This window comes from Mesorhizobium sp. ESP6-5, assembly GCF_020164695.1.
In the GTDB taxonomy this organism is placed as follows: Bacteria; Pseudomonadota; Alphaproteobacteria; order Rhizobiales; family Rhizobiaceae; genus Mesorhizobium; species Mesorhizobium australicum.
On sequence record NZ_JAIUGR010000006.1, the window covers coordinates 225,331 to 334,068 of the forward strand.

The following is a 108,738-nucleotide window of genomic DNA, read 5'->3' on the forward strand; positions in this document are numbered from 1 at the left end:
TTTCGACAACGCCGCCCAGCCGCGGCTGGCAATCTCGGGCGCCGATCTGCTGCTGTCGCCCGATCAGGCCGTCGGCCTCGGGCTGATCTTGCACGAACTGGCCAGCAACGCGCTGCAGTATGGGTCACTGTCGGTTGCGTCAGGCAAGGTTGATCTCGACTGGAAAGCGCAAGGCAAGAATGGTGACAGGCGCCTGGTGTTCACCTGGCGCGAAAGCGGCGGTCCTGAAGTCGCGCCGCCCGAGCGGCAAGGCTTCGGCTCGATCCTCATCCGGCGCAGCCTGGCCAAGGTCATTTCGAGCGAAGTAACCCACGAATTCCGGCGCGATGGGGTCTTCGCCGAAATATCGATGCCGCTGGAAGATCTGTCGAGATGACGTGAGCATGGCCGCCGGCGCGACTACCCCTCGCCGGCATCCGGGTGGTGGTCGGTGTCGGACTTCACATTTTCGCGGTAGATGGCATAGGCCGCGAGTGCCACGGCCGGACCAAGAATAACCCCGAGCCCACCTTTTCCCTTGAGCCCACCTTTGAGCCCACCTTTGAGCAATGCCGGCAGCACAGCGAGCGCGGCCGTAATGCCGATCGCTTTCATGTCGGTCTTGCGCCGCCTAGCCTCGCGGCGCATCCGCGTGCCCGACATCAGCCGATGGGTCAAAAGAACAAGGCCTGCGATGACCAGAAAGCCGACACCGAAACCAATCGCCGCCGCCAGCGATCCATAGCGGGCCGATGCCCAGATATAGGCCGCGCCGACCAGGAAGCCGATACCGCAAAACACCGCCAGCGCGGCAAGCATATAGACGATGGCCGCCGTCCGTGCTCGACGTATGGCGGCCACGGTTTCGCCCGAGGCGAAACCCGAGAGCAACGATGCCAGCAGTCCCATCTCGGCGGAACTAGCGACGCGTGAGCAGCGCGAACAGGAAGCCGACGCCCGCGGCGATAGCCAGCGACGTCACCGGCTTTTCGCGTACGCTTGCCACCATCTGCGCCTCGATATCCCTGGCATTACCGCGCAAGCTGTCGAAGGCGGCCTCCCCTTGGGCGCGCAACTGTTCGACGCCTTCGGCTGCCGCGCGCCGCGCAGTGCCGTAGCCGTGTTCACCGGTCTTGGCCAATTGCTTGGTGAGCTTGTCGATATCGGCCTTCAGCTGCCTGATGTCGGCTTCCAGATCCGGATTCGTCCGCGCTTCGTTGGCTGTCTTCCCTGCGACGGTGGCCATTGCTTAACTCCTTGTGATTGCTCGATTTCAAACGCGCCTTGCGTCTCAAGGTTCCGATGTCGGGACAAACTACCCGAAAACCCGGTCACGCGCACCCGATCCGCCCCTGCAAGGTGCGGTCAGATCAGCGGCCGGCGGCCCTCCGCCAGCCCTTCCCAGCCGGCGAGCTGTTTCAGACCTTCAATGTCGACGACACCGCAACCGCCGTCGCGCCAGACGATCAGCTGACGGTCCATCAGCTTGCGGATCGTCTTGTTGGTGTGAACCAACGACAAGCCAAGCGTATCGGCGATGTGCTGCTGCGTGATCGGTATCTGGATGGACTGTGTGCCGTTCAGGCCCACGACCTTGGCGCGGCTGGCGATGAAGGCGACAAGATAGGCGGCGCGTTCGATTGCGCTGCGGCGGCCGACACTGAGCAGGTTCTCGTCCAGCATCCGCTCTTCACGCGAAGCGATCCAGGTGATGTCGTAGGCGAGGCCCGGATGGTTGCGGTAGATCTCGAGCAGATTGTCGCGTTCGAACACGCAAAGCAGCATTGGCGACAGCGCCTCGACGGAATGCTGCATTTCCCCCATGACGCTGCCTTGCAGACCGATGAGATCGCCGGGCATGAGGTAATTGAGGATCTGCCGGCGGCCGTCCTGCAGCAGCTTGTAGCGGAACGCCCAGCCGGACAGCACAGTGTAGAGATGCGCGCTGTGGCTTCCTTCCACGAGAACCGTGGCACCCTTGTCGACCGCGAGTTCTCCCTTCTTGAACTTGCTGATGAAGGCCAGCTCCGGCTTCTCGAACTCCCGGAACACCGGCAGGGACCGCAACGGGCATTGCTCGCAGGGGTATTGACGGCTTGAGGAAGAGCGCCCGGTCTGGCTCGGCATTTCGACCCCTTGCGAATGCCTGCCGTGAGCAGGTCTGTTTTTGCGCGTTGCCGAGATCGGCCTGTCGGCGGATGTCTTTTTTAAATGACAACACGCCAAATTACGATCATGACTCCCGGCGTTTCAAGGAGCAATTGCCTGTGCCCCAATTACTTGATGGATTGCGCATTCTTGTCCTGGAGGATGAATTCCTCATCGCCATGGATGTCGAGCAACTCTGCCGTGACCACGGTGCAGGCGAGGTGGTGGTTGCCCGCGATTTGGCCGAAGTCGATGGCCGGAAGGTCGCGAAGGATTTCGACGCGGCCATTGTCGACCTGATGCTGGGTGGCGCCTCGACGCTCGAATTTGCCGCGGGCCTTCGTGAGACCGGCGTCCCGTTCGTGTTTGCGTCCGGTTATTCGGATGCGGATGAGATCAAGGCGTCTTTCCCGGGGGTAAGGCTGGTCACCAAGCCCTATTCGGGCGAAGACCTCGTCGAGGCCGTGGCGCTGGCCTATGGTCGCGGCTCCCCTGGCTGAGACTGACGCGACAACGTCCGAATCGCCGTTATGCGGCCCCGCATTTCAATGCGCAGCCGTTCCCGTGACCTGAGCCGAGATCGCGTCGGGGCCATACTCGTCCTCACCTGAGATTTTCAGGATTTCCTGCAGGCGCGTGCGGGCCCTGCTGACGCGGCTTTTGATCGTTCCGACCGCGCACCCGCAGATTTCGGCGGCCTCCTCATAAGAAAAACCCGATGCGCCGATCAGGATGATGGCTTCGCGCTGGTCCTCCGGCAATTGCTCGAGTGCCCCGCGAAAATCCTTGAGGTCGAGCTGGCCGTGCTGGGCCGGGTGCACTGCTAGCCGGGCCGTCATGATGCCGTCGCTGTCCTGCACCTCGCGACCGCGCTTGCGCATTTGCGAATAGAATTCATTGCGCAGTATCGTGAAAAGCCATGCCTTGAGGTTGGTGCCGGGCTGGAAGCTTTCATGCTTGTCCCAGGCCTTGACCAACGTTTCCTGAACGAGGTCATCGGCCTTGTCGGCATTCTGCGTCAGCGACACGGCAAAGGCCCGCAAGCTCGGGATCGCCCCAAGCAGATCGGTCTTGAAGCCTTGGGAGACCGCTGCCATGTCCCTAGTCCTTCTTCTGTGCGGGTTCGGCCTGTTCCAGTTGGCTGAGCAACTGGGCGAAGCGATCCGGCACATTGTCGGAGACCAGCTCGTCGTAATATTGTTTGAGTTTGCGTCCGATTTCGGAATTCGGCCCTAACGGATCGCCGTCGCCGTTCCGGCGCCTGCCCGTGACGCCAGCCAGAATATCTTTGGTCATGTCCTTCATTTCGCCCTTTATTTCCCAGAACTCAAGCCGCTCACAACACAACACAAGGCAAGCGGCACCCTCGTCTGGTTGCCCATCCCGGCACTAAAACGCCATTGCCGGTGATTCGTTCCATATCGGCGGAACTTTTTCAGAAAAGCGGCGTTGTTTCCCACGGGGCTTGCAATCGGCATAGCCTGGAATCCGTTCAACGCGTCATCTGAGGGAGACGTCTATTATGAGCTTGTCCGCCACCATCGCTCCGCATCTGCCGTTCCTGCGGCGCTTTTCGCGTGCCGTCTCGGGATCGCAGGAGAGCGGCGACGCGCTGGTCGCCGCGATGCTTGAAGCGATCATTGCCGATATCGACATCTTCCCCGAGGCGTCCAGTGACCGGATCGCACTATACAAGGTTTTCGCCAAGCTCTTCACATCGGTTGCCATCCGCGTTCCGCAAGAGCAGACACAGGCGGGCTGGGAACAGCGCGCGGCCGCCAATCTCAATGCGATCGCGCCGCTTCCCCGCCAGGCGTTCCTGCTGGTTGCCGTCGAAGGTTTCAGCGAGGACGAGGCGGCCGAGATCCTCGATGTCGGCGACCAGCAGTTCTCCGAGCTGCTTGCCCAGGCAAGCAACGAGATTTCCCGTCAGGTGGCGACCGACGTGCTGATCATCGAGGATGAGCCGCTCATTGCCATGGATATAGAGGAGATGGTCGAGAGCCTCGGCCATCGGGTGGTGGGCACGGCGCGCACCCATGCCGAAGCGGTGACGATGTTCGGCAAGACCCGACCGAAGATGGTGCTGGCCGACATCCAGCTCGCCGACGGCAGCTCGGGCATCGAGGCGGTGAACGAAATCCTCTCGTCGACATCGGTGCCGGTAATCTTCATCACCGCTTTTCCCGAGCGTCTGCTGACCGGAGAGCGTCCGGAGCCTGCTTTCCTCGTGACCAAGCCGTTCAATCCCGACATGGTGAAGGCGCTGATCAGCCAGGCGCTCTTCTTCGACCGGCAGGCCAAGGCCGCTGCATAAATCGCGGCCTCCGCGAGCCGGACAAGGACATAAAAGGCCACTGGGTGCGATGCATTCGGTGGCCTTCTTGACAAGCCGGATCGGCCGCCAGCGAATTTCCGGGCCGCGCTGCCTGGAACGGTTTGCAAGCATCGGCTTTTTCGGCGAATGGTGGAACAAACCGCATTTACCCACGTTTTCACCGTATCATTGGAAGGAGATGAACCATGCTTTACTGGGCGCTCGTATTTCTCGTCGTGGCGATTATTGCCGGCGCGCTTGGTTTCGGCGGTATCGCCGGCACATCCGCCGGTATCGCGCAGATATTGTTCTTCATCTTCCTCGCATTCCTGGTCATTTCGCTTTTGGCCGGCCTTTTCAGACGGGCGTGAGCCTGGCGACTGAATAGAGGAACACTGGAAGCCGCACCCCTCAAACGGTTTCCAGCCACCGCCGGGCGGTGTCCTTTACTGGACGCCGTCCGGCGGACCGCTTTAGGAAGGGTGGTTATCCCGATTCATTTGGAACCGATGTGGCAGGTGAGCGGTTCAGTCTGAGTTGGGGTGGACAGGTTGACCGATGCGCTCGAGGACTTCAGATAGAGAGGAAGGCGCACGGGGCGATGAAGTGATCGCCTTGCATCCCGCGGAGAGCGGCATGCAGCTTGGCCGGGCTCTTCTCCACGCGCTCCACAATGCCGGCATTTCCGTCCTCTATCAGGATCGCGAGATGAAGACCGTATGGGCCCGCAACATGCGCGCCCCGTGGGCCTCCGACGATGTCGATGGCGACGGCATTTTGCCGACGGCGCAGACCGACCGCATCGGCGCCGCCAAGCGCGATGTGATCGCGACCGGCAATCCCCAGCGCCTTGAAATCAGTGTCCCGGTCGAGAATGGCGTTCGCTGGTTTCAGATTTGGGTCGATGCCGACCGAGGCGACGATGGCGATGTACAGGGCGTCGTCACCACCATGGTCGAGACGACCGAGCAAAAGCGGCGTGAACAGACGTTGACGACGCTGCTGCGGGAAGTCAGCCATCGCTCGAAGAACCTCCTGGCGATCATCCAGAGCATCGCGACCCAGACCGGTCGCTATTCCGACGGCATCGGCGATTTCCTGACGCGCTTCCGCGGCCGGCTGCAGTCGCTGGCCTCCTCCCAGGATCTGGTGACATCCTCCAATTGGCGAGGGGCAGCCCTTCATGAACTGGTGGCGGGCCAGGTCGGCCGCTATGGCGCGAACCCGTCGCACAGCCTCCGTTTTCGTGGCGCCAATCCTTACCTCAATCCCAACGCCGCACTGCATATCGGGCTGGCGATGCATGAACTTGCCGTCAACTCGTTGAGCTACGGCGCCCTGTCCCGGCCGGATGGCTTCGTCGAGGTTACCGCCCAACTCGACGTTGCTGCCACGGGGGAGGTTGCGCTGTCGCTGACATGGGCCGAAACGATAGAAGCCAATCGCGGTGGCGGCGGTCAACGGCGCTTCGGAAGCGTCGCGTTGGAGCGGGTGGTGCCGGCATCCCTGAACGGAACCGCGAACCTGGATATCGGCGAGAGCCACCTCGAATACCGCCTTGTCGTGCCGCACAGCAATTTCGAGACGCAGTGAGAGCCTGGCAAACAACAATCCTTAACCGGCTGTTCACCATAAGCGCGGATGCTGTTTTTCCCAGATACCGTCGGAACCTGCCCCGCCTTTGGAGATTGTTGGCAGGCTCGAAGCACAGTACGGGAGGAATGTCTTGACGATTGCCGACATGAACAGATTGGAACAAGCCGCCCGTATTTCGATGGGCGAATTTCTGGAATCCGAACCCTCCATGGAGGCACTCCCTGAAGCAGGTAGGGGGTTGATGAAGGGGATCGTTCTTGCCGCAGCCGCGATCATGGTGCTGGCCATTTTCTGGCAGTTGACCTGACTAAATCTGCTCTCCTCTCCGTCGCGCCAGTTGAAGTCGCCGGGCAGGCTAACGCCGCAGCGTGAAGAGCCGCGGTTTTCTCCGAACTATTCGTGTAACGCTGTTGGAATGACAGGAACTTTTTGACGATGCCGGCCGTTAATGCGGCCAGAGGAACATCTGTCATGGAACACATAGCCGCGTTGCTGCTGGTGATCGGTTGCTCGAACACGATGGCCGAATGTCGGGAATTGCAGGTCCCTGTCAGCGTTTTTGCGACTGCTGACGAATGCACCGCTGAGCGCCCCTTCGCGATGGGCGACGTGCAGGGGCAGGCGCAGCATGTCGTCGCCAAATGCCTCGCGGTCGATCCCGCCTTGGAGGACGACTACGATCAGATTGTCTGGAAGGTGCGGCCAGATGGTAGTCTTGACGCTTCGTTGGCCGTATCCAACGTCGTCATGGCATCGAACACGAACCGCCCAGAAAAAGACGACCTTAGCCAACAATAAATTGCAGCAGCAAAGGCCGTCGTTTCGTGCTAAATGGCGGTTGGAGCTTACCAAAGTGTGGACACAAGTGAGGAGTGACTCTATGCGGAAAATACTTATTGCCATGGTTGCGGTGGTTGCCGTCAGCGGCTGTACCTCGACCGAGCAGGACGTCGTCGGCGGCGGCTTGATCGGCGCGGGCGTGGGTGGATTGGTCGGCGGCGGCAAGGGTGCCCTGATCGGCGCGGCCGTCGGTGCCGGCTCCGGCCTGCTGGTTCGCAACCTGCGCAACGGCTACTGCCAGTATCGCGACCATCGCGGCCGGATCTACACGGCCCGCTGCAACTGATTCAGCGATAACAAGTCAAAATCCGGAGGCCCAGGGCCTCCGGATTTTCGTGGCTGGGAGTCGGCCGCTAGGGCCGCTGACGGGTGGGTTTCAGCCGGCCAGTGGAATTTTGATTTCCACCTTGAGGCCATCGGCCTGAAAATCGCGTCTGATCGTGCCGCGCAGCTCGCGCGTGACATTGAGATCGATCAGCTTGGTGCCGAATCCCGTCCGCGATGGCGCCTCTACCCTCTTCTTCCCCGCCTCCCGCCAGTTCAGCGCCAGCGTCCGCTCGCGCCCCCGCCCTTCCAGCGACCAGTTCACCTTGAGAGCGCCAACGAAATTGCCGGCTTCGCCGTATTTCAGCGCGTTGGTGGCGAGTTCATGAAAGGTCAGCCCAAGCGCCTGCGTCGTTGTTTCATCGAGCAGCACCTCCGGGCCTGACAGGAGCCCGTCCGGCAGTTCCTTGCCGAACACCTGGCCAAGCTCGATGCGCAGCAGATCGGCAAGGCCGGCTTTCTGCCAGCGCGAGCGCGTCAACATATCCTGCGAGGCGGCCATCGCCTGCAGCCTGGCCGAGAAGGAAGCGGAAAACTCATTGACGTCGGTTGCCCGCGAAGCCGTCTGCCGCGCGATCGCCAGCACCCTGGTGATGGAGTTCTTGATGCGATGCTTCATCTCCTGCAGCATCAGGTCCTTTTCGAGCAGGCTTTTTTCCGTCGTCTCGTGCAAGGCCGACACCGCGTCATAGGCTCGCTCCTGATAGCGCGCCACCAGCGCGATGGCGCCTGCCAGGAGCAGGCCGAACAGCCCCAGCATCACGGGGATGGCGCGCGAAGAGGGTTGCGAGAAGGCGCTGGTTGGCCTGAACAACACGGTCCAAGGGCGTCCCGCCACGGTCATCTTGCGGGTGACCAGCAGCCGGTCCCCCAGGGATGAGGCCGGTGGCGTCTCCGAGCGGAACAACAGGTTGTCGCCGTTCACCGCTCCATCATAGATCTCGGTGTTGACCGGCAGCAGCGGCGCACGGCTGAGCGCGATCTGGAACAGTTCCCGGGCCCGAAAGGCCGCATAGAGAAAGCCGGCGGTCGAGGACCGCGATGCGTTGATGACCTCCGGTGCGGTTTCCACATTGAGCCGCACATAGACCAGGAAGCCCGTGAAAGTCTGCGCCACGCCCGTGCCCTGGCCGAGTTGCACCAGCCCGCTCGCATGCTGCTGGTCATCGGCCATGGCTTTTTCGATCGCCGCACGCCGCACCGGCTCGCTGAACATGTCATAGCCGATGATGGTCTGGTTGGACGGATCGAGCGGCTCGAAAAGCGCGATCGGCGTGCGCCAGGCCTGCGTCGTATCCGGATAGACCGGATGACTGGCGCCGAAATCGTGGAGGGTGTCGCGTTCCACCGCTGCCTCGTCGCCCGTCCTGACCAGCCGCAGGAAGCCGATGCCTCGCAGGCCGGCGAAATTGTTGTCGACATCCAGCGCCTTGAAGAATGCCTTGAACTCGTTCTGGGAAATATCGCCGTTACGTGCGTCGAACAGGGCCTGTGTCGAGCGCAGCAGCGACAGGTGAAGGTCGATGCGGCTCTCGATCCGGTTGAGGGCGTCATCGGCCGCCCCTTCGAACTTGATGCGGGCGGCTTCCTGCGTCGCGAAATAAGCGAACCCCGCCATGGTCATGCTGATCAGTGCAACGGCAATGAACGCGACGATTGGAAAAAGCTTCTTCAACGGATGATGCGGTCCATGAGCAAAACAGGACCTTTTATGGGCAAGTCGCCGGGTCAACACAATGGTCAGGCCACACCATCGTGATCACTGGCATATCACGTGACCGGCATCGGGGCGTGCCCGAAGCGGCCTGACCGGCCTCAGGCGGCGATCTTCAGCGCGCCCGGCCCCGGTATGGCACCTGGAGGACATTTGCCCAGGATGATCATCCCAAGCACCTCGTCCTGCGTGACGTCAGTCGTGCGGGCGGTACCGACCACCTGGCCATTCTTCATCACGCAGACACGGTCGGCCAGCTCGAACACGTCGTGGATGTCGTGGCTGATCAGGAAAATGCCGATGCCATCGGATTTGAGCTGCCTGACCAACTCGCCGACCTGGGCGGTTTCCTGGGGCCCAAGTGCCGCCGTCGGCTCGTCCATGATCAGGATGCGGGCATTGAACAGGATCGCGCGGGCGATCGCCACCGATTGCCGCTGACCGCCCGACAGCTTGATCACCGGTTCCTTGAAGCGCTGGAAGCGAGGATTGAGCCGCCCCATCACCTTGCGCGCCTCGGCCTCCATGGCGACGTCGTCGAGCGTGCCCCAGGCGGTCATCAGTTCGCGGCCGAGGAACAGGTTGGCGGCGGCGTCGACATTGTCGGCCAGCGCCAGCGTCTGGTAGATCGTCTCGATGCCGTATTTCTTGGCGTCGCGCGGGTTGGAGATCGCTGCCTCCTCGCCATTGACGAAGATCTGGCCCGCATCGCGCTTGTAGGCGCCGGACAGGATCTTGATCAGCGTCGACTTGCCGGCGCCGTTATGGCCGAGCAGCGCCACGACCTCGCCGGGGAAAAGATCGATCGAGGCGTCGTCGACGGCGCGGATGCCGCCGAAGGCGATCGAGATGTTGCGCATGTCGACCAGCGGCGTGCCAGTGGGCGCAGTTGTGAGGGCCCTTACGGGAGCGGTTTTGTCAGCCATGGTCGTATCCCTAAACCCGCTTGCGATAGACGGTGTCGAGCCAGACGGCGATGACCAGCACGGCGCCGACGACGATGCTCTGCAACGGCGAATCGACACCGAGCAGCACCATGCCCGACTGCAGCGACTGCATCAGCAATGCACCGAGCATGGCGCCGATGATGGTTCCCGAGCCGCCGGCAAGCGAGGTGCCGCCGATGACGGCCGCGGCAATGACCAGCAGCTCATCCAATGTTCCCAGCACATTGGTGGACGAGTTCTGCCGGGCCGACGAAATGGCGGCGGCGATCGTGGCCAGCACGCCCATGATCATGAACACCTTCATGGTGATCCAGCGCGTGTTGATGCCGGCGAGATTGGCCGCTTCCGGATTGCCGCCGATAGCAAAGACATAACGGCCGAAACGGGTGCGGTTGGTGATGAAGGTCATGACCAGACCGACGGCGACCGCCATCAGCACCGGTATGGCGATGCCGTGGGCGATGAACAGCCCGCCCTCCGGCACGGTGATGTTGTTGGCGGCCGCGTACCGGTTCACGATCCCGATCGGCCATGGATAGGAGTTGGCCAGCCAGACCGCGCCCATGATGACGGCGCAGGTGACGACGCCGAGCAGCGTCTCGGCCCAGATCGGCCGCAGGGGGAAGCGGAAGCGCTTGCGCTGGACCCGCCCGTTGAACAGCGCGAACACGACGGCCAGGCAGGCGACGATGCCGACGACCCAGCTCCAGGTGGCGCCGATCGATCCGGCCGGTCCGCCGCCCATAAGCTGGAACGTGGCGTCGAGCGGTGCCACCGTCTGGCCTGACGTGACCCACCAGGCGGCGCCGCGCCAGACCAGCAGGCCACCCAGCGTGACGATGAAGGCCGGCACTTCGAGATAGGCGATGACGAAGCCCTGGAAGGCGCCGATCAAAAGCCCGAGCGCCAGACCGATGACCAGTGCCAGGACCCAGATCCATGGGTTGCCGAGTTCAAGTCCTACGAACCGAACCAGGAAATGTACCTGCGCAAAGCCCATGACCATGCCGATCAAGCCCTCGGCGGAACCGACGGACAGGTCGATGTTGCGCATGACGATGACCAGCACCATGCCGCAGGCCATGATGGCGACCGCGGACGTCTGCACCGACAGGTTCCACAGGTTGCGTGGCGTGAGAAACGTGCGGCTGTCGAAATCGAGCGGATTGACGCCAAGACGCAGGCTCGAAATCACATGCAGCGCGACCCAGATCAGCAGCAGCGCGCCGATCATGCCGAGCATGCGGGTATCGATCTCGGTCGCCTTCAGGAAACGCGCGACCGCGCCGAGTTCCGACGCACGCGCCGTATCGGCCTGCGAGGTTGAGGTCGTGTCGGTCATGATGTCCTCCCAGCGGCTTGCTGTCTGACGCGGATGCCGGACCAGAGCCCAGAAGTTAGCCGCCAGCGGCGGAAACACAAATCTTGTTGGGAAAACGCCGCGGCTTGGAAGCAATTCCCAGGAAAAGTGCGTAGCGGTTTTTCGTCCGGAATTGCGAAAACAAGGAAATTGGAACGGCCAGTGTTCAGAAACACTGGCCGTTCCACGCCGCGGCGCTTCCGACTTTTCAGGCGATCAAGCTCAGTTGCAGGCCGCGACGCTGCCCGCGGCAACGCCCGTGCAGACTTCGTCCTTCTTGATCCAGCCGGCGTCGATGACGAGGTTGAGATTGTCCTTGGTGATGGCCACCGGGGTCAGGAACAGCGACTTGACGGTGTTGCCGCCAGGCGTCGTGAAGTCCTTCACGCCGGCGATGTCGGTCATCTTCTTGCCGTCGGCGAGTTGCGAGGCGATCTCGGCGGCGTTCTTGCCGAGTTCGCGCGCGTCCTTCCACACCGACACGGTCTGGGTGCCGAGCGCGATGCGGTTGAGCGCGGCGTGGTCGCCGTCCTGGCCGGAGACCGGCACGGTGCCGGCGAGCCCCTGCGCCGTCAGCGCCGCAACGACGCCGCCGGCGGTGCCGTCATTGGCGGCGACCACGGCGTCGACCTTGTTGTCGTTGGCGGTGAGGAACTGTTCCATGTTCTTCTGGGCGTTGGCGGGCAGCCAGCCGTCCGTATAGGCTTCGCCGACATTCTTGATCTTGCCGCTGTCTATTGCCGCTTTCAGCACTTCCATAGAGCCCGAGAACAGGAAGTCGGCATTCGGATCGGCGCCCGAGCCCTTGATGAAGACGTAATTGCCCTCAGGCTTCACCTTGAACACTTCGCGGGCCTGCATGCGGCCGACTTCCTTGTTGTCGAAGGTCAGGTAGAAGACGTCCTTGTTCTCGATCAGGCGGTCATAGCCGACGACCGGAATGCCCTCGTCGAGCGCCTTCTGTACCGCCGGGCCGATGGCCGACGCGTCCTGCGCCAGGATGATCAGCGAATTGGCACCCTGCGAAATCAGGCTCTCGACATCGGTCAGCTGCTTGCCAGGATTGGACTGCGCATCGGCGGAAATGTACTTGTCGCCCGCGGCCTCGATCGCCTTCTTCATGGCGGCCTCGTCGGTCTTCCAGCGCTCCTCCTGGAAGTTGGACCACGACACGCCGATAACCTTGCCCTTCGCCTGCGCGACCGACGCCAGCGTCAGCGACATGGCGACACCCGCCAGAATGGCGACTGTGAATCTCTTCATGATATCCTCCCTGCGCCCGCGTGTGGCGCGACCAAACTGGCCCTAAGGCCGGCACAAAGGCCCTAATTTTTTCGAGCCTCGAAAAAACACTGGTCCATCGCCGGAACACTGTCAACATCGATTCTGACGGATTTTGAGGTGCCGGAAGCCTTTTTTCGAGCCCCGCAATAAATAAATGACAGCCCCAGCCGCTTCTGCCAGTATTCGACCCGTTGCCGGAGGTGTTCGAGGGGCGTCAAGAACCGCGGCGACGGGGAGGGAAATCATGTCGGTCGGAATCCGCCACGACGATCTGCGCCGGCGCAACCGCGCAATGGTGATTGGAGCCGTGCGCCGGGGTGGCCAGCCCTCGCGCACTGAGATCGCCGCCACCACCGCCCTGAGCCACTCGACCATATCGGCGATATCAGCCGACCTGATCGGCGAAGGTATCCTGAGCGAAGGCAAGCCGAACGAGGCCGGCTCACTGAAACGCGGCCGGCCGCAGGTGGGCCTTTGTCTCAACCCCGAGGCCGCGGCGGTCATGACCGTGGTGCTGTCGCTGAATTTCCTCTCCGTCGCCGTCATCGACTACGCCGGCCAGGTGATATCGGAGGAGCAGCGCCGGCTGGACACGCTGACCATGTCGCGCGAGGCGCTGATCGGCGAATGCGTGGCCATCGTCCGGCGCCGCCTCGAGGATCCCGACCTCGATGTCGCCAGCATTGCCCGCATCGCGCTGGCGATCCAGGGCATCACCGACACCGAGGCGCGCGCCATGCTGTGGTCGCCGATCACGCCGCAGACGGACATTGCCTTCGCCGATATACTCGAAGCCGAATTCGGCATCCCCGCCACCATGGAGAACGACTGCAACATGATGGCTGTGGCGCTGCGCTGGCGCGACCCCGAGCGCTACCGCGACGACTTCATCGCCATCCTGCTCTCGCACGGCATCGGCATGGGCCTGGTGCTGAAGGGCGAGCTGTTCACCGGCACCCATTCCTCAGGCGGCGAGTTCGGCCACATGATCCATCGCCCCGGCGGCGCGCTCTGCCGCTGCGGGCGGCGCGGCTGCGTCGAGGCCTATGCCGGCAACTATGCCATCTGGCGTAATGCAGGACAGATGGGTGAGGACGCCAAACCGGTCGACGTCAGCGACGCCGACATGCGCGCATTGGCGGCCACGGCGCGCGAAAGAGACGGACCGGAGCGCGAGGCCTATCGCAAGGCCGGCGAGGCGCTGGGCTATGGCCTTGGCAGCTTGTTCGCGCTGATCGATCCGGCGCCGGTTGCGATGGTCGGCGTCAGCGCCGCCGCCTTCGATCTGATCGAGCCGGCCCTGCGCGAGGCCATCGCCCAGACCGCCGGCGGCCAGCATTCGACGTCGATTTCCTTCGATACAGAGCCGAACGAATTGCCGCTGATCCGCGAGGGCTGCGCCATGCGCGCGCTCACCTTCGTCGACCAGGAGATCTTCGCGCCGGGTGTGCAGGTGAGATCCGGCAAGAACGTGGCCTGATCTCAGTCCTCGCGAATTGCGTAGCCTGCGCCACGGATGGTGCGTATCACATCGGGCATGCGGCCATTGTTGACCGCCTTGCGCAGGCGGCCGACATGCACATCCACGGTGCGCTCGTCGATGTAGATCGTCTCGCCCCAGACATTGTCGAGCAACTGGCTGCGCGAGAACACGCGGCCGGGATGGCGCATCATGAATTCGAGCAGCCTGAACTCGGTCGGTCCGAGCCGGATCTCGCTCTTCTTGCGATAGACCCGGTGCGATTCGCGGTCGAGCACGATGTCGCCGACCTTGAGCACGCTGGACAGCACTTCCGGTTTGGCGCGGCGCAGCAGCGCCTTGACCCGGGCCATGAATTCCGGCGTCGAGAACGGCTTGACCAGATAGTCGTCGGCGCCGGTCGAGAGGCCGCGCACGCGATCGCTCTCCTCGCCGCGCGCCGTCAGCATGATGATCGGCAATCGCTCCGTCTCGGGCCGCATGCGCAGGCGCCGACAGAGTTCGATGCCGGAAACCGCCGGCACCATCCAGTCGAGCACCAGCAGGTCGGGCACGTTTTCCTGGAGGCGTATCTCGGCTTCGTCGCCGCGTGTCACCACCTCGACCTGGTAACCCTCGGACTCCAGATTGTAGCGGAGGAGCACGCCCAGCGGCTCCTCGTCCTCCACCACCATGATGCGTGGCGCGATCATCGATCGATCATCCCTGCCGTCAAGCCGCCGGCACCGACATCGCCGTCTCGTCCTGCTTCGGACGGTTGGCGGGCAGTTGCGTGCCGGTCAGCACATAATACGCATTCTCGGCGATGTTGGTCACATGGTCGCCGATGCGTTCGAGATTCTTGGCGCAGAACAAAAGATGCGTGCAAGCCGTGATGTTGCGGGGATCCTCCATCATGTAGGTCAGGAGTTCGCGGAAGACCGAAGTGTATTTGACGTCGATGCGTTCGTCGTCATTCCTGAGCTTGGCGAGGGCGGCGGCATCGCCGGCCGCATATTCCTCGACGACGCCCTGCACCTGGATCAGCACCAGCTGCGCCATGGAGTCGATGGAATGCGACAGGTCGCGCGGCGTGGCGGTGAGGCCGACCGAGCCGACGCGCTTGGCGATGTTCTTGGCAAGGTCGCCGATGCGTTCGAGATCGCCCGCCATGCGGATCGAGCCGACGACATGACGCAGATCGTCGGCCATCGGCTGGCGCTTGGCGATCAGGGTGATGGCGCGATCATCGAGTTCGCGCTGGCGCGCGTCCATGATGGCGTCGTCGGAGACCACGCGCTGTGCCAGCGCGTTGTCGGAATTCAGCAGCGCCTTGGTGGCGCCGCCGACCATCGTGCCGGCGAGATCGCCCATGTCGCTGATCAGCCTGCTGATCTGCCCGAGATCCTCGTCGAAGGCTGCGACTGTGTGTTCGGCCATGATCCTGGTCCTCGTATGCGTGAGATCAGCCGAAGCGGCCGGTGATGTAGTCCTGCGTGCGCTTCTCGCGAGGCGACGTGAAGATTTTCTCGGTTTTGTCGAATTCGACCAGCTCGCCCAGATACATGAAAGCCGTCTGCTTCGACACGCGCGCGGCCTGCTGCATGTTGTGGGTGACGATGACGATCGTGTAGTCGGCCTGCAACTCGTCGATCAATTCCTCGATCTTGGCGGTCGACAATGGGTCGAGCGCCGAGGCCGGTTCGTCGAGCAGGATGACCTCCGGCTTGACCGCCACGGTGCGGGCGATGCAAAGCCGCTGCTGCTGGCCGCCCGACAGGCTGAGGCCGCTGGCATTGAGCTTGTCCTTGACCTCGTTCCACAGCGCGGCGCGTTTCAACGCCTGCTCGACACGGCCGTCCATCTCGGCCTTGCCGATCTTCTCATAGAGCCTGACGCCGAAGGCGATATTCTCATAGATCGACATCGGGAACGGCGTCGGCTTCTGGAACACCATGCCGATCTTGGTGCGCAACAGGTTGAGGTCCTGCGAGCGGTCGAGAACGTTCTGGCCGTCGAGCAGCACCTGACCCTCGGCGGTCTGCTTGGGGTAGAGCTCGTAGATGCGGTTGAAGACGCGCAGCAGCGTCGACTTTCCGCAACCCGACGGTCCGATGAAGGCCGTCACGCTGCGCTCGGGCAGCGACAAGGTGATGTCTTTCAGCGCCTTCGACTGGCCGTAGTAGAAATTGAGGTTCTTGACCTCGATCTTCGCCTTGGCGGCTGCCTCTGTCGCAATCGTCATGTCTGGAGACAACATCTGGCTCATTTGTCCTCTCTGCGTCCGGTCAGGCTGCGCGCAAAGATGCTGAGCGCGAGAACCGTCAATGTGATTATGAGTGCGCCGGTCCACGCCAGTTGCTGCCACTCCTCGTAAGGGCTGAGAGCGAACTGGAAGATGGTCACCGGCAGGCTGGCCATCGGCGCATTGAGATTGCTCGACCAGAACTGGTTGTTGAGCGCTGTGAAGAGTAGCGGCGCCGTCTCGCCGGAAATGCGGGCAATGGCCAACAATATGCCGGTGACGATGCCGGACATCGCCGCGCGGTAGGCCACCGAACGGATCACCACCCAGCGCGGCGCGCCAATCGCCGTGCCGGCCTCGCGCAAAGCGTTCGGCACAAGGTTGAGCATGTCCTCGGTGGTACGCACCACGACGGGAATGACCAGGATGGCCAGTGCCACGGCACCGGCGATGGCCGAGAAATGCCCCATCGGCCGCACCATCAATTCGTAGACGAACAGGCCGATGATGATTGAGGGCGCCGACAGCAGGATGTCGTTGATAAAGCGCACCACGGTGGTGAGCTTCGAAAAGCGGCCATATTCGGCCATGTAGGTGCCGGCCAGCACGCCGATCGGCGTGCCGACGACGATGCCGATAATGGTCATCACGATGCTGCCGTAGATGGCGTTGAGCAGGCCACCGGCATCACCGGGCGGCGGGGTCATTTCCGTGAACACTGAGAGCGAAACGCCCGACAGGCCCTTATAGAGCAGCGCGCCGAGGATCAGTGCCAGCCAAGCAAGGCCGATGCCGGCGGCGATGACGCAGAGCGTCATCATCACGCCGTTCTTGCGCTTGCGGCTCTGGTGAAGCGATGCGGCTGTCGACATCGGTCAGACTCCGGTACGGGCATCGATGCGCATCAGCATGTAGCGGGCGATGGCAAGGATGAGGAAGGTGATGACGAACAGGATCAGACCGAGCGCCACCAACGAGGAGGTGTAGAGATCGCCGACGGCTTCGGTGAATTCGTTGGCGATGGTTGCCGAGATCGTCGTTGCCGGCGCGAACAGCGAGGCGCTGATCCGGTGGGCGTTGCCGATGACGAAGGTGACCGCCATGGTTTCACCGAGTGCACGGCCGAGCGCAAGCATGACGCCGCCCATGATGCCGATGCGGGTGTAGGGGACGACGACCCGGCGTGTTACCTCCCAGGTCGTGCAGCCAATGCCGTAGGCGGACTCCTTCAGCACCGGCGGCACCGTGTCGAACACATCCTTGGTGATCGAGGTGATGAAAGGCAGGATCATGATGGCCAGGATCATCGCCGAGGTCAGCAGGCCGATGCCATAAGGAGGCCCGGCGAACAGGCTGTTAAGGCCGGGAATGCCGTGGAACACGTTGATGATGAAAGGTTGCACTGTCGTCTGCAGGAACGGTGCCAGCACGAACAGGCCCCAGATACCGTAGATGATCGAGGGGATGCCGGCCAGCAGTTCCACGGCCATGCCGATCGGGCGCCGGAGCGGACGCGGGCAAAGCTCGGTGAGAAAAATGGCGATGCCGATACCGAGCGGCACAGCGATCAGGATGGCGATGGCCGAAGTGATGATGGTGCCATAGATGGGTGCCAAGGCGCCGAATTTCTCGGTGACGGGATTCCAGCTCTCGGTGGTCAGAAAGGAGAAGCCGAAGGTCGACAGTGCCTGCCAGGAACCGGCGAACAGCGAGATGGCGACGCCCCCGAGCAGCACCAGCACGAGAATGGCGGCGGCGCGGGTCAGCCCATGGAAGATCGAATCGGTCAACGCGAACCGTCTGACGGTGGCGTCGCGTGAACCTCGAATGGCTGGCAAGGCTTCGTGGGCAGCGCTCATGTCAAGCTCGGCTCTTTGTGTTGATTGAAAAGGAGCGCCGCGGGGCGGCGCTCCTCCAGAAAGATATTACTCGCCGGCGTAGACGGGCTTGCCGTCGGCCTTGATGTCGGCCTTCCACGAAGCCTTGATCAGGTCGACGACGCTATCGGGGATCGACACATAGTCGAGCGCCTTGGCGGTTTCCTTGCCGTCCTTGTAGGCCCAGGCAAAGAACTTGAGCGCTTCGCCGGTGGCCGCGGCATCGTCCGGGGTCTTGTGGATCAGCACCCAGGTCGAGGCAGCGATCGGCCAGGTGGCGTCGCCCGGCTCGTTGGTGATGATGACGTTGAAGTTCTTGGCGCCCTTGAAGTCGGCGTTCGAAGCAGCCGCGCCGAAGGATTCGAGCGACGGCTCGACGACCTTGCCGGCGGCGTTCAGCATCTTGGAGTAGGAGAGATTGTTCTGCTTGGCATAGGCATATTCGACATAGCCGATGCCGCCGTCGGTCTGCTTGACGGTGTTGGCAACGCCTTCGCTGCCCTTGGCGCCGACGCCCGTCGGCCATTCGACGGCCGTATCCGAGCCGACCTTGTCCTTCCAGTCGGGCGAGAGCTTCACGAGGTAGTCAGTGAAGTTGAAGGTCGTGCCCGAGCCGTCCGAACGATGAACGACGGCGATAGCGGTCGACGGCAGCTTAAGGTCCGGGTTCAGGGCCTTGATCGCGGCATCGTCCCAGGTGGTGATCGCGCCGAGATAGATCTGGGCCAGCGTCTTGCCGTCGAGGACGAGTTCGCCCGGCTTGATGCCCGTGAGGTTGACGATCGGCACGATGCCGCCCATCACCATCGGGAACTGCACGAGGCCGTTCTTTTCCAGATCGGCGTCGGACATCGGCTTGTCGGTGGCGCCGAAGGTCACGGTCTTGGCGATGACCTGCTTGATGCCGCCGCCCGAGCCGATCGACTGATAGTTGAGGCCGATGCCAGTATCCTTCTTGTAGGTGTCGGCCCATTTGGCGAACACCGGATAGATGAAGGTCGAGCCGGCGCCGGAAAGGTCAGCTGCCATTGCTGCGGAAAGGGTGAGGGTGGACGCCGCAGCCATTGCAATCGCAACGGCCGCCGAGCGGATGAAATGTCTCATGTGGCCTGCTCCTGTTCGGAAGATGGTCTCTCGGCGCCACTTCTTGCCGGCGCCGCTGAGGCCAATAGCCTTCGATTATAACAGTCGCATGACAGTTTCATGTCAGCCCGGTAACGCGTTGCCGGCAACGCGAAAGACGCTGATCTCGGGCGCTCGCGGCGCGGTCCGAGTTTGCCGCCGGAATCAGGGGCTTGAGCCGTCCGACGGCTGGAATCACCACGGACTCGACCAGGCTTTTCCCAAATGAAGAAAATCCGGACGGGAGCGCGTTGCTCGCAGCCAGAGCGTGTCATGGCCGGGCCATCGCCAAAAACAGGTCCGTTGGGGTAGAGTGACACTGTTTCTTGCAGGCGGTCGCTGCTCCCGCCCGTAACTGAGAAGAGCGGAATTCGATTTCGCTATTGTTCCGGCTGGACACGGCCTTTGATATGGCGCGATCGCACCATAGTCATTGCACGCAGCGGTAGCAGCGAATCTCCGCTGATTCCTTGTTGCCTCCCCGGATCCTGCAATTCAGGCGACGCGGGCTCTATCCCGCGTTGCGGTGGACCTGACGGCCGGCGCCGACCCAGCGCTCGACCTTCTCGAGCAGGGCCCTGGGGCTGATCGGCTTGGGCAGATAGTCGTCCATGCCTGCCTCCAGGCAGCGCTCGCGGTCGCCCTTGAGCGCATGCGCGGTGACGCCGACGATCGGCACATGCGTGCCGGTCTCCTGCTCCAGCAGGCGGATCGCGGCCGTCGCTTCGAGACCACTCATCTCCGGCATCGAGACATCCATCAGGATCATGCACGGATTGAGCGTACCGAAGGCGTCGAGCGCCTTGCGGCCATTGCCGACGATCTCGAAACCATAGCCGGTCTCGCCGAGGATTTGCGTGAACACCATCTGGTTCACCTCATTGTCCTCGGCCACCAGTATATCCAGCCTGTGCCCGCCGGCCGTCGCGGGCAACCTGGGGCGAACCTGTGGCGGCTGCAATTGCGCGCGCTGCTCGGATGGTGCCAGGGGCGGCGGCCGGGACGCCTCGGGCGCCTCGCCCGTGAGCGGTTGAACGGCGTGGCCGCTGGTGGCGTGGCGATGGCGCTGGATGGTCGCGACCAGCGTTTCCAGGAGCACCGAGGAGCGCGCCGGCTTGATCAGCTGGGCGTCGATGCCAAGATCGCGGTAGCTGGTGTTGGCAAGCGACTGGTCGACCGATGTCAGCATGATGATCGGCGTGTCCGCGAGGCCCTCGGTGTTGCGCACGATACGCGCCATTTCGGCGCCGCTCATTTCAGGCATCTGGTAGTCGAGCACGACGCAGTCGACCGCCACGCCATAAGCTGCCGCGGCGATCAGCACCTTGAGACCTTCGGCGCCGCTTTCGGCCGCGCAGGAATCGAACGTCCACGAGGTCATCTGCTCGGTCAGGATGGCGCGGTTGACGGCGTTGTCATCGACGATCAGCACGCGTGCGCCCGTCACGTCCACCGGCGTGATGCGCTGCCCGCTCTGCTGCCCGGCCCCTGGCAACGTTACGGTGAACCAGAAGGTCGACCCCTTGCCTTCAGCGCTCTCGACGCCAATGTCGCCGCCCATCAGATCGACCAGCCGCGAGGTGATGGCAAGGCCAAGCCCGGTGCCCTCGTGGCGCCTTGTCGAGGACGTATCGACCTGGCTGAATTTCTCGAACACCAGTTTCAGTTTTTCCTCGGGGATGCCTATGCCGGTATCGGTGACCGAGATCGTCAGCCTGGTTCCCGTTGGAACCCGTTCGCCGGTCACGTCGACCAGCACGTGGCCTTCATCGGTGAACTTCACCGCATTGCCGAGCAGGTTGGTGACGATTTGCCGGATGCGGCCGACATCGCCGATGAACAGACTTTCAAGCCGCGGCTCGATGCGCACGATGAGCTCAAGATCCTTTTCCTTGGCCCGTGTCGACACCAACGTCGCCACGTCCTCGATCGCCTCGGCGAGATTGAAGGGCGCCGGGTCGAGCACCAGCTGGCCGGCATCGATCTTGGAGAAATCCAGGATGTCGTTGATGATGGTCAACAGCGCGTTGCCCGATTTGACGATGATGTCGGTGAATGTCTTCTGCTTGGGATCGAGATTGGATTTGGCCAGGAGTTCAGCCATGCCCAGTACGCCGTTCATCGGCGTGCGGATCTCATGGCTCATATTGGCGAGGAACTCCGACTTGGCACGGTCGGCGAGCACGGCGCGCCGGCGCGCCTCGCTGAGCTCCGCCTCGCGCTGCTTGAGTTCCGTAATATCTGTGGTCGAACCGATCAGGTAGAGCGAACCGTCAGAGGCGATCATTGCGCCCTTGCGGGCGAACTGATGCCTGACGCTGCCGTCTGGAAGGCGCACCGTCTCCTCGATCTCCTGGGTCTCGCCGGTACGCAGCACGGCGAGATCGCTGGCCACGAAGGCCTCGCCATCCGGCCCGAAGATCTCGACGTCGGTCTTGCCGATCGCCTCCTGCTTGCTGAAGCCGGTGAGATCGCACCAGCCCTTGTTGACATAGAACTGCCTGAGATCGGAGCGCTTGGCGTAGATCGACACCGGCACGTTGTCGATCAGGCTGCGGAACACCTCGTTCTCGCGCATGCTCTCTTCCAGAGCTTGCTCGCGCGCCTTGACATCGGTGATGTCGGTGCTGGATCCGACCAGATGCACCGATCCGTCCGTGGCGACCAGGCGGCTCTTGCGCGTCATCAACTGCCGCACCGTTCCGTCACGATGAGTGACGGGCTCCTCGACCTCGCGCACATTGCCATTCGTCACGACATCGGTATCGTCCTGGCTGAAGCCCTCTGCTTCCTCGCCGCTGAACAGCTGACGGTCGGTCCGGCCGATGACGTCGTCCTTGGCGAGACCGGTCAGCGCGCACCAGGCCTTGTTGACGAATTCGATGCTCAGGTCCTGCGCCTTGATGAAGGCGGCTACCGGCAACTCGTCCATGACATGGCGGAAGAGATCGATCTGGCGCATCGAGTCATGAAGCGCCGCCTCGCGGCTCTTGAGGTCGGTGATGTCGACGCGCACCCCGATGAACGTGCCGTCGCCTGTGCGCATGTCGTAGACCTGGTACCAGCGGCCATCGGCATTGAGGCGCTCATAGGAGGAATTCGGCAGACGGTAACGCGCCAGGATGCCGTCAAGCCAGCGTTCGGAATCGCCTTCGTACAGGCTGTCGATCCCAGGATCGCCACTCGAACGGAAATAACCCACCGAATGGCCGAACTCCAGCGCTTCGCGGAAGGTGCGGCCGGGCTGCCACAAAGGCTTCAGCGCCGGCAACGTATCCTGCAGCCTGTGGTTGGCGAAGACGAACTTGTCGTCGCGGTCGTAGATGATGACCCCCGCCGGCAGCGATTCCAGCACGCTGGCGAGATGCTTGCGCGCATCTTCGGCTTCGGTCTCGCGCCGCTTCATGTCGGAGATGTCGAACAGAAAGCCGGCGACATAGTCGCGGCCGCTTGCCATGCGGACGCGGTTCTTCCTGACGATACGCGAACGGGTGCCGCCGCCGGCCTTGAAGCTTTCTTCCACTTCGTATTGCTGTCCGCCGGCCAGCACCTCGCGTTCGCTGCTTTCGAACAGCGCGACCTCGTCCGGCCCGAGGAAATCGCTTCCCGGCCTGCCAAGCATGGCCTGCGGCGCCTGCTTGAACAGCGCCGCGAAGGCCTCGTTGACGAAGACGAAGCGCAGATTGTCGTCCTTGACGAAGATCGGATCCTTGACCCCGTTGATTACTGCTTCCGCCAGCCGCGCCTTTTCCAGCGCTTCGGCAAGTTCGGCCTCGCGATCCTTCATGTCGGTGACATCGACATAGGAAATGAACCGCTTGCCGCCGGCCAGCGGCGCCATCGACGAGATCAGCGTCCTGCCGTCATTGCGCGGGAACTGCCTCGCTCCAGCTGTGCCGGCTCTGATTTCAGCCTCGCGTTCGGCGACATGCCGGTGCCATGTCGCGTCGTCCGAACCATACGGGTCGATGTCGCGGCTGGCTTCCATCAGATCGAGGAAGCTGCAGCCGGTCTCGGCGCGCCGGGCGTCGATCTGCCAGAAATCGTAAAAGGCGCGGTTGATGACCTCGGCACGCATGTCGGCATCGAGGACAAGAACACCGATCGGCATCTGATCGACCATGGTGCGGAGATTGGCGAAAGTCTCGGCTATCTTGGCGTTGGCATTCTCGATTTCGGCGTCCCGCCGCTTGACCTCGGTGACCTCATAGTAGGTCAGCAGGCGTTTGCCTCCCGACAGAGCCGTGACGGAGAACATCATGGTGCGCCCGTCGGTGTGGGCAAACTCCCGAGGTGCGACGGTGCCGGCCTTGATCTCTTCGATGCGCGTGGCGAGGTAGCGCTGCCATTGCTCTTCGTCGATGTCGCCATAGATGCCGTTGCGGCGATTGAGTTCCATCAGCAGGCTGAACGGCGCGCCTACCGTCACGGCCCCGTCCGGAATCCTGGAGAGATCGCGGTAGGCCTTGTTGACGATGAGCGTATCGAGCCTGGCGTCCAGAAGCACGACGCCCATATGCATGGCATCCATCGTCCGCTCGAGATCGGCGAGATGCTGGACGGCATCGCCGCCAGCCGCCGGCTGCATGGCCTCGAAGGCGCTGGCCAGCGCGGTGACGTTGCGGCCCAGGCCGCGATAGCCGACGAATTTTCCTTCGCTGTCGAAACGCGGGAAGCCTGACGTCAGCACCCAGCTGCAGTCGGGGCGCCCCCCCTTCAGTTCGTAGACGAAGTCGCGGAACGGCCGGTGCGCCTGCAAATCCTCCAGATGCGCCGCCGCACCGCGGTTGCCCTTCAGGACCTGGTTGAGAAAATCGAAGCGGAACCGGCCAAGCACCATTGCCGGATCGATACCGGTTGCCGCCTGGTAATCTTGGGAAAGCCAGGAAAAGCGCAATTCCGCGTCGGTTTCCCAAATCCAGTCCGAGCCCGCTTCGACGAGTTGGCGCAGCGCGTCGGCGCAATCCATGTCGACGCCGGATGGCCCATCGCCGCCAGGCGCGGCTGCCTTGCCGGGCTTGCGCTTGCCGCGCACGCCGATTGCTTCGTCCGATTCCGCCATGCTGTCCCCACCCCGAAAATCAAGGCCGAACCCTCCCTCCGCGGTCCGTCGGCGGAATGTGCCGCAGAAGCATTAACGATCCGCTAACCTTAACGGCGCAACCGGCCTGTTCCTGCTGCGTTATTCCGTCCGGTTGTGGCGCGGAGCAAGGCCGCGCTATAAGCATGCACAGGGGTGTTGCTAATGTACGGACGGATAGGGCCTTTGTTGCTGGGCGTGGCGCTGCTTTTCGGCGGCGGCTGCTCTCGCAGCTATGACGGCACGGTGGTTATTCCGCGGCCGCTCGACGCCAGGCGGATCTGGGACCGGCCGCCGCCCAATGTCGACTACCAGCCGCAGGTCGACAACAGCGCCTTTCCGGGTCCACCCCAGCCTCCTGGGCGGTTTTACGAGCGCAGGGTCGTTAAGCCTGCGCCTCACAGACGGTCTCAGACCAGGGCGACAACGTCCTCTCCTCCGTCATCGGGCCCCGAAAAACAATTGGCATGCAGGAACGTAAGCGCTCCCGGCCAAAGAGTTCGCATGGTTTGCGACTAATGCATAAAAACAAAGACTTAAAGCGCGGCGCCTGAATCCGCTTCGACGCGGCGTGCTTTGGAACGGTTCGGCTCTATAGCGTTGCCGCGCCCTTCCTCGGTTCCTTGGCGCCGAGCTTGTCGAGCGCAAGCCGAACCTGGCGCAGATCGTCCTGCCAGCCGTCATCGTCGCCCATCGGGCTCTCCGACGCCGCCCGTTGCAACCCGCGGGCCTCGGATTCGATCTTGCGCAATTCGCCGATCTTCTGGTCGGTAGTCAGGGAGCCGTCTTCGACGATCTCCAGTACCCGCATTTCCCTGAACGTGGCCATGGCGCTTCTCCCTGCCTGATATCGACCACAACGCCGGGAAGCGGGCCCCTGTTCCGAAGACGGCCGTTCCGGCGAAACACTCGTGGGTCATTCAGCCGGGAAAAAGGCGGGGCCGACCACACGCACGGTCCGCTGGCCGGCCTCGATCGACTGGAGCTGGGTGGCCGTCGGCAGGCCGATGCGTCGAGCCTGCGATCAATCAGGTGTTACCGGTGTCCGGCACTGAAACCTTTGCCCGTGCTGCCGCGTTGAGGCGCAAAGGAGAACGCGCGATGTCGATGCATTTCACCGTATCGGAGCTGACAAGAAACCTTTTTCACTCCCTCGGGCTGGATCACGGGCGTGCCCCACGGCCGCTCAACCCCGAGCAAAACCTGTTACTGGAGTGCTATCTGGCCGGGCAGATTCCGGAATCGGCCTGGAGCGACTACGTCTTCGAGACCCCGGATCTGGCACGGCATGCCGAAGCACGGCGCCTGAGCCATTGATCCGCGGCGATCGGGGGAAACGACACCCGACCCGGTTCTCCGGTTCGACGAACACCCGTGCCGATGCCCGCTCCATGGCAGGCGTTCTTTGGGCGCTACCGCTATTGCTTGGGCGAAACGAATTGCTGCGTGAACACGTTGCCGGCAATCCCTTGCGACAGCTCCGGCGATAAACTCAGCGGCGTGCAATTCTTCACCGCCGCTATTGCCGCATCGATGAACGCCTTACGTGCCTTGTCGTCGCCAGCCACCTTGGCGGCGGTTGGTCGCGGCGGCCCTATCAGAGTGCCGTCGCGCTTGAAACTGAAACTCAGGGTTACAGTCGAATCTCCGGCACCGGCAGGCGGTGTCCAGCAGGACTGGATCGCGGTCCCGACATCGTCCATGGTGTTGAGCGTTGCGGCAGATGCGCATCCGACACCTGCCGACATCACACCCGCAATCACCAGTTTTGCAACACGTTTCATCGCAAGCCCTCATCGTCACGACAGTCCGAACAACCCGCCGGACTGCTGGGATCGATGGTAGAGCCGACATGGGCAATGACAATATCCCTTGCCAAAAAGTTGTTCGAAGAAAGCCGACTGCGAAGCCGCCCTGGCGCCTGGCCGATGCGAGCCATGTAGCCCGAAAAAGCAAAAAGGCCGGCACAGAGCCGACCTTTCCTTTCCGCCTCGACAACTGCGCCAGTACATCCGTGGCCGCAGGCCGAAAGCGAATTGTCCCCAGTAGACAGGCTATTGGTAAACCAAACCTTAACCTGCCTGCCGTCCCCACCCGCAAGGCTAGGAATAGATGGCCGCGACGTCCATGATTGTCGCGATAGGACGGCCTACGCGACGGCCCTGAACTCGGTTTCTGGTATCGTTCCAAGCCCGGCACACTGCGCGCATATCATGGTCTTTCCCGGGCAACCGCTTTGATGTGTCCCGTGCGGGCAGCAATACCCTTTTGAGGCACGCCATCTCGAGCAGTCGAAAACCTTTCCACCGCCATGGCAGTGCGTGCATGTCGTCCCAACAGAGGCCATTCCAAACTCTACCCGACCAAAACCCGCGTTGCCGCGAAAGCTATCCCCGCACCGCAAGTATCAGAGATCGCAGTGCCTTCAAGCGTCGCGGCTTGACTTAAATTGGGTGGATTCGGGGTATGGGAAGCCCCGGGCTCTCGCAGGCTTTGCGCGCTCTTTCGAGGCATGCGGAGCCCATGCGGGACGGGTCCGAAACTGCAGGATTGCCTGTAGGTCAACGACAGGAACGTTGCCTGGTACGCCCAAGGGGAATCGAACCCCTGTTCCCGCCGTGAGAGGGCGGTGTCCTGACCGCTAGACGATGGGCGCGCTCAAGAAGGGGCCATATAGGCTGACGGCCGGGAAAAAGCAACTGGGGTTCGGCGGCTTTGCCGCATCGAATGAAAAGCCGCCCCGCGTTACCGTTTCGGCTGGATCAGGTCCCACAGATTGCCATGCAGATCGGCGAAAACCGCCACCGTGCCATAGGCTTCGTGACGCGGCGCCTCGCGGAATTCGACGCCCTTGTCCAGCATCGCTGCATGGTCGCCGGCAAAATCGTCGGTTTCGAGGAAGAGAAAAACCCGGCCGCCGGTCTGGTTGCCGATGCTTTTCCTCTGCGTCTCGTCGGACGCCTCGGCCAGCAGCAGCCTGGCGCCCTGCCCGTCGGGCGGCGCGACCGTGACCCACCGCTTGCCGCCGCCGAGATCGACATCCTCCGTCAGCGTAAAACCCAGCCGCTCGACATACCAGGCGATCGCCTCGTCATAGCTGGCGACGACCAGCGCCACTGTCGCGACACGACGATGTTCGGCGAAGCCGGTCATGTCCGTGGCAAATGTGTTTGCCGCATTGGCGCCGGCCTATTTGTTGCGGATCGCAAAACGGCCGATCAGGCGGCGCTCGGCGATATCGTAGACGAAGATCGCACGGCTGCCGTCGGCAAGCTCGGCGTCGATCGAAAGGCGGTTGCCCGACAGTGACTGACCGGCCACCCTGGCGCCAACCGGCAGCACGATGTCTCCGCTGAGCGGTTCGCCAGCGGGCACCTGGACGTCGCCGGCCAGCGGCGGGCTCACCGGCGTTGCCTTGCGTGATTTGTAGACAATCGCCGCGATCACCACCATAAGAGCCAGAAAGAGCAGGCCGAGATTGATGGCCATGAAGCGGATGAGCTTGCCGCGCAGCTTGTCGACTTCGGGGGCGAGCGGCTTTTCCTGCTCTTCATCGGCATCGGGCCGGGCCATGGCAAACATTCCGGAATGGTTTTTCGATGAGCGCTCATAGCGAAGAGGCCTCCGAATTGATAGAGGACCTGTTGATAGAGGCCGCGCCCACCTTGCTGGTCGCCGGCGCGGATGCGGCCGGCCAACGGCTCGATCAGTGGCTGGCGGCAGCCCTTGGCCCGGACATGTCACGCAGTCGCGTGCAGATGCTGATCAGGCAAGGCGCCGTCGTCATCGACGGCAAGCCGGTCGACGAAACCAAGCGCAAGATGCGCGCGGGCGAAAATGTGTCCGTAGCCATGCCGGAACCGGAGCCGGCGCAGCCGCAGGGCGAGAACATTGCGCTCGACGTGCTCTACGAAGACGACGAGTTGATCGTCATCAACAAGCCGGCGGGGCTCGTCGTGCACCCCGGCGCCGGCAATTGGACCGGCACGCTGGTCAATGCGCTGATTCATCATTGCGGCGACAGCCTGTCTGGCATTGGCGGGGTGCGCCGCCCGGGCATCGTCCACCGCCTCGACAAGGAGACCAGCGGCGTCATGGTGGTCGCCAAGACCGACCGTGCCCACAAGGCTCTGTCGGAGGCGTTCGCCGACCACGGCCTGACCGGCGATCTCGAGCGCGCCTACCTGGCGCTGGTCTGGGGCATACCGCAGAGGCCGACCGGAACGATCGATGCACCGCTTGGCCGCGCCTCCGACCGGGTTCGCCGCGCCGTGGTGCCGGAAGGCCGCGACGACGCACGCCACGCGGTCACCCGTTTTGCCGTGCAGGAGCGTTTCGGCGAGGGCCAGCGGGAATTCGCTGCCGCTAGCCTCGTCGAATGCCGGCTGGAAACCGGTCGCACCCACCAGATCCGCGTCCACATGGCCCATATCGGCCATCCCGTGATTGGCGACCCGGACTACGGGCTAGCCTTCCGCACCAAGGCCAATCGGCTGCCCGAACCGCTGAAACGCCAGGTCGAGGCATTTTCCCGGCAAGCTTTGCATGCATGGCTCCTTGCATTTCGGCACCCGACTACCCATCTAACGATGAGGTTCGAGGCGCCGTTACCGGGGGACATGGAGGAACTCGTCGGCGGCTTTCGCAAGCTCTGAACCTGCCATCAAAAAACCTGAGTGGCATTGTTCACTTCAGCGTGACACACTGTTTCGTGTTGAACAAATGCCTGTCTTTTCTGGTTTTGTTCCTGTATAAGATCTGTTGTCGCGAGCGAGCCTTTTGGTGTTCGCGTCACATGCCTGCCGCGTTTCGGGGGCATCACTCCAATAGAGAGGGGGCGCTATCATGGCCCAGTCATTACCCAGTATCGTTTCCGGTGAAGGCGGCCTCAGCCGCTATCTGGAAGAAATCCGCCGCTTTCCCATGCTTCAGCCGCAGGAAGAGTACATGCTCGCCAAGCGTTACGCCGAGCATGAAGACACCACGGCCGCGCACAAGCTCGTCACCAGCCATTTGAGGCTCGTCGCCAAGATCGCCATGGGCTATCGCGGCTATGGCCTGCCGATCGGCGAAGTGATCTCGGAAGGCAATGTCGGCCTCATGCAGGCCGTCAAGAAATTCGAACCCGAGCGCGGTTTCCGCCTCGCCACCTACGCCATGTGGTGGATCAAGGCCTCGATCCAGGAATACATCCTGCGCTCGTGGAGCCTGGTCAAGATGGGCACGACCGCCAACCAGAAGCGTCTGTTCTTCAATCTCCGCAAGGTGAAGGGCAAGATCCAGGCGCTGGACGATGGCGACCTCAAGCCCGACCAGATCGCCGAGATCGCCACGCGGCTGAACGTTTCCGAGGCCGAAGTGGTGTCGATGAACCGCCGTCTGTCCGGCGACGCGTCACTCAACGCGCCGATCCGGGCGACGGAAGGCGAGTCCGGCGAATGGCAGGACTGGCTAGTCGACGACCACGAAAGCCAGGAAGAGATGCTGATCGAGCAGGACGAGCTGGAAAACCGGCGCGGCATGCTGTCGGGCGCTCTGGCCGTGCTCAACGATCGCGAGCGGCGCATCTTCGAGGCGCGCCGCCTCGCCGAGGAGCCGCTGACGCTCGAGGAACTGTCGGCCGAGTTCGACATCAGCCGCGAGCGCGTGCGGCAGATCGAGGTACGCGCCTTCGAGAAGGTGCAGGATGCGGTCAAGGCCGCCGCCAAGCGCCAGATGCAGGCGCTACGCACCATCGAGGCACAGCCGGCGGCTTAAAGCCGGCTTCGGCCTAGAAATAGCAGGGCGGCATCAGGAAACTGGCGCCGCCTTTTTTGTACGCCGCAGCAGGAGCCACGGTTGCCTCAAAGCGAATCCAGCGGAAATTTGAGGTAGCGCCGACCATTGGCTTCCGGCTCCGGCAGCCGCCCGCCATTGATGTTGACCTGCAGCGCGTGCAGGATCAGCCGCGGCATCGGCAATGTGCGATCGCGCGCCTCGCGTAGCGCCACGAACTCGGCCTCTGTACGCGCGGCGACAAGATGGATGTTGGTCGCCTTCTGCGCCGCGACCGTGCTTTCCCACATCGGTTCGCGCCCGCCGGCCTGGTAATCATGGCCGACGAACAGCCGGGTTTCCTCCGGCAAGGCCAGGATGCCCTGGATCGAGCGCCACAACCGCGCGGCGCTTCCACCGGGAAAATCCGTTCTTGCCGTGCCGCTGTCGGGCATGAACAGGGTGTCGTGGATGAAGCCGGCGTCACCGATCACATAGGTGATCGATGCCAATGTATGTCCAGGCGAGAACAGCACCCTGACCGGAAGGGTTCCGATCCGGAAGGTCTCGCCCTCGGCGAACAGCCTGTCCCACTGTGAGCCGTCTGCCGGAAAGTCCGGCCAGTTATAGATCACCTTCCACAGTGCCTGGACGTCGACGACCTTGTCGCCGATCGCCATCGGCGCGCCGGTCCTCTGTTTCAGGTAATGCGCCGCCGAGAAATGGTCAGCGTGGGGATGGGTATCGAGAATCCACTCGAGCTCCAGCCCGTTTTCCCCAATGAAATCGAGCAAGCTATCCGCGCTCATCGTACTCGTCGCGCCGGATTTTTCATCGAAGTCGAGGATCGGATCGATAATGGCGCATCGCTTCGTCGCCGGGTCAGCGACGACATACTGGATGGCCCCGGTCGGCTTGTCATAAAAGCCGCTGACCTGCGGCTTCGCCAAAGTTATCTGCACGTCCGGCTTCCCCAGACCTAGCCGGCAGGAACGATTTTCTCCGCCGGAACCCACCGTGAGCATGGTTGTCCGCCCCGACGAACCAGTCAAGCATGACTTGGTTCGCAGGAGCGGAAAACGCCGGAAACCATTCCGGCGTGCTGGCTCAGGCGGAGGGCTGCTTGGTCTTCCTGAGATAGGGCAGGATGGTCTCGTAGGCGCCGAAGCGCTTGATCGCATCCTCGTTGGAAACGGCGGCGGTGATGATGACGTCCTCACCCTGTTTCCAGTTCGCCGGCGTCGCCACTTGATGCTTGGCGGTGAGTTGCATGGAATCGACCGCCCGCAGGATCTCGTCGAAGTTGCGCCCCGTGGTCATCGGATAGGTCAGCACAAGCTTGATCTTCTTGTCCGGCCCGATGACGTAGACCGAGCGCACGGTGGCGTTGTCGGCGGGTGTGCGGCCTTCCGAAGTTTCGCCGGCACCGCCTGGCAGCATGTCATAAAGCTTGGCGACCTTGAGGTCCTTGTCGCCGATCAGCGGGTAATGCACCGAATGGCCGGTCGCCGTCTTGATGTCGTCCTGCCATTTGCCATGGCTTTCGACCGGGTCGACCGAAATGCCGATGATCTTGACGTTGCGCTTCTTGAACTCGCCCTCGAGCCCGGCCATCGTGCCAAGCTCGGTCGTGCAGACCGGCGTGAAATTCTTCGGATGGCTGAACAGGATCGCCCAGCCGTCGCCGATCCAGTCATGGAATTTGATGGCTCCCTGCGTGGTCTCGGCGGTGAAGTCCGGCGCGATATCGTTGATACGAAGACTCATGACCTATCCCTACCCCTTGTGAATGTGGCCGGATCTTCGCCGCCCGGCGCCCGGCACCTGATCGTAGCACCGCAGCGCGACTGATTAAACGCTAGAGATGACGGCCATTCACTCGATGGGCAAAAATTTTTCCCCACACGCGGGATCAGGCCAAAAATACGTCGTGGTATCGGGCATGAGACAAGCGGCAGGGATCAGCGAAGACGCCTCAGGCCTTGTTGATTGCCAGCGTCGCCGACAAATCTTCCATACGCTGCGCCAGGGCGCCGAGCGCGCTGGTCAGCACGCTGTCGCTCTTGTCGGCCTTGGTCAGCGCCTCGTCGCGCGTCTTGCGCAAGGTCAGCACTTCGCTTTCCATGCCCTTGACGCGCTTCTGCAGCTCGGAAAGCTCGTCCATCACCATGATGCCGGCCATGACGGTCAGCCGCTGGTCGCCGATCTCGCCGAAGGAATCCTTCAGGTGCGAGACATAGCGGTCGAAACGCTCGGCGAGATCAATCAGATGCTCTTCCTGGCCCTCGTCGCAGGCCATGCGGTACTGCTTGCCGTCGATTGAAACCGTGACCTGTGCCATCGGGCCAGCTCCTATCTGTCCAACACGGCGCGGATGGTTTCCATCGCGGTCACCAGCCGTCGCGACACTTCCTTGTTGGCGTCTTCCAGCCGTTCGGCGCGCGCTTCGGAATTGTCGAGTTCCTGCGCCAACCGCGAGCGGTCGGCATTCATCCGCTGTACTTCGGCCTCGGCTTCCGAATAGTCGCGTTCATGCTCGAGCTTGGCCGCGACGGCGTTTTCCAGCCCTTCGATGGCCTTGCTCAGCCTGGCGATCACTTCCTTGAGCGTGGTTTCCCCGGTCATGGCTTCGTCCTGTGCCCTGCCCATCACCGAATCGTTCGCGTTCAGAACGCGTTATCCCGGAAACATTAGGCACCGGGTGAAGGCAACGTCAATAAAGCTCTCGCGACTGTCCCCCGCTAACGCTAAAGTAGGTCCACCGCCGACATCACAAGACCGGCAAATCTGCACCCGATTTGTTGACTAAAAGCCCGCGCCTGCTATGTGTCGCGCACCCTTTTCAAGGGCTCTCCCAAGCCCCCAAACCCCCACCCTGGAGGTACCATGACGTCGCGTGAACAACATGACCGGATGGCCAATGCGATCCGTTTTCTCTCCATGGATGCCGTCGAGAAGGCGAATTCCGGCCATCCCGGCCTGCCCATGGGCTGCGCCGACATTGCCACGGTGCTGTTCACCCGCTTCCTGAAATACGATCCCAAGGCCCCGCATTGGGCCGACCGTGACCGCTTCATCCTGTCGGCGGGCCATGGTTCGATGCTGCTCTATTCGTTGCTGCACCTGACCGGCTACGAAGACATGACCATCGACCAGATCAAGCACTTCCGCCAGTTGGGCTCGAAAACCGCCGGCCACCCCGAATATGGCCACGCCACCGGCATCGAGACCACGACCGGCCCGCTGGGCCAGGGCCTCGCCAATTCGGTCGGCTTCGCGCTCGGCGAGCGCATCATGAACGCCGCGTTCGGCAACGACCTTGTCGACCACTACACCTATGTGCTGGCCGGCGACGGCTGCCTGATGGAAGGTGTTTCCCAGGAAGCCATCGCCCTTGCCGGTCACCTCAAGCTCAACAAGCTGATTGTCTTCTGGGACAACAACAACATCTCGATCGACGGTCCGGTGTCGCTCGCCGACAACACCGACCAGGTCGCGCGCTTCCAGGCCTCCGGCTGGAACGCCAGCCACATCGACGGCACCGATCCGGAAGCGATCGCCTATGCCATCGAGGCCGCCCGCCATTCCGACAAGCCGACGATGATCGCCTGCAAGACGACCATCGGCTTCGGTGCTCCGACCAAGGCCGGCACCAACAAGGCGCACGGCTCGCCGCTCGGCCCAGACGAGATCGCTGGCGCGCGCAAGTTCTTCAACTGGGACTCGCCGCCCTTCGAGATCCCGGCTGACATTCTCGATGCCTGGCGCACCGCCGGCAAGGCCGGCGTCAAGGCGCGCACGGATTGGGAAGGCCGTCTGGCCAAGGCCGATCCGAAGCTGAAGGCCGAGTTCGAGCGCCGCACCAGTGGCAAGCTGCCGGCGAATTTCGACGCCGTCATCGCCGACTACAAGAAGAAGCTTTCAGCCGACAAGCCGAAGGTCGCGACCCGCAAATCGTCGGAAATGGCGCTGGAAGTCATCAATGGCGCGGTGCCGGAAACCATCGGCGGCTCGGCCGACCTGACCGGCTCCAATAACACCAAGACCAGCCAGACCAAGAACATCACGCCGGACGATTACGGCCAGCGCTATGTCCATTACGGCATCCGCGAACACGGCATGGCTGCCGCGATCAACGGCCTGACGCTGCATGGCGGCCTTATCGCCTATGGCGGCACCTTCCTGTGCTTCTCCGACTACGCCCGCCCCTCGATGCGGCTTGCCTCGCTGATGGGCATCCGCTCGATCTTCGTCATGACCCATGATTCCATCGGTCTGGGCGAAGACGGGCCGACCCACCAGCCGGTCGAGCACATGGCGGCCCTGCGCGCCATTCCCAACCACAATGTGTTCCGTCCGGCCGACGCGGTGGAAACCGCCGAATGCTGGCAGATCGCGCTCGAATCCGAAAAGACGCCGTCGACCCTGGCGCTGACCCGCCAGAACCTGCCGACGGTGCGCACCGAGTTCACAGAAAAGAACCTGAGCAGCCAAGGGGCCTATGAGCTCGCCGCCGCCAGCGGCGAGGCCGCCGTGACGATCTTCGCCACCGGTTCCGAGGTCGAGATCGCGCTTGGCGCACGCGACCTTCTGGAAAAACATGGCCATCCGACCCGTGTCGTCTCGGTGCCTTGCTTCGAACTGTTCGACAAGCAGACCGACGCCTATCGCAAGAAGACGATCGGCGACGCACCGATCAAGATGGCGATCGAGGCCGGCATCCGCCAGGGCTGGGATCATCTCATTGGCTCGGACGGCATCTTCATCGGCATGACCGGCTTCGGTGCGAGCGGTACGATCGAACAGCTTTATCCGCATTTCGGCATCACCGCCGAGGCGGCCGCCAAGGCGGCGGAAGCCCGCCTGCACGGCGGATGAGGCCCCGGCATGTCGCCCAAAAGTGTGTCGCGGTCTTGAGATAACGACATGCACGAAACAAAATACCCGGCGAGATCGCGTGAAAAGCGGTTTTGCCAGGCTGGCCCAACCTAATCGATTTAAATCCAGCCCGCTGCGGCTGGATTCTTTGCCCGTCCGCCGCTATGAAGCTGCGGATCAATCGTCTGCCCTCCAGCTCCCCGGGAGAGAAAAATGACTGTCAGAGTTGCCATCAACGGATTTGGCCGCATCGGCCGCAACATCCTGCGCGCCATCCATGAGTCCGGCCGCAAGGATATCGATGTCGTCGCCGTCAACGATCTCGGTCCGGTCGAGACCAACGCCCACCTGCTGCGCTTTGACAGCGTGCACGGCCGCTTTCCGCATGAAGTGTCGGTCGACGGCGACCAGATCAGCGTCGGCAAGGAGAAGTTCAAGGTCACCGCGATCAAGGATCCGACGCAGCTGCCGTGGAAGGAACTCGGCATCGACATTGCGCTCGAATGCACCGGCATCTTCACCGCCCGCGACAAGGCCGCCGCGCACCTGACCGCCGGCGCCAAGCGCGTGCTGGTCTCGGCGCCCGCCGACGGCGCTGACTTGACCGTCGTCTACGGCATCAACCACGACAAGCTGACCAAGGACCACATCGTCATCTCGAATGCGTCCTGCACCACCAACTGCCTGGCGCCGCTGGCGGCCGTCCTGCATGAGACGGTCGGCATCGAAAAGGGAATGATGACGACGATCCATTCCTACACGGGCGACCAGCCGACGCTGGACACCATGCACAAGGATCTCTACCGCGCCCGCGCCGCCGCCCTGTCGCAGATCCCGACCTCGACCGGTGCCGCCAAGGCGATCGGCCTCGTCCTGCCCGACCTCAAGGGCAAGCTCGACGGCATCTCGATCCGCGTGCCGACGCCGAACGTCTCGGTCGTCGACTTCAAGTTCATCGCCAAGCGCTCGACGACGGTGCAGGAAATCAACGAGGCGGTCATCGCCGCCTCCAACGGCAAGCTGAAGGGCATCCTCGGCGTCACCCATCACCCGAACGTGTCGATCGACTTCAACCACGATCCGCGCTCCTCGATCATGGCGCTCGACCAGACCAAGGTGATGGACGGCAACTTCGTTTCGGTGCTGTCCTGGTACGACAATGAATGGGGCTTTTCCAACCGCATGGGCGACACCGCGGTCGCTTTCGGCAAGACCATCGCCTGATCGAAGATCGATCTTCCCGACACTCGAAACGCCCGGCCTCGTCCGGGCGTTTTCATTTGCCGGAGCAGCAACGCGAAAATCGGCGGCGCCGGGCAAAAAACCACCCTCCCGCCTTGCACTGGTCACGCCTTCGCCCCACTCTGCCGTGAAGCCAGGAGGCAGAGGAATTCGAGGGGCAAATCACGGATGGAGCATGCGATCTATCTCGTTACGCTGGTCGGCACGGCGCTTGTTGTCGCCGCGGCGTTTTCGAGCCTGATCGCCTTTCGCTTCGGCGCTCCGCTCCTGCTCCTGTTTCTGTGCATCGGGCTCGCCACCGGAACCGACGGGCTCGGCATTCAGTTTGACAATGCCCGCATCGCTTATTTTGCCGGCTCACTGGCGCTCGCCGTCATCCTGTTCGATTCCGGTTTCGGCACGCCGCTCAACGCCCTGCGGCAGGCGGCAGGACCAGCCCTGTCGCTGGCGACCTTCGGCGTCCTTCTCACCACCGGCCTGTTCGGCGCCGCCGCCTACTACCTGCTCGACCTCAGCTGGCTGGAATCCTTCCTGCTTGGCGCAGCCGTCGCCTCGACCGACGCGGCGGCGGTGTTCTTCCTGCTGCGCGCCGGCGAGATCAATCTGCGCGAGCGCGTGCGCTCCACGCTTGAGGTGGAATCGGGCACCAATGATCCGATCGCCATCTTCCTGACCATCACGCTGGTCGAGATCATCGCCGCCCACGCCAACCCCGAAGCCAATGTCCTGGTCACCAATCTCATCCTCGGCTTCCTCATCAACATGGGGCTTGGCGCGATCGTCGGCGTGCTCGGCGGCCTCGCCATCGTGCGCCTTGTCGACCGGCTCAACCTCGACCATGGCCTGCTGCCGATCTTCGTGCTGACCCTGTCCTTGATGGTCTTTGCCGCCGCCGGTGCCATCGGCGGCTCCGGCTTCCTGGCGGTCTATATCGCCGGGCTCATCGCCGGCAATTCCGACATCCGCGCTGTCACCATCCTCAAGCGCTTCCAGGACGGCATGTCGTGGCTGGCGCAGATCATCATGTTCCTCATCCTCGGCCTGTTCGCGACGCCCTCGCAGTTCCCGGCGATCATGGTGCCTGCGATAGCGCTTGGCCTGTTCCTGATGTTCGTCGCCCGTCCTGTCGCGGTTTGGCTCTGCCTGGTCCCGTTCCGCCTGCCGCGTCCCGAAGTCGCCTTCGTCTCCTGGGTCGGCCTGCGCGGCGCCGTGTCCATCCTGCTCGCCATCACACCGCTGCTCGGCGGGCTGGAAAACGGCCGCACCATCTTCAACGCCGCCTTCATCATCGTTCTGGTGTCCCTGGTCATCCAGGGCTGGACCGTCGGCCCGCTGGCGCGGCGCCTCGGCCTGATCGTGCCGGCCCGGCTCGGACCGCTGGACAAGGTCGAACTGGAACTGCCCGGCTCCGCGCACCACGAACTCCTTGCCTATCGTGTGGCGCCGGGCAGTCCGGTGGCGCGCGGCGAACGCATCCCGCGCTGGGCGCGGCCCTCGCTGGTGCTGCGTGACGGCCGCTCGATGCGTTTCCAGGACATGGGCCGGCTCGCCGCCGGCGATCAAGTCTACATCTTCGTGCCCGATCGCTATCCCCGCCTGCTCGACAAGCTGTTCGCCAGCCGCGCCGTCGTCGATCCCGAGGATGCCGATTTCTTCGGCGCCTTCGCCGTCGATCCAGCGCGTTCCGCCGCCGAACTGGAAGCCGCCTATGCGCCCGGTCTCAGCGAGGCCGAGCAGAAACAGACCGTCGGTGCGCTGGTCACGGCGCGGCTCGGCGGCCATGCCGAATATGCCGACCGCGTGCTGCTTGGTCCGATCGAGCTGATTGTGCGCGACGTCGACGACAAGGGCAAAATCACCGGGCTCGGCCTGTCCTTCGAGCCGACCGCGCCGGTGGCGCGCGTGCCTGTCTTCCTGAGCGCCGGCGAGATCGGCGACCGTCTCGCCGCCTTTATCCGCAGCTGGCGCAAGCCGGCTGAGGCGCGGGGGGCAACACAGGCGGATGACGCCCCTGAGCCCCCGGTCGAGAAAGCGTCGGCCGAAAGCTGAGGCGGGCGACCGTTTGCCCGCTGACATAGGCCGGGCGGTCTTCACGGACTATGTCCCCGTCCGCCTCAAAATTTCGCACCCGGCCCCAGCCAAAGCCTTGCATCGTCATTGATGCGAGGTATGGTCCCGGCGATTTCAGACGAAAGGGAACCGGCATGGCTGTCTTCAAGACACTGGACGATATCGGCAACATCAGCGGCAAGCGCGTGCTGGTGCGCGTCGACCTCAACGTTCCCGTCGCTGAGGGCAAGGTCACCGACGCCACCCGCATTGAACGCATCGCGCCGACCATCGCCGAATTGTCCGGCAAGGGCGCCAAGGTCATCCTGCTCGCCCATTTCGGTCGGCCCAAGGATGGTCCCTCGCCTGAATTCTCGCTGGAGCCGATCGCCAGGGCGACGGCTGAGGTGCTCGGCCGTCCCGTTGGATTCGCCTCCGACTGCATCGGCGACACGGCAGGCAGCGCTGTCGCCGCAATGGACAAGGGCGACGTGCTGCTCCTGGAAAACACCCGCTTCTACAAGGCCGAAGAGAAAAACGATCCCGCTTTTACCGAACGGCTCGCCGCCAATGGCGACATCTTCGTCAACGATGCCTTTTCCGCCGCCCACCGCGCCCATTCGTCGACTGAAGGGCTGGCGCACCTCTTGCCCTCCTTCGCCGGCCGCACCATGCAGGCCGAACTCGAGGCGCTGGAGAAGGGCCTGGGCAACCCGGTCCGTCCGGTCGTTGCCATCGTCGGCGGCGCCAAGGTCTCGACGAAGATCGACCTGTTGATGAACCTGGTGAAGAAGGTCGATGCTCTCGTCATCGGCGGCGGCATGGCCAACACCTTCCTCGCCGCGCGCGGCACCGATGTCGGCAAGTCGCTGTGCGAGCACGACCTGGCTCCGACCGCCAAGCAGATCATGATCGAAGCGGCGGAGGCCGGCTGCGCCATCATCCTGCCGGTCGACGGCGTCGTGGCCAAGGAATTCAGGGCGGGTGCGGCCTGCGAGACCATCGCCATCTCCGACGTGCCGGCCGATGGCATGATCCTCGATGTCGGCGCCAAGACCGTGACGACGATCGGCGAGTGGATCGACCGCGCCGCGACGCTGGTCTGGAACGGACCGCTCGGCGCCTTCGAGATCGAGCCGTTCGATCACGCCACGGTGGCGGCGGCCAAGCATGCCGCGGCGCGCACAAAGGCGGGCAAGCTGGTTTCGGTCGCCGGCGGCGGCGATACCGTGGCTGCATTGAATCACGCCGGTGTCGCCGACGACTTCACCTATGTCTCGACCGCCGGCGGCGCCTTCCTGGAATGGATGGAAGGCAAGCCATTGCCCGGCGTGGACGTGCTGAAGCGCTGAGGGCACGACGGCCCACCGGCAATTCGATCAACTCGAAGGGAGCTGGCGGCAGCGCCGGCCACTTTCGCTCGATTCGAGCTTTCCGGCGTCATTCCTTTGGCGGTAGTGTCCTGCTGGCCGATACCAACCGGTTAGGAGAAGCATGATGAGCGAACGTCTCGAAGACATTGCCGCCGCGATTGTGGCCAACGGCAAGGGCCTGCTGGCCGCCGATGAAAGCTCCGGCACGATCAAGAAGCGCTTCGACGTCATCGGCGTCGAATCTACCCCCGACAGCCGCCGCGACTACCGCGAGATGATGTTCCGCGCCAAGGACGCGATGGCCAAATACATTTCCGGCGTCATCCTCTATGACGAGACCATTCGCCAGAAGGCCGCCGACGGCACGCCGCTGGTCGACATCATCAAGGCGGCGGGCGCAATTCCAGGCATCAAGGTCGATGCCGGCGCCAAGCCGCTGGCCGGCTTTCCCGGCGACACCATTACCGAAGGCCTCGACGGCTTGCGCGAGCGGCTTGCCGACTATTACAAGCTCGGCGCCCGCTTCGCCAAATGGCGCGCGGTGATCGACATCGACACCGGCAAGGGCGTGCCTTCGGTCAATTCGATCAACTCGAACACCCATGCGCTTGCCCGCTATGCCGCACTTTGCCAGGAGGCCGGCATCGTGCCGATCGTCGAGCCCGAAGTGCTGATGGACGGCGCTCACGACATCGACACTTGTTTTGAGGTCTCCAAGGCGACGCTGATAAAACTCTATGACGAGCTCCACGCTGCCGGTGTTGTCCTCGAAGGCACGATCCTGAAGCCCAACATGGTGCTTTCTGGCAAGAAGTCGGGCACGGTGGACAGTCCTGAGCAAGTCGCGGAGAAGACGATAAAGCTGTTCCGCGAGACGGTGCCGGCCGCGGTGCCGGGCATTGCCTTCCTCTCCGGCGGTCAGGAGGACGAGGAGGCGACCGCCAACCTCAATGCCATCAACGCCATCGGCCCGCATCCGTGGAAGCTGACCTTCTCCTATGGCCGCGCGCTGCAGGCCGCCCCGCAGAAGGCATGGAGCGGCAAGGCCTCGAACATCGCCGCCGGCCAGGCCGCCTTCACCCACCGCGCCCACATGAACCACCTGGCGGCACTTGGGAAATGGAAGGCGAGCCTGGAACAGGCTGCCTGAAGCCCCTGCTATCCGTCCCTTCGAACCCGGGCAGACGTGCCCGGGTTTTGTTTGGCGCACCGGCCTTGGGTCAAGGCATTCGAATTCTTATTTTCTCTGAGCATTCCTGACAGCGGCGATGTCGGGGCGAGCCCATCCCGTACGTCCTTGGGGTGCAGACAGGGAGAAGTTCATGCATCGCAACAAGGTCGTTTCGCGCGAAGAATGGTTCGAGGCTCATAAGGCACATCTGGCCCGCGAGAAGGAACTGACGCGGCTTCGCGAGCGCGTCGCGGCCGAGCGGCGCGAACTCCCCTGGTTGAAAATTCGCAAGGACTACGTCTTCGAGACCGAAAGGGGGCCGAAGAAACTTGCCGATCTGTTTGGCGCCAACAGCCAGCTGATCGTCTACCATTTCATGTTCGGGCCGGGCTGCGTGAACCATTGCGAAGGCTGCTCCTTTCTTGCCGATCATATCGACGGTGCCAACCAGCACCTCATGCACCACGACGTATCGCTGGTCGTGATCTCGCGCGCGCCGCTGGACGAGCTTGTAGCCTACAAGCAGCGCATGGGCTGGAAGTTCGACTGGGTGTCGTCCTATGCGTCTGATTTCAACTTCGATATGCAGGTTTCCTTCACCGACAGGCAGATCGCGGCTGGCGACACCACATACAATTTCGAGACCCGAGCCCGGACATCGAAGGAGCTTCCGGGCGCCAGCGTTTTCTACAGGGACGAGAACGGCGACATTTTCCTGACCTTCGTTTCGCGTGCCCGCGGCGGCGAACAACTGATCGGCGCCTACCACTATCTGGACCTGACGCCGAAGGGCCGCGATGAGACCGGCCTCTACCGCAACCTGATGGATTGGGTGCGGCTGCATGACGAATATGCAGGCGAGCCGCAAGCGGAGCGCGATTGCCACGATGGCTGACCAGCAAAAGTGCGGAGCGCCTTCGGAATTGCGTAAAACAAGCGGGTAGAGCGTTCGAGGCGATCCTGTTTTGGCCGGAGATGCTCGTTCACCTCTCTCGCGACATGCGTTAGATGCTGGTCGCAAACCAGTTCAATGGACCAGCGATGCGACGCTTTCCGACTTTCCTCACCTGGCTCGCCTTCCCGATCTATGTCTGGCAGGGCTTGGGTGTCCGCCGCCGCACCTCGCGCATGCTGCCGGCGCGGGGACCGGTCATGCACGAGATCTCAGGCCAGGCTCCGGCGATCTCGCTGTTGGTGCTGGGCGATTCCTCCGCCGCCTCGGTCGGCATCGGCAATTCCGAAAACGGGCTTGCCGCGCAGCTTGCCGTCATGATTGCGCAGCGCACCGGCGGCGCTGTGCGCTGGCGTGCCGCCGGCTTCAATTCGGCGACATCTGGTCAGATCCGCGACCATGTCCTGCCCAATCTGTCGGCTGATCCGTGGACGCATATCGTGCTCGCCATCGGCACCAACGACACCAAGAATTTTCATTCCGTGCCGCGCTTCAAGAAGGAGTTCGGCGGCCTCCTCTACGCGCTGCGCGCCAAATGGCCGGAGGCGCGCGTGGTATGGTCGCCGGTGCTGGAGTTCACGCGTGCACCAGCCATGCCATCGCTGCTCGGCAAGATCCTCGAGATCCGCGCCACCGCGATGAACCGGATGGGCGAGCGCCTCTGCCTGGAGCGCGGCGCGGTGCCGGCGCCGCGCCTGCCGATCACCAACCCCGAGGCCGGTTTTGCTTCCGACGGGTTTCATGCCTCGGAGGCCGGCTACCGGGCCTGGGCGGAACATCTCGTCGGCCCAGTGCTTGCCGGCTGAAGAGCGACCGCAGCTGTCGCCAGGCCTTATGTCAGGTGCCCGAGCACGGCCGCCAGTGAGATCGCCGCCATGGCGAGCAATGCCAATTTCCAGAAATCGCCGCGGCGCCTGAGCCCCGGCCAGCCGAGCGGCTTGATGAGCTGGATGACCATGAACCCGACGATGACAAGGGCGAGGAGTTTCGTCATGCTGCCTTTGACCAGCAACGCTTGCGCCTGTCAAAGCGGTTCGTTCGGTCTCCGGGGAAGAAAAGGCGCCGCGAACCCGACGCGGAACGCGACGCACGCCTTGACCGCGCAGCAATCTACTTCAGCGGCTTGAGGCCAGCCTCGATCGATGCGCGTTTTGCCTCCAGGAACGGGGGCAGGGCAAGGCTTTCGCCCAGCGTCTCCAGCGGCTCGTCGGCTGTGAACCCTGGCCCGTCGGTGGCAATCTCGAACAGGATGCCGTTCGGCTCACGGAAATAGAGCGAGCGGAAGTAGTAGCGCTCGACCTCGCCGCTTGACGGCAGCCGGAATTCGGCCAGGCGCGCCGTCCACTGATGCAGCGTCTCCTCGTCCGGCGCCCTGAAGGCGACATGGTGAACCGCACCGGCGCCTTGCCTCGCGGGTGCCAGCCCGGGCTGCACGGCCACATGAAGCTCCGCCGCCGGCCCGCCCGCGCCCATTTCGAAGACGTGGACCTGGCCCTCGCCATCAGGCGAGGCATAGTCGCGGACCTTGCGCATGTTCATCACCCCGGCCAGCACCGCCTCGGTGTTGGTGATGTCGGGAACACTGATAACGATCGGCCCCAGTCCGCGGATCTGATGCTCGGCCGGCACCGGGCTTTGCGCCCAGGGATGGCTGCCGCCCTTGCCGCCATCGCTGACGAGCCGCAGGCGCTGGCCTTCGGGGTCCTCGAAATCCAGTGACTTGTAGCCGCCGATATCGGCAATCTCTCCTGTCACGATGCCCTCGCTGGCAAGGTGCTGCTTCCACCAGCCAAGGCTCTCCTGGCTGCCGACCCTGAGGCTGGTCCGCGCGATGCTGTGTGTGCCGCGCCGTTCGCGGCCGATCGGCCAGTCGAAGAAGGTGAGGTCGGTACCCGGCGTTGCCTCGCCGTCGGCATAAAAGAGGTGGTAGGCCGAGGTATCGTCCTGGTTCACTGTCTTCTTGACCAGCCGCAGCCCCAGCACCTTCGTGTAGAAGTGAAGATTGCCGGGCGCATTGGCGGTGATGGCGGTCAGGTGGTGAATTCCTGTCAGTTGCAAGCTCATGGTGGTCTCCCTGTTTTTGGGGAAGAATTTTCTCCTTTCATATCAGAACTCCGGTCACTTCGCTGAAGGCCGCCTATCCCGACAGTCCGTCGCCAAGCTATGAACAATACTGCCTCGATTAGCCCTGCCTTAGTGAACAATCCGCGCTCGCGTGACCCGTCACGACAAGAACGGAACAGTCGCCACACGACCTGCCATCCTCCTGACAGACTGCTGTCAGGAGGGGTGTGCGATAGTGTCTCCGGTTAGAGAGAGGAGATTGGTCATGAACGGTTTTACCATTCTGCGCGGCATGCAGCATTATGTCGGCAAGATCCGCACGATGCGCAACGAGATCCGGACCCAGCGGTTCATGAACGCGCTGCCCGCAGACATTCGCAAGGATATCGGCTGGCCGGACATGTATGCCGAGCGTCGCCATCACGGCAATTGAGACGAAATTTTCAACGCAGCGGTTGGATGCTCACGCGTCAGCACCCAGATATCAAGTCCGGCGCGCGAGGGATGGAGCGAGCTCATGCCCGATCAGAAGACAATCGGCTTTCTGTTCATCGAAGGTTTTGCCGACTGGGAATATGGGCTGCTGGCGGCCTCGGCGGTCGAATGGTTCGGCGCTCGCGCCGTGTCGCTGACGCCCGACGGCAAGCCGGTGACCGGAATCAGCGGTTTTAAGCTGATGCCAGACCGCTCGGCCAGCATCAATGAGAATACCGATCTCGATGCCGTGGCGGTCATCGGTTCCGACCACTGGGCGGACAAGGCGCCGCCGGATGCTGCCGAACTGCTGATGGCTGTCGCATCGCGCGGCGGTATCGTTGGTGGCATCTGTGCGGGAACGCTGGCGCTGGCCCGAGCCGGCATGTTCGAGAACGCGAGGCATACCAGCAATGGCCGTGACTGGATTAGCCGTCACGAGTCCGGCTATGCCGGCGATGGCAATTATCAGGATGTGCCACATGCCGTGGCCGACGGCAAAATCGTGTCCGCGCCAGGTTCGGCGCCCGGCACTTTCGCCCTTGCCTTCCTGCAGACGCTCTACCCGGAAAAAGGCAGCGAACTCGCGCGGATGCGGACGCTGTTCGCCAAGGAGTATGCTGAAGCCTCCTGACAGCATGCTGTCAGGAGGTGCGTGCGATGGTGGGACAATGCGCATGGCCGGCCAAGGACGATCGATGAAACACTGGAACGACAGGCTGAACGCGCCTGGCATCAACGGCGTGAAGCCAACGCCGCGCACGGTAGGGGACGTTATCGAAGGCCAGCCCATGCTGGTGCCGACCGCGCGCCAGGTCGACGATTTCATCCGCTCCATCCCCGAAGGCGTCGATATGGACGTTCGCGCGCTGCGCACGGCCCTTGCCATCGAGCATGGCGCCGAAGTGACATGCCCGGTCACCATGGGCTATCATCCGCGTACGGTCGCCGAGGCTGCCAAGGAGGATCTCGAGCGCGGCATGACGCTCAGCGACGTCGCTCCCTTCTGGCGCGTTCTCGATGCGAAGACGCCGACAACGAGGAAACTGTCCTTCGGCGCGGAATTCGTCGCCGCGCAGCGCAAGCGCGAAGGGCTGAAGCCGTAATGCATGTCATGTGGAAGTGGATCCGGTCAGGGAGCCACGGCATGCATGGGAAAAACACTGGGGAAGCAAACGATGCGCCGCGCCGACAGGCTCTTTCAGATCGTGCAGCATCTGCGTGGTGGCCGCCTTGTCACCGCCCAGAAGCTCGGCACATGGCTCGAGGTTTCCGAGCGAACCATTTACCGCGACATAGCCGACCTGCAGTCGACCGGGGTGCCGATCGACGGCGAGGCTGGCGTTGGCTACATGATGAGGGAGGGTTTCGACCTTCCGCCGCTGATGTTCACGCGTGACGAGATCGTGGCGCTGGTGGCCGGCGCCCGCATGGTGCGCGCCTTTGGCGGCGCCGCCATGGCGCGGGCCGCCGACGAGGCACTGGTCAAGATCGGTGCCGTGCTGCCCGATGCCGAGAAAGACCGCATCGCCCGCACCGAGATCCACACGCCGATGTGGGTGGTCAGCGATGCCGCCCGCGAGGCGATCGACCTGATCGAGCGCGCGGTCGAAAAGCGCCAGGTGCTGACCATCGACTACTCGGACGAAGCCGGCCGCGGTACCGCGCGCGATATCAGGCCGCTCGGCCTGTGGTTCTGGGGCAAGGTGTGGACGCTGGTCGCCTGGTGCGAGATGCGCGATGATTTCCGCGCCTTCCGCATCGACCGCATTGCCTCCGTGGTCATCGCCGGCCGGATCTTCAAGCCGGAGCGCGGCAAGCAGCTTGCCGATTTTTACCGGGCGGTGGAGCGCAGCGAGGACTACGGCATGGCGCCCGACCGCGCGGCGCGAAGCTGAGACTTGCCGGGCCGCACAAAATAGCCCGCTCGAAGCGGGCTATTTTGTTGCGTTGGCGAAAAGTCTATTCCTCGTCGTCCGTATCGGTGTCCTTCGACTTCAGCGCCGACAGCTTGGCGAAGACGGCGTTTGCATCGAGCTCCGCGTCCTCGTCCTTCGGCTTCTCCGGTGCAGGCACCAACCGCTCGGTCAATGCCGCCGGCAGCAGCGTGTCGCCGACCGGCTGCGCCTGCTCGCGGCCGCGCGAGGCGCGGTTGACTTCCATGTCGAGGTCGATCTGCGAGGCGAGACCCAGCGTCACCGGGTCCATCGGCTGCAGATTGGCCGAATTCCAGTGCTTGCGTTCGCGGATCTGCTCGATCGTCGACTTGGTGGTGCCGACGAGGCGCGAAATCTGCGCGTCCTTCAGTTCGGGATGATTGCGCACCAGCCACAGGATGGCGTTCGGCCGGTCCTGGCGTTTCGACAGCGGCGTATAGCGCGGACCCTTGCGCTTGGATTCGGGTACCCGCACCTTGGGGTCGGAAAGCTTCAGGCGCTGGTTCGGATCCTTCTCGGCGCGCGCGATCTCGTCGCGGGTCAGCTGGCCGGTCATGATCGGATCCATGCCCTTGATGCCTTGCGCTGATTCTCCGTCGGCGATCGCCTTGACCTCGAGCGGATGCAGCCCGCAGAACTGCGCGATCTGCTCAAAGGAAAGCGCGGTGTTGTCGACCAGCCAGACGGCGGTCGCCTTGGGCATCAGCAGCGTATTGGCCATGTGCAAAATCCTTCTCGTTCGCCCGCGTTCCCGCGCGGGCGGTGGTTTAGAGCCACCAAAATGGGAAATTCGCGGCCTGTATAACCGTTCCAGACTGCTTTCGCAACGTTTTTGGAAGAGCTGGGAACGACGTGGCCAACCGAGGCACGCGGTGACGGCTAACGTTTGCCACGGCGGTCCAAACCCTGCCGCCGCATTTGCCGCGGATCGCCATGGCATATCACGCCGAAGCCGAGATGAATCCAATCCCCCAAAAGACAAAACCCGCCGGACAGGGTCCAGCGGGTTTGGAACCGGCGACGACAAGCGTCTGCGGCGGCTCTGCATTGCGACCCTGCCTTGCGGCGGGTCGCGCTTGCAATCAGATCGCCTGACGGGCGATCCGCTCGATGTCGCCGCGGTTGATGCCGAGGTCGCTGAGCTGACGGGCGTTGAGGCGGTTCAGTTCGCGAACGGTCTCGTTGTACATGCGCCAGTTACGGAAAGCACGGATCGGGTTCATGGTAGTCCTCCTGAATTGGGTTCGTTTCGATGATGCTCAAATAGTGATCATCGGGCGGGACTTGAACAGGCGATTTTGCATAGCAATGATGCAAATGCTGCATTGCACCATTAAGCTTCTGTTCATCTTGTGGGCAGGGGCGAAGGACGCTGGCCAGACCGTGTCGAGATCCGGTCGGGCCGAGCCGAAAATGCTGGCGTCCTAGCCGACGTCGAGCACGATCTTGCCGATATGCTCGCCCTCCTCCATCCGCTCATGCGCGCGCCATGCGTCGGTAAGCGGGTAGATCATGTCCATCACCGGTGCCACCTTGCGCGTGCCCAGCAGAGGCCACACCTGTGCCTCCAGCGCCGCCGCGATCGCCGCCTTGAATTCGACTGTGCGCGGCCTGAGCGTCGAGCCCGTATGGGTCAGCCGCTTGACCATGACCTTGGAAAAATCGGCACTGGCGACAGCGCCTGCCTGAACCGCGATCTGCACGATCCGGCCCTCGACAGCGGCGGCCTCGTAGTTTCGCTGGACATAGTCGCCGCCGACCATGTCGAGGATGACGTTGGCGCCTCGGCCTTCGGTCACCTCCTTGACCGCGGTGACGAAATCCTGCTCGCGGTAATTGATCGCACGGTCGGCTCCGATCTTCAGGCAGGCGTCGCATTTCTCCTGGGATCCGGCGGTGGTGATCACATAAGCGCCGAAGGCCGAGGCGAGCTGGATCGCCGTGGTGCCGATGCCGGACGAGCCGCCATGGACGAGCAGTGTCTCACCCTTCTTCAGGCCGCCGCGTTCGAACACATTGTGCCAGACGGTGAAATAGTTTTCCGGCACCGCCGCCGCTTCCGTGTGGGTGAAGCCCGCCGGCAGTGGCAGAACGCTGCCTGCATGAACCCTGACATATTCGGCATAGCCGCCGCCGGGCGTGAGCGCGCAGACCCTGTCCCCGATGCGCCAGCGCGATATCTGGTCGCCAAGAGCGGCCACTTCTCCCGACACCTCGAGGCCCGGCAGGTCCGATGCACCGGGCGGAGGCGGGTAGGCCCCCTTGCGCTGCTGCACGTCCGGCCGGTTGACGCCGGCGGCATGCACCTTGATCAGGATTTCGCCGGGGCCGGGCTGCGGTACGTCGCGCGTTTCCGGTTTCAGCACCCTTGGGCCACCCGGCTCCGAGATAGCGATCGCCGTCATCCGTGCCGGAATTTTCTGTCCGCTCGCCATGAAGTTTTCCGTCTTTCCTCGCCGCACTCTTACCGGCTGTTTGCATCGACGCCCTTGCCCTATGTATGCTCATTGCCAAATCAGGCAAATGGCCAATCTGGTCTGGCGGAGGAGGAGCAGCCATGGCGATCTTCGACGACGAACCCAAGAAGAAGGCACGTCCGCACGAGATCGGGCAAGACCTGTCGCTGCTTTCCGTCGGTGAACTGTCAGAGCGCATCGGTATCCTGCGCGACGAGATCGCCCGGCTGGAGGCCGAACTCAAGACCAAGGACACCACCAAATCGGCTGCCGAGGCGCTGTTCCGCCGCGGATAAATCGCTGGGGCAATCGCCCGCCGCCGAAAAGCCCGAATGCGACTGTCTTCAAACCTGCGTCCCCCCAGTCCCCCAGCCGGATCAAAAAATGCTCGCAGCTTACAGACCGATCCTTTCCCTGCTTCGCGGCACCGCCTTTCTTCTGGCGGCATCGGGATTGCACGGGCTGCTGCTGCCCTTGCGCGGCCAGGTGGAAGGGTTCTCGACCGCTTCGCTCGGCCTGATGGGCACGGCTTGGGCCGGCGGCTTCGTCACCGGCTGTTTCTTTGCGCCGCGCATCGTGCGCCGCGCCGGACATGTGCGCGCCTTCGGCGCCTTTGCCGCGTCCGGCGCGATCGTGGCACTGCTCACCGGCCTGATCATCGACGAGTATGTCTGGATCCTGCTGCGTGCCTTTACCGGCTTCACCATGGCCGGCGCCTTCATGGTCATCGAAAGCTGGCTGAACGAGAAAGCCACCAACGAGAACCGCGGCACCGTCTTCGGCCTTTACATGATGGTCACCTATGCCTCGATCATGGGCGGCCAGATGATCGTCGCCGGCGGCGACGTGAAATCGGCGTCGTTGTTCATGATCACCGGCATCCTGTTTTGCCTGTCACTGATCCCGACCGCGGTTTCGACCGCCTCGCATCCCAAGCCGCTGCAGGACGTCAAGCTCGACGTCAAGGGACTCTACGCCAACTCGCCGGTGTCGGCGATCGCTTGCCTTTTGATCGGCATCGCCAATGGCGCCTGGGGCACGCTCGGCGCCGTCTACGGCGCCCGCATCGGGATCTCCACGGCCGAAATCGCCTTGATGATGAGCCTGGTGGTCGTCGCCGGTGCCGCCATGCAACTTCCGGCCGGGCGCCTCTCCGACAAGACCGACCGGCGTTTCGTGCTGGCCGGTGCCGCCTTCGGCGCGGCGCTGTTTGCGCTGCTCATCTTCCTGTTCGAGCCGCGCTCGGCGGTCTTCGTCCTCGTCTTCACCGCCGCCTACGGCGCTTTCGCCTACACGCTCTATTCGATCGCCGTAGCGCATGCCAACGACCACGCCCGGTCGGAAGATTTCGTCAAGGTGTCGGGCGGGCTGCTGCTGCTTTACGGCTTCGGCACCATGATCGGGCCGTTGCTGGCCGCCGCCCTGATGGGCTGGATGCGCCCGGAGGGCCTGTTCCTGGCGACAGCCTTCGCGCATCTGTCGCTGGCCGGCTACACGCTGCTGCGCATCAGCCGCCGCGCGCCGGTGCCGATCGGAGATCGCGATGCCTTCAAGACGCAGCCGGCCGACCGTTCGGTGACCCCCGAAGCATTGCGGCTCGATCCGAGAAGAAAAGCAGAAGCAAACAGTTGAGATTTGAAAAACTTTGCCTCACAAATGAGGCATGATGTTTTCCGACGCCTTCATGGCGATCGCCGATCCCAATCGGCGCCATCTTCTGGAAGAACTTCGACGCGGTCCGAAGACCGTCAACGAATTGGCGGCCGGGCTGCCAGTCTCCCGCCCGGCGGTATCACAGCATCTGAAAGTGTTGCTCGACGCCGGGCTGGTCAATGCCAAGGCTGAAGGCACGCGGCGTGTCTATACGGTGAGCAATGCCGGCTTCCTCAGACTCAACATCTGGCTCGACCAATTCTGGGAAGCCTGATCTTCTTCGATCAGCAGCCACAACGATCAGGTTTCCATCCGCAGAAACTTGCCGAGCAGATCGAGCAACACCCCGGTCCCATGCTCGCGTGTGCCGGACGTGTCATGGCCATCGAGGAAAGCGCCCTGCTCGGTCAGCACCAGGCGCGTGCTCTTGTCTTCGGCAAAAAGTTCGATCGTGGCCAGCGACACCGAAATTCTGATATCGCCAAACAGCATGTCGTAGCTGTAGACGATGCGCTGGTCGGGCACGATATCCCAGTAAGTGGCGGTGTAGACGTGGATCGGCCCATCCTTCGGCCCTCCGGCATTGATCTCCTTGCCGCCGACGCGAAAGTCCAGTTCGTATCGGCTGGGCATCGGGTTGCCCGGATCGGTGAACCAGTGCCGCTTGGCGTCCGGATTGCTGAGCGCGAAAAAGACCTTCGATGGCGCCGCCGGATAGAGGCGCTCGATAACGAAGGTGGAGTGGACGACGGAACGTTCGGTCATGGCTTGGGTCCTCGCTGGTCAACTCGATTGGTTCGGCGGAATGAAGACACCGTTGCGATAGGCAGCGCCGAAATAGACCTCGACACTACGCAGCCGGCCGCCGCGAAACACGTGTAGCTCGGTGTTGCGGAAGGATTTTCCGTCCACCGTTTCGCAGCCATACAGAACGAAGGCGGCAGCCCCGTCTTCGCAAATCCGCTCGATCGTCATCGACCGGAACAGCTTGCCATTCGGCCAGCAGCGCTCGAAATAGGTCGTGCGATCGATGGCGTCGTCATAGGGGCTGGTGAAGGTGAAATCGTCGGCAAGGGTCGCCTCCATGACGGCGCGGTCGCCGGCCTGAAAGGCCGCGAAATAGCCGCGGACCAGATCGGATTTTCTCTTTGACATGGCATGCTCCTCTTCAGTTCTCCGCAAGAAAATCGCCGAGCCGATCCAGCCGGCGTTCCCATGAGAGGCGCCGCTCATTGATCCAGTGTTCGGCCGCGCGCAGCGCCTTCGGCTCGATCTGACAGGTGCGCACCCGTCCGACCTTTTGCGTGCGCACGAGGCCGCTCGCCTCCAGGAGATTGAGGTGCTGGACGACCGCCGATAGCGACATCGCCAGCGGCTCGGCCAACTGGCTCACCGACGCCGGGCCGCGTGATAGCCGGTCGACCATCTGCCGCCGCGCCGGATCGGCGAGCGCCTGGAACATCAGGTCGAGTTGGGCGGGATCGTGCAGCATCGCGATCAGCCGTTGTTGTAGGGAAAGAACTTGAAGTAAGGCTGCGCCTCCTCGATCACCCTGGTGAAGGCGGCGCGCTGCAGCAGGCGGTCGTGATAGCGCTTCACGGCGGGATAGCTGTCGCCGAACGGCTCGACCTTGTTGGCATAGAAGAGCGCCGGAGACGCCGCGCAATCGGCCATGGTGAAGATATCGCCCACAGCCCATTCCCTCGACAGCATCTCCCGTTCGATGATGGCGTAGGAATTGCGCAGCTGGCTCCGCGCCTGCTCGACACCGAATGGATCGGTCTTGTCCTGCGGCCGCAACCTGTCGCCGACGATCTTCTGCATCGGCTCCTGCACATAGAAATCATAGAAGCGGTCGGCCTGGCGGACCGCCAGCGCCAGGTCGATGCCTTCGGGAACGAGGTCAATCGGTCCCGGATAGTGCGCGGCCAGATATTCCACGACGATGGTCGATTCCAGCACCGTCCGGTCACGCGCGTCGTCGCGCAGCGCCGGCATCTTGCCGGTCGGCGAAACCTTCAGAAAGGCCGCGCGCGATTGCTCATCGCCTAGGTCGACGATGACGGGCGCAAAAGGCGTGGCGTTCTCGTAGAGCGCGATCAGCGGCTTCCAGCAAAAGGAGGCCAGCGGATGGAAATGCAGCGTCAGGGACATTCTTGTGCTCATCTGTTCTGTGGAAACACTGAAGCATTTACTTAACTATTGCGGCAGGCCTCGCTCGTCAAGGCGCGCCCACGAAGTCTCAGCTGGATCGGACATGCTCGACAATGGCGGCTTCTATATCAGGCCAGTCATCCGGATGCAGTTCGTGACCGCCGCCTTCGACACGAAGGAGTTTCGCGCCGGCAACTGCTTGGGCCAAGGCCTCGCCATGCTCGACCGGAAAGATCGGATCCGACGTGCCGTGGATGACCAGAAGCGGCACTGCCAGTTCGTGCAGGCGACCCTTCCATTGGTCATTGCCCTTGAGCATGAAATGATTGGTGGCACTGAGCAAGCCGCCGGACCTGGTATAATCCCGCTCGATGAACGCCCTCATCCCGGCCTCGTCGAACGGATGCGCGGTGCTGGCGATCGCGCGTGCATCGCTGACCATGAAGTCGATGACCTGGCGGCGGTCCGCCCAGTCGACTTTGGCCCCATCGGCCGAATGCTCCATATAGGCGTCGGTCGTTTGCGGCAGATGCGACGTGTCGGTCCCCACGGGCGAACTGCTGATCACGGTCAGCGAAGCGACGCGCGAAGGGTGCCGGAGCGCGACGAGCTGCGCGATCATGCCGCCCATCGACATGCCCGCGACATGCGCCTTGCCGATGCCGTAACTGTCGAGAACGGCTATCGCGTCGTCAGCCATGTCGTCGAAAGTGTAGGGCGGCTGTCCCACCAGATATTTGGTCGACCGGCCGGTATCGCGATTGTCGTAGCGGATCACGTAAAGGCCGGCGTCCGCGAGCTTCCGGCAAAACGCCTCCGGCCACCACAGCATCGAGGCCATCGCGCCCATGATCAGCAGCAGCGTCGGATCCGCCGGATCGCCAAACGCTTCGGATACGATCTCGGGACGGTCTTTGCTCGTCATCTCATGGCCTCCTCATCTGCTTGCATTTTGCAATCGGTTGCACGATAATAAAACCGATACGATTATGCAACCGGTTTTGCGGAGAAAATGGAATGACCCTCGATCGCCGGTCCGGCTGCCCGATCAACCTTTCACTCGAGGTGTTCGGCGACCGCTGGAGCCTGATCATCCTGCGCGACATGATTTTCGGCGGCAGGCGCCATTTTCGCGAGCTGCTCAACGGCTCGATGGAGGGTATCGCCTCCAACATCCTCGCCGACCGTTTGAAGCGGCTGATGGAGCTCGGCATGCTGACCAAGGCGGACGACCCGAGTCATAAGCAGAAGGCGATCTACAGCCTGACCGAGATGGCCATCACGCTGGTGCCCATCCTGGCCCATCTCGGCGCCTGGGGCCGCGTCTGGCTGCCGACAAGCGAGGAACTCTCGATCCGCGCCGAACTCCTGGAAAAGGGCGGACCTCCAATATGGGAGAAATTCATGGACGAATTGCGCCATGAGCATCTCGGCACCCCCCTCGACACAGCGCCCGGCTCCTCTGTCCGCGCGACGCTGCAGGCCGCCTATGAAGCGGTGGTTGCTGAAAAGGCCCGCAACGCCAGCCCGGCCGTCTGACCAACTATTTTCCCCGTTGAAAGGCCGGCTCTGCTACAAAGGACGGAAATCACACTTCACGGGATTGGATACGCTCTTGGTTGAGAACTCTAGGGACACTGCCCGCGCGCGTGCCGATCTGCGCTTCAAGAAGCAGGAAGAGGCGGCGACGGTCCGGCAGAAAGCCATGGCCGAATACGTCGCCGAGAGCGATGCCCGCAAGGCCAAGACCGACAAGCTGCGGGCGCTGCGGCTGGCCAAGGAAGCCGAAGATCTAGCCAACGCGCCTGCCGCACCTGCCAAGAAGCCGGCCCGCGCCAAGAAAAAATAGCCCCCGTCTCTCCGCCAATGCCTCGTCCTGGATCGAGCGGTCGTAACGCATCCGACAGGCACGCCTTCGTCCCGCTGCTTCGCGGGAAGCAATTTCAACCGAAAGCGGGATTGCCTGGTCCGGCTGGCCGGCGATGATTGGGCTGTTCAACAGGAGATTGCCATGACCGCTCTGTCACTCGAAAAAGCCGTCGAGATCATCAATGCCGCCTTCGCCAGGGGCTCCGACCTCAAGCTCAAGCCGCTCGGTGTCTCGGTGCTCGACGCCGGCGGGCACCTGGTCGCCTTCCAGCGCCAGGACGGCGCCTCGTTCCTGCGCCCGCAAATGTCGGCCGGCAAGGCTTATGGCGCGCTGGCGATCGGCATGGGCTCGCGCGGGGTCGAGGCCTTCGCCAAGGAGCGCCCGCATCTGGTTGCCGGCATTTCCGACGTGTCGGGTGGACGCGTGCTGCCGGTCGTCGGCGGCGTGCTGATCCGCGACAAGGCAGGCAGTGTCATCGGCGCTGTCGGCATTTCCGGCGACACGTCTGACAATGACGAGGCGGCCGCGATTGCCGGCATCGAAGCCGCCGGCTTCGCCGCCGATCCGGGCTGAGGCTCCGGTCTAATTCAAATTGATGTCGCGGCTGGCCGACCGCATCGACACCGCGAACCCGGCCAGCACGTCGAACAGCGCGATGATCATCAGCGTGAAGAAGATGGAGTGCGCGGCACCCTTCACCAGCAGGAACTCGACCAGGAAAGCAACGAAGACAAGCGTCGACAACAGATGGTCCATGATCGAGGCGGTGGTGGTGCGCGCCGACTTCACCATTTCAAGGAACAGAAAAATCAGCCCGATCAGCACGATCAGGTCGCCGAGCGTCATCGAGAACACCCCGCCCGACATCATGCGGAACGAGAACATCTCGCTCGCCCACGGATCGTCGCCGCCGCCGAATATACCGAGCAGGCCGAGATTGTAGAGCACGAAAGGCACGATCAAAAGCGGGACGGCACCGAACATCTGGCGTCTCCATATGGGGGCACCTTCTGTAGAATGCCCCACAGGCACGGCGTCAAGATTTTTCGTGCGCGGCCGCAAACACGGTCGAATACCGGATGCAACAACCATGTCAGCCGGTTGCCCGGCCGACATGAAAATCGAGAGACGAAAGCTCAGCGCTTGAAGTAGCCGGCGCGCACGGCAAGGCCAAAACGCAAAAAGACCGGCCAGAAGCCGGTCTTTTGTAACTCGGTTGCTTGGGAAAAGCTGGTCTCAGCTTTCCTTGGGCGTCAGCACCTGGCGACCGCGATACATGCCGGTCTTCAGGTCGATGTGGTGCGGGCGGCGCATTTCGCCGGAGTTCTTGTCCTCGACATAGGTCGGGGCCTTGAGGGCGTCGGCCGAGCGGCGCATGCCGCGCTTGGACGGAGAGGTTTTGCGTTTCGGAACGGCCATGGATATGCTCCACTACATGGTCAAAAGCCCCGCCCGCCCTCGTGAAAGGGCCATGTCGGGGCCTAAATCTGAGAAAGTCGGGTGCCTATACACGCCTGACACCGTTTTGGCCAGCACCGCAGTGAATCTTTTTTATACCGGCTAGTCCAGGCAACCGACATAGCCGCCGGAGCGGCCGGCGCGCCGCTCGATCAGATTGGCGAGCCTTCTCAAGCCCGGCCCTGGTTTTGCCGGATTGCGGGCGATCGGATTGGGCAGCGTGACGGCGAGAAGGGCCGCCTGCCGTCTGGACAGCTGCTTTGCCGAAATGCCGAAATGGTGCCGCGCCGCAGCCTCGATGCCGTAGATGCCGGGCCCCCACTCGGCGATGTTGAGATAGATCTCCATAATGCGCCGCTTCGACATCACCGCGTCGAAATAGACGGCCAGCGGCAGTTCGACGACCTTGCGCACCGAGCCCAGCGGCCGCGACCACAGGAAAAGGTTCTTCACCGTCTGCATGGTGATGGTCGAGGCACCACGCGTCGCCTCGCCGGCCAGCGCATCATCGACGACCCCCCTGAGCTCGCCAAGATCGACGCCGCGATGAAAGCAGAACTGCCCGTCCTCCGACATGATGACCGAATGGGCGAGCACAGGCGCGACATCATCGATCGACACCCAGCGCCGGTCGTAGCCGGAGAATGTCGCGAGATCCTTCAGCATCAGCGTCGACACTGGATGCACGAAGGACGGCAGGTAGAGAAAGGTCAGCACCACCGGGATGAGCGCCAGCACGGCGGCCACGACGATGCCGCGCCGGACCCAGCGCTTGAGACTGCGGCGACTCACGCCTCGCGATCTCGTCGCCATGTCCAGCTTTTCGGTCTCATGATCGACGATCGGTTCCGCCAAGCCGCCCAACCCATGCCAGAGAATTCGCTTTGAAACTGCCTCCTGGGAGTCATGTGAGGGTGTTTTCGAGAACCGGAGCGGAGCGTACATTCGAGTACGTGAACACCGGAAGCGCGGAAAACGCCTTCAGATGACCGCAGGAGATGAGTTTCCAAACGGGCTCTTACCGCCCCGGCATAATGGCGCTTGCCTTCTTGCGCAACGTCTGAGTGTCGGCTACCGGTCCCGGCCATGACGAATGACGACGAAATGGCGTTCGAAATGGCGCTCATCAGGCGCGCGGCCGCCGTCGAGGTGATGCTGCGTCGCTTGCTCGACGACCGCCCGCTTTCGGGCGAGATCGCGCGGCCCGATCGTCTGATGGCGGCGATGCGCCATGGCGTGTTGAACGGCGGCAAGCGCCTGCGCCCCTTCCTGGTCATGGAAAGCGCCGCCCTGTTTTCCGCCGATGGCGAAGCGGCGTTGCGCGTCGCGGCGGCGCTCGAATGCGTGCATTGCTATTCGCTGATCCACGATGACCTGCCGGCGATGGACGACGATGACCTGCGCCGCGGCCAGCCGACCGTGCACAAGGCCTTTGACGAAGCCACCGCCATCCTGGCGGGCGACGCCTTGCTGACTCTGGCCTTCGACATCATCGCCGGCGAAGCGACGGCGCTGCCGGCCGAACGGCGCGCAGCCCTGGTGCTGGCGCTCGCCCGCGCCGCCGGGGCCGGTGGGATGGTCGGCGGCCAGAAGCTAGACCTCGAAGCCGAGCAAGTGCGACCGGACGAGGCCGGCATCATAACACTGCAGGCGATGAAGACTGGCGCGCTGATCCGCTTCGCCTGCGAGGCGGGTGCGATCCTGGCCGGCGCACAGTCGGATGACCTGGAAAGGCTTGCCGAGTTCGGTTCGGCGATCGGCTTGGCCTTCCAGCTCGCCGACGACCTGCTGGATCTGACGGCCGACGCCGAGCAGATGGGCAAGGCGACCGGCAAGGATGCCGCCGCGGGCAAGGGTACGCTGGTGGCCCTGCACGGCGCGGATTGGGCACGCAAGCAGCTCGACGGCCTCGTCGGCCAGGCGCACGCGCTGCTCGAGCCCTATGGCGAAAAGGCTGCCCTGCTGAAGGCCGCAGCGATCTTCGTCGCAACCCGTAACAGCTGACGGCAGGCTCATGTAGGTTGCGCGGTGCACCTGCGGTCCACCAACGAAATCTTAATGTAAATGAAGCGTAATCCCAATCCTTAGAATGATGCGTATGTGTTGGGGTTGCGCATGCCGGAATATTCTTCCTTTATCCGGTCCGTCCGGATACGTTATCTTTCAGGATTGTTGGTTTTCGCGCTGGCTTCAGCCGCCATCATGGTTGCGCTCAATCGCGTCAATTCCTTGCGCCATGAAATCGATGCGCTGAGCAGCAATCTCGTCATTTTCACCCGCGATCTGCGCAACGCCACCAGCTTCGCCGAGACAACCAGTTCCGCCTGGCGGATCGAGACGCGCGATTCGCTGACGGCTTCGGCGCGCGACCATTCCGAGCGGCTGACCGGCGAGATCGAGACACTGACCGCCCAGCTCGCCGCGATCCGCCCGCGCCTGTCGGCCAAGACCGTCAGCGAGCTCGCGGCCGCTTCGGTCAATGGCGACCTGTTCTGGTCGCCGCGTGACATGGTTCGCAACTTCAACCTGATGTCGGTGGCGCAAAAGACTGATGAATGGAGCACTCGCGAGATCCGCAACCAGAACGACCTGTTCGTTCAGCCCATGCTGGTGCGTGTCCGCACCGCGATGGACGACGAACGCCATCAGGCGGATGCCTCCAGCGACCGGCTGCTTTTGTGGGCAAGCGGCCTGTTGTTTGCCGTCCTTGGCATCGTCGCTTTCTGGATCTTCCGCCCGATGGAACAGGCGATCCGTCGCGCCTTTGCCCAGTCGGCCGAATCCTTGTTCAAGGCAGAGGCCGCCGACCGCGCCAAGTCGGAATTCCTGGCCAATATGAGCCACGAGATCCGCACACCGATGAACGGCGTGCTCGGCATGGCCGAATTGCTGGCCAAGACCGAGCTCAACCCGCGCCAGAAGACGTTCACCGACGTTATCGTCAAGTCGGGCAACGCGCTGCTCACCATCATCAACGACATCCTCGACTTCTCGAAGATCAATGCCGGGCAGTTGACGCTCGACCCCGCCCCCTTCCGCCTCTCGGAAGCGGTGGAGGACGTGGCGACACTTGTCTCGGCGCGCGTCGCCGAGAAGAACCTGGAACTTATCGTGCGCGTCGACCCCAGGCTGCCGGCCTATGTCGTCGGCGACGCCGGCCGCTTCCGGCAGATCGTCACCAACCTGGTCGGCAATGCGGTGAAATTCACCGAGAAGGGCCATGTGCTGATCGATGTCGGCGGCGAAACCGTCAACGACGTCGTCCAGCTCAAGCTGCGCGTCGAGGACACCGGCATCGGCATCCCGGCCGAGAAATTGCAGAACGTGTTCGAGAAGTTCGCCCAGGTCGATGGCTCGTCGACCCGTCGTCACGAAGGCACCGGCCTTGGGCTGGCCATCGCCGCCCGCCTCGTCGATCTGATGGCCGGCAAGATCGGCGTCGAGAGCGAGATCGGCCGCGGCTCCGTCTTCTGGTTCGCCGTGCCGCTGCCGGTCCACCGCGCCGAGGCGCGGGACGCCATCGTGCCGGTCGACGTAACCGGCGCGCGTGTGCTGGTCATCGACGACAATCCGGTCAACCGCGAGATCCTGCTCGAACAGCTCAGAAGCTGGAGCTTCGACTGCGCCGCCGCCGAAAGCGGCGCGGTTGGCCTCGCCTTCCTTGATCGCGCCTGCCAGCTCGGCGCCAGCGTCGACTGCATCATCCTCGATTATCAGATGCCCGGCATGAACGGCGCCGATGTCGCCCGGGCCATCGCCGCCGACAGCCGGCTGTCTACCATCCCAGTCGTGATCCTGACCTCGGTCGACCAGGTCGATTTCGGCAAGATGATCATCGACTTCGGTATATCGGCGCATCTGACCAAGCCGGCGCGCTCGGCGGTCCTGCTCGGCACCGTCATCTCGGTCATCCAGAAGGCGCGCTCGCAGGTCGGCAAGGCGCACTTCATTCGCGAACCGATCCAACCGATGCCTCAGCCGGCTCCGCCGGCCTTCACGGTTATCCGCGGCCCCGCCATGCCGATCGCGGCAGTGCCGGAATCGAATGCCGCGCCGAACAGCCCGATCGACATCCTCATCGCCGAGGACAATGACGTGAACCAGATGGTGTTCGGCCAAATCCTCAATGGGCTGGGCTTGAGCTACCGCATCGCAGGCAATGGCCGCACCGCGGTCGAGATGTACCGGTCGCTGCATCCGAGGTTGGTTCTGATGGACGTCTCGATGCCGGAAATGAACGGCTACGAGGCGACACGCGCGATTCGGGCGATCGAGGCGTCGTCGGGCGGCCACATCCCGATCATCGGCGTCACCGCGCATGCGCTGAAGGGCGACCGCGACAAGTGCATCGAGGCCGGCATGGACGACTATCTGCCGAAGCCCGTTTCTCCCGATCGCCTCGGCGCCAAGATCGGCACCTGGCTCAGCGAAACGGTGGTGGCCAAGACGGCCTGAACTCCGTCCGGCGTCAGACGGTTGCGTCCAGATGGTAGCGGCGCATCCAGTCGAGGCTTGTCGCGTCGGCGAGCTTCGCGACACCCGGTTTCACATCCCCGGCGTTCGGCGACTGTACGCCCAAGGCCTGACAGATGGAAATCAGTGTCGCCGCCGGGCTGCTTGAAAGCCGCTCGTAGCCAATCCGCAGTGGCGTTATGTCTTGCTCGGCGAACCATGTGTTCCACGCTGCGTCATAGGCCTCAAGCTCGGCGACTTCGTCCCTGATACGCTGGAAATCGTACCGAGGTTCTCCTGGCGATCCGACCCTTTCGATCTCCGTTCCATCGGGAGCGACGTGCCAAAGGCCGGTCTGCTCCGCCTTGACCAGGGAGACAGCCTGCGCAAGCTTGTTCTCACGCGACAGATGCACGTAGAGAACGCGACCGAAAGCCCTTTCGAAACGCGCTTTGTCCGACACAAGCCCTGGAAAAATCCGGTCGAGGATCGCTGAAAGCTCGTCCAGGTTTTCTCGCATCAGGCGAAGACCGAAGATTTCCGTACCACCCTTGCCGGCATCGATCGCCGCATTGAGATAGGCAAGCTGGAATTCAAGCTCGCCCATCGTGTCGCGAGGCGGCAGGTTCCATTCTTCGGCCCACTCCGACACATCCTGCCGCCGATAGAATGAGTGTGGATCGCCGGTCGTTCTGGTGGCCGCCAGCAGTTTGCACAGCAAGGTGCTGCCGGTTCTGGGCGTGCCGCAGATAATGTACGCGTCGAACATCGCTGTCCCTGTAGCTGCCGAAGGCGGACCAGCCCACCGGTCCGGCGCCGCTATAGCTGAAATCGTTGCTGGATACGATGGGCACATTCCAACGGCGTGTGCCCCGTGCAGCCCAACCCTCCTCGGCTACCGGTTGCGCACCACCACGCAGGCGCCACCGATGCTTTGCAGTTTCTGGCAGATGACATTGGCGGCGGCGCGGTCGTCGACGCCGATCCGGACCGCGTAGATGCCGCGCCGGCCGATCGGCGTACGCACTCGGCTGACCACCGGATCATGCCCGGCAAGCAGGGCCGGAAAACGGCCCCGTACCCTGAGCCATTGGCTGATCGCGGCGCTGCGGCGGAAATTGCCCGCCACCTGAATGCCCCATGGCTTGATGTTGATTGAGGCCATCGCCACGGTTCTGGACATGATCACCGGCAGCTTGCGGCAGGCGACCGCGAAATCCAGCTTGGCGTCGAGTGGCTCGACTTTGCCGGCATAGGCCCGGTCGGTGAACTTGTCGACCGGCTCGCCCATCACGTCGAAGACATAGCTTTCCGTCTCCATCGGCAGGAAGCCACCGGAATTCAGCCAGCGCGACACCCGGCTCTCGCCGGCATTGTAGGCAGCGGCCGCCAGACCGAGATTGCCATAGCCGGCCTTCATTTCGGCGAGATATCTGGCCGACGCCGGAATTGCCTGGTTGATGTCGAAGGAATTTTCCAGCCCCCGCATCTTGGCGGTGCCCGGCATGAACTGGGCAATGCCTTCGGCGCCGACAGGGCTCACGGCGTTGGGATCGAACCGGCTTTCCTTCCAGATCAGGCGGGCGAAGAAATCCCGGGGCAGGCCGTTCTGGTCGGCATGCGCCTGGATCAGGTTACAGACCTTGTCGATCAGCCGCTGCTTGGCCGATTGCGGTGGATCGGCCTGGGCAAGCGTCGACCAGGCCATACCACACAGGAATATCAGCGCCGCCCACGGGAAACGCCGCATCTGGTTTACTCTGCCGCGGCTTTGCCGCCCCGACCGAAGCGCTGGTCAATATAGTCGGCGACCATTTTCTCGAAATCCGCCGCGATCGACGGCCCGCGCAGCGTCGCCGCCTTCTTGCCGTCGACGAAGACCGGCGCGGTCGGCGTCTCGCCGGTGCCGGGCAGCGAAATGCCGATATCGGCATGCTTGGATTCACCGGGACCGTTGACGATGCACCCCATCACGGCGACCTTGAGGTTCTCGACGCCCGGGTATTTCTCCCGCCACACCGGCATGTTCTTGCGCAGGTCCGCCTGGATGTTCTGCGCCAGTTCCTGGAACACGGTGGAGGTGGTGCGGCCGCAGCCCGGGCAGGCCGCGACGATCGGCACGAACTGCCGGAAACCCATGGTCTGCAGCAGTTCCTGCGACACCTGCACCTCGCGGGTGCGATCGCCATTGGGCTCCGGCGTCAGCGAGATGCGGATGGTATCGCCAATGCCTTGCTGCAAGAGGATGCCCATGGCCGCGGAAGACGCGACGATGCCTTTGGAGCCCATGCCGGCCTCGGTGAGGCCGAGATGCAGCGCATGGTTGGAACGGGTCGCAAGCTCGGTGTAGACGGCGATCAGGTCCTGCACGCCGCTGACCTTGGCCGACAGGATGATTTTTTCGCGGCCAAGACCAATTTCCTCGGCCATCTCGGCCGACAGGATCGCCGACTGCACGATTGCCTCGCGCGTCACTTCCTGCGCCGTCAGCGGGAAACCCTTGTCCTGGTTGTCGTCCATCAGCCGCGTCAGAAGCTCCTGGTCAAGCGAGCCCCAGTTAACGCCGATGCGCACCGGCTTGTCATGTTTGATCGCCATCTCGACGATCGCCGCGAACTGCCGGTCCTTCTTATCCTTGAAGCCGACATTGCCGGGATTGATGCGGTACTTGGCCAGCGCCTCGGCGCAAGCCGGATGATCGGCCAGGAGCTTATGTCCGATATAGTGGAAATCGCCGACCAGCGGCACGTTGATGCCAAGCCGCTGCAGCCGCTCATGAATGCGCGGCACGGCGGCGGCACTTTCATCGCGGTCGACGGTGATGCGCACGATCTCGGAGCCGGCGCGGTGCAGCGCCGCGACCTGCGCGACTGTCTGGTCGATATCGGCCGTGTCGGTGTTGGTCATCGACTGAACGACCACCGGCGCGCCGCCGCCGACGACCACGCCGCCGACATCGACGCCGACCGAGGTGCGGCGGGGGAAGGGAGAAGAAAAATATCCGGTCATGCCGGCAGCCTTTTGTCTCTGGAGCGCTATGCGTCTCTCTGAAGCGCGTGCGTCCACCTGGACGCACAAGCCGGGGCCGATGCGTTGAAGTCCGGCATGAGGTGGAGGAGCAAAGATGGCTTGTCAATGGCGACAGGTCGCCACTGGCAGCAATTGGTCCCGGCCGGGACCTGAAACAGCACACGAGCTGGCAGCGGCCAAGCGGGCAAGATGGGTCCGAAGGATATTAGTTTCCGCTTATGGTGCAGCGCTGAAAATCGCAATCACTGCACCGGCGGCTGGCGCCGCCGGCAAGGAAGACCGCCAGTGGTGAGCGGCTATGTCAGGTGAGGATCAATGCGTGGTTGGTTGCGCCCTCAGTTTCTCAATCGCATCCTTGAGTGCCAGCTTGCGTCGCTTGAGATTCCCGATTTCGAGGTCATCAACCGACGGGTGATTCATCGCGTCATCGATTTCGCGTTCGATGTCGCCGTGTTTCCGCTGCAACTCATCAAGATGGGATGCAAGAGACATGATTGGTTCTCCCTTTCATGGTTTCCTCGATTGCAGCCGCCAAGGCACGTCCACCGCAGGTCGTATCTGTGACGGCACAATGACAGTGTGCCACCATCGAGCAGCGATGTCGAATGCTGCGTGGTAGCATTCCACGACAACGTGAAATGTGATATGGGCTGCGCGCCGGTGGCAGAAATTGCCGCCCCCGCCCAACCAGGCCCAGTTTTGGGCGCCGCAGACGTGCAGACGGTAGAGAATGTCCGATCAGGAACAGGCCGATACTCGCCTCGAATTTTCCCGGCTGAAGCAGGAACACGCCGATTTCGATGCCGCGATCAACGCGATGATCGCCATGAATTGCGACCCGCTGCAGATCCAGCGCATGAAAAAGAAGAAGCTGTTCCTCAAGGACCGACTGATGAAGCTGGAAGACAGGATCATTCCAGACATCATCGCCTGAGACGGAATCGCGCCGCCGGCACTTTCCGCCTATGCGCCGATCGAGAGCCCGGCGGCGCGGCCGCGCAGCAGGCCGATGAGATCGGCGGTCCGCTCCTCCGACGTATCGATCGGAACCACCAGGCACATCGTCGCCTCGACCTTGCCTGGCGCTGAAAAGACCGGCACGGCAAGGCATTTCGTGTAAGCGTCGACCAGGCCCGAGGTGACGCAGTAGCCGGTCACCCCTGCCTTTGCGATGTCCGCGATGAAATCGTCGAGCCGCAGCTTGCGCCCGTCAGGCAGCACGAGATCGTCATCAGACACCATGGCTTCGATCGCGGCTCTATCCAGCCCCGCAAGCAATAGCCGTCCAGACGCGGTCCAGGGCAGCGGTATCTGCAGGCCGGTGGCCGAACTGATGCGGAACGGCCTGCTACCAGGGCTGGAATGGACGATCGTGTAGCGGCCGCTCTGCAGCATGCACAATTCCGAGGTCTCGCCCGTCTCGCGCGACAGATGGTCGACCTCCTGTCGCCCGCGCCGCAACAGGTCGTTGCCGCGCACATAGTCCATCCCGTAGAGGTAGAGCTTCTTGCCGAAATAGACGCGATTGCCGTCGCCGGCCATTTCCAGAAGGCCGGCGTCGACCAGCGACCGCACCAGCGTGTAGGTGGTCGAACGCGGCGCATTGACGCCCTTGGCGAGATCGCCAATCCCGATCGCACGCTGCGTCATGTGAAGGAACTCCAGGATCTCCAGGACCCGGTTGAGGCCCTTTTCACGGGACCCCGGCGCCTTCTCGTCGGCCGAAGCAGCCAAAACACTACCATCTTGCATTGTCGATTCCCGGTGCTAGTATCTGTCTTGTACAGGATACATGCGTCTCTTGTAAGAGACAATCTTTGATAATCACTGCCGCGTGTATGGGCTGTGCATAGGGGAACACAACACGAAAGGAGGTCGCCGTGAACGACACATCCGGAAGACGTGATTTTCTGAAATTGGGAATGGCGGGACTTGCCACGGCCGGCGTGCTGGCAGCCGTCGATGCGCAGAAGGCCGCCGCACAGGCCGCATCCGACAGCCTGCTGCGCACCGTGCTCGACAGAGGCAAGCTGATTGTCGGGACCGGCAGCACCAACGCGCCCTGGCATTTCGAGAACGATGCCGGCGAACTGGTCGGCATGGATATCACCATGGGCCGCATTCTCGCCAAGGGCCTTTTCGACGACCCGACCAAGGTCGAGTTCGTCATGCAGGATCCGGCCCAGCGCATTCCCAACGTGACCACCAACAAGGTCGACATCACCATTCAGTTCATGACCATGACGGCGCAGCGCTCGCAACTGATCAATTTCTCCCGGCCCTACTATGTCGAAGGCGTTGCCTTGCTGACCCTGCCGACCGCCGAGAACAAGACCTTCGACAAGCTGCTGGCCGGTGGTTCGGCGACACGCATTTCCATCCTGCAGAATGTCGACGCCGAAAGTTCCGTCCACTACGCTCTGCCGCAGGCCCAGGTGTTGCAGATCGACACCCAGGCGAACGTGCTGCAGGCGTTGGAGTCCAAGCGCGCCGACGCCGCCGCGGTCGACCTGTCCACCGTGCGCTGGCTCGCCTCGCGCAATCCCGACAAGTATTTCGATGCCGGCAAGAGCTGGTATTCGATGCTTTACGGCGCCGCACTGCGGCAAGGCGATTTGGACTGGCTGACCTTCGTCAACCAGACTTTCACCATCGCCATGTTCGGCCATGAATCGGCGCTCTACGACGCCGCCTTCAAGGACTATTTCGGCCAGGAGCCGCCGGCGCGTCACCCCGGCTTCCCGGTCATCTGATCCCGGATTGCGGAAGGGTGGCGTTGTCGCCCTTCCGTTATCGACTCGACGTCCTTCACACCGAGGCGGATGCATGGGCTATGCCCTCAATTTCAACCTGATCTGGCGGCATTTCGACAAGCTCTGGGGCGGCCTGCTGCTCAGCCTCGAGCTTGCCGTGATCTCGATCGCCATCGGCGTTGTCATCGGGCTGGTGCTCGCTGTCTGGTACGTCTCGGCCGGACGCGTGGTGCGGGCGGTGATCGCCGCCTATGTCGAATTCATCCGCAATGTGCCGCTGATCCTGCTGGTTTATCTCGTCTTCTACGGCCTGCCGACCGTGGTCGACCTGGCCTACAGCGCACCAACCTCGTTTGTATTGACCCTGTCGGTCTATAGCGGCGCCTATCTGGTCGAGGTGTTTCGCTCCGGGCTCGAGGCTGTCCCGCGCGGCCAGCTCGACGCCGGCAAGGCGATCGGCCTGACCCCGTGGCAGAGGCTGTTGCACGTGCGCCTGCCGACCATGCTGCGCATCACGCTGCCGGCGCTCTCCAACACCTTCATCTCGCTGTTCAAGGACACCTCGATCGCCTCGGTCATCTCGGTGCCCGAACTCACCTTCGGCGCCCAATGGATCAACTTCAACACATTCCGCATCGTCGAGGTCTACCTGGTCACGACGGCGATGTATCTGGTAACCGGCTATGCGCTGCTTTTCGGGCTGCGGCTCGTCGAGCGCCGGTTCAGGGCGGCGCGCTGACATGCTGAGCCAGATCCTCTACGCACTGCCCTTCCTTGCCCAGGGCTTCGCCGTGACCTTGTGGGTCTCGCTGCTGGTGGTGGTGCTGTCGCTTATCGCCGGCGTCCTGCTGGGCGTCGGCCTGATCTATGGTCCCGCCCCTTTGCGCTGGGCGGTGCGCATCTTCTCGGACACCATTCGCGGCATTCCGATCCTGGTGCTGATGTTCTTCGTCTATTACGGCCTGCCGGCGATCGGGCTGCATCTGCCATCGTTCTGGGCCGCGGTGTCCGCGCTCACCCTGTTCAAGACGGCGCAGGTCATCGAATACCTCAGGGGCGCGGTCGGCTCGATCCCGAAGGGACAGTCCGAAGCCGCGATGGCGATCGGGTTGACCTTTCGCCAGAGGCTCACCTACGTCATCTTTCCGCAGGCCTTCAGGCGCTTCCTGCCGCCCTGGATCAATGGCGTCACCGACGCGGTCAAGGGCAGCGCGCTGGTGTCGCTGCTCGGCATCACCGATTTGATGCAGGCCATCAATCAGGTCATCGGCCGCACCTATGAAGCGATGCCGCTCTATATACTGGGCGCGCTCCTCTATTTCGCGGTCAACTACGCACTCTCGCTCGCCAGCCGGCGGCTCGAGCGGCGTTTCTCCTTCATCCGGGAATAGCAACGATGTCCGAAGCCCCAAACGCCAGTCCGGCACTGCTCGACGTGCGCGATGTCTCCAAGGCCTTCGGCGCCGTCGAGGTGCTGCGCTCCGTCAGCCTTCAGGTGAAGCGCGGCGAGGTGGTGACCGTCATCGGCCCTTCCGGCAGCGGCAAGACCACGCTGCTGCGCTGCGTCAACTTCCTGGAGAGCTACGACAGCGGCTCGATCCGCATCGACGGCAAGGAGGTCGGTTTTCGCGAGGCCGGAACGCGTCAGCGCCGCAGCGAGCGCGATCTTGCCGCCATGCGCGCCGAGACCGGCATGGTGTTCCAGAGCTTCAACCTGTTCCCTCACCTGACGGCGGCCGGCAACATCATGCTGGGTCTGACCAAGGTGCGCGGAAAAAAGGACGCCGAGGCACGATCGATCGCCGAACACTGGCTCGGGCGCGTCGGCCTTGGCCACAAGGCCGACAGCCTGCCGGCCGAACTCTCCGGCGGCCAGCAGCAGCGCGTCGGCATAGCCCGCGCCGTGGCCATGGAACCGAAGATCCTGCTGCTCGACGAGATCACCTCCGCGCTCGATCCCGAACTCGTCGGCGAGGTGCTGGCCGTGGTGCGCAGCCTCGCCGAGGATGGCATGACCATGCTGATGGTAACCCACGAAATGGCCTTTGCCCGCGACGCTTCTAGCCGCATCGTCTTCATGGCCGATGGCGGCGTCAGCGCCGTCGGGCCGCCGAAGGAGATCCTCGCGGCGGAGACCAGCAACGAACGCCTCCGTACTTTCCTGGCGCGCTTCCGAGCCTCGCATTTCTAAACTCAGGCGGCCAAAGCCGCCCAAGGAGCCTTCATCCATGACGCCTTATATCAGGCTCGCCGAACTCGGCCTGACGTTGCCCGAGCCGCCGACGCCGATCGCCAACTTCGTCACCCATGCCGAGAGCGGGCGGCTGATCTTCCTCTCCGGCCAGGGGCCCCTGCGCGCCGACGGCACGCTCTGCACCGGCAAGGTGGGCGAGGACGTGACGGTCGAGCAGGCCTATCAGCATGCCCGGCTGACCGGGCTCAACCTGCTTGCCGTCATGCATGCCGCCGCCGGCGATCTCGGCCGTATCGTACGCGTCGTCAAGCTGCTCGGCTTCGTCAACGCGACGCCGACCTTCAGCGACCACCCGAAAGTGGTCAATGGCTGCTCGGACCTGTTCGCCGATGTCTTCGACAAGATCGGCGGCCATGCCCGCTCGGCGATCGGCGTCGGCTCGCTGCCTGGAAACATCACCGTCGAAATCGAAGCGGTCGTCGAGATCGCCGCCTGACCTGCCACCCACGGGATTAGCTCACATGAAAACCTCTTCCGACACCGGCTCCAACACCACCATCCGCGAACGGCTGGGATTGCGGCCGATCATCAACGTCTCGGGCACCATGACCGCGCTCGGCGCCTCGATCATCGTCCCGGAAGCGATCTCCGCCATGGCTGAAATGGCCTCGCAATGGGTGGAAATGGACGATCTGCAGCGCGCCGCGAGCACGGTCGTCGCACGCCTCACCGGCGGCGAGGCCGGCTTCATCACCGCCTGCTGCGCCAGCGGCATCACCATGGCGATCGCCGGTGCGATGACCGGAACCAGCCTGCTCGCCATCGAGCGCCTGCCCGACGACACTGGCGACCTCAAGTCGGAGGTCGTCATCCAGCTCGGCCACATCGTCAATTACGGCGCCCCGATCGACCAGTCGGTCCGCGTCGCCGGCGCCAGGGTGGTGCCCGCCGGCACGGTCAGCGTGACCCAGGACTATCATGTAAGCGAGGCGATCAACGAGCGCACGGCGGCGGCCCTCTACGTCGTGGCCCACCACACGGTGCAATACGGCATGCTGTCGCTGGAGGAATTCTGCGATATCTGCCACGCCAAGGGCGTGCCGGTGATCGTCGACGCCGCGTCCGAGTATGATCTGCGCGGTTTTCTGGCGCGCGGCGCCGATGTCGTCATCTACAGCGGCCATAAATTCCTGAGCGGGCCGACCAGCGGCATCGTCACCGGCCGCAAGGATCTGGTGCGGGCCGCCTATCTGCAGAACCGCGGCGTTGCGCGCGCCATGAAGGTCGGCAAGGAAAGCATCGCCGGCACCATGGCGGCACTCGAAGCCTGGGAGAAGCGCGACCATGCCGGCATCCGCCGGCGCGAGGAAGCAGCACTGAACCTGTGGAAGGACGCGCTGCAGGGACTGCCCGGCATCGCCGCCATCATCATTCCCGACCCCACCGCCAATCCGCTCGACCGGCTGCAGATATTCGTCACGCCGGAGAGCCGCTTCACCGCCGCCGGTCTTGCCTCGGCCCTTGCCGCCGGCTCGCCGCCGATCATCGTGCGCAACCACGAGGTCGAGCGCGGCCATTTCTTCCTCGACCCCTGCAACCTTCACCCCGGCGAGGCGGAGATTGTCGCCGAACGTCTGCGCGCCGTGCTGACGGCGAAGGAGCGCCCGGCCGACGCGATGAAGGTCGCCCGCAAGGATTCGTCGGGCGTCTTGCGCTGGCCGGATTGATCGCTAACCGAGCACGCCGACGGCATCGGCTGATCACGCGACTGTGAACAGCCGGATTTGCCCACGCGGGAATAAATCGTCTCTTCAACAAGTCTCCTCGACATACGCCACGGCTGGCGTGAGGAGACTGGCATGCCCCATCAGCGCGAGCACAGCGAACACGGCTGCGGCGTCAGCCGCCGTCATGCGCTGCCGAGCATGATCGTCATCAGTCCCTTCTCCATGGCGCCCCTCCTTTTCATGGCGCCCCTTCTTTTCATAGCGCTTGACACTGGTGACGCAGATGAATTCACTTTCAGCAAGGCGGACGACTTTGCCCGTTTCCGGAGGCTTTGCTCCTGCAAGCCAGGCAAAATCGCTTTCGCATCTTGAGGCGGCACGGCCTGTCCGCTCCGGAGGGGATCATGGTGCTGCTTTGAGCGACAGGGCCCTGGCAGAGCGTTTCAACGACGTAGTGCTGCCGCATCTCGGCGATGCGCTGGCGCTTGCCCGCTGGCTGACCGGCAATGCCGCCGACGCCGAGGATGTCGTTCAGGACGCCTGCATCAAGGCGCATGCCGGCATATCAGGCTACGCCGGCGGCAATGCCCGTGCCTGGCTGCTGACCATCGTGCGCAACACCTCCTACACCTGGATGGCGCGCAACCGGCCGCGCGGCATGATGGCCGTCGGCGACCTCGGCGATCTCGACGACATGGCGGCGGCCCATGGCACCAGCCTGCCGGACGAGGACGGCCCGGAGGCGAGCCTGATTGCCAAGGCCGACACGGCGGCACTGGAGGCGGCGATCGCTGCCCTGCCGCAGCCGTTTCGCGAAACGCTGGTGCTGCGCGACATTAACGGCCTCAGCTATCGCGAGATAGCGGCCATGCTCGACGTGCCGATGGGTACGGTGATGTCCAGGCTGGCCCGCGCCCGCGGCCTGCTGGCGTCCGAACTGGGGAGAGCGCCATGACCGGCCATGACGATGGACTGCCCAATGATCCCGAAGGTGTCAGACTGATGATCCACGCCCTTGTTGATGGCGAGCTTGATGCGGCGGCGGCCCTTGCGGTGGAGCGTCGCATCGCCGCCGATCCCCGGCTTGCCGCCGAACATGCCCGCATCCTTGCCTTGCGAGGCGCGGTCAGCCGCCTGCCGCGCCCCGACGTGAGCGACGCCTTTCGGGCCCGCATCGCGGCGATCGGCATGGCCAGCACCGAGCAGCCGGCGACAGCCGAGGCAGCAGAGCCGCAGCGCGGCACGCCGTCGGCGCTGCCGGGCTTGATTGCCGGCGCTGGCGTCGGCCAGCGGCGTGAAGCCGGGACGCGTCCTTCGCTGGCGCGGAGATCGCCGAGGGCAAGCCGCTTCGGGTTCGACTGGCGCGCCATGGCGGCATCGATCATGATCAGCGCGGTGCTGGCCAGCGGCGCGACGCAATGGGTAATGTTCAACGGCGCCGAAGACGGCTTGGCCGCGGCCGTCGCCAGCGGCCATCGCCGCAGCCTGCTCGCCGCGAGCCCGATCGACATCGTCTCCTCCGACCGCCATACGGTCAAACCGTGGCTCGACGCCCGCATCGGCGTCTCGCCGCCGGCGCCGGACCTTGCCCAGGAGGGCTTTGCCCTCATCGGCGGCCGGGTCGAGGTGATATCAGGCCGGCCGGTACCGGCACTGGTCTACCGCCACCGCGAGCACCTGATCACGTTGGTCGCCGAACCGCAGCAGGGCGGCAAGACCACCCAGCCGGACGATCTTTCCTCCGGCGGCTTTTCGATGGTGCACTGGAGCGACGGCGCCTTCTCCTATTGGGCGATCTCCGACATGGAGCGCCCCGAGCTCGACGACTTCGTCGCTCGCTTCCGCAAGGCGGCGGCATGAGCCGGAATATGGCCGTCGGCATCTCGCCGATGGCCTGAAATCCTTGCGGCCCCGCGCGAATTCCGCTAAGGCGCGCCTTTGTCGCCGGGGAGCAGAAGCTTGGACGATCAACGCGCCGACGTCGCCATCATCATGGGCAGCCAATCCGATTGGGCGACGATGCGCCAGGCAGCGGAGACGCTGGAGGCGCTTGGTGTGCCCCACAAACGGCTGATCATCTCGGCGCACCGCACGCCCGACCGGCTCTACGAATTCGCCAAAGGCGCCAAGGCCGCCGGCTACAAGGTCATCATCGCCGGCGCCGGCGGTGCCGCGCATCTGCCCGGCATGACGGCGGCGATGACACCACTGCCGGTGTTCGGCGTGCCGGTGGAATCGAAGGCGCTGTCGGGCCAGGATTCGCTGCTGTCGATCGTCCAGATGCCGGCCGGCATTCCTGTGGGAACGCTGGCCATCGGCAAGGCTGGTGCGGCCAACGCGGCCCTGCTGGCCGCCGCCGTGCTGGCGCTCAACGACGACAAGCTTGCCCAGCGCCTCGATGCCTGGCGCGCCTCGCAGACCGCCAAGGTCGCGGCCGAACCGACGGATACGCCGTGAGCCTGCCCGCCGGATCGACCATCGGCATCATTGGCGGCGGCCAGCTTGGCCGCATGCTGGCAATGGCCGCCGCCCGGCTCGGCTACCGCACCATCGTGCTGGAGCCTCAACCGGATTGCCCGGCGGCACAGGTCGCAAACCGGCAGATTACGGCTGCCTATCACGATCCGGCAGCACTTGCCGAACTGGCGGCGGCAAGCGCCGTCGTCACCTACGAGTTCGAGAACGTGCCGGTCGCCGCCGCAACCGCGCTTGCCGCCAAAGTGCCGGTCTATCCGCCGCCGCGCGCGCTCGACGTTGCACAGGACCGGGTGAGCGAAAAGACATTCCTCAACGGCATCGGCATCGCCACCGCCGCGTTCCATCAAGTCGACACCGACGACGAGCTGGCGGCGGCGCTGAAGGCCTTCGGCGGCAGCGGCATCCTGAAGACGCGGCGAATGGGTTACGACGGCAAGGGCCAGCGCGTCTTCCGCAACATGGAAGCCGGCGGTTTCGCCGGCACCTGCGAGGGGATGGGCAATGTGCCGCTGATCCTGGAAAGCTTCGTGCAGTTCGAGCGCGAGATTTCCGTCATCGCCGCGCGAGGGCTGGACGGCACTGTCGCCGCCTACGATCCAGCCTGGAATGTGCACCGCGACGGTATTCTGCGCACATCGACCTTGCCGGCCGGCGTTGCGCCGGCAACCGCGCGGGACGCGAAAGACGCGGCGACGAAAATCCTGTCGGCGCTCGACTATGTCGGCGTCATCGGAGTCGAGTTCTTCGTACTGGCCGACGGCTCCCTGCTGGCCAACGAGATCGCGCCCCGCGTCCACAATTCCGGCCATTGGACCGAAGCCGCCTGCATCGTTTCGCAGTTCGAGCAGCATATCCGCGCCATTGCCGGCCTGCCATTGGGAAGCTCGAACCGTCATTCCGATTGCGTGATGGAGAACCTGATCGGCGACGACGTGCTGCGCGTTCCCGCCTTGCTCGCCGAGCCCGACCTGATGCTGCACCTCTACGGCAAGGCCGAGGCCCGGCCCGGTCGCAAGATGGGTCATTTCACCCGCATCAGCCGCCGCGGCTGATACCAGACACGCCTATTGCACCTCGTCGCTGTCCGCGTCGGGGCTGGCGCAACTTGCATCGCCTTCCTCGCAATTGGCGGAGGCGGCGAGCTGCTTGATGCGATCATTGGTCAGCCTGGTCAGGCATTGCGAGACCTCCATCGCATGGATGGACCCGCCCTGGCTGGCGGCGGTGTTATGCGCGCATTCGGCATCCCGGAAGCTGATCCAGGCGCGTTGTGCCACCTGAAGCAATCTCTTGCCATCGGCATCATCGGAGCCGATCAGCGCCTGATAGGCCGCATTGAGCCTGGCGTCGGCCGCCTGATAATCCTCGCCGGCACAGATATTCATCATCTGCTGACTGTCGTCGGAGCGGTCGCATTCCTGCCCTCGGGCAGCCGAGCTCGCCGCCAGGACGACGAGAGAGGAGAGGAGTATTCGGCGCATCTTTGTCCCCAAATCGCTTGAGATAAACGACATCATCCCAGCCGGCTCATGGCCGCGCAATGCCACGGGGCCGACATGGCGGATATTTGATGATATCGGGACGCGGAGCGCGCTTGCGGTTGACTTACGGTTGACATGGGCAAGTCTCCTCGTTTATGAGCCACCCACCGTTCAAAAGGCGCGTCTTCTGGCGCGCCTTAAAAATTCGACCCCGAACCGGGTCCAGACCGACAGGCAAGACCATGAAGATCAAGAATTCGCTCAAGGCGTTGAAGGCGCGTCACCGCGACAACCAGCTGGTTCGCCGCAAGGGCCGCGTTTACATCATCAACAAGACCGCCCCGCGCTACAAGGCGCGCCAGGGTTGAGTTTTCGGCCGGAGGCTTTTTCGTCTCCGCCCACTGATGCTTGTCGGCCAGCCGACCTTCCCACGCTAAAATCACTTTGATGTTCCGCCGCCCGGGATTAAACTCGGGCGATGCGGATTCTTTTTGTATCCTTGACGACTTTGCTGGTTTCCGGCGTCGTCTCCCTGCCGGCCCAAGCCGGTGATCGGCCGATCGCGGTGGCGGCCGCGGATGGTCAGCCGGCGCCCGCCGATGCCCAGCCAGCGGCTCCGGACACTCCGGTTACGCCCATGACGAAACAGGCCCGGCTCGACAAATTGTTCTCCGACCTGAAGCGCGAGCGCAACGAAAAGGCCGCCGAGCGCATTGCCGGCAGCATCTGGAACGAATGGTTCCAGTCCGGCAGCGCCTCGATCGACCTGATGATGCAGTGGTCGCAAAAAGCGATGAATGATCAGAAATTCGACGTCGCGCTCGATTTCCTGGACCAGGTGGTGACCTTGCAGCCTAGCTACGCCGAAGGCTGGAACCGTCGCGCCACCGTGCATTTCATGATGAAGAACTACGGCAAGTCGATGGCCGACATCGACCGCACGCTGCAGCTCGAGCCACGCCATTTTGGCGCGCTGTCGGGCCTGGCCCAGATCATGGCCGAGACCGGCCACAAGCAATCGGCGCTCGAGGCCTGGCAGAAGGTGCTGGCCATCTACCCGATGATGCGCAGCGCCCAGAACCAGGTCGCGACCCTGTCGGAAGAGCTTGCCGGCGAAGGCATTTGATAGATCAGGAAATAGCCATTAGGCGCTGGCGCTGGAGCCAGCCCTACTGCCTACCCCACAACTTATCCCCCTCCATCCCCGTATATCCCTGCATGAACCTGATCTATGCCGCGCTCGCCTTCCTGATGGCGCTTGTCCTTGCCCTGGTCGGCGTCACCCGCGCCGGCTCGTGGCTGATCGAGCGCCGCGGTCCTTCGGTCGGGGCGTTCGCCGACATCGACGGTGCCCGCATCCACTACGTCCACCTCCCCGCCCCAGCCAGTGCGGATCTGCCGCCGATCGTCTTCATCCATGGCGCCAGCGCCAATTTGAAAGACCAGATGCTGCCACTCAGGCCGCTGCTTGAAGGCCGCGCCGAAATGCTGTTCTTCGACCGGCCTGGTTTTGGCTGGTCCGGCCGCGGTCCAGGCAACAATGAGGACCCATCGGCGCAAGCCGCAACCATCGCCGCCCTGATGGACCGTCTCGGCATCAAGAAGGCAATCATCGTCGGCCATTCCTTCGGCGGCGTGGTGACGGCGGCTTTCGGCCGCGAGCATGCGGACAAGACGCTCGGGCTGGTCTTCCTGGCGCCGGCGACCCATCCCTGGCCGGGCGGCGCGACGTCCTGGTACTACGACCTGACCACCATCCCGGTGATCGGCCGGCTGTTTTCCGAGACGCTGACCTATCCTGCCGGGACGCTGTGGATGGCGGACGCCACGACCTGCGTCTTCTCACCCAACAAGGTGCCCGACAATTATCTCGCCGCAACCTCGATCCCGCTGGTGCTGAGGCCGTCGGCCTTTCGCGCCAACGCCACCGACGTTGCCGGCCTCTATCGCTATGCGCTCGCCGCCGCACCGCACTACAAAGAGATCACGGCCCCGACCGTGGTCATCTCCGGCGACCGCGACAAGGTCGTCTATGCCCGGATCCACTCCGTCGGCCTGGTGCGCGACATCCCGGGTGCCGAGCTCGTCTGGGTGCATAATCTCGGTCATAAGCCGGACTGGATCGCTTCCGACCTCGTCGTCGGCGCCATCGAGAAAGTCGGCGGCAAGGATATCGATCTGGAAGCAATCGCCAGGACGGTGGAGGCACGGATTGCCGGCGACACGTATGGCACGGGCAAATGCGCCGACATCAAAGAACCTGAAGCGGAGCTCGCGCCGACCTGATGCGTGCCATCCGAAAACGGCCACCGCAGCCCGCCATTGGGATCAGAGCGGCATGTACGTCCTGAAACACGGCATAAAGAGAAATCCGGAAAAGCGATGGGCGCTGCCGGATCGCATCTTCTTCGGTCACGGCGCATGCGCCATTCTCGCCGGCACCTTCCTCAAGCATCCGCCTTTGGAGGGATTTTACGGCGAACGGATCATTCCTGACGAAGGCTTTTCAGGAAACCATATCTATGTGACGAACGGCCTGATCGCTTTCGACTATCATGGCTATTGCGCCCGAGAGCGGTTGCTCGAACACCATGAAAGAAGCTGGGCTTCGCGCAACGCCGGATGGCGTTGCACGATTGCGAAAGTGGATTTCGATCTGCTCGATAAGACCGAACTCAACCGGCGAAAGATGCTCGGCCCGGATCAGTATCTGCATGACCCCATTCCTCGCGCGCGACGGTTCCTCCAGCGAAAAAACCACGCGGAAGCCGCGGTAAGAGCGCTCAGGACTGCAACGACGCTGGGGGCCGACTACCGGCCGGCTGTTTCCGATCCGACATAGGCGATGCGCAGCATGTTGGTCGATCCCGGAGTCCGCAGCGGCACGCCTGCGGTGATGATGACCCGGTCGCCCGGCTTGCCGAAGTCTTCTTCCAGCGCGATGCGGCAGGCGCGGTTGACCATGTCGTCGAGATCGGTGGCGTCGGGCGAGACGACGCAATGCGTGCCCCATAAAAGCGACAACCGTCGCGCCGTGTTGAGGATCGGCGACAACGCGATGATCGGCACCTGGGGACGCTCGCGCGCGGCGCGCAGGCCGGTGGTGCCCGATGCCGTGTAGGTGATGATCGCCGACAGTTTCAGCGTTTCGGCGATTTCGCGGGCGGCCAGCGAAATGGCATCGGCGCCGGTCGCTTCCGGCTCGGAGCGTTGCGCGTTGATAATGCCGGCATACGTCGGATCGGTTTCGACCTTGGCGGCGATGCGGTTCATCATCGCCACCGCCTCGACCGGATAAGCGCCCGCTGCCGATTCCGCCGACAGCATGATCGCGTCAGCGCCTTCGAAGACGGCGATCGAAACGTCGGACACTTCGGCGCGGGTCGGCACAGGGGCGGTGATCATCGATTCCAGCATCTGCGTGGCGACCACCACCGGCTTGCCGGCGCGGCGCGCGGCGCGCGTGATCTGCTTCTGGATGCCGGGCACCGCCTCCAACGGCATTTCGACGCCGAGATCGCCGCGGGCGACCATCAGCGCGTCGGACAGTTCGATGATCTCGGCCAGCCGGGCCACGGCCTGCGGTTTTTCGATCTTGGCCATGATCAGCGCCCGGCCACGGGCGATCTTGCGCGCCTCGGCCAGATCTTCCGGCCGCTGCACGAAGGACAGCGCGACCCAGTCGACGCCCGTGGCGAGCACCGCGTCGAGATCCTTGCGGTCCTTCTCGGTCAGCGCGCCGACCGGCAGGTCGGTATCGGGCAGGCTGACGCCCTTCTTGTCGGAAATGGTGGTGCCGGCAATAACGGTGCAGACGATCGACTTGCCGTCGCTCTTTACCGCCTTCAGTTCGAGCTTGCCGTCGTCGATCAGGAGGCGATGGCCAGCCTCGACCGAGCTCAGGATTTCAGGATGCGGCAGGTAGACCCTTGTCGAGGTGCCGGGCTCGGGATTGTCGTCGAGGGTGAATGTCTGGCCCAGCGTCAAGACTTCCTTGCCATTGGCGAACTTGCCGACGCGCAGCTTCGGGCCCTGCAGGTCGGCCAGGATGCCGATCGGCCTGCCAACTCTTTCCTCGACCGCGCGGATGCGGGCGACCAGCGTGCGCATCAGCTCATGATCGGTATGGCTCATATTGATGCGGAACACATCGGCGCCGGCTTCGAACAGCTTTTTCAGCATCTCCTCGGAGGAAGATGCCGGACCGATTGTGGCTAGGATCTTGACCTTGCGGCTACGTCTCATTGACTGTTCGTTCCCGGGGCGGCTGGAGCGCCTCCCGTTGCGGGCTCGTCGGTGAGCTGGACCATCCAGCTTGCCTGCTCGCCCGTGTCATATTCCTGGAATCCGGCGCGCTGGAAGCCCCTGGCGACGCAGTCGCTTACGCCGGCAATCTTGAACTCTTTTTCAGCCACGCACATGTTGATCGGGCCGTCCCAGCGTCCACCGCGCTCGGCGTCTTCTGCATAAAGATAGTAAAACCTTGATGACAGCGGTCCTTCGATCAACGTCTTGCAACTCGATCCCTCGATGTGCCACCAGCCCTCGGTGATCCAGCCGGCCTTGGCCCGATAGCCGATACCGACGCCGACCAGGTTCTGCGTGGCGTTGCAGACGCGAAAGTCGGCGCGCGCCGGTGAAGCTGTGACCATCGCTGACAGTCCCACGGCGAGCGTCAGGAGCGGCATGGCTAAGGCAAAGCGCGCGCGCTGCCCGCCGTCGGAACCCATCCTAAAACCCCTCAAGAACCACATCAGCATCTCTCTGCGCCCCTTTTCGGAAAAGTCCGGGCGCATGTCAACGCGCCGTTTTGACCAATTCCAATCGATTTAGGAAGGCTCCCGGCGCACGACCGTCGCCCCGTGCCAGATTTCCCGGGAAACCTTGGCTAAACAACGGCATTGCGTACACGTCGTCTTCGTGGAATGACGATAGCATCCTCCCCGAACGCCAGCGAACGACCATTTTCCGCCAATGACCCGATCCACAGTTTTCGCGCCCTTCGACATCGTCGAGGGCGACCGCAAGCGAGGCATCGTGCTTCTGGCGGATCACGCCCGCCGCGACCTGCCGGAAGAATATGGCAGCCTGGGGCTGCCGGCGGCCGAATTCGACCGCCATATCGCCTATGACATTGGCGTCGAAGCGGTGACGCGCGAACTGGCGGCCCTGCTCAATGCGCCGGCGGTGCTCGCCAATTTCTCGCGGCTGCTGATCGACCCCAACCGAGGCGAGGACGATCCAACACTCATTCGCCAGCTTTACGACGGCACCATCATTCCCGGAAATTATCCCCTGGCGCAGGAGGAACGCGAAAGGCGGCTCGATCGCTTCTACCGCCCTTATCACGACGCGGTCGGCGCCATGATTGCGTCAGTCGCGCAGGCTTCAGGGCAAGCGCCTTTCATCTTCTCGGTGCATTCCTTCACCCCTGCCATGCAGGGCAAGCAACGTCCGTGGCATGTCGGTATCCTGTGGGACAAGGACGACCGGGTGGCGCGACCGCTGATCGATATGCTGGCCGAGGACAAACAACTCGTGGTTGGCGACAACGAACCGTATGATGGCGCGTTGCGCGGCGACACCATGTTCAGGCACGCCATCGTCAATGGCTATGCCCACGCGCTGATCGAAATCCGCCAGGATCTGATAGCGGACCAGAAGGGCATTGTCGCCTGGGCCGGGCGGCTCGCACCGATCGTTGACGCGATCGACCGCCGTCCCGATATACATGCGGTAAAGATGTTCGGCTCGCGCACCGGGCCGCTATGACGGAGGTTTCGATGACCGAACTCAGCAACGAACAGAAGCGCGACTTCGAGGCCGCCGCCTTTCGGCGACTGGTCGAGCATTTGCGTGAACGGGGCGACGTGCAGAACATCGATCTGATGAACCTCGCCGGCTTCTGCCGCAACTGCCTGTCGAACTGGTACCGCGAAGCAGCCAATGCCGAAGGCGTCGAGCTCGGCAAAGAGCAATCGCGCGAGATCGTCTACGGCATGCCCTATGCGCAATGGCAGGCGCTCAACCAGATAGAGGCTTCGGACGCCAAGAAGGCGGAATTCGAAGCACGGCGCCCCAAGGACCACTGAGCCCGTTTAGCCCAAATGCTTTCCCACAACAGCGCTTGACTGAAAATTGAATCGATCTAATTTGCCGCGCAAAGCCATTTTCTGACCGGATTCGTGCCATGAACGCTTCGAACGCCATGCAGACTGCCATTCGCGGGCGATGGGCCGTGGCGGCCATTTTCCTCGCCAATGGTTTCCTGACCGGCAGCTGGGCGCCGCAGATTCCTGTCTTCCTGACCCGGCTGGACATCTCGAAATTCACGCTCGGCCTGCTGATCCTTTTGTTCGGCGCCGGCGCGGTCACCGCCATGACATGGTGCGGCCACCTGATCTCCAAACACGGCTCGCGCACCGTGCTGCGCTGGTTCGGCCTGTGCGGCAGCCTCGGCCTGCTGGTCGTGGCGCTGGCACCCGACGTGCCGCTGGCGGCCATCGCCATGTTCATATTCGGCGGCTCCATCGGCGGCATGGATGTCGCCATGAATGCGAATGCGGTGGTGGTGGAACGGCGGCTGGGGCGCGCCATCATGTCCTCGTCGCACGGCTTCTGGAGCCTCGGCGGTTTCGCCGGCGGCGCCCTCGGCGGCTTCGCCATCCAGACCTATGGCCACCTCGCCCATGCCGCGGTGGTGACCGTGCTTGCCTTCGCGGCAATCGCGGCGGCGGTGCCCCACATCGTGGCCGAAAACAAACCGCAGGCGGTCGAGCATCATAAATTCGCTCTGCCGGCAAACCCATTGGTCTACCTCATCGGCCTGATGGCCCTGTTGACGATGATTTCAGAGGGCGCGGTGCTCGATTGGGCGGCGCTGTATCTGCGGCAGGAACTCGGCGCCGACCTCGCCGTCGCCGGTCTTGCCTATGCCGCCTTCTCCGGCGTCATGGCGATCATGCGCTTTTTCGGCGATGGCGTCCGCAACCGCTTCGGCGCGGTGATGACACTGCGCGGTTCGGCCATCGTCGCGGCCGCCGGCATGCTGATCGCCGGCCTGTCGCCTTCGCCTTGGCTCGCCATATCAGCCTTTGCGCTTTGCGGCTTCGGCATCGCCAACATGGTGCCGATCATCTTTTCCGCCGGCGGCAACCAGGAGGGCATGTCCTCGGGCACCGGCATGAGCGTCGTCACCACCATGGGCTATTCCGGCATTCTGGTGGCGCCGTCGGCGATCGGCTTCGTCGCCGAGCATTCCAGCTTCGGCCCGATCTTCATCGCCATGTCGGCTCTGCTGATCGTCGTCTTGCTGATGGCCGGATTGGCTCACCGCGCCGAATTCGCTCCGGATGCCGCCCCCGCCGAATAACGTTTCAATTCCTCGTGGAGAAAATCAGCCACGCGGCGGATGCGCACGCTGGTGCGCACGTCGCGATGCATGGCCAGCCATACCGGCAGGGCAGGCAAGGGCAGGCCGGGCAACACCTTCTCCACCAGCGAATCGCGGTCTGCCAGCGGCTCCTGGCCAAGACCAACGCCGTTTCCCGCCCGCACGGCTTCCCAAAGCACGATCTGATTGTCGGCCCTGAAACGAAAGCTGTTTCGGGTGACCGGGATGCCATACTGGGAAAAGGCCCGGATCATCTCGTCGCTGCGATCGAAGCCGATCAGGGCGTGATTGACGAGGTCGGCCGGCCCCACCGGGCGCCCGCACTTGTCGAGATAGGATATGGCCGCGCAGGCGCAGAGTGCGATATCGCAGACCTTGCGCGCCACCAGTTCGTTCTGCGCCGGCTTGACCATGCGGATGGCAATGTCGGCATCCCTGCGCAGCAGGTTCTCGACCTGGTTCGAGGCAACGATCTCGACCTCGATGCCGGGCTCGTCGACGCCGAGCCGCGCCATCATGTCGGGCAGCACATAGGCCGCTACCACCTCACTGGCCGCGATGCGCACAGTGCCTTCGATCGCCTCGACCGAACCCAGCGCGAGCCGTGAAAAGGCGCTTGCCTGCTCGCTCACCGTCTTGCCGCGCTCGAACAGCGTGGCTCCCGCTTCGGTCAGCGCATAGCCGCTTCGCCCGCGCCGGAAAAGCGTGACGCCGAGCGCCTGTTCCAACTCCCCGATGTGACGGCCAAGCGTCGGCTGGCTTGCCGACAGCTTTCGCGCCGCGGCCGACAGGCTGCCGGTTTCCGCCACGGTGACAAAGCTCTTGATCAGGTTCCAGTCAATGTCGTCCATTCAATAATGAATATCAAACCTGCATTCGCAGTCAATTTTAATTCATCGATGAAGCAATCATATTCACCCTGCAAACACCGATACCGACTGCAACAACCAATCAGGAGTAATCCAATGACCAAGATCGCAATCGCAACCGCCGCCCTCTTCATCGCCGCCAACACGGCTTTCGCCGGCAGCAACAAGTTCGGCTCGGACAATGCCAGCCAGACCGTCGCCACCACCGACAATGTGACCACCTCGTCGATCAGCAAATCCGAGGCGACCAATCAGAAGCCTGTCGTCCAGGGCAGCAACCGCGACCTCTTCGGCAGCCGCTGAACGGTGGTCCTCGAAAATCCAGAAGCAGCGGGCTCGTCCCGTCGCTTCTAGGCAAACCCCGCACTTGAAAACAAATAAGGAGACGAAGAATGACCAAGATCGCAATTCTCGGCGCCAATGGCCGGCTCGGTCGCGTGGTTGCCAAGGCCTTCATCGACGCCGGCTTCGACGTCCGCGCCGTCACCCGTACCGGCATGGTGCCGGCCGAGCTTGAGGGCGCCACGGCGGTTGCCGGCGATGCGCTGGACCGTCAATCGCTGATCCAGGCCACCGAGGGCGTCGACATCATCTTCAACGGCCTCAACCCGATCTACACCGACTGGGGCAAATGCGTGCCAATGGCCGAAAATGTCATGGCCGCCTGCCATGCCAACGATGCGCAGCATCTCTTCCCCGGCACGGTCTACAATTACGGCTCGCCCATGCCGGCGGTGATCACGGAAGACACGCCGTTCCACCCGACGACAGAGAAGGGCCGCATCCGCTGTGCCATGGAGGATCTGTTCCGCCGTGAGGCCGAGGCCGGACGGGTGCGCACCATTGTTCTGCGGGCCGGCGACTTCTTCGGCGGCACCGGCAGCGGCTCGTGGTTCGACCTGGTCGTCGCCGCCAAGATCAACAAGGGCATCTACACCGCGCCCGGCCCGGCCGACCTCGTGCATGAATGGGCCTATTTGCCGGATTTCGCCGTCGGCTTCGTGGCGCTCGCGCGCAACCTCGACAAACTCGGCTCCTACGAGGCGCTGAACTTTCCCGGCCATGCCGTCACCGATCTGGAGATCAAGGCCGCCGCCGAGAAGGCACTCGGCCGGCCGCTGATGATGAGCGCGATGGCCTGGTGGGTGCTGCGCGCCGGCAGCCCGTTCGTGGCAATGTGGCGCGAGATCGTCTCGATGTCATACCTGCGCTTCGAGCCGCACCGGCTGGCCTCGACGCGGCTGGCAGGCATCATCGGCGAAATCCCGCATACGCCGCTCGATCAGGCGGTGAACAAAGCCTTGCAGGATATCGGCATCGCCGTCGCGCCCACCCGTCGCCAGGCCGCCTGATCGAGCTTGCTGGCAGGTGAGAACGGCTGCGCTCGGTAAGGTCCGGCGGCGAAATCGTTGCCGGTCAGATCCTGCCCAGCACAAGCAGGATCAGCACCACGACCAGGATGACGCCGACAATGCCCGATGGTCCGTAGCCCCAGGAGCGCGAATGCGGCCATGCCGGCACAGCGCCGATCAGGATCAGGATCAGGATGATAACGAGAAGTGTGCTGATCGTCATTTTGAGCCCTCGCCGTCTGGTTGCATTCGAGGGAACAATGCAAAAGGCCGCCCGGTTGTTCCCGGACGGCCTTTGTTGCTTGGCCTGCGAAACGCTCTATTCCGCGGCCTTCGGGAAGCTGACTGCCGGCTCGGCGCCGACATCTGCCAGAGGCCCTTGGGACAAGATCTCGCCCTTGCCGCGCCGGAAGAGACGGCTGATTAAGCCGCGTCGCGCGCCGGGCTTGATCTTGGCGCGGGTGAACACCATCAGCATCGACGGCGTCACGACCAGCGTCAGAATGGTGGCGAAGGACAGGCCGAAGACGATCGCCGACGACAGCGAAATCCACCATTGCGTCGACGGCGCATTGATCGTCGTCTCGTGATGGAAGATTTCGAGCCCAAGGCCGAAGGCGATCGGCAGCACGCCGAGAATCGCCGACACCGCCGTCAGCACAACCGGTCGCGCACGCTCGCGGCAGGTCTGCAGCACCGCGTCCATCTTGTCCCAGCCCTCCTCACGCAACCGGTCGTAGGTGTCGATCAACACGATGTTGTTGTTCACCACCACGCCGGCCAGCGCGATGACACCAATGCCCGACATGACGATGCCGAACGTCTCGCCCGTGATCAGCAGTCCAAGGAACACGCCGATTGTCGCCATGACCACGCAGGACAGCACCAGCCATACGCTGGTGAACTTGTTGAACTGCGCCAGCAGCACCAAGAAGATCAGGAAGATCGCCGCGCCGAAGGCCTTGCTGAGGAAGGCGCTGGCTTCCGCGCTATCCTCGTTCGATCCGGCGAGCTTCCAGCGTATTCCGCTGCCCAGATTCATATCGGTGACGGCCTGAGTGACCTGCTGCTGGACTGCCGCGACCTGTTGGCCGGCGGCGACGTTGGCCTGCACCACCACGGTTCGGGCACCGTCGATGCGGTTGAGGATGCCGACCGTCGGCTCGGGTTTGCGCACGACGAAGTTTGAGATCGGCACCGACCCTTGCGAGGTCTGCACCCTGAGCTCGTCCAGCGTCGACAGCGTGCGCCGGTCTTCCGGAAGACGCAGGCGGATGTCGACGGCGTCATCGGCACCAGCAGGCCGGTATTCGGAGAGCTTCAGTCCGTTCGTCACCAGCTGCACCACGGTGCCGACCGAAGTCGGGCTGATGCCGTATTGCGCGGCCTTGGCGCGGTCGACCTCGAGAGCCCAGTCGACGCCGGGCGGCGGCAGGCCATCGGAAATATCGATGACGCCCGGCACCTTGGCGATACGCGCCGCGACGGCGCGCGCCTTGTCGTCGAGGCCGGCTGGATCGACGGCCGATAGCCTGATCTGGATCGGTTTGCCGGTCGGCGGACCGGCTTCCGGCACGCGCACCTCCACGTCGACCCCGGGAATGCCGGCCATCACACCGCGCAGATCGCTTAGGATCTGGTTGGCGGATTTGCGTTCGCGCCAGTCGATGAATTCGTACTGGATGACGCCGACGACGTCCTCGGGCACGTCCTGGCCGCCGCCCTGCGTCTTGCCGACGCGGGTGTAGACCGACTTCACGCCAGGCCACCCGAGCAACCGGCTCTCGGCGATCTTGGTCGCCGTATCCATTTCGGCCAGCGAAAGGTTGCCGCGGGCATGCACGTAAAGCAGGCCGTAGTCAGGTTCGACGCTCGGAAAAAACTCGACGCCGGCACCGTACTTTGAATAGCCAACGAAAATACCGGTCAGCAAGACGACGGTGAGCACCATCACGGTGATGGGAAAGCGCACCGCCTGCTTGACGACAGCCATGTACCAGCCGTCGCGATTGCCATCCTCGTGATGCTGCGGCGCCTTGGCGAATATAGCGCCCAGCGTCGGCGCGAAGACCAGCGCATAGAGCATCGAGGCCGACAGCGTGACGATCAGCGTGATCGGCATGTACTTCATGAAATCGCCGATGATGCCGGGCCAGAACAACAGCGGCGAGAAGGCGGCGATACGCGTCATCGTCGCGGCGATGACCGGGCCGGCCATGCGCTTGGCGGCAAGCGCGAAGGCTTCCTGCTTCGGCATGCCTTCGCTCATCCTTCGTTCGGCGAACTCGGTGACGATGATGGCGTCGTCGACCAGCATGCCGACCGCCAGGATGAGGCTGAACAGCACGATCATGTTGATCGTGTAGCCCATCATGGCAAGCAGCAGGATACCGATTAGGAAGGACGACGGAATGGCCAGGCCAATCAGCAGCGAGGCACGGCCGGACAGCGCGTAGAGGATGACGATGAACACCAGGATGACGGCGATCATCACATGGTTCTGCAAGTCCCCCAGCAGCTGGTTGACGAAGACCGACTTGTCCTGCGTGTAGGTGACGTGCATGCCCTCGGGCATGGTCTTGACGAAGGCATCCGACACCTCCCTGACCTTGGTCAGCGTATCGATCAGATTGGCGCCGATGCGCTTTTTGACTTCGATGGCGATGGCCGGCTTGCCGTTGAGGCGCGTGATTGTCGTCGCGTCGGCGAAGGTCGAGCGTATCGTCGCGATGTCCTTGGCCTGCACCACGGCATTGGGCCCGGCGACCACGGGAAGTGCCGCCACATCCTCGGGTGTCTCGATCAGCGACGGCACCTTGACGGCATATTTGCCTTCCGAGCCCTCAATGTTGCCGGCGGCGACCAGGCTGTTGGAAGCACCGACCGCGCCGATCAGCTGGTCGAGCTGCAGGCCATAGGACGACAGCTTCATCGGATCGATGACGACCTCGACCAGATCGTCGCGCGAGCCCTGCAACGAGCCTTCGAGCACGCCGGGCACTTCCTCGATGCGATCACGCAGTTCGCGCGCCGCGGCAGCCAGCACGCGTTCGGGCAATTCGCCGGACAGCGTGACGACGAGCACCGGAAATTCGGAAATGTTGACCTCCGTGACGACAGGCTCCTCGGCCGCCTGCGGCAGGTCGGCCTTGCCGTCCTGCACCTTGGAGCGTGTGTCCTGCAGTGCCGTCGCCAGGTTCGTCTGCGGCTGGAACTCGACCAGAACGTAGCCGCCGCCCTGGAAGGCGGCCGAGCGCATCTCCTTGAGGCCCTTCAGGCTTTTCAACTTGCTTTCCATCGGCCGCAGCAGAAGACGCTCGGAATCCTCCGGCGAAATGCCTTGATAGATCAGGCTGACATACATCATCGGAATCGGAACGTCGGGTTCCGCTTCCTTCGGTGTCGATTGATAGGCGACCCAGCCTGCAATCAGCAGGAAGACCAGGACCGAGATGGTCAGGCGGGCATTGTTGATTGCGAGTCTGACGATATCCATGACTTATGCCTGCTGTTGCTTTCGGGAGTGGCGAACGGACATGCTGTCGCCGGACAAGGCCCGGCGCCGGCGCCCATGCGCTACTGCGTCCCAGCGGTGGCTTCGCCGATCAGTTTTTTGATGGTCGCCTGGTCGGCCTCGACCGGATGGACCTCGTCGCCTTCCTTCACCATTTCCTGGCCGGCAACGATGATGCGCGCATCGGCCGGGATGCCCCCAAGCACGAGACCGGTCGGCGTATCGTCGACCAGATCGATCGGGAAGAACGCCACCTTGTTGTCCTTTCCGACGGCGCGGATGCCGAGGTCGCCCTTGTCGCCGAGCGTCACCACCGAGCGCGGCAAAAGCACCGCGTCGGTCGGCAGCGCGCTGAGCTGGATTTCGGCCGTCATGCCGGCCGGCACCGAGCCATCGGCATTGGGGATGGCAATCTCGACACGGAAGGTGCGGGTCGCCGACGAGGCGTCGCGGCTGATATAGCGCACGGTGCCTTCGACGGTCTGGCCGCTGACCAGCCGAACGCTGGCCTTGTCGCCGATCTTGAGATAGCCGAGGTCGCGCTCGCTGATTTCGCCGCGCGCGATCACCGGATCGAGCTTGAGGATCGTCGCCACCTCGCCGCCCTGCATGACGGAGCTGCCGAGTTCCACCGGCACCCGGTCGATGACGCCGTCGAACGGCGCCTTCACTTCGTTGCGGTCGAGCTCGGCCTGTGCGGTGTCCAGCTGCGATTGCGCCTGGGTCAAGTTGGAGCGGGCGGTGTCGAGCTGCAGCTTCGGCAAATTGCCTGTCTTGGCCAGACGCTCGGCGGCGTCGAGTTCGGCCTTGCGCTGCGCCACAAGCTGCTTGGCGTTGTCGACCATCGAGATCTTTTCCTCGGCGGCGAGCATCAGCACCAGGTCGCCGGTCTTGACGTGGTCGCCCTGCTTGACCGGCAGCTTGTCGATGACGCCGGCGACGCGGGTTGCCAGCACCGCGCGCTTGTCGGCTTCGGTCAGCCCGGAAATGCGGATGGCGCGCGCATAGGTCTTTCGCGGCGGCGTCACCACAGCGACGGTACGCAGCGGGGCCTTCGGTTCGGCTTCCGCCGTCTTCGGCTTGCTCGCGTCCGGCGTCTTGCCCTGCTCGGCTTCGGCTGCCTTGGCCTTGTTCGCCGCCACGCTGCCGACCGACGAGAACTCGCCTGTCGCCATCCACGCCGCGAAACCGATGAGCACAACAATGGCTGCAAGCTTGTGAAACCTGATTTTAGGCATCGTCATTTTTCCACTGCGGGTTCGGCCAGCACCGCGTCTGATGACGCGTGCGCGTCGCCGATATGGGTGCGCGCTCGACCGTGTTCAAATTGCCGTGATCGGCGAGCGCGCTTCTACATCAAAGTTGCATCGCAATATAGCCCCAAAGTTGCAGCAGCATTGCGTAGCCGAACAAGGTGTGGCCGCCATGAAACGGTACTTCGTCACTTGCCAGGCTACTTGGTGAAGCCGGCCGCCGGCTCACAATCCGGCTCTGAAACATCGTCCACCGGAGACCAGCGCGGCTCGCCACAGGCCCGTCCGGCCGTCTCCGAAATATAGCCGCGATCCGCATTGCGTCGCCGATCGAAGTGCAGGCACAAACCGACGATCCGCGTCAGTGTGATCGGCGAGAGGCAATGGTCGAGACACCATAACACTCGACTAAAGGGCTGGAATTGTTCGAAAAAAGGCACGGCAACCTTTCAGGTCAGGCTTGCCGCCGCCAAGGCCCCGAGGTCGAACCTGATGCTGAAAAACTCAACGCGCCCGCATTCTTACGCCTTGGACCATCGCGTCGCGATACGCGCGACATAGGGCTCGGCACGAGACAGGTGCGGGAACACCGGGTGTGTTTCGTCCCATTCGCAATTCGGGTCGAGCATTGCGCCCGATCCCTTCGGACGTCTTCCGCCCGGCGTCATCTGACCGTTGGTGGCAACAGGCGTCAGCATGATGACGGCTCTTCCGCACGCCAAGGTTGCTGTCACGCCAGCAGCGCTGGACTACGCGCTGCTGCGGAGACCCCGCCATGCCGCCGGCGGGCTCAGGCCCGACGGCGCTCTGCCTCCGGATTCTTGCGAACGGCGAGAAACTCCTTCACGCGACGGCCCGGTGCTGGACCGCGGACCGGCTTGAAACCGTCGTCGAGTTCGCCCGAGAGATCGAGCGTGGCATGCTTGCCGACGGCAGCGTAATTCTCTTCAAGCCAGTCGCTGGCGGCGGTGCGGCCGAGGTCGCGCAGATAGGTCAGGAAGGCCCATTCGGCATTGACCTTCGAGGATGCCGACAGGCCCTTGAACGCCTCGTCGGCATCGATGCGGTGCATGCGGATGTCCCGGTATTCGCCATGCGGCAGACGCCCGGCGGCGATCAGTTCCTTGACGAAGGCGATCGAGCGGAATTCGCGCAGCAGCCCGGCATTGAAGGTGATCTCGTCGATGCGGTTCTGGATCTCGTTGGCGCTTCTCGGTGTTCCCTCGCGCACCACCGGGTTGATCTGCACCAGAAGCACGTCCTCGGTCGCCGCCGTCTTGAAGAATGGATAGAGCGCCGGATTGCCGCCATAGCCACCATCCCAATAGGGCACGCCCTTGATCTCGACAGCACGGAACAATTGCGGCAGGCAGGCCGAGGCCATCACTGTGTCGAGATCGATCTCGCCATCGGAAAACACTCGCAACTGCCCTGTCTCGACATTGGTGGCGGAGATGAACAGTTCCATCGGCTTGCAGGCATGGACATTCCCGAAATCGATCTCCCGCGCGACCACGTCGCGCAGCGGATTGAGGCCGAGCGGGTTGGCGACATAGGGCGAGAATACCCGCGACATGGTGTCGAAGAAGACATAACCCGGCGTGTTCTCGATCGACCAATTGCCCCAGGCGACATCCCACGGCATGCGTTGAACCGGGCTGAACCGTCCCTTCGCCGCCACCGCGTGCCAGAAATCGTCCAGCTTCTTGCGCGCGCCCTCGACCCCGCCTCTGACAAAACCGTCAGCCAGCGCCACCGCGTTCATCGCGCCGGCACTAGTACCGGACACCGCCGATATCTCCAGCCTGCCATCCTCCAGCAGCCGGTCGAGCACGCCCCAGGAAAAGGCGCCATGCGAGCCGCCGCCCTGGAGAGCGATGTTGATCTTCTTCTTTTCCTCCGCCTTGCCGTTCTTCGTCATGGCGTTCCTGTCATCCTGATTCGCCGGCCTGCCCCGACATCGTTCGAAGGAAGCAGCTATCGCCAGCTTATGTTGCAGTGCAGCATATAAGGATGGACCAAGGCAAGAACACGAACACGCTCGCGTGATCACATGAAATTTCGGTCATGCGAAAGCCAATCCGCTGCACGGGGAGAGACGCGGCTTTCGAAACAGACATGAAGCCAGGCAAATGGGAGCTAGGCGACGAGGTCCGGCACAGGCCCGATATAGCGTGACTGCGGACGGATCAGCCGTCCGGTGGTCTGCTGCTCGCGCGCGTGCGCGACCCAGCCGGCGACGCGTCCGGCTGCGAAGACATTGCTGAACGCCTCGGGCGGAAACCCTGCCGCTTCCAACACCAGTGCGGTGTAGAATTCGACATTGGTCTGCAGCGAACGCTGCGGCTTGGCGACCCGGAGCACGTCGAGCGCGGTTTGCTCGACCGTCTCGGCGAAAGCCAGCCGCCTGCCGGTGTCGCCCTCACCGCCAAGCTTGCGCACCACCGCTTTCAGGACATCGGCACGCGGATCGCGCACGCGGTAGATGCGGTGACCGAAGCCCATGATGCGTTCGCCATGCGCGATCTCGTCGCGCAGCCAGGTGGCCGCATCGCCATGCGCGGCGATGGCGTCGAGCATCTCGATGACCGGGCCGGGCGCGCCGCCATGCAGCGGCCCCTTGAGCGCGCCAAGCCCGGCTAGCACCGACGATGTCAGGCCCGCCAGGGTCGAAGCGACGACGCGGGTGGCGAAGGTCGAGGCATTGAGGCCATGATCGCAAACGGTCACCAGATAGGTGTCGAGCGCGTTTGCCAATGCCGGCGACGGGGCCGATCCCCTGAGCATCCTCAACATGTCGGTGGCATGATCCGCCTTGCCGTCGGGTGCGATCGGCTGCTCGCCGCGCCGCAGGCGCAGCAGGGCCGGCGTCAGCACCGCGGGCGCAGCGATCAGCCGCAAGGCGTCCGCCAGCGTTTCGCCATCCGGCAGCAAGGCCATGCCAGCGCGCATGGCGCTGTAGACTTCGAGCGGCGCCAGCAGGGGCAGCGAAGGCGCGAGCCGGTCGAAGACCTCGGTGCGTGCCCCGCCCAACCTTGCCGCCAGTTCGGCGTCACCAGGCAGATCGTCGAAGAAGCCGTCCAGCAGCAGGCGGACGACCCGGGCGTAACTCCATCGTCCAGCCAAGTCCCCAAGCGAATGGCCTCGGATCGTCAGGCGGCCGCCCAGGCCATCCACGTCGGACAGCACGGTTTCGGCCGCCACCACATCATCGAGCCCATTCGCCATGGCCTTGTCTCCTTGTAGCTTTTCCCGGTGGGAGATAAGGATGGGCGCCATAAGCATCAATCTTGATCAATAGAATCAATATCTGAGCTCGATATGTCCGAATGGTTGTCGCGGGAAGAGGCACTGGAAAGGCTCCGGGTGAGGCCGCAGACGCTCTATGCCTATGTCAGCCGCGGCCGCATCGGCATGCGCCCGGATCGGGCCGATCCGCGCCGCAGCCAGTACCGCGCCGACGATATCGCGGCGCTGGCTACGCGAAGGGCGCGCGGGCGCAGCCCCTCGGCCATCGCCGAAAGCGCGATCGCCTGGGGGGAGCCGTCGCTCGTCACCGCGATTTCGACCGTCTGGCACGGCAACCTCATCTATCGGGGCCGGGATGCCGTTGCGCTGTCCGACCATGCCACGCTGGAAGAAACCGCTGGACTGCTCTGGGCTCTGTCCGGCCCGGTCCATTTCGAAGCATCGCCACCAGATGCGCCGCGCCCGACCGGCCGCGCCCAGGCGTTCGTGCAACTCGCTTTGCTTGCCGGCCAGGCGCGGTCTTCGCTTGGACGAAATGCTGCCTCGCTGTGCACTGATGCCGCACGCGCGATCGGTGTGCTGGCCAGCGCTCTCGGTGCCGAGGCGGGGCCGGAACCGGTGCACCAGCGATTGGCGCGGGGCTGGTCGGTGGACGATGAAGGCGCGGATGCGATCCGGCGTGCGCTTGTGCTGCTTGCCGATCACGAACTCAATGCGTCGACCTTCGCGGCCCGCGTCGCCGCCTCGACCGGAGCCTCGCCCGCCGCTTGTCTGCTGGCCGGCCTGGCGACACTGTCAGGTCCCCGCCACGGCGGCGCCGGCGAAGCGGTAATGCAACTCGCCGAAGACGCGGGACGGCATGGTGCCGATGCCGCGATCCGGCGCTGGCTTGGCCACGACCGGCCACTGCCGGGATTCGGCCACCAGCTCTATCCCGAGGGCGATCCCCGGGCCACGGCGCTTCTGGCGGCCTTCGACAACACCGATGAAACATTGCGGTCGCTGGAAACCGCCGCCATGGCGGCGACCGGCGCCCAACCGAATATCGATTTTGCCGTGGCCGTGCTGGCGCGCAGCCTTGGCTTGCCGCGGGATGCACCGTTCCACCTCTTCGCGCTTGGACGCAGCGTCGGCTGGGCGGCACATCTGGTCGAACAGATCGTGAGCGGCAGCATCATCCGGCCGCGCGGCCGCTATGAGGGATTGCTGCCGTAAATCGCGTGAGCGCTATGCGCTCATGACATCGTGTCGAGCTTGCGCTGCATGGCCGCGATCTGGTCCTTCAACTGCTGCAGATCGTCGGACTTCTCCGGCGCTTCCTTCCTGGCCGGCTCCGCGGGGGCCGCTGCCGGTGCCGGGCCCGCGGGCGGAAAAGGCGTGAACAGCCGCATCGCGTTCTGGAACATTTCCATGTTTCGGCGCGTCTGTTCTTCCAGCGCCTTGATCGGTGTCGCCATTTTCATAACGTCCAGTGGCGACTTGCCGATGGCGCCCTTCATCTGCTCGCGGAACCGCTCTTGTTCCTTGGAAAAGGCGATCATCGATTGCTCGAGGAAACTCGGCACGATCATTTGCATCTGGTCGCCGTAGAAGGCGATCAGCTGGCGCAGGAACGGGATCGGCAGCATGTTCTGCCCGTCCTTGTTCTCCAGCTCGAAGATGATCTGGGTCAGCACCGGATGCGTGATGTCGTCGCCGGTCTTGGCGTCCTGGACGGTGAACTCCTCGCCCTTCTTGACCATCTCGGCCAGATCCTCGAGCGTCACATACGTACTCGTCCCCGTATTATAGAGGCGGCGATTGGCGTATTTCTTGATAATGATAGGGTCGTCTTTTGCGGCCATCTGCATCCTCCCCGGATCCCGGCACGCCTGAGTAAGCAGCCGGTAACGATTGCGCCCTTTTTGAGGATATGCGCAAAAGCCCTACAATTCCAAGCAGTTTGTGCACTGCGGGATCATATAATGCTGCATAGCAGGCAAAATATGCTGCGCGGCAGCGACCGGACCGCCGACACCACGATGCGCGGCCCGCTTGCGGCGCATCGGCGCCATGCCGATTTCCGGTTTGACTTGGGGTTGGGAAAGGGCAAAAAAGTCCTCAACGGCACAACAACACCCTTGAAGTCTGGAGAAGAAAATGTCCGCTTCCATTGTCATTGCCAGCGCCGCGCGCACGGCTGTAGGCTCCTTCAACGGCGCCTTCGCCGCCACGCCCGCGCATGAGCTCGGCGCCGTCGTCGTGCAGGAACTTTTGGCGCGTGCCGGGGTCGAACCGGCCGAGATCGACGAGGTCATCCTCGGCCAGGTGCTGACCGCGGCGCAAGGCCAGAACCCGGCCCGCCAGGCCTCGATCCTTGCCGGACTGCCCAAGGAGACCACCGCCTGGGGCCTCAACCAGGTTTGCGGTTCGGGCCTGCGCGCCATCGCGCTCGGCATGCAGCAGATCGCCACCGGCGACGCCAAGGTGATCATTGCCGGCGGCCAGGAATCGATGTCGCTGTCGCCGCACGCCGAGCACCTGCGCGCCGGCGTCAAGATGGGCGACTACAAGATGATCGACACCATGATCAAGGACGGGCTGTGGGACGCCTTCAATGGCTACCACATGGGCAACACCGCCGAGAACGTCGCCCGCCAGTTCCAGATCACCCGCGACGACCAGGACCAGTTCGCACTGGCCTCCCAGAACAAGGCCGAGGCCGCGCAGAAGGCGGGCAAGTTCAAGGACGAGATCGTCGCCTTCACCATCAAGGGCAAGAAGGGCGATACGGTTGTCGATCAGGACGAATACATCCGCCACGGCGCCACGATCGATGCCATGACCAAGCTGAAGCCGGCCTTCGACAAGGATGGCACGGTGACCGCCGCCAATGCCTCCGGCATCAATGACGGTGCCGCCGGCGCGCTGCTGATGAGCGAAGCGGAAGCCGCAAGGCGTGGCATCACCCCGCTGGCGCGCATCGCCTCCTGGGCGACCGCCGGCGTCGATCCGGCGATCATGGGCACCGGACCCATTCCCGCTTCACGCAAGGCCTTGGAACGGGCCGGTTGGTCGGCAGGGGATCTCGACCTTGTCGAGGCCAACGAGGGGTTCGCCGCACAGGCCTGCGCCGTCAACAAGGACATGGGCTGGGACCCCTCGATCGTCAACGTCAATGGCGGCGCCATCGCCATCGGCCACCCGATCGGCGCCTCGGGCGCCCGCATCTTCAACACGCTGGTTTTCGAAATGCGCCGGCGCGGCGCCAAGAAGGGACTGGCCACCCTATGCATCGGCGGCGGCATGGGCGTCGCCATGTGCGTGGAGGCTTTCTGATAGACTTTGGACGGGCGGCGCAAGCCGCCCGTTTCACATGTGGTGCCTGTAGCAAATCCAGTGCCTGCCAAGCCCGACAACAGGGCGATTTCAAAAAGGGGAAATGCATGACCAAGGTTGCAATCGTCACGGGTGGATCGCGTGGCATCGGCGCGGCGATCTCGATCGCTTTGAAGAACGCCGGCTATTCGGTTGCCGCGAACTACGCCGGCAACGACGAGGCGGCGGCGAAGTTCAAGGCGCAGACCGGCATTCCGGTCTACAAATGGTCGGTCGCCGACTATGACGCTTGCGCGGCCGGTATCAAACAAGTCGAGGCCGACCTCGGCCCTGTCTCGGTGCTGGTCAACAATGCCGGCATCACCCGCGACGCCATGTTCCACAAGATCACCCGCGAGCAGTGGAAAGAGGTGATCGATACCAATCTGTCCGGTGTCTTCAACATGACCCATCCGTTGTGGGGCGGCATGCGCGACCGCAAGTTCGGCCGCGTCATCACCATCTCCTCGATCAACGGCCAGAAGGGCCAGGCCGGTCAGGTCAATTACTCCGCCGCCAAGGCCGGCGACATCGGCTTCTCGAAGGCGCTCGCCCAGGAAGGCGCCCGCGCGGGCATCACCGTCAACGTCATCTGCCCTGGCTACATCGCCACCGAGATGGTCAAGGCAATCGACGAAAAGGTGCTCAACGAGCGCATCATCCCGCAAATCCCCGTGGGTCGCCTTGGCGAACCGGAAGAGATCGCGCGCTGCGTGGTCTTCCTCGCTTCGCAAGATGCCGGCTTCATCACCGGCTCGACCCTCACCGCCAATGGCGGCCAGTACTTCGTCTGAGACGTCTGCTCGCGCAGTCCAACGCTGCGGATCCATGCGTGCCCTGCGATAAGCGGACCGGAAAATCGGTCCGCTTCCAAATGGCGCCTAACTCTTGGAAGACGCCGCTGTGACGCAATGCCCCAATCCGGCACGCAAAGCTTAATGCCGGTAGGCGCGTCTGTGCGAACCCTGTGATCAAGCCTGTGGATTCTCGGTGGATAAGCTGTTCACAACACAAGATATTGGAGGAACAAAAAGAGAAAATACGGCCGGCGCTGCTTTGTCGCCGATTCGTTCCGGCTTTGAGCCCAATGTTAAGATTAATGGCCGCGATAAGCTGCTATTCTTTAATGCCGAATTAGGAAAGATTAACAGTTTCATAAGCTTAACAGGGCGCGCACCGAATCGCCCTCATCGTTCCCGGCGAAAGTTAACGGCAGGACCCGCCCAGCATAAAACGGGCCAGTTCGGTGATTCAGCATGTGGTGAGACTCGTGGTCACGAAATCCATATCTAGCCGTGAACAAAAGCTGAATCTGACGGAGTCGCCGATTCGTCGCTGATTCGTTCCAGACTCGTTCCAACTGTTAAGCAGGGGCTGATTTGCGGAGTGAGGCGGGCGTCTCCGGAACCCTGCCGGAACATTCTGCTTTCGCTTCGCGCCCGAAATCCCTATGTGTCGGCTGTCATACGCGCCGTCCTGGCACGCTCCCGACCACGAGAGGCCAGAAAGCCTTATTTCCGAGCCGATGAACATCCAGCCGAAACACAACGAGCCGCTGATCCTGTCGGGCCGCGACGTGACCGCCGTGCTTGGGCCGACCAATACCGGCAAGACCCATCTCGCCATCGAGCGGATGGTGGCGCACGAAACCGGTGTCATCGGCCTGCCGCTGAGGCTGCTGGCCCGCGAGGTCTACACGCGCGTCTGCGAAAAGGTCGGTGCCAACAAGGTGGCGCTGATCACCGGCGAGGAGAAGATCCAGCCGCCGGGCGCCAGATATTCGGTCTGCACCGTCGAAGCCATGCCGCGTGAAACCGACGCCGCCTTTGTTGCCATCGACGAGGTGCAACTGGCCGGCGACCTCGAGCGCGGCCATATCTTCACCGACCGCATCCTGCATCTGCGCGGCCGCCAGGAGACGCTGCTGCTTGGTGCCGCCACCATGCACGGTATCCTGCAGCGCTTGCTGAAGGGCGTCTCGGTAGTGACGCGGCCCAGGCTGTCGCATCTGGCCTATGCCGGCTCCAAGAAACTGACCCGCCTGCCACGGCGCACCGCGATCGTCGCCTTCTCCGCCGACGAGGTCTATGCCATCGCCGAACTCATCCGCCGCCAGCAGGGTGGTGCGGCCGTCGTGCTCGGGGCGCTGTCGCCCCGCACCCGCAATGCTCAGGTGGCGCTGTTCCAGTCGGGCGATGTCGACTATCTCATTGCCACCGATGCGATTGGCATGGGCCTCAACCTCGACCTCGACCATGTAGCCTTCGCCCAGAACCGCAAGTTCGACGGCTACCAGTACCGCAATCTGACGGCGGCCGAACTCGGCCAGATCGCCGGCCGCGCCGGCCGGCATCTGCGCGATGGCACGTTCGGCGTCACCGGCCAGGTCGATCCGCTGGACGAGGACCTGGTCCAGAAGATCGAGGGCCATGACTTCGACCCGGTGAAGGTGCTGCAGTGGCGCACCGCCCAATTCGATTTCGCCAGCCTCGATGCGCTGAAGCGCTCGATCGAGACCAACGCCCCGGTCGAGGGCCTGACACGCGCGCTGCCGGCCGTCGATGCGCAAGCGCTCGAACATCTCTCCCGCGACGAAGACATCCGCGCGCTCGCCACCAACGCCAAGCGCGTGGCGCTGCTGTGGGAAGCCTGCGCCCTGCCCGACTATCGCAAGATCGCGCCTGCCCAGCATGCCGACCTCATCGCCTCGATCTACATGGACCTCGCCCGGCAGGGCCATGTCGACGAGAACTACATGGCCGAACAGGTGCGCCGCGCCGACACCACCGAGGGCGACATCGACACGCTGTCGCACCGCATCGCCCAGATCCGCACCTGGACATTCGTGTCGAACCGGCCCGGTTGGCTGGCCGATCAGGCACACTGGCAGGAAAAGACGCGCGAAATCGAAGACAGATTGTCGGATGCGCTGCATGAGCGGTTGACGAAACGCTTCGTAGACCGCAGGACTTCCGTCCTCATGCGGCGCCTTAGAGAAAATACCATGCCTGAAGCCGAAATCAGTCCTACCGGAACCGTCCTTGTCGAAGGCCATCATGTCGGCGAGTTGCAAGGGTTCCGCTTCACCGCCGACCAGACCGCCGGCGGCGAAGACGCCAAGGCCGTGCGCACTGCCGCGCAAAAGGCGCTTGCCGCCGAGTTCGAGGCACGCGCGGAGCGCTTCGGCGCCTGCGCCAATGGCGATCTCGCGCTCGGTTCGGACGGCACGCTGCGCTGGATCGGCGCGCCGATAGGCACGCTGGTCTCGGGCGAAGACGCGCTGAAGCCGCGCCTGGTGTTGCTGGCTGACGAACAGCTGACGGGCCCGGCGCGCGACAAGGTCGCGGCGCGCGCCGAACGCTTCGTCAATTTCCAGATCGAGTCGTTGTTGAAGCCGCTGGTCGATCTGAAGAACGCCGAGCAGATTTCCGGCATCGGCCGTGGCATCGCTTTCCAGCTGGTCGAGAATTTCGGCCTCATCAACCGTCGTGACATCGCCGAAGAGATGAAATCCTTGGACCAGGAAGGCCGCGCGGCGCTGCGCCGGCTTGGCGTCCGCTTCGGCGCCTACCACGTGTTCGTGCCCGCGCTGATCAAGCCGGCACCCGCCGGGCTGGTGACGCTGCTGTGGGCGTTGAAGAACGACGGCAAGGACAAGCCAGGCTTCGGCGACGTCGTCCACGCGCTAGCGTCGGGCCGCACCTCTGTTGTCATCGACCCGGCCTTCGACAAGGCCTTCTACAAGCTCGCTGGCTACCGCAATCTCGGCCGCCGCGCCGTGCGCATCGACATTCTGGAGCGGCTGGCCGACCTGATCCGCCCGGCGACCAACTGGAAGCCCGGCCTTGGCCAGCGTCCGGACGGCGCCTATGACGGCCAGTCCTTCATGGTGACGCCGCCGATGATGTCGATCCTTGGCGCCACCGCCGACGACATGGAAGAGATCCTCAAGGGGCTTGGCTATCGCGCCGAGCCGAAGCCGGCCGCGGAAGTCAAGGCACGGCTGGAAGCGCAGGACAATGCCGCGCGGGAAGCCGCCGCGGCCAGGCAGGCAGCCGAAGAAGCAGCCCGCGCGGAACAAGCCGAGGCGGCGGAAGAGGCGGCTTCGCCGGCCGCCGAGGGAGTTGAACTGGTGCCGGATGCGGCAACCGACGTGGAGACGGAGGTTCCAGCCGAAGTCGCCGCCGACGCGCCGGTGGAAGCTGTCGCGCAAGAGCAGGCGGAAGCCACCGCTGAAGTTGCGGAGGAACCTGTAGCCGAAGCCGCTGTTGAAGCCGCCGAGCCGGCGCCGGTTGAGCAGCGGGCCGAACCTGAAACTGCCGAGCCCACCGAGGAAACCGCAGCGGCGGAGCCCGCCGTCGAAGCCTCCGCGTCGACGGAAGCCGCCGAACCGGCTGCAGTGGCGGAAGCCGCCGGCGAACCCGTGCCGGAAGCCGAAGCGCCAAAGCCGATCCTGCTGTGGCGCCAAGGTCGCTTCGACCAGCGTCCGCGTCATCGCGACGGCCGCAACAACCGGCCGCAAAACGGACAGGCGCGCGGCCGAAGCAACGCGCCGGCCGGCGGCGAACAGGCAGCAGCCGCGCCCGCGGACCGTCCCGCGCACGAAGGGCGCCGCGACGACGCCGGAAAGCCGCGCTTCGACCGCTCGAAGTTCAAGCCCAAGCCGCAAGCTGAGGGCGCTGAGCGCCGCGACGGCCGCCCGCAGGGCGAGCGTCCCGAGCGCCGAGAAGGCCGGCCAGACTGGAAGGGCGGCAGGCCGGAAGGCAAGGGTGCCGATCGCGGCGGAAAGCCCGCTTTCCAGCCCAAGCCGCGCGAGGAGCGCCCGGTGCGTTTCGATCCGGACTCACCCTTCGCCAAGCTCGCCGCCTTGCGCGACCAATTGAAGAAGTAAACTCGCTTCGATGGTTGCTGAAGGCCGTCAGCGCATCGACAAATGGCTGTTCTTCTCGCGCGCGGTGAAATCGCGCTCGCTGGCGGCCAAATTGGTGGTCGCCGGCCGCGTGCGCATCAATCGCGACAAAGCAGCGCAGGCCTCCGATCTGGTCAAGCCAGGCGACGTGCTGACCATCACGCTCGACCGGCGTATTTTCGTCTGGAAGGTGCTCGGCGCTGGCGCGCGGCGCGGCCCGTCCGAGGAAGCCCGCACCCTTTATCAAGACATGTCGCCCCCGACCGCACTGAAGGGCGACGCCCCGCCCGATGCTATCGCGGCGCTGCGCGAGGCAGGCAGCGGCCGCCCCACCAAAAAAGAGCGTCGCCAGACCGACCGATTGCGCGACGAAGATTGAGCCTGCCGATCGACGCAGATGTGCGCTCCCGCGGCAACGGCAACCAAAAGCGGATTTTGCACCGGCAAACCAACGTCGGTGAGGGATGCAGGACCGTCGCGGCACCGCCGATCTGAAATTCAATTCCCAAACTCTGGCGCCACTGGGAATGGCTACCCTTGCAAGCAGCCGATAAAGGCGTTACCTCACGGAAAAAGCCAACAAAAACGGGACGTCCCGGAGCCGACCGATGACCTATGTCGTGACCGACAACTGCATCAAATGCAAATACATGGACTGCATCGAGGTCTGTCCGGTCGACTGCTTCTACGAAGGCGAGAACATGCTCGTCATCCATCCCGACGAGTGCATCGACTGCGGCGTCTGCGAGCCGGAATGCCCGGCCGACGCGATCAAGCCCGACACCGAGTCCGGCCTCGACAAATGGCTGCAGATCAACACCGAATATGCCGATAAATGGCCCAACATCACCGCCAAGAAGGAGCCGCCGGCCGACGCCAAGAGCTTCGACGGCGAGGCCGGCAAATTCGAGAAATACTTCTCCGCCGAGCCCGGCGAAGGCGATTGACAACACCGCTGTAAAGGCTTGTATGACGCAGCGTAACAGGCACGCCGGATTAACCGCCTTGACAGGCGGCGATTGGTTGTGGCCTTCGCTTACGCAGCAAAACCTTGATTCTTCCGACTTTTTGTGTTACATCAGCGAAACATGCCGGTGACACAACGTCGATTTATGGCGCAGACGCCCCAAATCACTGAAAGGTGAAAATCCCATTCCGGACCAGAGCGATCTGGGCCAGGCGGTCGCAATTCTTGCGGTTTGCCGGTCCCGGCTTTTCCGGTGGGTCATCTGTTGTGCGGCTAATGATCGGTGACCCCGATCACGTGAGTTCAGCCGGCACCGCCGCCGGCCCACAACAAGGAGTTCAGGGCGTAATGGCAACGATCACCCCGCAGAAGAAGTCCACAGCTGCACGTCACGGTTTCAAGACCGGCGAGTTTATCGTCTATCCGGCGCATGGCGTCGGCCAGATCGTCTCGATCGACGAGCAGGAAGTGGCCGGCCACAAGCTGGAACTGTTCGTCATCGACTTCCAGAAGGACAAGATGCGCCTGAAAGTGCCGGTCGCCAAGGCGACCTCTATCGGCATGCGCAAGCTGTCGGAAGAGGATTATGTCGAGCGCGCGCTGAAGGTCGTGCAGGGCCGCGCCCGCGTCAAGCGCACCATGTGGTCGCGCCGCGCCCAGGAATATGATGCCAAGATCAATTCGGGCGACCTGATCTCGATCTCGGAAGTCGTGCGCGACCTCTATCGCGCCGACAACCAGCCGGAGCAGTCCTATTCCGAACGCCAGCTCTACGAGGCGGCACTCGACCGCATGGCCCGCGAGATCGCGGCCGTCAACCGCATGTCGGAAACCGAAGCCGTGCGCCTGATCGAGGTCAACCTCAACAAAGGCCCCAAGCGTGGCGCCAAGGCCGACAATGAGGAAGCCGAGCAGGAAGAAGCTGCCTGAGCTTTTTCGCATTCAAGTTGACGAAAACCCGGCCTCGCGCCGGGTTTTTGTTTTTGGGGAAGGCCGCGATTGTCGCGCCTATGCGCCTCCCTCTTCCTCCGCCGCCTCCTGCTTCAGCGTGGCGATAAACCGCTTGGTGCGTTCGCGCTCCGGATTGCCGAACAGCTTGGCGGATGCCCCCTGCTCGACGATGACGCCGGCGTCGAGGAACACCGCCTCCTGGGCGATCTTGGAGGCCAGGCGCAAATCATGCGTCGCCATCACCATGGTCGTTCCCTCGCTGGCGAGCTGACCCAGCACATCGACCACCTCCTGCGCCAGCTCCGGGTCGAGCGCCGAAGTCGGTTCGTCGCACAGCAGCACCTTCGGCGACGGCGCCAGCGCACGGGCGATCGCCACGCGCTGCTGCTGGCCGCCCGACAGCGTCGCCGGCCAGGCATCGGCCTTATGCACCATGCCGACCTTCTCCAGCAGCGCGAGTGCCCGCTCATGTGCCTTCTGCGGCGACCATTTGAGCACCGTAACCAAGCCTTCCATGACATTTTCGATGGCGGTGCGATGCGGAAACAACTGGAAATTCTGGAACACCATGCCGGTCTGCAGGCGCAGACGCCTTATGTCCGCCGCCGGCACCTTCCCGCCCGGGCGGAACTCAAGCGTCTCGTCGCCGATCCGCACCGTGCCCGAAGTTGGGATCCCCAGCAGGTTGATGCAGCGCAGCAGCGTGCTTTTCCCCCCGCCGGAAGGGCCGACAAGCGCGGTGACGCTGCCTTCGGCGATGGCGACAGTCACCCCCTTCAGCACGAGATTGTCGCCGAAACGCTTTTCGATGTTGGTGAGGCTGATCATGAGCGTGCCTCCAGGAAGCCGCCATAGCGGTTGAGCCGCTCCTCCAGTCGCGTCTGCAAGGCCGACAGTACCGAACTCATCGCCAGATAGAGGATCGCCGCCTCGACATAGAGGATGAGCGGCTCATAGGTGGTGGCGACGATGCGTTGCGCCGCCTGGAACATTTCCGGCACGGTGATGGCGGCGGCCAGCGACGTGTCCTTGACCAGCGAGATGAAGGTGTTGGAGAGCGGCGGCACCGCCACCCGTCCGGCTTGCGGCAGAATGGTGCGCCGCATCGCCTGGCTCCAGGTCATCCCGATCGAATAGGCGGCCTCCCACTGGCCCTTGGGCACCGAGCCGATGGCCGCCCGGATGATTTCCGACGTGTAGGCCCCGATGTTGAGCGTGAAGCCGATCAGCGCCGCGGTGAAGGCGTCAAGCAGGATGCCGACCGACGGCAGGCCGTAGAAGATCAGGAAGAGCTGCACCAGGAGCGGCGTGCCGCGGAATATCCAGACATAGAAGCGCACGAGCGCCACCAGAGGCTTCGGGCCGAACAGCCTGCCGAGCGCCGCGCCCAGCCCTACCGTCAGGCCGAGCACGAAGGACAGCAACGTCAGCGGCACGGTAAAGATCAACGCTGCCCACAGCAGCGAGGGCAGCGAGTCCAGCATCAGTTGCAGCCAGTGCGGCACGAAAGATCCTCCGGAATGGACGGGGAACGTCATCGAAGCGCGAATGCGCCAGCCATATCACGACAAAAGCGGCGAGCCGTCAAAGACGACTCGCCGCTGGATACGTCACAGGGCGACAGCCGGCCCCCGCTTGGTGAATTACTTCGAGACGTCCTGGCCGAAATAGGTGTTGGCGATCTTCTGGTAGGTGCCGTCCGCCTTGATGTCGGCCAGCGCCTTGTTGATGGCCGCGACCAGCTCCGGATCGCCCTTGCGCACGATGACGCCGGAGTAATCGGCATTCTCTTCCTGGGCGGCGATCTTCACATTGGCGTCGGGCTTGTGCTTCTTGAAGTCGAGGAACGACAGGCTGTCATTGATGGTAGCGTCCGCACGGCCGGTCAAAAGCAGCTGGATCGACTGGTCGAAGCCGTCGGTGCCGACCAGTTCGGCGCCATTGGACTCGGCCAGCTTGCCGAAATTGGATGTCAGCGACTGCGCCGACTTCTTGCCCTTGAGGTCGGCGAAGGTCTTGATGTCGGTGTTGTCGCCGCGCACGATCAGCACTGCCTTGGAGGCGATATAGGGATCGGAAAAGTCGTACTTGGCCTTGCGGGCGTCGGTGATGCCGACTTCGTTGATGACGGCATCATAACGGTTGACGTCGAGGCCGGCGATCAGCCCGTCCCACTTGCCTTCGAGGAACTCAGCCTTGACGCCGAGCTTATCGGCGATCGCCTTGGCGATCTCGACATCGAAGCCAACCAGCGCGCCGGAAGCGTCATGGTAGGTGAAGGGAGCGTAGGTGCCCTCCGTACCGACCTTGATGATTCCGGCCTGCTTGATCTGGTCGAGATTGGCGCCGGCGTGGCCCGATGCGACGGCCAGGGCCTGCAACGTTCCGGCGATGATGAGTGACTTGAGCCATTTCATTTTTCTGTGATCCCGTCCTTGGCCGGTAACCCGGCATGTTGTGAGGGCTGGAAAATGACAGATGCAGGTCGAAAAAATAAGGAATGAAATTTCAAAGAGAGCGTCTTCCAGAAATCAAATTCTCCGAAAGGAATTCATTCGCAGGCTCGGAAGTTGCAGGCAGCTGCGCGGACGCTAGCGCTCGCCCTGCCCGCACCGGCGGAACCTTTCTCGCGCATGACAGTTTTGGCTGTTGTAGGGCACGCCGCCGTCATTTCAAGCCGGTGTCTGCCATTTGCCTCGCCGAGCCACGGAGCGCCTTATGATGGAAGACACGGCAGGACGGATCATGGTCCGCGCGGCAATGAAGGCACCCTATCTCGAGCGCGAGGAGGAGCATCGGCTGGCATTGCTCTGGAAGGAAGACAACGATCAGAACGCGTTGCACAGCATCACCGTCGCCCACATGCGGCTGGTTATTTCCATGGCCTCGAAATTCCGCCATTACGGGCTGCCGCTCGGCGATCTGGTTCAGGAAGGCCATGTCGGACTGCTCGAGGCCGCCGCCCGTTTCGAACCGGAGCGCGAGGTGCGGTTCTCGACCTACGCGACGTGGTGGATCCGCGCCTCGATGCAGGACTACATCCTGCGCAACTGGTCGATTGTGCGTGGTGGCACCAGTTCGGCGCAAAAGGCCCTGTTCTTCAATCTCAGACGCTTGCGTGCGCGTCTCGCGAACGGCGCCGAGCCGCTCTCCAACACAAATCTCTACCGTGAGGTTTCGGTTGCGCTTGGTGTATCCGAGGCTGATGTCGCAATGATGGATTCACGACTGTCGGCTCCGGATTCTTCGCTGAACGTGCCGCTGGCCGACGACGCGGGCGGCACCGAGCGGATGGATTTCCTGGTCTCGGACGATCCCTTGCCGGACGAAATTGTCGGCGACAAGATCGATGTCGCGCGCCGCTCGCTCTGGCTCAAGGAAGCGCTTCACGCGCTCAACGCGCGCGAACTCAGGATCATCGAGGAACGCCGGCTGAATGACGAGGGGGCCACGCTCGAGGCGCTCGGCGAGACGCTCGGCATCTCCAAGGAACGTGTCCGCCAGATCGAGGCGCGCGCCATGGAAAAGCTCAAGGTCGCGCTGGTGAAGCAGAATCCGGAATTCATGGCGACCGCCGCCTGATCTCCCGCTCGGGCTTTTATTTGTCGGTGACGATCTTGACCTTGTCGCCGGCCGAAACCGCGGCCCCCGGCGACAGCGCATTGAGCACGCGGAACAGGTCGAGCTTGCGGTCGACGCCAACCATCTGCGCGGCAAGTGACCCCATGGTCTGTCCCGGCTGCACGGTGAGCACACGAATATGCAGTGGCTTCAGTGCCGCCTTCTCGGCGGGGCTGAGGATGCGGAAGGAGCCGCTGACCGAGCGCGCCACCGTTTCAAGCGAGGTGCTGGCCGAGGGGGCCGCGGTCAGCAATCGGTAGACCTGGCCGCCGGCGCGGATCACAGCGATATCGAACTGCCAGCCTTCGGCGCCTGCATGCGCGGTCGCCGCCTCATTGCCGTTGATGGTTTCCTGCTTGACGGTGCTGTCGTCGAGGCCGGCCACCCAGCCGCTTCTGATATAGTCGGTCAGGGCGCGGTTCTTGTCGATCGAAACGCCGTCGAAGCGGATCGCTATGTCGCCGGGACCGGTCGCCGTCACGGCCGCCGCCGAATTGTCGATGATGAAACCGTCCGGCACCGTGAACGACACGCCCAAGCCTGGATGCAGGAAGGTTTCGCCGCGCACATAGCCTTCTTCCGGCGTGTCGCCGTAAAGCAGGCCGTCTATGCCGGCGAGGAAGGAATCGCGGTCGCGTGTACCGAAGCCTGGCGCACCGAACTGGCGGGCGTGCCGCTGTGCCAAATCGATGCGTTGCGGCGTGTTGGGGTGCGTTGCCAGGAAGTCAAGGCTGGCGTCGGTGGCGCCGCTGATCGAGCGGAAATCGGTATAGGCCGACATCGATTGCAGGAAGCGGCCGGCGGCATAGGGATCGTAGCCGGCTTCGCCGATCGACTTTATGCCGATGGCGTCAGCCTCAAGCTCCTGGTTGCGCGAGAACTGCGCCAGCCTGAGCTTGCCGCGGATAAGTGCAGCCTTGGCGGTCGGGCTGTCGCCAAGCACATCGGAAACGACCTTGGTCGCCAGACCTTCCTCGGCCTCCAGCTGCTGGCGCTGCAGCCCATGATTGGCGGTGACGTGGCCCATCTCATGCGCGATGACGGCGGCGAGCTCGGACGAATCATTGGCCAGCGCCAAGAGGCCGCGCGTTATGTAGAGATAGCCGCCCGGCAGCGCGAAGGCGTTGACGTTGGGCGAATTGAGGATGGTGATGCGATAGGTCTGGGTCGGGTTCGCCGACACCACGGTCAGATTGCCGACCACCTTGGCGACCATGCGTTCGAGCTTGGGATCGGAATATTCGCCGCCATAGGTCGCCAGGATGCGCGGATGCTGCGCCTTGGCGAGCTCCGCGAGCTTGTTGTTGGCGGCGACATTGTCGACCGTGATCGGCTTGTCGGATGGCTGGAAGCCTGATTCCTGGACTTCCGGAGGCGTGAACATCTGGCAGCTTGCCAGCGCCACGGCAAAGCCGGCCAGCGCCAGAAAGCGCGCCAGCGGGTTCATTCGTAGCCTGTCAACGCCGATCGCCAGAACGGCTTCCTTTCAGGTCCCTGCGCATGACCACATGCGCAAAACAAACTGCTACAGTATCCGTCACGCGCCCCTCGGAGCATGCGGCGGAAGCTGTAGGCAAATCACGGCCTGTGCCGGACCGGTATCGAGCGGACCTAGCCACACTACTCCAGTCATGGCAAGCAAGCGCCACATCGCATCGGGCCGGTTTGAGCGTAAATTATGTCCGCTTCCGGGCAATATCCCGTGATAAGGAATCCCCGGCACCGGCTCCGATATAGCGCCGGAATGCCTCCGGACCAGCCCCGGCAAAAAAATCATCCGCCGTGCCGATAGCTGCGACGGCGCCGTTCTCGATAAACACCAGCCTCTGACCGATGCGGCGGGCATCTTGCGGCTGATGCGTGACGAGCAGCACCGTCATGCCACGCTCGGCATGCAGGCTGGCAACCAGGTCGAGCATATCGTCTCGCAAGGCGGGCCCAAGCGAAGCGAAGGGCTCGTCGAGCAGCAGCACCGGGCGGTCACGCACCAGCACGCGAGCCAGGGCAACGCGCTGGCGCTCACCACCGGAAAGTTCGCGCGGCAGCCGCTTCTCCTTGCCGGCAAGGCCGGTGCGCGCAACCGCGTCGGCGATCGCAGCGCGATCGGCTTCGGCCAGCCGCAACGATGGCGAACGGCCGAGCCCGACATTCTGCTCGACGGAAAGATGCGCGAAAAGGTTGTTTTCCTGAAAAACCATCGACACTGGCCGCGCCGCCGGTGGCGCGGTGCTGACATCGGCCCCGCCGATCAGCACGCGGCCGGATCGCGGCGGCTCGAACCCGGCCACCAGATTGAGCAGCGTCGACTTTCCGGAGCCGCTCGGTCCCATGATGGCGGTGATTTGCCCCGCCGTGAACTCGGCATCGAAGGCGAACGACGCCTCGCCATAGCTGAACGAAACCTTGTCCAGCCGCACCGAAACCCCTTTGCCGCCAGCCGCCCCGTCAGACATTGCGGGCCGTCTCCTTTCCCAGCCGGTCCGCTGCCAGCACCAGTGCCAGGCAGACAAGGCCGAGCAGCAGCGCCAAGCCGGCGGCGTCCTCGGTTCGGTAGCTGCCCATGCGCGCCAGGAGAAGGTAGGGCAAGGTCTGCACGGAATCACTGCCGAACAGGGCGATGACGCCGAGATCGCCGAGCGACAGTGCCATGGCGAAGGCAAAAGCGGTGGCCAGCGGCCGCCGCAACGTCGGCCAGTCGACCAGCCGCAACCGGGCCCAGCCCGCTATGCCCAAAAGCGCACAGAGCCGCTCATGGCGCTCGCTCGCCGCATCATAGGCGGGGCGGATGGCGCGGATGGCGAAGGGCATCGCCATGACGGCGTTGACGGTGACGACCATGACCGGGGCTATGGCAAAGACATCGCCGACATGGCGCAGCAGAAGGAACCAGCCGGCGCCGATGACGACAGGCGGCACGACCAGGACGAAGCCGGCGCCGGTGTCGGTGGCGTGTTCGAGCAAGGTCCGCGGACCGGAGCTGCGCTTCAGGGCCAGCACGCGGCGCGCCATGGTGAGCGAAAGCGACAGCGCGACCGACAGCAGCGCCGACAGGAAAGCCAGCACGGCGCTGGTTAGCGTCGCCTGCCGCACCGCCGCCTCGCCGGCGAGACGGCCGAGGTCGGCGCCGACACCTGACATCACGGTCGCCGCCATCGGCCCGGCGACAAACAACAGAGCCAGGACGACGAGCGCGCCATTCAGCGCGGTCTCGGTCCTGCCGGCCGAGACGTAGCGGCGCGGCGCCACCGGTAGATTGGCGTCACCGGTGGTGCTGGCGCCGAGCCGTGTCAATGCCAGCACCACGACAAAGGTCAGCGCGATCTGCAGCAGCGTCAGCGCCACCGCCCGCGCGGGATCGAAATCGAAGCGCAGCGCTTGGTATATGCCGACCTCCAGCGTCGTCGCGCCGGG

The 108,738-nt window shown here is 63.5% G+C and carries 121 protein-coding genes and 1 tRNA gene (2 of these 122 cut by a window edge); 61 read left to right on the forward strand and 61 right to left on the reverse strand.

Annotated features, from left to right (window positions below; all coding sequences use genetic code 11):
• Window positions 1-376 carry the end of a sensor histidine kinase gene (locus LB524_RS12130; protein WP_224526593.1) on the forward strand. Its footprint begins 1,157 nt before the window's first position, so only the last 376 of its 1,533 coding nucleotides appear in the window; the start codon falls outside the window, past its left edge; its stop codon occupies window positions 374-376.
• Between the two features lie 23 nt (window positions 377-399).
• Here LB524_RS12130 and LB524_RS12135 read toward each other — a convergent pair whose 3' ends face one another.
• From LB524_RS12135 to LB524_RS12145, 3 genes are all read right to left on the reverse strand, one after another.
• The gene (locus LB524_RS12135; RefSeq protein ID WP_140720109.1) at window positions 400-888 is read right to left on the reverse strand and encodes a hypothetical protein; all 489 of its coding nucleotides are present in this window, start codon (window positions 886-888) and stop codon (window positions 400-402) included.
• Window positions 889-898: 10 nt separating this feature from the next.
• Window positions 899-1,225, reverse strand: coding sequence for a YqjD family protein (locus tag LB524_RS12140; RefSeq protein ID WP_015315401.1), 327 nt, complete (start codon window positions 1,223-1,225; stop codon window positions 899-901).
• Window positions 1,226-1,344: 119 nt separating this feature from the next.
• A complete protein-coding gene (locus LB524_RS12145) occupies window positions 1,345-2,106 on the reverse strand; it encodes a Crp/Fnr family transcriptional regulator (protein WP_224526596.1) in 762 nt (253 codons plus the stop codon).
• Between the two features lie 71 nt (window positions 2,107-2,177).
• Between LB524_RS12145 and LB524_RS12150 the strand changes: the two genes are divergently transcribed.
• A complete protein-coding gene (locus LB524_RS12150) occupies window positions 2,178-2,627 on the forward strand; it encodes a response regulator (RefSeq protein ID WP_015315399.1) in 450 nt (149 codons plus the stop codon).
• A gap of 45 nt (window positions 2,628-2,672) precedes the next feature.
• On the opposite strand, the gene LB524_RS12155 is transcribed toward LB524_RS12150, so the two are convergent.
• Entirely contained in the window at window positions 2,673-3,224 is a 552-nt protein-coding gene (locus LB524_RS12155; protein WP_010911883.1) for an RNA polymerase sigma factor, read from the reverse strand.
• 4 nt (window positions 3,225-3,228) lie between these two features.
• The gene (locus LB524_RS12160) at window positions 3,229-3,432 is read right to left on the reverse strand and encodes a NepR family anti-sigma factor (protein WP_140616734.1); all 204 of its coding nucleotides are present in this window, start codon (window positions 3,430-3,432) and stop codon (window positions 3,229-3,231) included.
• A gap of 217 nt (window positions 3,433-3,649) precedes the next feature.
• Here LB524_RS12160 and LB524_RS12165 point away from each other — a divergent pair, with 217 nt between their 5' ends.
• The 6 genes from LB524_RS12165 (at window position 3,650) to LB524_RS12190 (ending at window position 7,166) form a co-directional block, all read left to right on the forward strand.
• Window positions 3,650-4,444: a response regulator gene (locus LB524_RS12165; RefSeq protein ID WP_224526598.1), complete on the forward strand. Its 795-nt coding sequence runs from the start codon at window positions 3,650-3,652 to the stop codon at window positions 4,442-4,444.
• Window positions 4,445-4,650: 206 nt separating this feature from the next.
• Complete coding sequence (locus LB524_RS12170; protein ID WP_010911886.1) at window positions 4,651-4,815, forward strand: DUF1328 domain-containing protein; 165 nt, start codon at window positions 4,651-4,653, stop codon at window positions 4,813-4,815.
• A 187-nt stretch (window positions 4,816-5,002) separates the two neighbouring features.
• Window positions 5,003-6,037 carry a sensor histidine kinase gene (locus LB524_RS12175; RefSeq protein ID WP_224526601.1) on the forward strand — a complete coding sequence of 345 codons (1,035 nt, stop codon included), beginning with the start codon at window positions 5,003-5,005 and terminating at the stop codon, window positions 6,035-6,037.
• A 133-nt stretch (window positions 6,038-6,170) separates the two neighbouring features.
• A complete protein-coding gene (locus LB524_RS12180; RefSeq protein WP_015315395.1) occupies window positions 6,171-6,347 on the forward strand; it encodes a hypothetical protein in 177 nt (58 codons plus the stop codon).
• Window positions 6,348-6,511: 164 nt separating this feature from the next.
• On the forward strand, window positions 6,512-6,838 hold the full coding sequence (locus LB524_RS12185; protein WP_015315394.1) for a hypothetical protein: 327 nt from the start codon (window positions 6,512-6,514) through the stop codon (window positions 6,836-6,838).
• An 82-nt stretch (window positions 6,839-6,920) separates the two neighbouring features.
• Entirely contained in the window at window positions 6,921-7,166 is a 246-nt protein-coding gene (locus LB524_RS12190; RefSeq protein ID WP_015315393.1) for a YMGG-like glycine zipper-containing protein, read from the forward strand.
• 90 nt (window positions 7,167-7,256) lie between these two features.
• On the opposite strand, the gene LB524_RS12195 is transcribed toward LB524_RS12190, so the two are convergent.
• The 4 genes from LB524_RS12195 to xylF form a co-directional block, all read right to left on the reverse strand.
• Complete coding sequence (locus tag LB524_RS12195) at window positions 7,257-8,879, reverse strand: CHASE domain-containing protein (RefSeq protein ID WP_224526604.1); 1,623 nt, start codon at window positions 8,877-8,879, stop codon at window positions 7,257-7,259.
• A gap of 140 nt (window positions 8,880-9,019) precedes the next feature.
• Window positions 9,020-9,844, reverse strand: coding sequence for an ATP-binding cassette domain-containing protein (locus tag LB524_RS12200; protein WP_015315391.1), 825 nt, complete (start codon window positions 9,842-9,844; stop codon window positions 9,020-9,022).
• Between the two features lie 10 nt (window positions 9,845-9,854).
• The gene (locus LB524_RS12205) at window positions 9,855-11,207 is read right to left on the reverse strand and encodes a sugar ABC transporter permease (RefSeq protein ID WP_015315390.1); all 1,353 of its coding nucleotides are present in this window, start codon (window positions 11,205-11,207) and stop codon (window positions 9,855-9,857) included.
• 240 nt (window positions 11,208-11,447) lie between these two features.
• Window positions 11,448-12,488: a D-xylose ABC transporter substrate-binding protein gene (gene xylF / locus LB524_RS12210; protein ID WP_015315389.1), complete on the reverse strand. Its 1,041-nt coding sequence runs from the start codon at window positions 12,486-12,488 to the stop codon at window positions 11,448-11,450.
• Between the two features lie 265 nt (window positions 12,489-12,753).
• On the opposite strand from xylF, the gene LB524_RS12215 reads away from it, so the two are divergent.
• On the forward strand, window positions 12,754-13,989 hold the full coding sequence (locus LB524_RS12215; RefSeq protein WP_140662981.1) for an ROK family protein: 1,236 nt from the start codon (window positions 12,754-12,756) through the stop codon (window positions 13,987-13,989).
• A gap of 2 nt (window positions 13,990-13,991) precedes the next feature.
• Here the strand turns inward: LB524_RS12215 and phoB are convergent, their stop codons facing one another.
• From phoB to LB524_RS12255, 8 genes are all read right to left on the reverse strand, one after another.
• Window positions 13,992-14,681 carry a phosphate regulon transcriptional regulator PhoB gene (gene phoB / locus LB524_RS12220; protein ID WP_010911896.1) on the reverse strand — a complete coding sequence of 230 codons (690 nt, stop codon included), beginning with the start codon at window positions 14,679-14,681 and terminating at the stop codon, window positions 13,992-13,994.
• Window positions 14,682-14,700: 19 nt separating this feature from the next.
• Entirely contained in the window at window positions 14,701-15,408 is a 708-nt protein-coding gene (gene phoU, locus LB524_RS12225) for a phosphate signaling complex protein PhoU (RefSeq protein ID WP_015315387.1), read from the reverse strand.
• Window positions 15,409-15,433: 25 nt separating this feature from the next.
• Window positions 15,434-16,237: a phosphate ABC transporter ATP-binding protein PstB gene (gene pstB, locus LB524_RS12230; RefSeq protein ID WP_140509733.1), complete on the reverse strand. Its 804-nt coding sequence runs from the start codon at window positions 16,235-16,237 to the stop codon at window positions 15,434-15,436.
• Window positions 16,234-17,085, reverse strand: a complete 852-nt coding sequence (gene pstA, locus LB524_RS12235; RefSeq protein WP_015315385.1) for a phosphate ABC transporter permease PstA — start codon at window positions 17,083-17,085, stop codon at window positions 16,234-16,236. Before pstA ends, pstB begins: the two co-directional genes overlap by 4 nt.
• A 3-nt stretch (window positions 17,086-17,088) precedes the next feature.
• Window positions 17,089-18,072 carry a phosphate ABC transporter permease subunit PstC gene (pstC, locus tag LB524_RS12240; RefSeq protein ID WP_140712709.1) on the reverse strand — a complete coding sequence of 328 codons (984 nt, stop codon included), beginning with the start codon at window positions 18,070-18,072 and terminating at the stop codon, window positions 17,089-17,091.
• Window positions 18,073-18,138: 66 nt separating this feature from the next.
• Window positions 18,139-19,194 (reverse strand): phosphate ABC transporter substrate-binding protein PstS, encoded by a 1,056-nt coding sequence (gene pstS, locus LB524_RS12245; RefSeq protein WP_015315383.1) that lies wholly within the window; start codon window positions 19,192-19,194, stop codon window positions 18,139-18,141.
• A gap of 529 nt (window positions 19,195-19,723) precedes the next feature.
• A complete protein-coding gene (locus LB524_RS12250; protein ID WP_224526608.1) occupies window positions 19,724-24,274 on the reverse strand; it encodes a PAS domain-containing protein in 4,551 nt (1,516 codons plus the stop codon).
• A 610-nt stretch (window positions 24,275-24,884) separates the two neighbouring features.
• Entirely contained in the window at window positions 24,885-25,121 is a 237-nt protein-coding gene (locus tag LB524_RS12255) for a hypothetical protein (RefSeq protein WP_140712703.1), read from the reverse strand.
• Between the two features lie 272 nt (window positions 25,122-25,393).
• On the opposite strand from LB524_RS12255, the gene LB524_RS12260 reads away from it, so the two are divergent.
• On the forward strand, window positions 25,394-25,609 hold the full coding sequence (locus LB524_RS12260) for a hypothetical protein (protein ID WP_140720378.1): 216 nt from the start codon (window positions 25,394-25,396) through the stop codon (window positions 25,607-25,609).
• 101 nt (window positions 25,610-25,710) lie between these two features.
• Here LB524_RS12260 and LB524_RS12265 read toward each other — a convergent pair whose 3' ends face one another.
• The 4 genes from LB524_RS12265 to LB524_RS12280 all read right to left on the reverse strand — a co-directional run bounded on the left by LB524_RS12265 (window position 25,711) and on the right by LB524_RS12280 (window position 27,865).
• On the reverse strand, window positions 25,711-26,076 hold the full coding sequence (locus tag LB524_RS12265) for a hypothetical protein (protein WP_224526611.1): 366 nt from the start codon (window positions 26,074-26,076) through the stop codon (window positions 25,711-25,713).
• Between the two features lie 797 nt (window positions 26,077-26,873).
• A tRNA-Glu gene (locus LB524_RS12270) sits at window positions 26,874-26,948 on the reverse strand.
• Between the two features lie 89 nt (window positions 26,949-27,037).
• A complete protein-coding gene (locus LB524_RS12275) occupies window positions 27,038-27,445 on the reverse strand; it encodes a VOC family protein (protein ID WP_224526614.1) in 408 nt (135 codons plus the stop codon).
• Window positions 27,446-27,481: 36 nt separating this feature from the next.
• Window positions 27,482-27,865, reverse strand: a complete 384-nt coding sequence (locus LB524_RS12280) for a fimbrial protein (RefSeq protein ID WP_224526617.1) — start codon at window positions 27,863-27,865, stop codon at window positions 27,482-27,484.
• Between the two features lie 26 nt (window positions 27,866-27,891).
• Here LB524_RS12280 and LB524_RS12285 point away from each other — a divergent pair, with 26 nt between their 5' ends.
• On the forward strand, window positions 27,892-28,947 hold the full coding sequence (locus LB524_RS12285) for an RluA family pseudouridine synthase (RefSeq protein ID WP_224526620.1): 1,056 nt from the start codon (window positions 27,892-27,894) through the stop codon (window positions 28,945-28,947).
• 190 nt (window positions 28,948-29,137) lie between these two features.
• Window positions 29,138-30,049 (forward strand): RNA polymerase sigma factor RpoH, encoded by a 912-nt coding sequence (gene rpoH / locus LB524_RS12290; RefSeq protein ID WP_015315375.1) that lies wholly within the window; start codon window positions 29,138-29,140, stop codon window positions 30,047-30,049.
• A gap of 86 nt (window positions 30,050-30,135) precedes the next feature.
• Here the strand turns inward: rpoH and LB524_RS12295 are convergent, their stop codons facing one another.
• The 4 genes from LB524_RS12295 to LB524_RS12310 all read right to left on the reverse strand — a co-directional run bounded on the left by LB524_RS12295 (window position 30,136) and on the right by LB524_RS12310 (window position 32,671).
• Complete coding sequence (locus LB524_RS12295) at window positions 30,136-31,008, reverse strand: MBL fold metallo-hydrolase (RefSeq protein ID WP_140720091.1); 873 nt, start codon at window positions 31,006-31,008, stop codon at window positions 30,136-30,138.
• A gap of 145 nt (window positions 31,009-31,153) precedes the next feature.
• Window positions 31,154-31,813 (reverse strand): peroxiredoxin, encoded by a 660-nt coding sequence (locus LB524_RS12300; RefSeq protein WP_015315373.1) that lies wholly within the window; start codon window positions 31,811-31,813, stop codon window positions 31,154-31,156.
• Window positions 31,814-32,021: 208 nt separating this feature from the next.
• On the reverse strand, window positions 32,022-32,387 hold the full coding sequence (locus LB524_RS12305) for a cell division protein ZapA (protein WP_015315372.1): 366 nt from the start codon (window positions 32,385-32,387) through the stop codon (window positions 32,022-32,024).
• A gap of 11 nt (window positions 32,388-32,398) precedes the next feature.
• Window positions 32,399-32,671 carry a DUF4164 domain-containing protein gene (locus LB524_RS12310; RefSeq protein WP_015315371.1) on the reverse strand — a complete coding sequence of 91 codons (273 nt, stop codon included), beginning with the start codon at window positions 32,669-32,671 and terminating at the stop codon, window positions 32,399-32,401.
• 261 nt (window positions 32,672-32,932) lie between these two features.
• Here LB524_RS12310 and tkt point away from each other — a divergent pair, with 261 nt between their 5' ends.
• From tkt to LB524_RS12345, 7 genes are all read left to right on the forward strand, one after another.
• On the forward strand, window positions 32,933-34,924 hold the full coding sequence (tkt, locus tag LB524_RS12315; RefSeq protein WP_140789796.1) for a transketolase: 1,992 nt from the start codon (window positions 32,933-32,935) through the stop codon (window positions 34,922-34,924).
• A gap of 213 nt (window positions 34,925-35,137) precedes the next feature.
• Window positions 35,138-36,148, forward strand: coding sequence for a type I glyceraldehyde-3-phosphate dehydrogenase (gene gap / locus LB524_RS12320; protein ID WP_015315369.1), 1,011 nt, complete (start codon window positions 35,138-35,140; stop codon window positions 36,146-36,148).
• Between the two features lie 186 nt (window positions 36,149-36,334).
• Window positions 36,335-38,215 (forward strand): potassium/proton antiporter, encoded by a 1,881-nt coding sequence (locus tag LB524_RS12325; RefSeq protein ID WP_140720087.1) that lies wholly within the window; start codon window positions 36,335-36,337, stop codon window positions 38,213-38,215.
• A 155-nt stretch (window positions 38,216-38,370) separates the two neighbouring features.
• Window positions 38,371-39,567 carry a phosphoglycerate kinase gene (locus LB524_RS12330; RefSeq protein ID WP_140616701.1) on the forward strand — a complete coding sequence of 399 codons (1,197 nt, stop codon included), beginning with the start codon at window positions 38,371-38,373 and terminating at the stop codon, window positions 39,565-39,567.
• A gap of 145 nt (window positions 39,568-39,712) precedes the next feature.
• A complete protein-coding gene (locus LB524_RS12335; protein WP_140663001.1) occupies window positions 39,713-40,738 on the forward strand; it encodes a class I fructose-bisphosphate aldolase in 1,026 nt (341 codons plus the stop codon).
• A gap of 172 nt (window positions 40,739-40,910) precedes the next feature.
• Window positions 40,911-41,654 carry a DUF899 domain-containing protein gene (locus LB524_RS12340; protein ID WP_224526624.1) on the forward strand — a complete coding sequence of 248 codons (744 nt, stop codon included), beginning with the start codon at window positions 40,911-40,913 and terminating at the stop codon, window positions 41,652-41,654.
• 146 nt (window positions 41,655-41,800) lie between these two features.
• Window positions 41,801-42,517 (forward strand): SGNH/GDSL hydrolase family protein, encoded by a 717-nt coding sequence (locus LB524_RS12345; protein ID WP_015315364.1) that lies wholly within the window; start codon window positions 41,801-41,803, stop codon window positions 42,515-42,517.
• 26 nt (window positions 42,518-42,543) lie between these two features.
• Here the strand turns inward: LB524_RS12345 and LB524_RS12350 are convergent, their stop codons facing one another.
• Window positions 42,544-42,705 (reverse strand): hypothetical protein, encoded by a 162-nt coding sequence (locus LB524_RS12350; RefSeq protein ID WP_015315363.1) that lies wholly within the window; start codon window positions 42,703-42,705, stop codon window positions 42,544-42,546.
• A gap of 116 nt (window positions 42,706-42,821) precedes the next feature.
• Window positions 42,822-43,775, reverse strand: coding sequence for a ring-cleaving dioxygenase (locus LB524_RS12355; protein ID WP_140663007.1), 954 nt, complete (start codon window positions 43,773-43,775; stop codon window positions 42,822-42,824).
• A 265-nt stretch (window positions 43,776-44,040) separates the two neighbouring features.
• Between LB524_RS12355 and LB524_RS12360 the strand changes: the two genes are divergently transcribed.
• The 4 genes from LB524_RS12360 (at window position 44,041) to LB524_RS12375 (ending at window position 46,147) form a co-directional block, all read left to right on the forward strand.
• On the forward strand, window positions 44,041-44,208 hold the full coding sequence (locus LB524_RS12360) for a hypothetical protein (protein WP_015315361.1): 168 nt from the start codon (window positions 44,041-44,043) through the stop codon (window positions 44,206-44,208).
• Between the two features lie 84 nt (window positions 44,209-44,292).
• A complete protein-coding gene (locus tag LB524_RS12365) occupies window positions 44,293-44,883 on the forward strand; it encodes a DJ-1/PfpI family protein (RefSeq protein ID WP_224526626.1) in 591 nt (196 codons plus the stop codon).
• A 64-nt stretch (window positions 44,884-44,947) separates the two neighbouring features.
• Window positions 44,948-45,355, forward strand: a complete 408-nt coding sequence (locus LB524_RS12370; RefSeq protein ID WP_015315359.1) for a hypothetical protein — start codon at window positions 44,948-44,950, stop codon at window positions 45,353-45,355.
• Between the two features lie 72 nt (window positions 45,356-45,427).
• A complete protein-coding gene (locus LB524_RS12375) occupies window positions 45,428-46,147 on the forward strand; it encodes a helix-turn-helix transcriptional regulator (protein ID WP_013529238.1) in 720 nt (239 codons plus the stop codon).
• A gap of 64 nt (window positions 46,148-46,211) precedes the next feature.
• Here the strand turns inward: LB524_RS12375 and LB524_RS12380 are convergent, their stop codons facing one another.
• From LB524_RS12380 to LB524_RS12390, 3 genes are all read right to left on the reverse strand, one after another.
• Window positions 46,212-46,907, reverse strand: a complete 696-nt coding sequence (locus tag LB524_RS12380) for a DUF1013 domain-containing protein (protein ID WP_015315358.1) — start codon at window positions 46,905-46,907, stop codon at window positions 46,212-46,214.
• A 361-nt stretch (window positions 46,908-47,268) separates the two neighbouring features.
• The gene (locus LB524_RS12385; protein WP_013892619.1) at window positions 47,269-47,409 is read right to left on the reverse strand and encodes a DUF1127 domain-containing protein; all 141 of its coding nucleotides are present in this window, start codon (window positions 47,407-47,409) and stop codon (window positions 47,269-47,271) included.
• A 201-nt stretch (window positions 47,410-47,610) separates the two neighbouring features.
• Window positions 47,611-48,621 (reverse strand): NAD(P)H-quinone oxidoreductase, encoded by a 1,011-nt coding sequence (locus tag LB524_RS12390; protein ID WP_140662729.1) that lies wholly within the window; start codon window positions 48,619-48,621, stop codon window positions 47,611-47,613.
• A 122-nt stretch (window positions 48,622-48,743) separates the two neighbouring features.
• Here LB524_RS12390 and LB524_RS12395 point away from each other — a divergent pair, with 122 nt between their 5' ends.
• The 3 genes from LB524_RS12395 to LB524_RS12405 all read left to right on the forward strand — a co-directional run bounded on the left by LB524_RS12395 (window position 48,744) and on the right by LB524_RS12405 (window position 50,569).
• Complete coding sequence (locus tag LB524_RS12395) at window positions 48,744-48,938, forward strand: DUF1192 domain-containing protein (RefSeq protein WP_015315356.1); 195 nt, start codon at window positions 48,744-48,746, stop codon at window positions 48,936-48,938.
• A gap of 88 nt (window positions 48,939-49,026) precedes the next feature.
• Window positions 49,027-50,274, forward strand: coding sequence for an MFS transporter (locus LB524_RS12400; protein ID WP_015315355.1), 1,248 nt, complete (start codon window positions 49,027-49,029; stop codon window positions 50,272-50,274).
• A 31-nt stretch (window positions 50,275-50,305) separates the two neighbouring features.
• Window positions 50,306-50,569: an ArsR/SmtB family transcription factor gene (locus LB524_RS12405; protein ID WP_010911936.1), complete on the forward strand. Its 264-nt coding sequence runs from the start codon at window positions 50,306-50,308 to the stop codon at window positions 50,567-50,569.
• Between the two features lie 26 nt (window positions 50,570-50,595).
• Here the strand turns inward: LB524_RS12405 and LB524_RS12410 are convergent, their stop codons facing one another.
• From LB524_RS12410 to LB524_RS12430, 5 genes are all read right to left on the reverse strand, one after another.
• Window positions 50,596-51,060, reverse strand: coding sequence for an SRPBCC family protein (locus LB524_RS12410; protein WP_140616692.1), 465 nt, complete (start codon window positions 51,058-51,060; stop codon window positions 50,596-50,598).
• 18 nt (window positions 51,061-51,078) lie between these two features.
• Window positions 51,079-51,450 carry a nuclear transport factor 2 family protein gene (locus tag LB524_RS12415; protein WP_015315352.1) on the reverse strand — a complete coding sequence of 124 codons (372 nt, stop codon included), beginning with the start codon at window positions 51,448-51,450 and terminating at the stop codon, window positions 51,079-51,081.
• A gap of 13 nt (window positions 51,451-51,463) precedes the next feature.
• Window positions 51,464-51,787 carry an ArsR/SmtB family transcription factor gene (locus LB524_RS12420; RefSeq protein ID WP_015315351.1) on the reverse strand — a complete coding sequence of 108 codons (324 nt, stop codon included), beginning with the start codon at window positions 51,785-51,787 and terminating at the stop codon, window positions 51,464-51,466.
• Between the two features lie 5 nt (window positions 51,788-51,792).
• A complete protein-coding gene (locus LB524_RS12425) occupies window positions 51,793-52,449 on the reverse strand; it encodes a glutathione S-transferase family protein (RefSeq protein ID WP_140822497.1) in 657 nt (218 codons plus the stop codon).
• Window positions 52,450-52,537: 88 nt separating this feature from the next.
• Complete coding sequence (locus LB524_RS12430; RefSeq protein ID WP_224526630.1) at window positions 52,538-53,374, reverse strand: alpha/beta fold hydrolase; 837 nt, start codon at window positions 53,372-53,374, stop codon at window positions 52,538-52,540.
• A gap of 92 nt (window positions 53,375-53,466) precedes the next feature.
• Between LB524_RS12430 and LB524_RS12435 the strand changes: the two genes are divergently transcribed.
• From LB524_RS12435 to LB524_RS12445, 3 genes are all read left to right on the forward strand, one after another.
• The gene (locus tag LB524_RS12435; protein WP_224526633.1) at window positions 53,467-53,988 is read left to right on the forward strand and encodes a winged helix-turn-helix transcriptional regulator; all 522 of its coding nucleotides are present in this window, start codon (window positions 53,467-53,469) and stop codon (window positions 53,986-53,988) included.
• A gap of 76 nt (window positions 53,989-54,064) precedes the next feature.
• Window positions 54,065-54,298 carry a hypothetical protein gene (locus LB524_RS12440; RefSeq protein WP_023773965.1) on the forward strand — a complete coding sequence of 78 codons (234 nt, stop codon included), beginning with the start codon at window positions 54,065-54,067 and terminating at the stop codon, window positions 54,296-54,298.
• Window positions 54,299-54,460: 162 nt separating this feature from the next.
• Window positions 54,461-54,892 (forward strand): GlcG/HbpS family heme-binding protein, encoded by a 432-nt coding sequence (locus LB524_RS12445; RefSeq protein ID WP_224526636.1) that lies wholly within the window; start codon window positions 54,461-54,463, stop codon window positions 54,890-54,892.
• A gap of 9 nt (window positions 54,893-54,901) precedes the next feature.
• On the opposite strand, the gene LB524_RS12450 is transcribed toward LB524_RS12445, so the two are convergent.
• The 3 genes from LB524_RS12450 to LB524_RS12460 form a co-directional block, all read right to left on the reverse strand.
• Window positions 54,902-55,303, reverse strand: a complete 402-nt coding sequence (locus LB524_RS12450) for a hypothetical protein (RefSeq protein ID WP_023773963.1) — start codon at window positions 55,301-55,303, stop codon at window positions 54,902-54,904.
• A gap of 252 nt (window positions 55,304-55,555) precedes the next feature.
• Complete coding sequence (gene rpmF / locus LB524_RS12455; protein ID WP_008834724.1) at window positions 55,556-55,738, reverse strand: 50S ribosomal protein L32; 183 nt, start codon at window positions 55,736-55,738, stop codon at window positions 55,556-55,558.
• Window positions 55,739-55,879: 141 nt separating this feature from the next.
• Window positions 55,880-56,590 carry a transglycosylase domain-containing protein gene (locus tag LB524_RS12460; RefSeq protein WP_411909910.1) on the reverse strand — a complete coding sequence of 237 codons (711 nt, stop codon included), beginning with the start codon at window positions 56,588-56,590 and terminating at the stop codon, window positions 55,880-55,882.
• A gap of 273 nt (window positions 56,591-56,863) precedes the next feature.
• Here LB524_RS12460 and LB524_RS12465 point away from each other — a divergent pair, with 273 nt between their 5' ends.
• Together LB524_RS12465 and LB524_RS12470 are read left to right on the forward strand one after the other, a co-directional pair.
• On the forward strand, window positions 56,864-57,781 hold the full coding sequence (locus tag LB524_RS12465; protein ID WP_140792669.1) for a polyprenyl synthetase family protein: 918 nt from the start codon (window positions 56,864-56,866) through the stop codon (window positions 57,779-57,781).
• A gap of 111 nt (window positions 57,782-57,892) precedes the next feature.
• Window positions 57,893-60,232, forward strand: a complete 2,340-nt coding sequence (locus tag LB524_RS12470) for a response regulator (protein ID WP_140616686.1) — start codon at window positions 57,893-57,895, stop codon at window positions 60,230-60,232.
• Between the two features lie 13 nt (window positions 60,233-60,245).
• On the opposite strand, the gene LB524_RS12475 is transcribed toward LB524_RS12470, so the two are convergent.
• From LB524_RS12475 to LB524_RS12490, 4 genes are all read right to left on the reverse strand, one after another.
• Window positions 60,246-60,998 (reverse strand): Stf0 family sulfotransferase, encoded by a 753-nt coding sequence (locus tag LB524_RS12475; RefSeq protein WP_015315341.1) that lies wholly within the window; start codon window positions 60,996-60,998, stop codon window positions 60,246-60,248.
• 126 nt (window positions 60,999-61,124) lie between these two features.
• Window positions 61,125-61,979, reverse strand: coding sequence for a lytic transglycosylase domain-containing protein (locus tag LB524_RS12480; RefSeq protein ID WP_015315340.1), 855 nt, complete (start codon window positions 61,977-61,979; stop codon window positions 61,125-61,127).
• A gap of 5 nt (window positions 61,980-61,984) precedes the next feature.
• Window positions 61,985-63,238 (reverse strand): flavodoxin-dependent (E)-4-hydroxy-3-methylbut-2-enyl-diphosphate synthase, encoded by a 1,254-nt coding sequence (gene ispG, locus LB524_RS12485; RefSeq protein ID WP_140616683.1) that lies wholly within the window; start codon window positions 63,236-63,238, stop codon window positions 61,985-61,987.
• A 333-nt stretch (window positions 63,239-63,571) separates the two neighbouring features.
• A complete protein-coding gene (locus tag LB524_RS12490) occupies window positions 63,572-63,751 on the reverse strand; it encodes a YdcH family protein (protein WP_015315338.1) in 180 nt (59 codons plus the stop codon).
• 238 nt (window positions 63,752-63,989) lie between these two features.
• On the opposite strand from LB524_RS12490, the gene LB524_RS12495 reads away from it, so the two are divergent.
• A complete protein-coding gene (locus LB524_RS12495) occupies window positions 63,990-64,193 on the forward strand; it encodes a YdcH family protein (protein ID WP_015315337.1) in 204 nt (67 codons plus the stop codon).
• Between the two features lie 29 nt (window positions 64,194-64,222).
• On the opposite strand, the gene LB524_RS12500 is transcribed toward LB524_RS12495, so the two are convergent.
• Window positions 64,223-65,011: an IclR family transcriptional regulator gene (locus LB524_RS12500; protein ID WP_140616682.1), complete on the reverse strand. Its 789-nt coding sequence runs from the start codon at window positions 65,009-65,011 to the stop codon at window positions 64,223-64,225.
• Between the two features lie 170 nt (window positions 65,012-65,181).
• Here LB524_RS12500 and LB524_RS12505 point away from each other — a divergent pair, with 170 nt between their 5' ends.
• The 11 genes from LB524_RS12505 (at window position 65,182) to LB524_RS12555 (ending at window position 73,463) form a co-directional block, all read left to right on the forward strand.
• Window positions 65,182-66,012 (forward strand): transporter substrate-binding domain-containing protein, encoded by an 831-nt coding sequence (locus LB524_RS12505; RefSeq protein WP_174361987.1) that lies wholly within the window; start codon window positions 65,182-65,184, stop codon window positions 66,010-66,012.
• Window positions 66,013-66,085: 73 nt separating this feature from the next.
• Window positions 66,086-66,751, forward strand: coding sequence for an amino acid ABC transporter permease (locus tag LB524_RS12510; protein ID WP_015315334.1), 666 nt, complete (start codon window positions 66,086-66,088; stop codon window positions 66,749-66,751).
• A gap of 1 nt (window position 66,752) precedes the next feature.
• A complete protein-coding gene (locus tag LB524_RS12515; protein ID WP_015315333.1) occupies window positions 66,753-67,403 on the forward strand; it encodes an amino acid ABC transporter permease in 651 nt (216 codons plus the stop codon).
• A 5-nt stretch (window positions 67,404-67,408) separates the two neighbouring features.
• A complete protein-coding gene (locus LB524_RS12520) occupies window positions 67,409-68,203 on the forward strand; it encodes an amino acid ABC transporter ATP-binding protein (RefSeq protein ID WP_015315332.1) in 795 nt (264 codons plus the stop codon).
• 37 nt (window positions 68,204-68,240) lie between these two features.
• Window positions 68,241-68,702 carry a RidA family protein gene (locus LB524_RS12525; protein WP_015315331.1) on the forward strand — a complete coding sequence of 154 codons (462 nt, stop codon included), beginning with the start codon at window positions 68,241-68,243 and terminating at the stop codon, window positions 68,700-68,702.
• A 25-nt stretch (window positions 68,703-68,727) separates the two neighbouring features.
• Window positions 68,728-69,933 (forward strand): aminotransferase class V-fold PLP-dependent enzyme, encoded by a 1,206-nt coding sequence (locus LB524_RS12530; RefSeq protein WP_140662709.1) that lies wholly within the window; start codon window positions 68,728-68,730, stop codon window positions 69,931-69,933.
• Window positions 69,934-70,065: 132 nt separating this feature from the next.
• Window positions 70,066-70,305 carry a hypothetical protein gene (locus LB524_RS12535; protein WP_224526639.1) on the forward strand — a complete coding sequence of 80 codons (240 nt, stop codon included), beginning with the start codon at window positions 70,066-70,068 and terminating at the stop codon, window positions 70,303-70,305.
• A gap of 43 nt (window positions 70,306-70,348) precedes the next feature.
• A complete protein-coding gene (locus LB524_RS12540) occupies window positions 70,349-70,888 on the forward strand; it encodes a sigma-70 family RNA polymerase sigma factor (protein WP_224526642.1) in 540 nt (179 codons plus the stop codon).
• Window positions 70,885-71,793: an anti-sigma factor family protein gene (locus tag LB524_RS12545; RefSeq protein ID WP_224526646.1), complete on the forward strand. Its 909-nt coding sequence runs from the start codon at window positions 70,885-70,887 to the stop codon at window positions 71,791-71,793. Before LB524_RS12540 ends, LB524_RS12545 begins: the two co-directional genes overlap by 4 nt.
• Window positions 71,794-71,892: 99 nt before the next feature.
• A complete protein-coding gene (gene purE, locus LB524_RS12550; RefSeq protein ID WP_023773946.1) occupies window positions 71,893-72,390 on the forward strand; it encodes a 5-(carboxyamino)imidazole ribonucleotide mutase in 498 nt (165 codons plus the stop codon).
• Window positions 72,387-73,463, forward strand: a complete 1,077-nt coding sequence (locus LB524_RS12555; RefSeq protein ID WP_224526649.1) for a 5-(carboxyamino)imidazole ribonucleotide synthase — start codon at window positions 72,387-72,389, stop codon at window positions 73,461-73,463. The genes purE and LB524_RS12555 overlap by 4 nt, the downstream gene beginning before the upstream one ends.
• A 12-nt stretch (window positions 73,464-73,475) precedes the next feature.
• On the opposite strand, the gene LB524_RS12560 is transcribed toward LB524_RS12555, so the two are convergent.
• A complete protein-coding gene (locus LB524_RS12560; RefSeq protein WP_224526652.1) occupies window positions 73,476-73,892 on the reverse strand; it encodes a lysozyme inhibitor LprI family protein in 417 nt (138 codons plus the stop codon).
• A 242-nt stretch (window positions 73,893-74,134) separates the two neighbouring features.
• Between LB524_RS12560 and ykgO the strand changes: the two genes are divergently transcribed.
• From ykgO to LB524_RS12580, 4 genes are all read left to right on the forward strand, one after another.
• On the forward strand, window positions 74,135-74,260 hold the full coding sequence (gene ykgO / locus LB524_RS12565; RefSeq protein ID WP_006327841.1) for a type B 50S ribosomal protein L36: 126 nt from the start codon (window positions 74,135-74,137) through the stop codon (window positions 74,258-74,260).
• Between the two features lie 110 nt (window positions 74,261-74,370).
• Complete coding sequence (locus LB524_RS12570) at window positions 74,371-75,018, forward strand: tetratricopeptide repeat protein (RefSeq protein ID WP_140822522.1); 648 nt, start codon at window positions 74,371-74,373, stop codon at window positions 75,016-75,018.
• A gap of 92 nt (window positions 75,019-75,110) precedes the next feature.
• Window positions 75,111-76,178, forward strand: a complete 1,068-nt coding sequence (locus LB524_RS12575; RefSeq protein WP_140874821.1) for an alpha/beta fold hydrolase — start codon at window positions 75,111-75,113, stop codon at window positions 76,176-76,178.
• A gap of 52 nt (window positions 76,179-76,230) precedes the next feature.
• Window positions 76,231-76,734 (forward strand): hypothetical protein, encoded by a 504-nt coding sequence (locus tag LB524_RS12580; protein WP_140616892.1) that lies wholly within the window; start codon window positions 76,231-76,233, stop codon window positions 76,732-76,734.
• On the opposite strand, the gene pyk is transcribed toward LB524_RS12580, so the two are convergent.
• Complete coding sequence (gene pyk, locus LB524_RS12585) at window positions 76,704-78,137, reverse strand: pyruvate kinase (RefSeq protein ID WP_140616672.1); 1,434 nt, start codon at window positions 78,135-78,137, stop codon at window positions 76,704-76,706. The two genes, LB524_RS12580 and pyk, sit on opposite strands and share 31 nt — an antisense overlap.
• Entirely contained in the window at window positions 78,134-78,580 is a 447-nt protein-coding gene (locus LB524_RS12590; RefSeq protein ID WP_174361986.1) for a DUF1036 domain-containing protein, read from the reverse strand. The genes pyk and LB524_RS12590 overlap by 4 nt, the downstream gene beginning before the upstream one ends.
• Window positions 78,581-78,866: 286 nt before the next feature.
• Here LB524_RS12590 and LB524_RS12595 point away from each other — a divergent pair, with 286 nt between their 5' ends.
• The 3 genes from LB524_RS12595 (at window position 78,867) to LB524_RS12605 (ending at window position 81,264) form a co-directional block, all read left to right on the forward strand.
• Entirely contained in the window at window positions 78,867-79,664 is a 798-nt protein-coding gene (locus LB524_RS12595) for an N-formylglutamate amidohydrolase (RefSeq protein WP_140720053.1), read from the forward strand.
• Between the two features lie 11 nt (window positions 79,665-79,675).
• Window positions 79,676-79,984 carry a DUF1244 domain-containing protein gene (locus tag LB524_RS12600; protein ID WP_015315317.1) on the forward strand — a complete coding sequence of 103 codons (309 nt, stop codon included), beginning with the start codon at window positions 79,676-79,678 and terminating at the stop codon, window positions 79,982-79,984.
• Between the two features lie 98 nt (window positions 79,985-80,082).
• Complete coding sequence (locus tag LB524_RS12605; protein WP_015315316.1) at window positions 80,083-81,264, forward strand: MFS transporter; 1,182 nt, start codon at window positions 80,083-80,085, stop codon at window positions 81,262-81,264.
• Here the strand turns inward: LB524_RS12605 and LB524_RS12610 are convergent.
• Window positions 81,222-82,136, reverse strand: a complete 915-nt coding sequence (locus tag LB524_RS12610; protein WP_224526655.1) for a LysR family transcriptional regulator — start codon at window positions 82,134-82,136, stop codon at window positions 81,222-81,224. The two genes, LB524_RS12605 and LB524_RS12610, sit on opposite strands and share 43 nt — an antisense overlap.
• A 114-nt stretch (window positions 82,137-82,250) precedes the next feature.
• Between LB524_RS12610 and LB524_RS12615 the strand changes: the two genes are divergently transcribed.
• Window positions 82,251-82,457 carry a DUF680 domain-containing protein gene (locus LB524_RS12615; RefSeq protein WP_224526658.1) on the forward strand — a complete coding sequence of 69 codons (207 nt, stop codon included), beginning with the start codon at window positions 82,251-82,253 and terminating at the stop codon, window positions 82,455-82,457.
• Between the two features lie 89 nt (window positions 82,458-82,546).
• Window positions 82,547-83,506, forward strand: coding sequence for an SDR family oxidoreductase (locus LB524_RS12620; RefSeq protein WP_224526660.1), 960 nt, complete (start codon window positions 82,547-82,549; stop codon window positions 83,504-83,506).
• A 64-nt stretch (window positions 83,507-83,570) separates the two neighbouring features.
• Here the strand turns inward: LB524_RS12620 and LB524_RS12625 are convergent, their stop codons facing one another.
• From LB524_RS12625 to LB524_RS12650, 6 genes are all read right to left on the reverse strand, one after another.
• Window positions 83,571-83,729: a DUF3309 family protein gene (locus tag LB524_RS12625; protein WP_015315312.1), complete on the reverse strand. Its 159-nt coding sequence runs from the start codon at window positions 83,727-83,729 to the stop codon at window positions 83,571-83,573.
• A 96-nt stretch (window positions 83,730-83,825) separates the two neighbouring features.
• Window positions 83,826-87,002: an efflux RND transporter permease subunit gene (locus tag LB524_RS12630; RefSeq protein WP_224526664.1), complete on the reverse strand. Its 3,177-nt coding sequence runs from the start codon at window positions 87,000-87,002 to the stop codon at window positions 83,826-83,828.
• A gap of 80 nt (window positions 87,003-87,082) precedes the next feature.
• Window positions 87,083-88,258 (reverse strand): efflux RND transporter periplasmic adaptor subunit, encoded by a 1,176-nt coding sequence (locus LB524_RS12635; protein WP_224526667.1) that lies wholly within the window; start codon window positions 88,256-88,258, stop codon window positions 87,083-87,085.
• 536 nt (window positions 88,259-88,794) lie between these two features.
• The gene (locus tag LB524_RS12640) at window positions 88,795-88,971 is read right to left on the reverse strand and encodes a hypothetical protein (protein ID WP_181171150.1); all 177 of its coding nucleotides are present in this window, start codon (window positions 88,969-88,971) and stop codon (window positions 88,795-88,797) included.
• A gap of 92 nt (window positions 88,972-89,063) precedes the next feature.
• Entirely contained in the window at window positions 89,064-90,194 is a 1,131-nt protein-coding gene (locus tag LB524_RS12645) for a patatin-like phospholipase family protein (RefSeq protein WP_224526669.1), read from the reverse strand.
• 218 nt (window positions 90,195-90,412) lie between these two features.
• The gene (locus LB524_RS12650) at window positions 90,413-91,501 is read right to left on the reverse strand and encodes a citrate synthase/methylcitrate synthase (protein ID WP_224526672.1); all 1,089 of its coding nucleotides are present in this window, start codon (window positions 91,499-91,501) and stop codon (window positions 90,413-90,415) included.
• A gap of 93 nt (window positions 91,502-91,594) precedes the next feature.
• On the opposite strand from LB524_RS12650, the gene LB524_RS12655 reads away from it, so the two are divergent.
• On the forward strand, window positions 91,595-92,737 hold the full coding sequence (locus tag LB524_RS12655) for a citrate synthase (protein WP_224526677.1): 1,143 nt from the start codon (window positions 91,595-91,597) through the stop codon (window positions 92,735-92,737).
• Window positions 92,738-92,757: 20 nt separating this feature from the next.
• On the opposite strand, the gene phaR is transcribed toward LB524_RS12655, so the two are convergent.
• Both phaR and LB524_RS12665 read right to left on the reverse strand, forming a co-directional pair.
• Window positions 92,758-93,366 (reverse strand): polyhydroxyalkanoate synthesis repressor PhaR, encoded by a 609-nt coding sequence (gene phaR, locus LB524_RS12660; protein ID WP_140822541.1) that lies wholly within the window; start codon window positions 93,364-93,366, stop codon window positions 92,758-92,760.
• Window positions 93,367-93,447: 81 nt separating this feature from the next.
• On the reverse strand, window positions 93,448-93,675 hold the full coding sequence (locus LB524_RS12665) for a hypothetical protein (protein ID WP_140874800.1): 228 nt from the start codon (window positions 93,673-93,675) through the stop codon (window positions 93,448-93,450).
• Between LB524_RS12665 and LB524_RS12670 the strand changes: the two genes are divergently transcribed.
• The 7 genes from LB524_RS12670 to LB524_RS12700 all read left to right on the forward strand — a co-directional run bounded on the left by LB524_RS12670 (window position 93,662) and on the right by LB524_RS12700 (window position 101,685).
• Window positions 93,662-94,840, forward strand: coding sequence for an acetyl-CoA C-acetyltransferase (locus LB524_RS12670; RefSeq protein WP_224526680.1), 1,179 nt, complete (start codon window positions 93,662-93,664; stop codon window positions 94,838-94,840). The genes LB524_RS12665 and LB524_RS12670 overlap by 14 nt on opposite strands.
• 107 nt (window positions 94,841-94,947) lie before the next feature.
• On the forward strand, window positions 94,948-95,673 hold the full coding sequence (phbB, locus tag LB524_RS12675) for an acetoacetyl-CoA reductase (protein ID WP_015315305.1): 726 nt from the start codon (window positions 94,948-94,950) through the stop codon (window positions 95,671-95,673).
• Window positions 95,674-95,869: 196 nt separating this feature from the next.
• Window positions 95,870-96,172: a hypothetical protein gene (locus LB524_RS12680; RefSeq protein ID WP_140874798.1), complete on the forward strand. Its 303-nt coding sequence runs from the start codon at window positions 95,870-95,872 to the stop codon at window positions 96,170-96,172.
• A gap of 232 nt (window positions 96,173-96,404) precedes the next feature.
• Window positions 96,405-99,770, forward strand: coding sequence for a helicase-related protein (locus LB524_RS12685; RefSeq protein ID WP_224526684.1), 3,366 nt, complete (start codon window positions 96,405-96,407; stop codon window positions 99,768-99,770).
• Window positions 99,771-99,780: 10 nt separating this feature from the next.
• Entirely contained in the window at window positions 99,781-100,167 is a 387-nt protein-coding gene (locus LB524_RS12690) for an RNA-binding S4 domain-containing protein (RefSeq protein ID WP_224526687.1), read from the forward strand.
• A 229-nt stretch (window positions 100,168-100,396) separates the two neighbouring features.
• A complete protein-coding gene (fdxA, locus tag LB524_RS12695) occupies window positions 100,397-100,735 on the forward strand; it encodes a ferredoxin FdxA (protein WP_015315302.1) in 339 nt (112 codons plus the stop codon).
• Between the two features lie 368 nt (window positions 100,736-101,103).
• Complete coding sequence (locus LB524_RS12700; protein ID WP_015315301.1) at window positions 101,104-101,685, forward strand: CarD family transcriptional regulator; 582 nt, start codon at window positions 101,104-101,106, stop codon at window positions 101,683-101,685.
• A gap of 78 nt (window positions 101,686-101,763) precedes the next feature.
• Here the strand turns inward: LB524_RS12700 and LB524_RS12705 are convergent, their stop codons facing one another.
• The 3 genes from LB524_RS12705 to LB524_RS12715 all read right to left on the reverse strand — a co-directional run bounded on the left by LB524_RS12705 (window position 101,764) and on the right by LB524_RS12715 (window position 104,123).
• On the reverse strand, window positions 101,764-102,534 hold the full coding sequence (locus LB524_RS12705; RefSeq protein ID WP_224526690.1) for an amino acid ABC transporter ATP-binding protein: 771 nt from the start codon (window positions 102,532-102,534) through the stop codon (window positions 101,764-101,766).
• On the reverse strand, window positions 102,531-103,211 hold the full coding sequence (locus tag LB524_RS12710; protein WP_027141826.1) for an amino acid ABC transporter permease: 681 nt from the start codon (window positions 103,209-103,211) through the stop codon (window positions 102,531-102,533). The genes LB524_RS12705 and LB524_RS12710 overlap by 4 nt, the downstream gene beginning before the upstream one ends.
• 138 nt (window positions 103,212-103,349) lie before the next feature.
• A complete protein-coding gene (locus LB524_RS12715; protein ID WP_140616657.1) occupies window positions 103,350-104,123 on the reverse strand; it encodes an amino acid ABC transporter substrate-binding protein in 774 nt (257 codons plus the stop codon).
• A gap of 301 nt (window positions 104,124-104,424) precedes the next feature.
• Between LB524_RS12715 and LB524_RS12720 the strand changes: the two genes are divergently transcribed.
• The gene (locus LB524_RS12720; protein ID WP_015315297.1) at window positions 104,425-105,288 is read left to right on the forward strand and encodes an RNA polymerase factor sigma-32; all 864 of its coding nucleotides are present in this window, start codon (window positions 104,425-104,427) and stop codon (window positions 105,286-105,288) included.
• A 16-nt stretch (window positions 105,289-105,304) separates the two neighbouring features.
• Here the strand turns inward: LB524_RS12720 and LB524_RS12725 are convergent, their stop codons facing one another.
• From LB524_RS12725 to thiP, 3 genes are all read right to left on the reverse strand, one after another.
• Window positions 105,305-106,774, reverse strand: a complete 1,470-nt coding sequence (locus LB524_RS12725; RefSeq protein WP_023784820.1) for a M48 family metalloprotease — start codon at window positions 106,772-106,774, stop codon at window positions 105,305-105,307.
• Between the two features lie 229 nt (window positions 106,775-107,003).
• Window positions 107,004-107,780, reverse strand: coding sequence for a thiamine ABC transporter ATP-binding protein (thiQ, locus tag LB524_RS12730; protein WP_224526692.1), 777 nt, complete (start codon window positions 107,778-107,780; stop codon window positions 107,004-107,006).
• Window positions 107,773-108,738, reverse strand: the 3' portion of a protein-coding gene (thiP, locus tag LB524_RS12735) for a thiamine/thiamine pyrophosphate ABC transporter permease (protein WP_224526694.1). The gene runs 654 nt beyond the window's last position; only the last 966 of its 1,620 coding nucleotides appear in the window; its start codon lies beyond the right edge, outside the window; the stop codon is at window positions 107,773-107,775. The genes thiQ and thiP overlap by 8 nt, the downstream gene beginning before the upstream one ends.

Excerpts from the sequence above, each read along its gene's own strand:
- LB524_RS12135 (WP_140720109.1), bottom strand. The coding sequence starts at position 888 with ATGGGACTGCTGGCATCGTTGCTCTCGGGTTTCGCCTCGGGCGAAACC.
- LB524_RS12140 (WP_015315401.1), bottom strand. The coding sequence starts at position 1,225 with ATGGCCACCGTCGCAGGGAAGACAGCCAACGAAGCGCGGACGAATCCG.
- LB524_RS12145 (WP_224526596.1), bottom strand. The coding sequence starts at position 2,106 with ATGCCGAGCCAGACCGGGCGCTCTTCCTCAAGCCGTCAATACCCCTGC.
- LB524_RS12150 (WP_015315399.1), top strand. The coding sequence starts at position 2,178 with ATGTCTTTTTTAAATGACAACACGCCAAATTACGATCATGACTCCCGG.
- LB524_RS12155 (WP_010911883.1), bottom strand. The coding sequence starts at position 3,224 with ATGGCAGCGGTCTCCCAAGGCTTCAAGACCGATCTGCTTGGGGCGATC.
- LB524_RS12160 (WP_140616734.1), bottom strand. The coding sequence starts at position 3,432 with ATGAAGGACATGACCAAAGATATTCTGGCTGGCGTCACGGGCAGGCGC.
- LB524_RS12165 (WP_224526598.1), top strand. The coding sequence starts at position 3,650 with ATGAGCTTGTCCGCCACCATCGCTCCGCATCTGCCGTTCCTGCGGCGC.
- LB524_RS12170 (WP_010911886.1), top strand. The coding sequence starts at position 4,651 with ATGCTTTACTGGGCGCTCGTATTTCTCGTCGTGGCGATTATTGCCGGC.
- LB524_RS12175 (WP_224526601.1), top strand. The coding sequence starts at position 5,003 with ATGCGCTCGAGGACTTCAGATAGAGAGGAAGGCGCACGGGGCGATGAA.
- LB524_RS12185 (WP_015315394.1), top strand. The coding sequence starts at position 6,512 with ATGGAACACATAGCCGCGTTGCTGCTGGTGATCGGTTGCTCGAACACG.
- LB524_RS12190 (WP_015315393.1), top strand. The coding sequence starts at position 6,921 with ATGCGGAAAATACTTATTGCCATGGTTGCGGTGGTTGCCGTCAGCGGC.
- LB524_RS12200 (WP_015315391.1), bottom strand. The coding sequence starts at position 9,844 with ATGGCTGACAAAACCGCTCCCGTAAGGGCCCTCACAACTGCGCCCACT.
- LB524_RS12205 (WP_015315390.1), bottom strand. The coding sequence starts at position 11,207 with ATGACCGACACGACCTCAACCTCGCAGGCCGATACGGCGCGTGCGTCG.
- xylF (WP_015315389.1), bottom strand. The coding sequence starts at position 12,488 with ATGAAGAGATTCACAGTCGCCATTCTGGCGGGTGTCGCCATGTCGCTG.
- LB524_RS12215 (WP_140662981.1), top strand. The coding sequence starts at position 12,754 with ATGTCGGTCGGAATCCGCCACGACGATCTGCGCCGGCGCAACCGCGCA.
- phoB (WP_010911896.1), bottom strand. The coding sequence starts at position 14,681 with ATGATCGCGCCACGCATCATGGTGGTGGAGGACGAGGAGCCGCTGGGC.
- phoU (WP_015315387.1), bottom strand. The coding sequence starts at position 15,408 with ATGGCCGAACACACAGTCGCAGCCTTCGACGAGGATCTCGGGCAGATC.
- pstB (WP_140509733.1), bottom strand. The coding sequence starts at position 16,237 with ATGAGCCAGATGTTGTCTCCAGACATGACGATTGCGACAGAGGCAGCC.
- pstA (WP_015315385.1), bottom strand. The coding sequence starts at position 17,085 with ATGTCGACAGCCGCATCGCTTCACCAGAGCCGCAAGCGCAAGAACGGC.
- pstC (WP_140712709.1), bottom strand. The coding sequence starts at position 18,072 with ATGAGCGCTGCCCACGAAGCCTTGCCAGCCATTCGAGGTTCACGCGAC.
- pstS (WP_015315383.1), bottom strand. The coding sequence starts at position 19,194 with ATGAGACATTTCATCCGCTCGGCGGCCGTTGCGATTGCAATGGCTGCG.
- LB524_RS12250 (WP_224526608.1), bottom strand. The coding sequence starts at position 24,274 with ATGGCGGAATCGGACGAAGCAATCGGCGTGCGCGGCAAGCGCAAGCCC.
- LB524_RS12255 (WP_140712703.1), bottom strand. The coding sequence starts at position 25,121 with ATGGCCACGTTCAGGGAAATGCGGGTACTGGAGATCGTCGAAGACGGC.
- LB524_RS12260 (WP_140720378.1), top strand. The coding sequence starts at position 25,394 with ATGTCGATGCATTTCACCGTATCGGAGCTGACAAGAAACCTTTTTCAC.
- LB524_RS12265 (WP_224526611.1), bottom strand. The coding sequence starts at position 26,076 with ATGAAACGTGTTGCAAAACTGGTGATTGCGGGTGTGATGTCGGCAGGT.
- LB524_RS12275 (WP_224526614.1), bottom strand. The coding sequence starts at position 27,445 with ATGACCGGCTTCGCCGAACATCGTCGTGTCGCGACAGTGGCGCTGGTC.
- LB524_RS12280 (WP_224526617.1), bottom strand. The coding sequence starts at position 27,865 with ATGGCCCGGCCCGATGCCGATGAAGAGCAGGAAAAGCCGCTCGCCCCC.
- LB524_RS12285 (WP_224526620.1), top strand. The coding sequence starts at position 27,892 with ATGAGCGCTCATAGCGAAGAGGCCTCCGAATTGATAGAGGACCTGTTG.
- rpoH (WP_015315375.1), top strand. The coding sequence starts at position 29,138 with ATGGCCCAGTCATTACCCAGTATCGTTTCCGGTGAAGGCGGCCTCAGC.
- LB524_RS12300 (WP_015315373.1), bottom strand. The coding sequence starts at position 31,813 with ATGAGTCTTCGTATCAACGATATCGCGCCGGACTTCACCGCCGAGACC.
- LB524_RS12305 (WP_015315372.1), bottom strand. The coding sequence starts at position 32,387 with ATGGCACAGGTCACGGTTTCAATCGACGGCAAGCAGTACCGCATGGCC.
- LB524_RS12310 (WP_015315371.1), bottom strand. The coding sequence starts at position 32,671 with ATGACCGGGGAAACCACGCTCAAGGAAGTGATCGCCAGGCTGAGCAAG.
- tkt (WP_140789796.1), top strand. The coding sequence starts at position 32,933 with ATGACGTCGCGTGAACAACATGACCGGATGGCCAATGCGATCCGTTTT.
- gap (WP_015315369.1), top strand. The coding sequence starts at position 35,138 with ATGACTGTCAGAGTTGCCATCAACGGATTTGGCCGCATCGGCCGCAAC.
- LB524_RS12325 (WP_140720087.1), top strand. The coding sequence starts at position 36,335 with ATGGAGCATGCGATCTATCTCGTTACGCTGGTCGGCACGGCGCTTGTT.
- LB524_RS12330 (WP_140616701.1), top strand. The coding sequence starts at position 38,371 with ATGGCTGTCTTCAAGACACTGGACGATATCGGCAACATCAGCGGCAAG.
- LB524_RS12335 (WP_140663001.1), top strand. The coding sequence starts at position 39,713 with ATGAGCGAACGTCTCGAAGACATTGCCGCCGCGATTGTGGCCAACGGC.
- LB524_RS12340 (WP_224526624.1), top strand. The coding sequence starts at position 40,911 with ATGCATCGCAACAAGGTCGTTTCGCGCGAAGAATGGTTCGAGGCTCAT.
- LB524_RS12345 (WP_015315364.1), top strand. The coding sequence starts at position 41,801 with ATGCGACGCTTTCCGACTTTCCTCACCTGGCTCGCCTTCCCGATCTAT.
- LB524_RS12350 (WP_015315363.1), bottom strand. The coding sequence starts at position 42,705 with ATGACGAAACTCCTCGCCCTTGTCATCGTCGGGTTCATGGTCATCCAG.
- LB524_RS12355 (WP_140663007.1), bottom strand. The coding sequence starts at position 43,775 with ATGAGCTTGCAACTGACAGGAATTCACCACCTGACCGCCATCACCGCC.
- LB524_RS12360 (WP_015315361.1), top strand. The coding sequence starts at position 44,041 with ATGAACGGTTTTACCATTCTGCGCGGCATGCAGCATTATGTCGGCAAG.
- LB524_RS12365 (WP_224526626.1), top strand. The coding sequence starts at position 44,293 with ATGCCCGATCAGAAGACAATCGGCTTTCTGTTCATCGAAGGTTTTGCC.
- LB524_RS12370 (WP_015315359.1), top strand. The coding sequence starts at position 44,948 with ATGAAACACTGGAACGACAGGCTGAACGCGCCTGGCATCAACGGCGTG.
- LB524_RS12375 (WP_013529238.1), top strand. The coding sequence starts at position 45,428 with ATGCGCCGCGCCGACAGGCTCTTTCAGATCGTGCAGCATCTGCGTGGT.
- LB524_RS12380 (WP_015315358.1), bottom strand. The coding sequence starts at position 46,907 with ATGGCCAATACGCTGCTGATGCCCAAGGCGACCGCCGTCTGGCTGGTC.
- LB524_RS12385 (WP_013892619.1), bottom strand. The coding sequence starts at position 47,409 with ATGAACCCGATCCGTGCTTTCCGTAACTGGCGCATGTACAACGAGACC.
- LB524_RS12390 (WP_140662729.1), bottom strand. The coding sequence starts at position 48,621 with ATGGCGAGCGGACAGAAAATTCCGGCACGGATGACGGCGATCGCTATC.
- LB524_RS12395 (WP_015315356.1), top strand. The coding sequence starts at position 48,744 with ATGGCGATCTTCGACGACGAACCCAAGAAGAAGGCACGTCCGCACGAG.
- LB524_RS12400 (WP_015315355.1), top strand. The coding sequence starts at position 49,027 with ATGCTCGCAGCTTACAGACCGATCCTTTCCCTGCTTCGCGGCACCGCC.
- LB524_RS12405 (WP_010911936.1), top strand. The coding sequence starts at position 50,306 with ATGATGTTTTCCGACGCCTTCATGGCGATCGCCGATCCCAATCGGCGC.
- LB524_RS12410 (WP_140616692.1), bottom strand. The coding sequence starts at position 51,060 with ATGACCGAACGTTCCGTCGTCCACTCCACCTTCGTTATCGAGCGCCTC.
- LB524_RS12415 (WP_015315352.1), bottom strand. The coding sequence starts at position 51,450 with ATGTCAAAGAGAAAATCCGATCTGGTCCGCGGCTATTTCGCGGCCTTT.
- LB524_RS12420 (WP_015315351.1), bottom strand. The coding sequence starts at position 51,787 with ATGCTGCACGATCCCGCCCAACTCGACCTGATGTTCCAGGCGCTCGCC.
- LB524_RS12425 (WP_140822497.1), bottom strand. The coding sequence starts at position 52,449 with ATGTCCCTGACGCTGCATTTCCATCCGCTGGCCTCCTTTTGCTGGAAG.
- LB524_RS12430 (WP_224526630.1), bottom strand. The coding sequence starts at position 53,374 with ATGACGAGCAAAGACCGTCCCGAGATCGTATCCGAAGCGTTTGGCGAT.
- LB524_RS12435 (WP_224526633.1), top strand. The coding sequence starts at position 53,467 with ATGACCCTCGATCGCCGGTCCGGCTGCCCGATCAACCTTTCACTCGAG.
- LB524_RS12445 (WP_224526636.1), top strand. The coding sequence starts at position 54,461 with ATGACCGCTCTGTCACTCGAAAAAGCCGTCGAGATCATCAATGCCGCC.
- LB524_RS12450 (WP_023773963.1), bottom strand. The coding sequence starts at position 55,303 with ATGTTCGGTGCCGTCCCGCTTTTGATCGTGCCTTTCGTGCTCTACAAT.
- rpmF (WP_008834724.1), bottom strand. The coding sequence starts at position 55,738 with ATGGCCGTTCCGAAACGCAAAACCTCTCCGTCCAAGCGCGGCATGCGC.
- LB524_RS12460 (WP_411909910.1), bottom strand. The coding sequence starts at position 56,590 with ATGGCGACGAGATCGCGAGGCGTGAGTCGCCGCAGTCTCAAGCGCTGG.
- LB524_RS12465 (WP_140792669.1), top strand. The coding sequence starts at position 56,864 with ATGACGAATGACGACGAAATGGCGTTCGAAATGGCGCTCATCAGGCGC.
- LB524_RS12470 (WP_140616686.1), top strand. The coding sequence starts at position 57,893 with ATGCCGGAATATTCTTCCTTTATCCGGTCCGTCCGGATACGTTATCTT.
- LB524_RS12475 (WP_015315341.1), bottom strand. The coding sequence starts at position 60,998 with ATGTTCGACGCGTACATTATCTGCGGCACGCCCAGAACCGGCAGCACC.
- LB524_RS12480 (WP_015315340.1), bottom strand. The coding sequence starts at position 61,979 with ATGCGGCGTTTCCCGTGGGCGGCGCTGATATTCCTGTGTGGTATGGCC.
- ispG (WP_140616683.1), bottom strand. The coding sequence starts at position 63,238 with ATGACCGGATATTTTTCTTCTCCCTTCCCCCGCCGCACCTCGGTCGGC.
- LB524_RS12490 (WP_015315338.1), bottom strand. The coding sequence starts at position 63,751 with ATGTCTCTTGCATCCCATCTTGATGAGTTGCAGCGGAAACACGGCGAC.
- LB524_RS12495 (WP_015315337.1), top strand. The coding sequence starts at position 63,990 with ATGTCCGATCAGGAACAGGCCGATACTCGCCTCGAATTTTCCCGGCTG.
- LB524_RS12500 (WP_140616682.1), bottom strand. The coding sequence starts at position 65,011 with ATGCAAGATGGTAGTGTTTTGGCTGCTTCGGCCGACGAGAAGGCGCCG.
- LB524_RS12505 (WP_174361987.1), top strand. The coding sequence starts at position 65,182 with ATGGCGGGACTTGCCACGGCCGGCGTGCTGGCAGCCGTCGATGCGCAG.
- LB524_RS12510 (WP_015315334.1), top strand. The coding sequence starts at position 66,086 with ATGGGCTATGCCCTCAATTTCAACCTGATCTGGCGGCATTTCGACAAG.
- LB524_RS12515 (WP_015315333.1), top strand. The coding sequence starts at position 66,753 with ATGCTGAGCCAGATCCTCTACGCACTGCCCTTCCTTGCCCAGGGCTTC.
- LB524_RS12520 (WP_015315332.1), top strand. The coding sequence starts at position 67,409 with ATGTCCGAAGCCCCAAACGCCAGTCCGGCACTGCTCGACGTGCGCGAT.
- LB524_RS12525 (WP_015315331.1), top strand. The coding sequence starts at position 68,241 with ATGACGCCTTATATCAGGCTCGCCGAACTCGGCCTGACGTTGCCCGAG.
- LB524_RS12530 (WP_140662709.1), top strand. The coding sequence starts at position 68,728 with ATGAAAACCTCTTCCGACACCGGCTCCAACACCACCATCCGCGAACGG.
- LB524_RS12535 (WP_224526639.1), top strand. The coding sequence starts at position 70,066 with ATGCCCCATCAGCGCGAGCACAGCGAACACGGCTGCGGCGTCAGCCGC.
- LB524_RS12545 (WP_224526646.1), top strand. The coding sequence starts at position 70,885 with ATGACCGGCCATGACGATGGACTGCCCAATGATCCCGAAGGTGTCAGA.
- LB524_RS12560 (WP_224526652.1), bottom strand. The coding sequence starts at position 73,892 with ATGCGCCGAATACTCCTCTCCTCTCTCGTCGTCCTGGCGGCGAGCTCG.
- ykgO (WP_006327841.1), top strand. The coding sequence starts at position 74,135 with ATGAAGATCAAGAATTCGCTCAAGGCGTTGAAGGCGCGTCACCGCGAC.
- LB524_RS12570 (WP_140822522.1), top strand. The coding sequence starts at position 74,371 with ATGCGGATTCTTTTTGTATCCTTGACGACTTTGCTGGTTTCCGGCGTC.
- LB524_RS12575 (WP_140874821.1), top strand. The coding sequence starts at position 75,111 with ATGAACCTGATCTATGCCGCGCTCGCCTTCCTGATGGCGCTTGTCCTT.
- LB524_RS12580 (WP_140616892.1), top strand. The coding sequence starts at position 76,231 with ATGTACGTCCTGAAACACGGCATAAAGAGAAATCCGGAAAAGCGATGG.
- pyk (WP_140616672.1), bottom strand. The coding sequence starts at position 78,137 with ATGAGACGTAGCCGCAAGGTCAAGATCCTAGCCACAATCGGTCCGGCA.
- LB524_RS12590 (WP_174361986.1), bottom strand. The coding sequence starts at position 78,580 with ATGCCGCTCCTGACGCTCGCCGTGGGACTGTCAGCGATGGTCACAGCT.
- LB524_RS12595 (WP_140720053.1), top strand. The coding sequence starts at position 78,867 with ATGACCCGATCCACAGTTTTCGCGCCCTTCGACATCGTCGAGGGCGAC.
- LB524_RS12600 (WP_015315317.1), top strand. The coding sequence starts at position 79,676 with ATGACCGAACTCAGCAACGAACAGAAGCGCGACTTCGAGGCCGCCGCC.
- LB524_RS12605 (WP_015315316.1), top strand. The coding sequence starts at position 80,083 with ATGAACGCTTCGAACGCCATGCAGACTGCCATTCGCGGGCGATGGGCC.
- LB524_RS12610 (WP_224526655.1), bottom strand. The coding sequence starts at position 82,136 with ATGGACGACATTGACTGGAACCTGATCAAGAGCTTTGTCACCGTGGCG.
- LB524_RS12615 (WP_224526658.1), top strand. The coding sequence starts at position 82,251 with ATGACCAAGATCGCAATCGCAACCGCCGCCCTCTTCATCGCCGCCAAC.
- LB524_RS12620 (WP_224526660.1), top strand. The coding sequence starts at position 82,547 with ATGACCAAGATCGCAATTCTCGGCGCCAATGGCCGGCTCGGTCGCGTG.
- LB524_RS12625 (WP_015315312.1), bottom strand. The coding sequence starts at position 83,729 with ATGACGATCAGCACACTTCTCGTTATCATCCTGATCCTGATCCTGATC.
- LB524_RS12630 (WP_224526664.1), bottom strand. The coding sequence starts at position 87,002 with ATGGATATCGTCAGACTCGCAATCAACAATGCCCGCCTGACCATCTCG.
- LB524_RS12635 (WP_224526667.1), bottom strand. The coding sequence starts at position 88,258 with ATGCCTAAAATCAGGTTTCACAAGCTTGCAGCCATTGTTGTGCTCATC.
- LB524_RS12640 (WP_181171150.1), bottom strand. The coding sequence starts at position 88,971 with ATGCTGACGCCTGTTGCCACCAACGGTCAGATGACGCCGGGCGGAAGA.
- LB524_RS12645 (WP_224526669.1), bottom strand. The coding sequence starts at position 90,194 with ATGACGAAGAACGGCAAGGCGGAGGAAAAGAAGAAGATCAACATCGCT.
- LB524_RS12650 (WP_224526672.1), bottom strand. The coding sequence starts at position 91,501 with ATGGCGAATGGGCTCGATGATGTGGTGGCGGCCGAAACCGTGCTGTCC.
- LB524_RS12655 (WP_224526677.1), top strand. The coding sequence starts at position 91,595 with ATGTCCGAATGGTTGTCGCGGGAAGAGGCACTGGAAAGGCTCCGGGTG.
- phaR (WP_140822541.1), bottom strand. The coding sequence starts at position 93,366 with ATGGCCGCAAAAGACGACCCTATCATTATCAAGAAATACGCCAATCGC.
- LB524_RS12670 (WP_224526680.1), top strand. The coding sequence starts at position 93,662 with ATGTCCGCTTCCATTGTCATTGCCAGCGCCGCGCGCACGGCTGTAGGC.
- LB524_RS12665 (WP_140874800.1), bottom strand. The coding sequence starts at position 93,675 with ATGGAAGCGGACATTTTCTTCTCCAGACTTCAAGGGTGTTGTTGTGCC.
- phbB (WP_015315305.1), top strand. The coding sequence starts at position 94,948 with ATGACCAAGGTTGCAATCGTCACGGGTGGATCGCGTGGCATCGGCGCG.
- LB524_RS12685 (WP_224526684.1), top strand. The coding sequence starts at position 96,405 with ATGAACATCCAGCCGAAACACAACGAGCCGCTGATCCTGTCGGGCCGC.
- LB524_RS12690 (WP_224526687.1), top strand. The coding sequence starts at position 99,781 with ATGGTTGCTGAAGGCCGTCAGCGCATCGACAAATGGCTGTTCTTCTCG.
- fdxA (WP_015315302.1), top strand. The coding sequence starts at position 100,397 with ATGACCTATGTCGTGACCGACAACTGCATCAAATGCAAATACATGGAC.
- LB524_RS12700 (WP_015315301.1), top strand. The coding sequence starts at position 101,104 with ATGGCAACGATCACCCCGCAGAAGAAGTCCACAGCTGCACGTCACGGT.
- LB524_RS12705 (WP_224526690.1), bottom strand. The coding sequence starts at position 102,534 with ATGATCAGCCTCACCAACATCGAAAAGCGTTTCGGCGACAATCTCGTG.
- LB524_RS12715 (WP_140616657.1), bottom strand. The coding sequence starts at position 104,123 with ATGAAATGGCTCAAGTCACTCATCATCGCCGGAACGTTGCAGGCCCTG.
- LB524_RS12720 (WP_015315297.1), top strand. The coding sequence starts at position 104,425 with ATGATGGAAGACACGGCAGGACGGATCATGGTCCGCGCGGCAATGAAG.
- LB524_RS12725 (WP_023784820.1), bottom strand. The coding sequence starts at position 106,774 with ATGAACCCGCTGGCGCGCTTTCTGGCGCTGGCCGGCTTTGCCGTGGCG.
- thiQ (WP_224526692.1), bottom strand. The coding sequence starts at position 107,780 with ATGTCTGACGGGGCGGCTGGCGGCAAAGGGGTTTCGGTGCGGCTGGAC.